Genomic DNA, 110,507 nt, shown 5'->3' on the forward strand with positions numbered 1-110,507 from the left:
GATGATGTCGTACAGGGCTTCCAGGGTGTAGGCCGGCACCTGCTGGTTGTAATAGAACTGGGCGTGACCCTCGGCGACGCGCCACAGCTGGCCACGGCCGTCGTAATGGTCGACCAGGGCGACCTGCCAGCTGTCTTCGTCGATGTACATGTGGCGCTTGGCGTAGATGTGGCGCTCGCCGCTCTTCACGGTGGCGACCACTTCCCAGACGCGATGCAGCTCGTAGCGGGTCAGGTCCTGGTTGATATGGCCGGCCTTGATCACGTCGTCGTACTTGAGCGAGGGCGAGTCCAGCTTGTAGCTGTTGTAGGGGATGTACATCTCCTTCTTGCCCACCAGCTTCCAGTCGTAGCGATCCGGGGCGCCGGAGAACATGTCGAAGTTGTCGGAGGTGCGCAGGCCGTCGGAGGCGGTGCCCGGGCCGTCGTAGGCGACCTGGGGCGCACGGCGCACGCGGCGCTGGCCGGCGTTGTAGATCCACGCCAGGCGCGGTTCCTTCACCTGGTCCAGGGTCTCGTGCACCAGCAGGACGTTACCGGCCAGGCGCGACGGCGCGGTCACCTGCTGCTTGAAGAACAGCAGCACGTTCTCGCCCTTGCCTGCCGGCAGGTCCGGCATCTCCTGGGGCACGGCCACTTCTTCCTCGAAGCGGATCGGCGTGTAGGAGCCGTTCACCTGGGGCGTGGCCTGGGTGATGATCCGGCGCAGGTTGCCGCCACGGTAGCGGGTGATGTGGTTCCAGATCACTTCCACGCCGTTCTTCGGGATCGGGAAGGCGTAGTAGCGGCTGTCGGCGAAGTTGGCCAGGCCGTTGCCGTCGTTGATCGGCTGCACGGTGACGGCGCTTTTCTTCGCCGCCTCGTTGACCGCGGCGGGTACGGCGACGGTGCGGTGGGTCGGGTAGACCGGGATCTTGTAGGTCTCGGGGTAGCGCTTGAACATCGCCACCTGGCCGTCGGACAGCTTGTCCTTGTACTGGTCGAGGTTGGCGGCGGTGATGGTGAACAGCGGTTTCTCGCTGGCGAAGGGGTCGGCGAGGAAGCCCTTGGCGTCCACCGCGCCGGCGTCCTTGCCGATGCCACCGGTCCACTCGGGAATGCTGCCGTCGGCGTTGCCGGCCTTCTCCGCACCCAGCGGGGTGAGGCTGGTGCCGAGCTTGGCCGCTTCATCGGCGGACACGGCGGCCATCACATTGGCGGCGAGCAGGCTGAGGACCAGGGCGGTGCTGTGCAGGATCGTCTTACGCATAGTCATGTTCTCTGTTCACTCAGAAGTTCATGCCGAAGCTGAGGGCGAGGAAGTCGCGGTCGACCAGGGTGTTGTACTTGCCACCGAAGAAGTCCGTGTAGCTGAGGCTGGCGGTGTAGGTGTTCTGGTAGTCGGCATCGACACCGATGCTGAGCGCCTTGGCACCCTCGTTGAACAGGCCGTTGGGGCCGTAGCCGTCGACGTCATGGGACCAGGCCACGTTCGGCTTCAGGTTGATGCCGGCGATGACGTTGCTGTAGTCGAGGATGGCGCGGGTGCGGTAGCCCCAGGAGGTGCTGGTGACGAAGCCGTGGGTGTCGCCGCCGAAGCCGTAGGCGCCATACACCGAGTCGCGGCCGTAGCGCAGCTCGCGGGCGTTCTCCAGGCCGCCGACGTGCACCACGCCGACCTCGCCCACCAGGGTCAGGCGCTCGGCACCCAGGACCTGGTCGATGAAGTGGGTCAGGGTGGTCTGGGCCTGGGTGATTTCCTTGCGCTTGTAGCCGGTGTTGTCGGCGCCCGGCGCAGTGGCGATGGGCGAGGCGGTGCCGCCGGCGATCGGGTTGACCAGGGCCAGGGTCACGTCGTTGGTGTTGAGCTGGATCGGCGCGTTCGGGCGGTAGCTGATCTCGCCGCTCCAGGCCGTGCCGGTGGGCAGGGTGGTGGAGAAGCTCAGGCCGTAGAGCTGGATGTCCTCGGGGTATTCCAGGTAGTAGCGGCCATTGCCCAGCATGGTGCTCTGCGCCAGGCCCGCACCGGAGCCGGGGACGATGCCGTTGGCGGTGCCGATGATGCCGGGCAACGCGGCGAGGGTCGCGGCGCCAGCCGTCTTGGTGCCCACGAACGGCGTGCGGCTGTGGTAGTTCATGAAGTACAGGCCGTACTCGGTCTCGTCGCCCAGCCAGCGCAGGGCCGCGCCGAACTGGCCGCTGTCACGGGCGTCGCGGTCGCCGGCCCGGGGCAGGATCACGCCCTCGGAGGTGACGTCGAAGCCCTGGCCGAAGGCGGCGGCGATGGGTTGCAGCGGGGCGATGGCCGGGGAGCCCACGGTGTAGCCGGTTTCGCAGCCGTCGGCAGCCACGTCGCCACCGAAGAAGGTGCCGCAGTTGTCCAGGACGGTCTGGTCCCATTCCAGTTGGTAGAAGGCCTCGACGCTGAGCTGGTCGGTCAGGGTCTGGGACAGGTAGAACATGTTGACCGGGATCAGGCCCTCCTTGATCTCCGCGCCGGGGCGGCGGAAGGCGGAGACGTCGACCGGGTTGATCGAGTTGATGCTGTTGCCGATGAAGGTGCTCTCGCCCCAGCTCACCACCTGCTTGCCCACGCGCACGTTACCCGGCAGGTCGGCGATGCTGTAGTTGTGGTAGACGAAGGCGTCGAGCAGTTGGGCGCCGGCGGACTTGGAGCCTTCCTTGCGGTTGTGGTCGCCGATGTCCTTGAACTGGCGGTTCTCGTCCTTCAGCTCGAAGTCGTACCAGTACTTGCCACGGACGAAGACGCCGGTGTCGCCGTACTTCAGCTCCAGGTCGTGGATGCCCTTGAAGATCTTCGAGAAGGTCTCGCCCTTCTTGAAGTTGAGGCGGCCATCGTCACCGGTGGACGACTGGCCCTTGCCGCCGTTCACGGTGCTGACCAGATCCGGGTCGGCGCCGCGCATGGACCAGCTGGCACCCACCGACAGCGAGGAGTCGAACTGCCCTTCGATCTCGCCGATGTTGAAGTTGACGGCGTGGGCCTGGGTGGCAAATCCCATGGCTACGGCGGCGGCCAGCGCGTGCGGCCGGAAAACTGCGCGCATTGTTGTTTTTGTCATGCGGCTTTCCTGGTTGGTGAAGGAGGAGCACACCCTAACCAGTCACCCGCACAGGCGATAAGCGCACCAAGGAGGGATTCATCCTGTAGCTCGAAAGAGTGAATCCATGCTCTGGAACACTCCTTGCCGGCCCATTATCCGGCGGCGCTATGGCGCACCATCGAGAGCATGGATGGAACTTCGGTCTCCCCCTACCCTCGCGGCCAGCGCTTTGGCATCCTGAGCCACTTGCCGATTCCCGAACGACCATGACCGAGCACGATCACGAAACCGCCGCCACCCGCGAAGTGGTGATGCGTTACCACCTCAGCTGGAAGGACCGCGACATCGATGCGGTGCTGGCGCTCTACCACCCCGACGTGGAATACAACGACTACTTCCAGAACCGCCGCCTGCACCTGGCGGAGCTCGGCGACTATGTGCGCGCCACCATGCCCAGCGGGCCGGACGAGTTCCTGGTGCACAGCGACCGCATCCGTGTCGACGGCGACACCGCGTTCATCCAGTACAGCCTGCGCCTGGGCCATAGCGGTACCTTTCGTACCAGCGAGGCCATTACCGTGCGTGACGGCCTGATCTGGCGGATCAACGAATACGCCCTGCTGATCCAGGCCAAGGCCGAGCCCGGCGACCGCGTGCAACGCCCCGCTGCCAGCCGCCTGGGGCTCTCGGCCCGCCAACTGAGCCTGCTGGCGCGGGACCTGGAGGACTACTTCCAGCACAGCCAGCCCTACCTCGACCCGGCGCTGGACCTGCACCAGGTGGCCGCCGCCACCGGCTATACGCGCAACCAGATCTCCTACCTGCTCAACCAGATGCTCGGCCAGAGCTTCTACCAGTACGTCAACCAGGCACGCCTGCAGCATCTGCTGGCGCAGCTGGAGCAGGGGCAGGCCTCGCCGCGCATCGACGAGATGGCCTTCGCCGCCGGGTTCAACTCGCTGTCGGCCTTCTACCGCTGCTTCCGCCAGCACACGGGGCTGTCGCCGAAGGCCTACCTCAAGCAGCTGCGCGAGAACGGCTAGGCGCCGCTCGCCGCACCGTGCGCCATTCGCCTGCGCATCGAGTCCCGGCGTGCACGCACGCACGACAACGCCCGCGCCAGCTTCTAGTCTTGCCGCCATCCGAACCTTTCCAACTGGGAGCCCCGCTATGCCGGCCTGGCAATCGATCAGCCTGTGGATGGACCAGCTCGACGAGCCGCTCACCCCACGCCCCGCCCTGGGCGGCAGCCTGGAGGTGGATGTCGCCATCATCGGCGCCGGCTACACCGGCCTGTGGACCGCCTACTACCTCAAGCGCCAGGCCCCCGAGCTGCGCATCGCCATCCTCGAGGCCGAGATCGCCGGCTTCGGCGCCAGCGGGCGCAACGGCGGCTGGCTGATGGGCAACCTGCTGGGCGAGGACCGCGCCCTGGCGAAGCTCTCCCGCGAGGAGCGCCGCGCGTCCTTCGACCTGCTCCACGGCATCCCCGACGAAGTGGCCGAGGTGCTGCAGCGCGAAGGCATCGACTGCGACTACCGCAAGGGCGGCGTGCTCTATTGCGCGGCCCGCTACCCCGAGCAGGAAGTGCGCCTGCGCCAGCAACTGCGCGACCTGCACGCCGAAGGCCTGGGCGAGGACGACTACCGCTGGCTGACGCCGCCCGAACTGGGCCGGCAGATCCGCGTGGCCGGCGCCCTGGGCGGCATCTTCACGCCCCATTGCGCCACCATCCAGCCGGCACGCCTGGCGCGCGGCCTGGCCCGCACCGTCGAGCGCATGGGCGTGCAACTGTTCGAGCAGAGCCGCGTCACCGACTGGCAGCCCGGGCGCATCACCACCCTGCAGGGCGAGGTGAAGGCCCACTGGGTGGTGCCCGCCATCGAAGGCTATGCCGCCGCCCTGCCCCCCCTCGGTCGCTACCAGTTGCCGGTGCAGAGCCTGCTGGTGGGCACCGAGCCGTTGCCGGAATCCACCTGGGCCGAGATCGGCCTGGAACAGGGCCAGGCCTTCAGCGAGAACAGCCGGCAGGTGACCTACGGCCAGCGCACCGCCGACAACCGCCTGGTCTTCGGCGCCCGTGGCGGCTACCGCTTCGGCGGCAAGCTTCGGGAGAACTTCCAGCTCGACGACGACGAGATCGCCCTGCGCCGCTACCTGTTCGGCGAACTGTTCCCGATGCTGCGCAACGTGCGCCTGACCCACAGCTGGGGCGGCAACCTGGGCATGGCGCGGCGCTTCCAGCCGCACATGCTGGTGGACCGCGCCAGCGGCATCGCCCTCTCCGGCGGCTACGGCGGCGAAGGCGTGGGGGCGACCAACCTCGGCGGTCGCACCCTGGCCGACCTGATCCTCGGCCGCGAGACCCAACTCACCCGCCAGCCCTGGGTGCTGGGCGACGGGCCGCTGACGCGCCTGTCCGCCTGGGAACCGGAGCCCTGCCGCTGGCTCGGCTACAACGCCATCATCCGCAGCTTCGTCCACGAGGACCGGGTGCTGGCCAACCCCCAGAGCGCCCCCTGGCGCCGCGCCCTGGCCAGCCGCCTGGCCGGGTTCATGGAAAGCCTGATGCGCTGAGCCCGGCAATGCCGGCCCCCGCGCACCGAAACGACCACCAGACTGGAAGCCCTTGCATGAAAGCCACCCTGCTGAAGAACACCCACGACCTGCAACTCTCCGCACCGGCGCCGGTACCCGTGCCGGTCGGCGAGCCCGTGCCGCACACCCGCGTGCACTCGGTGGAGCGCACCGACGGCGTGGAAACCGGCGTCTGGGAATGCAGCCCCGGCCAGTTCCGCCGGCAGATCCTCGAGCAGGAGTTCTGCCACTTCACCCACGGCAGCTGCACCTTCACCCCGGACGGCGGCGAGCCCATCGAGATCAAGGCCGGCGACGCCCTGCTGCTGCCCGCCAACAGCCTGGGCATCTGGGACGTGAAGGAAACCCTGCGCAAGACCTACGTGATCATCAGCCGCTGAGCCTGGCAGCGTGGCCCGGGAGTGCTGCGCGCTCCCGGGCGAATGAATTCGCCCCGACAGGGGAAGCGCCGTGGCAGATGCCAGGCGTACGGTGGAGGTCGCTCTTTACCTCCACCAAACGAATGCCATCGGTCACACCGAGCCTGCCAATTCGCGGTTGAAACCGCTCCCACGGACGGTGTTCAGCGAACGGATCCGTGCCCACGACCCGCCGTCAGGAAAACTGCCCGTGGCGCCCCTTGCCGCCGCTGAACGCCTGGGCGCCAGCGCGGGTTTCGCCGCTGTGGATAACCGCGAGGCCGCCTTGGAATTCGTTGGCGATGGCCGCCTCGAACGGCAGTTGCCACTGGGCATAGGCGCTGGCGCGGTCGGCGAGCATGCAGCGCTGCGGGAAGGCGGCGATCTCCAGGGCCAGCCGCTGCGCCGCCGCCCGTGCCGAGCCGGGCGGCACCACGCGGTTGGCCAGGCCCATGGCGAGCGCTTCGTCGGCCTGCACCGGGCGACCGGTGAGGATCAGATCCAGCGCCCGCCCCTGGCCGACGATGCGCGGCAGGCGCACGGTGCCGCCGTCGATCAGCGGCACGCCGAAGCGCCGGCAGAACACGCCGAGCACCGCGTCCTCGGCCACCACCCGCATGTCCGCCAGCAGCGCCAGCTCCAGGCCGCCGGCCACGGCATGGCCCTCGATGGCCGCGATCAGCGGCTTGGCCAGCTGCATGCGGCTCGGCCCCATGGGCCCGTCGCCGTCCGCTTCAAGGCGGTTGCGCCGCTCGCCGTCCTCGGCCACCGCGCCCAGGTCCGCGCCGGCGCAGAAGGTGCCCCCTGCGCCGGTGAGCACCGCCACACGCGCCTCGTCGTCCGCCTCGAAGGCACGCAGGGCATCGGCCAGCGCCTCGGCGGTGGGGCGGTCGACGGCGTTGCGCACCTGGGGGCGGTCGATGGTCAGGTTGGTGACGGGGCCGTTCTTCTCGACTCGGATGCTCATCGGGACTCCTCGGGTTGGAACGCGGGCATGAAAAAGGCCGGCAAGGTTGCCGGCCTTCAACATAGTGCGTCCCCCGGGAGATGTTCAGCCCGCTGGCGGAACTCCCAAGGAGTCTGGCGGGATCAACCCACGTATTTCTGCAGGTTGGCCATCATTTCCTTCAGCGCCTCGACGTTGTCAGCCGGGTGGGCGGCGCCTTCGAAGTCGCAGATCTGCTTCCAGCTGGCAGCCACGTCTTCGACGCTGAAGCCCTGGCGCGGGTCGAAGCCGGCGCCCAGGCTGCGTTCCCAGCGCACCTTGCCGATCCAGCCGCCGCCCACTTCGAACAGGCCGGAGGTTTCCTGGCACTGCTCGCTGCCGAGGTAGACCACCAGCGGGCTGACCAGCTCGGGCTTGAGCTGCTCGAACACCTGCGGCGGGATCAGGCCCTCGGTCATGCGGGTGCCGCCGGTAGGGGCGATGGCGTTGACCAGGATGTTGTTCTTGCGGCCCTCGATCGCCAGGGTGCGGGTCAGGCCGTAGAGGCCGAGCTTGGCCATGCCGTAGTTGGACTGGCCGAAGTTGCCGTAGATGCCGGAGGTGGACGAGGTGAAGATCACCCGGCCGAAGCCCTGCTCGCGCAGGTGCGGCCAGGCGGCGCGGGTCACCTTGTAGGCGCCTTCGACGTGGACCTTGTAGACCAGGTCCCAGTCGGCGTCGTCCATCTTGTGGAAGGTCTTGTCGCGCAGGATGCCGGCGTTGTTCACCACCACGTCGATGCGGCCGAAGCTGTCGAGGGCGGTCTGCACGATTTTGTCGCCGTCGGTGACCGAGTCATGGTTGGCCACGGCGGTGCCGCCCGCTTCGCGGATCTCGGCCACCACGCGGTCGGCGGCGGAGGCATTGGCGCCTTCGCCGTGGGTGCTGCCGCCCAGGTCGTTCACCACCACCTTGGCGCCGTGCCTGGCGAACAGCAGGGCATGGGCGCGGCCAAGACCGCCACCGGCGCCGGTGACTATGACCACTTTGTCTTCGAAACGGATCGACTCGCTCATGCAATGGACTCCAGGGCAGTTTTTGGTATCGGCCGAGTTTCCTGCAGCCCGGCCCCGCCCCACAAGGAAGGCAGCGGGCATGAATGGTGGCTGATAACGCCAGGGGATGACTCCGGGGCCGTCACTCGAAGGGCATGAAGATCCGCCCCCGCGGCCGCAGCTTGAACAGCCACCAGCCATGAAAGGTGCAAAGCAGCGTCAGCGCCAGGCAGGACACGAACGCGCCCGCCGCCGCCCACCAGATGCGCGGGCTGCTCTCGTGGTAGCAGCCGTAGAACACCAGGCCGATGCTGCCGAGCAGCAGAAGCAGCGCGAGGGGCCGCCCAGGGCCCTGGACGAAGGGGTGCAGCAACACCAGCAGCCTGTACAGCATGGCGATCTCCAGACGCCGGGCACGGGCCCGGCGAAACGTCGTTGAATGGAGTCGCGATGCTAGGAAACCCGGCCAGCCGCGGCTGCCGGGGGATTCCGACAGGGGCTGACGGATGCCTCGGATAATCGACCGCCCTACGCCGGTCGGATCAGGCTCAGGTGGTCGTAGAGGTGCATCACATGGGCCCGGGCGTAGTCCGCAGGGTCCAGCGCGCCATAGGCGAAGTGGTCCTTGAGCTCGCCCCGGTAGCTGGCGAAATCGGCGAAGGCCCGTTGCAGCCGGGCCAGCGCCTGGGCCTGGGATGCGGGCTGGTCGAGGGGCCGGGCCCCCGGAATCGCCTCGTCCAGCGCGTGGCGCATGGCGCCGCGTGTCGCGAACACGCCGAAGGCCAGGGGCCCGACGCTGCCCCGGAACCAGGCCGGCTTGAGTTCGGGGTAGCCGCTCATGGAGTACTCGATGCTCTGCGCGCAGTGGTTGAACACCTCGGCCGGGCTCCAGCCGCGAACGCTCACCAGCGCCCTGTCGGCCAGGCCCGCCAATACCCGCTGGGCGTCGGCCAGGTCGGTGGCGCCGGGCTGCGGTCCGCGGGGCAGCGCCCAGAAGCCGGCTCCGACACCGGCCACGCCGGCGGCGGCGGTCAGTTTCAGCAGTTGCCGGCGCTTCACGAACGCACCTCCAGCCCCTGGCGGAAGGCCAGGTAGTGCTCCAGCACCGCTTCGGGTGCCTCGGTCTGCGGGTAGTGGCCGATGCCGTCGAGCAGCACGGTGTCCGGTTGCGGGATCAGCTCGCGGTAACGCGCCACCATGTGCGCCCCGGAGATCGGGTCCACCGCGCCGTCGATCACCCGCAGCGGCAGACCGCCCTTCTGCATGGCGGCCACCCAGCGGTCGCGCTGCTCGCGCCGTTCGGGGATGTAGCGGATCAGCCGGTGCATGACGCGCGGCCCCTGCTGCTGGGCGATCAGGCTCCAGAAGTCGTCGAGCTCCGCCTCCGAAGGCTGGGTCGCGGGGCCGAACACCTTGCCGAAGTTGGCCCCCAGCTTGGCGCGGGAGAACCCCCGGCCGATCAGCGGCCCCAGGGGGCTGAGCAAGAGCTTCTGCACCAGCACCGGGCGGTGCGTCTCGGGGAACAGGCCGCCGTTGAGGAACACGCAACTGCCGAGCACGCAGCGCCCCTCGTGGTGCCGCGCCACCAGCTCCTGGGCGACGCTGTCGCCATAGTCGTGGGCCAGCAGGTGCACCGGCCCGGTGATGCCCAGGTGGCGCAGCAGCGCCAGTTGCAGGTCGGCCTGCTCCAGCAGCCGGTAGTCGTGGCCACGGGGCTTGTCGGAGTCGCCGAAGCCGAGCATGTCGCAGGCGATCACCCGGTAGCGCTCGGCCAGCGGCCCCCAGATGTAGTGCCAGTCCCAGGAGGCCGTGGGGAAGCCATGGATCAGCAGCAGCGGTTCGCCCTGCCCGGCCTCCCAGTAGCGGATGCGGTGGCGGTGGAACAGCAGGTCGCGTCCCTGGGCGCGCCAGTCGCCCAGGGGGATGCCCGGCAGGGCCATCAGTCGCGGTACCCGGGGTTCTGCAGGTCCAGCTTGCGCAGCAACGCCGGCCAGGGCAGCGCGCCGCCCATGCCGGAGGAGGTCTTCATCACGCCGGCGATCATCGCCCGGGCGCCGTCGAGGATCTGCTGCGGGATGTGGATGAGCTCGGCGCCGCCACTCTGGGCCATCACCTGGATCTCGCAGGCGCGCTGCAGGGTGAACATGCCGAGGAAGGCGTCGGCGATGCTGCCGAAGGCGGTGAGCAGGCCGTGGTTGGGCAGGATCAGGAAGTTGGCGTTGCCCAGGTCGGCCTGCAGGCGGGCCTTCTCCTCGTGGTTCAGCGCCACGCCTTCGTACTGGTGGTAGGCCAGGCTGGCGAGCACGAACAGCGACTGCTGGGACAGGGGCAGCAGGCCCTGCTTCTGTGCCGATACGGCGATGCCGGCGGGGGTGTGGATGTGCAGCACGCAGGCGGCGTCGTGGCGCACCTCGTGCACGGCGCTGTGGATGGTGTAGCCGGCCGGGTTGATGTCGTAGGGGCTGTCCATCAGCTTGTTGCCGGCCAGGTCCACCTTCACCAGGCTGGAGGCGGTGATCTCGTGGAACATCAGCCCGTAGGGGTTGATCAGGAAGTCCTCGGTGCCCGGCACCTTGGCGGAGATGTGGGTGAAGATCAGGTCGTCCCAGCCGTACAGGGCGATGAGCCGGTAGCAGGCGGCGAGGTCGACGCGGGTCTGCCACTCGGCGGCGGAGACCTGGTCCTTGACGGAGTTCGGGTGCAGGGGTTGGGCAGCGGTCACGGCGATCACCTCGGTTCTTGTTGTGTGCGATGACCCAGGAGTCTAGCGAGGGTGCGGCGATCCGATAGTCGCCTTGGCAGCCAACCGAATGACCGCAGGAGTCAGAGCAGCCACGCCACCACAGGCGCGGCGAAGAGGTTGAGCAGGCCCATCAGCACCATCACCAGTCCGGCCACGGTGCCCTCCTCGCGGCCCACCTCCTGGGCCCGGCTGACGCCCGCGCCGTGGGCGCCGACGCCCAGCAGCGCACCCCGCGCCAGCGCGCTGCGCAGGGGCAGCCAGCGGATCAGCAGGCTGCCGGCCAGGGCGCCGAAGACGCCGGTGATCATCACGAACACCGCGGTGAGCTCCGGCACGCCACCCAGCCCCTGGGCCAGCGGCATGGCGAAGGGCGTGGTGATCGAGCGCGGCACCAGCGACAGGCTCACCGAGCTCTCCAGGGCCAGCGCGTGGGCCAGCCACCAGGAACTGGCGATGGCGACGCTGCTGCCCATGAGCATGCCCAGGGACAACGCCGGCCAGTGCCTCGCCAGCAGGGCGCGCTGCTGCCAGATGGGCACGGCGAAGGCCACGGTGGCCGGGCCGAGCAGCAGCATCAGCCAGTGGGTGGCGCCGGAATACTCGGCGTAGCCGGTGTGCAGCGGCACCGCCAGGGCGAGCAGCAACGCCGGCACCAGGATCAGCGGCGACAGCAGATAGCGCCCGCTGCGCCGGTACAGCCAACGGCTGAGCAGGTAGCCGCCCAGGGTCAGCGCCAGCCAGAACCAGGACATGGGCTCAATGTTCACGGCTGTCGCTCCAGCGGCAGACGAATTCGACGGTCAGTGCAGTGGCGAGCATCACCAGCAGGGTGCTGGCGCCTATCACCAGGAGGATGCGCCAGCCCTCGCTGCGCAGCAGGGCGCCATAGTCCAGCAGGCTCATCAGGGCGGGGATGAAGAACAGCAGCATCTCCGCCATCAGCAGGCCGGCACCCAGTTGCAGCGCGGCAGGCCGTACCCGACCGCTGGCGAAGGCGGCGAGCAAGAGGCCAAGGCCGATCACCCCGCCCGGAATCGGCCAGGCGAGCCAGGCGGCGATCTGGCAACCGAGGACGTAGAGGCCGATGAGCACGGCGAGCTGCAGGCAAAGGCGGGAAAGGTGCACGAGACGAGGCATGGCGGGCGACTCCGGGACTGGTCACCAGCTTAGGGCGGCGCCTATCATCCCAAAAGCGAATTGTTCGACTTGCAGCCATTCAAAACTGGAATACTTAAATGGAATTCAACCAGCTCCGCAGCTTCGTCGAGGTCGTCCGCCAGGGCGGCTTCACCCAGGCCGGGCGTGCCCTGCACGCCACCCAGTCGACCATCAGCAAGCAGGTCGCGCAGCTGGAACAGCGCCTCGACGTGCAACTGCTCGAACGCAACGGCCCGCACCTGCGCCTCACCGAGGCCGGCGCACTGGTGCTGCGCCGTGCCGAGGAGATGCTGCGCCTGCGCCAGGACCTGCAGAGCGAGCTGCACGACCTCAGCCAGCTGAAACGCGGCGAGTTGCGCCTGGGCCTGCCGCTGCTGGGGGGCGAGGTGCTGTTCGCCGAGCTGTTCAGCGAATACCGGCGGCGCTACCCGAACATCAACGTGCACCTCGCCGAGGGCGGCAGCAAGCTGCTGGAGCAGGCCATCCTGCAGGGCGAGCTGGAGCTCAGCGGCAGCCTCACGCCCACCGATCCGGCGTTCGATCACCAGCCGTTCTGCAACGAGCCGCTGGACGTGCTGCTGCCAGCCGACCACCCGCTGCACGACCAGCAAAGCCTGGCCCTGGCGCAGCTCGCCGACTCGGCCTTCCTGCTCTACCAGCAGAGCTTCACCCTCAACGACCGCCTGCTGCAGGCCTGCAAGCAGGCCGGCTTCACCCCGCGCGAGGCAGGGCGCAGCGGCCAGGCGGACTTCCTCGCCGCGCTGGTGGCGGCCGGCCAGGGGGTGGTGCTGCTGCCGCGCATCGTCGCCCGCCAGCTGGAACGGCCGGGGATCATCCGGCTGCCCCTGCGCGAACCGGACCTGCGCTGGGACATCGCCTTCGTCTGGCGACGCGGCGGCTACCTGTCGAAGGCGGCGCAGGCCTGGCTGGCGTTGTTGCGGGAGAAGGGACCGCTGGCCCGGCCCTGAGCGGGCCGCGGCCGGGGCAGGATCAGGCGCCGCGCAGGGCCTGGATGAGCCCGGCGATCCAGGGCTCGGCGTCGACTTCGGGGGTCACGGTCTCGCTGGAGTCCACGCGCAGCATCTCCACGACTTCACGGATGCCCAGCTCGGCGTAGAGCTCGCGCACCTGCTCGCCACCGCCGCAGAACAGGTCGTAGCTGGAGTCGCCCAGGGCCAGCACGGCGCCGGGGCGGCCGCGCCAGTCGGGGAGCTGGTCGCGGATGCTGTGGTAGAGCGGCAGCAGGTTGTCCGGCAGTTCGCCCATGCCGGTGGTCGAGGTCACGGTGAGGAAGGCGTCCGGGGCGAAGGCCTTGAGCTCGTCGAGCCCCATGTGGGCCTTGTGCCAGGCCTCGAAACCGGCGGCCTTGAGCAGGCGCTCGGCATGGCGGGCGACTTCTTCGGCGGTGCCATAGACCGACCCGGAGAGAATGGCGACTTTCATGACAACTCCTGAAACGTTGGCAAACGGCGCGCATTATGCCGCAAGTGGAAAGCCTGGGCCGATGTCTTAGAATCTCGGAGCCACCGAACCGAGAGCCACTACATGATCAACGCCAAGCTGCTGCAACTGGTGATCGACGCGTCCAACGACGGCATCGTCGTCGCCGAGCAGGAGGGCGAGGACAACATCCTCATCTACGCCAACCGCGCCTTCGAACAACTCACCGGCTACGCCCGCGACGACATCCTCTATCAGGACTGCCGTTTCCTGCAGGGCGAGGACCGCGACCAGGTCGCCCTCGCCGCCATCCGCCAGGCGATTCGCAAGGGCGAACCGTGCCGGCAGATCGTGCGCAACTACCGCAAGGACGGCAGCCCCTTCTGGAACGAGCTGTCGATCACCCCCGTGTTCAACGAGGGTGACCAGTTGACCTATTTCATCGGCATCCAGAAGAACGTCACGCCCGAGATCGAGGCACGGCAGCGTGTCCGCGAGCTGGAGGCGGAAGTGGCGGCCCTGAAGGCGGAGCTGGCGGCCAAGGGCTGAGCTGCCGAGCCGGAACGAGACGCCCCGCGCGAGGCGGGGCGTCTTGTGGGAATAAAAGACCGGCGGCCGAAGAGGAACAAGGAGGGGGACGCGTTGGCGGCCGGTTGCGCAGTTGGAAGGCTCACCACCAATTCTTGTACATAAAATAGATTTGTACAGGAATCGCATCGAAAATTTTTAGACCCGCGTCGAATCAGGTGTCCAGGTGCCCCGCGAGGAACTGCGCCAGGCGCCGCTGCATCGAGCGACCGTCGCTGCCCAGGCAGGCGACGGGCGAGCCATCGAGGCTGTCCCCCAGGAGGTCCGCCGCCTCGCCGGCCAGGGCCAGGGGGCAGTCGAGGGTCAGGGCCAGACGTGACAGGCGGCTGGCAGCATCGTCCTGCGGCGGGTGGTTGGAGAACAGCACCAGCGCCTGGGGCCGCATCTTCTCGCAGACCAGCGCCAGCTCCTGGAGGGGTTGCTCGAGCCCCAGGACGCTGACCGCCACCTCATCGCTGCCCATCAACAGGCCGGCCACCAGCAGCTCGAGTTCGCGGCATTCGCCGGGAATGGGCGCCAGCAGCACACGGTCATCGGCGAGATTGCGCGCCAGCTGCAGGCGCTGCAGCACCCGCGCGCGCAGGAAGGCGTCGAGGAAGGCCCATTCGCTGGCCGCGCCGTATTCGTCCTGGCGCAGCAACAGGTCGCGCCACACCGGCATGAGGACATCCTGGAACGCCACCGGGACCGGGTAGGTGGAGAACACCTGGCCGTAGAGACGCTCCACGCCCGCTTCGTCGAAGCCCGCCAGGACCCGGCGCAGCTGCGCCTGGAGCTCGACCCACTCGGCGCTCGCCACGCCCTGGTAGGCCGGCACCGCCGGGGCCTTGGCCTGGGCGCTGCGGGCCAGGATGGTGCCCACCTTGCTCACCGCCACGCCGCGGTCCATCCAGGCGAGGATGTTGCGCACCGCCTCGATGTCGGCGAAGGAATAGAGGCGATGGCCGCTGTCGGTGCGGGTCGGCTTGATCAGGCCATAGCGTCGCTCCCACGCACGCAGGGTGACCGGGTTGACGCCAGTGAGGCGGGAAACCTCGCGGATGGGGAACAGTTCTTCCTGCTGCATGGCGATATCGGCCTGAGGGGCGGCGGCGGGTTCGATCATGATCGGCTGCGGTGGATGGACGATGCGGCTGAGTTTAACCCAGCACGGGCCTCGCGCTCGAATGCATGTCTGACGGGCGGGCGCACCAGCCTGGTGCGATGTGCGCCAGCCGACGCGGCGCCAGCGACCGGCTGTCCGCCTGCAACCCGCGAGGAGACGTACCCCTGGAGATTTTTGGCGAATCCGGAATAATCCTTGCCTCTTCGAATACGCAGCCCATCACCCCGGGCTGCGTTTCGCGCCCCGCCTACCCGGCCGGGTGCCCGTTCAGTGGAGATACACGATGTCTGCCGACCCCGTCACCCTCATGGTGGCGCGCCGCGTTTCCCGCGAGCGCTATTCCGATTTCATGGCCTGGCTGCGCGAAGGCGAGCAACTGGCTGCCGACTTCCCCGGCTACCTCGGCTCCGGCGTGCTCGCGCCGCCTCCTGAAGACGACGAATTCCAGATGATCTTCCGCTTTGCGGACGAGTCGACCCTGTCGGCCTGGGAGCACTCCGCTTCGCGCCGCGCCTGGCTGGAGCGCGGCGCCGGCCTCTTCGAGCAGCCCCATGAACACCGCGCCCTGGGCCTGGACGCCTGGTTCGGCAGTGCCGATCGCCGTCCGCCACGCTGGAAGCAGAGCGTGGCCATCTGGCTGGCGTTCTTCCCGGTGTCGCTGGGTTTCAACCTGTGCTTCGGCCCCTGGCTGGCCGACCTGCCGCTGGTCCTGCGCATCCTCCTGAGCACCCTGGCGCTGACGCCGTTGATGACCTACTGGTTCATCCCGCTGTCCACCCGCCTGCTGGCCCTCTGGCTCAACGCACCCGCCCCCCGCACCCGCCGCCCGGGCGCCACCGCGCCCTCGCGATAACGTCACAAAGGTTGTACAGGCACGACACCTGTACAACCACAAAACGCGCCCACCCCCTCTATAACCCCACACAAATCAAGGCCTTGGCTGAAATAGCAGTCGGAATCCGTATTTTTGCGGCGCCAACAATTGTACAAATGCGGGCATCTGGTATAAGTTTTCAGCATTCCGCCCTCCCCCGGGCATCGTCCTGCCTCGAGGCCCCCCATGAGCCCTTCGGCCGCTCCCATCCTGATCACCGGCGCCAGCCAGCGCGTGGGCCTGCATTGCGCCGAGCGCCTGCTGGACGACGGCCAGCCGGTGATCATCAGCTACCGCACCGAGCGCGATGGCGTGCACCGCCTGCGTGAGCGCGGGGCCTGCGTGATCGCGGCGGACTTCTCGGACGAAGCCGGGATCCTCGCCTTCATCGAACGCCTCAAGGCCGCCACCCCGCACCTGCGGGCCATCGTGCACAACGCCTCCGACTGGCTCACCGAAGCCCCCGGCCACGAGGCCGAGGCCTTCCAGCGGATGTTCAGCGTGCACATGCTGGCGCCCTACCTGATCAACCTGCACGCCGAGCCGCTGCTGCGCCACGGCGGCCCGGCCGACATCGTCCACATCAGCGACGACGTGGCGCGCAAGGGCAGCGAGAAGCGCATCGCCTACTGCGCCAGCAAGGCCGGGCTGGACAACCTCACCCTCTCCTTCGCCGCGCGCTACGCCCCGGCCATCAAGGTCAACGGCATCGCGCCGGCGCTGGTGATGTTCAACGACAACGACGACGCGGCGTACCGCGAGAAGACCCTGGCCAAATCCGCGCTGGGCATCGAGCCGGGCGCCGAGGTGGTCTACCAGGGCCTGCGCTACCTGCTGGACAACCCCTACGTCACCGGCACCACCCTGACACTGAACGGTGGCCGTCACCTCATATGAGGCGGCCGCGAGGAAACCATCGATGAGCGAACAACTGCCCCACCATTACCGGGAAATCCTTCTCGGCCTGGGCGAAGACCCGCAGCGCGAAGGCCTGCTGGACACCCCCAAGCGCGCCGCAAAGGCCATGCGCTACCTGTGCCACGGCTATGAACAATCGCTGGACGAGATCGTCAACGGCGCGCTGTTCGCGTCCGACAACGACGAGATGGTCATCGTGCGGGACATCGAGCTCTATTCACTCTGCGAGCACCACCTGCTGCCCTTCATCGGCAAGGCCCATGTGGCGTACATTCCCACCGGCAAGGTGCTGGGGCTGTCCAAGGTGGCGCGCATCGTCGACATGTTCGCGCGCCGGCTGCAGATCCAGGAGAACCTGACCCGGCAGATCGCCGAGGCGATCCGCGACGTGACCGGCGCTTCCGGGGTGGGCGTGGTCATCGAGGCCCAGCACATGTGCATGATGATGCGTGGCGTGGAGAAGCAGAATTCGCAGATGCTCACCTCGGTGATGCTCGGCGCCTTCCGCGAGAGCTCGACGACCCGTCACGAATTCCTGCAACTGATTGGACGGAGCAAGTAACAATGCCGCGACTGGAGCCCGGAATGGCGCGAATCCGCGTCAAGGACCTGCGCCTGCGCACCTTCATCGGGATCAAGGAAGAGGAGATCCTCAACAAGCAGGACGTGCTGATCAACCTGACCATCCTCTACCCCGCCGTGGAGGCCGTGGAGGGCAACGACATCGAGCACGCGCTCAACTACCGCACCATCACCAAGGCGATCATCCGCCACGTCGAGGAGAACCGCTTCGCCCTGCTGGAACGCCTGACCCAGGAGATCCTCGACCTGGTCATGGCCAACCCCAGCGTGCGCTACGCCGAAGTGGAAGTGGACAAGCCCCACGCCCTGCGTTTCGCCGAGTCGGTGTCCATCACCCTCGCCGGCCACCGCTGAGGCACCCCCTTGATGCCCGGCCGCTCGCCGGGCATTGCCGCAGCCGCGAGCCACTCTTATCATCCCGGCGCACCCGCCACCCGAGCCCAGGAGTACTGCGATGAACGAGCAAGAACGCCTCGAACTCGAAGCCGCCGCCTTCCGCCAACTGGTCCAGCACCTGCGCAGCCGCCCGGACGTGCAGAACATCGACCTGATGAACCTCGCCGGCTTCTGCCGCAACTGCCTGTCCAAGTGGTACAAGGCCGCCGCCGACGACCTCGGCGTCGAGGTCACCCCCGACCAGGCCCGCGAAGAGGTCTACGGCATGCCCTATGCCGACTGGAAGGCCAAGTACCAGAAAGAAGCCAGCGCCGAGCAGCAAGCGGCCTTCAACAAAGCGAACAAAGAATGACCCTGATCGATTTCCGCGCCCGCCTGCGCAGCGGCCAGCACGCCTTCGCCGACACCCTGGCGTTCATCGCCGCAGGCTACGACTACCAACCCACCGCCTTCGCCAACGGCAAGGTGGAGAACGCCGCCGGGCAGAACGAGGGCTCCTGCAAGACCCTCGGCCTGGCCCTGCTCGAAGGCCTCGGCCTGGAAGAGGCGCTGCTGGCCTTCGGCGAGCACTACCGCGCCGTCCTTGCCACGCCGCAAGGCAGCGACCACGGCAACATCCGCGCCCTCATGGAAACCGGCCTGGCCGGTGTCCGCTTCGACGGCGAGCCGCTCAAGCGCAAGGCCTGAGGCGGTGCCGGGCAGCGCTCCGGGCTGCTGCTCATCTGTCAGAGAAAGCTGACATACGTCACAAAGGGAACAACGTATCCTGCGCGACGTAACGGGAACACCAGGGACGGTGTCCTACGCATATACGCCCGTTGTGCGTTCCCCTTCCCGTGCAGTTTCGGAGTCGCATGGATGCAACAGACCCTCGTTTGGAAACCCTGGACCAACCCCGGCATCGAGAACCTGCGCCTGCATGTCGACAGCGCCGGCATCCACGCCAGCAGCCACCTCATGCTCAGTGCCGGCGGACAGAGCTTCGCCGCCACCTACGTGCTCGACTACGACCCCTGCTGGCGCTTCCGCAGCCTGTGGATAAAGGTCGACAACCATGGCCAGGCCAGCCTGCGCCTGCAGCGCGACATCCGAGGCCAGTGGCGCCTGGACGGCCAGCCGCGCGGTGACCTCGACGCCTGCCAGCAGGTGATGCTCTCCGCCAGCCCCTTCACCCATACGCCGATCCTGCAGCGCAGCGCCCTCGAATGCGGCCAGAGCGAGGAGGTGCAGATCGCCTTCATCGACCTGCCCAGCCTCGCCGTGCAGGCTCGCAGCCAGCGCTATCAATGCCTGCGCAGGCAAGCGGAACAGACCCTCTACCGTTGCGAACCCCAGGGCCGGCACAGCACTGAACTTGCCCTCGACCCCAACGGCCTGGTGCTCAGGGCCAGCGACCAGTTCCTGCGCATCAGCGCCCGCACCCTGAGCCTGGACGAATTGCCCATCAGTACCCTGGTGTGAATCCCGCGCCATGAAAAAGCCCCGCCGAAGCGGGGCTTTTTGTTCACGAGGATGACCTGCACCCTAGGTTGGCGCCGAGCGCAGCGAGGCCCGACACCTGGACAGTCACATTCCTCGGACCTCGTCGAGATACCGCTCCACATCCAGCGCCGCCATGCACCCGGCACCCGCCGAGGTGATGGCCTGGCGGTACACGTGATCGGCCACGTCGCCCGCCGCGAACACGCCGGGGACGTTGGTGGCGGTGGCATTGCCGTCGCGGCCGCCGTTGACCACCAGGTAGCCGTCGCGCAGGGCCAGTTGCCCGTCGAACAGCGAGGTGTTGGGCGTATGGCCGATGGCGACGAACAGGCCGTCCACCTTGAGTTCGTCGGCACTGCCGTCGTTGTTGCGCAGGCGCACGCCGGTGACACCCATGTCGTCGCCCAGCACCTCCTCCACCTGGGCGTTGAGCTTGAGCACGATGCGGCCTTCGGCGATGCGTGCCTTGAGCTTGTCCTGGAGGATCTTCTCGGCACGGAAGGTCTCGCGGCGATGCACCAGGGTCACCTTGCTGGCGATGTTGGCCAGGTACAGCGCCTCCTCCACGGCGGTATTGCCACCGCCCACCACCGCCACTTCGCGGTTGCGGTAGAAGAAGCCGTCGCAGGTGGCACAGGCGGACACGCCCTTGCCCATGAAGCGTTCCTCCGACGACAGCCCCAGGTAACGGGCGCTGGCGCCAGTGGCGATGATCAGCGCGTCACAGGTGTAGGTGCCGCTGTCACCGCGCAGGGTGAAGGGCTTGCCGGCGAGGTCCACGGCATTGATGTGGTCGAAGACGATCTCGGTCTCGAAGCGCTCGGCGTGCGCCTGCATGCGCTGCATCAGCGCCGGGCCGGTGAGGCCGTGGGGGTCGCCGGGCCAGTTGTCGACTTCGGTGGTGGTGGTCAGCTGGCCGCCGGCCTGCATGCCGGTGATCAGCAGCGGCTTGAGGTTGGCACGCGCGGCATAGACGGCCGCGCTGTAACCGGCGGGGCCGGAGCCGAGGATGATGACCCGTGAATGGCGCGTGGCGGACATGACTGACACCTCGTGAAATAAAAGGAGGTCACTGCGGGCACTTGGGGAAGGCTTTGGAAGTGCAGCGACCTCGCGAACCGTCGGGGCCGGCGGGATGAGCGCCCGGGCCCCGAAATTGCTGGCAAGGCTATCGGGCGCCACCCGGGCACGGAAATACGCATTCCTTATCCCGACCATAGGGCGGTCCTATCGCTGGATGGGAAGCGCGACGCAGCCGCTTTTACCGGTCGCGCAAAGCCGGTAAGGTCGCGCCATGTCCACCCTCTGGAGTCCTCGATGCCCGCCCCCGCCCTGTCCGGCCCGCAATACCTCGGCGAAGGCCTGAAACTCATCCTCAGCCCCGGCCTGCGCCTGTTCGTGCTGCTGCCGCTGACGCTCAACCTGGTCCTGTTCATCGCCCTGATCGGCTTCGCCATGCAGCAGTTCAGTGGCTGGGTGGATGCCTTCATGCCCAGCCTGCCGAGCTGGGCGAGCTTCCTCGAATACCTGATCTGGCCGCTGTTCGTGATCCTGGTACTGCTGATGGTGTTCTTCAGCTTCACCATGATCGCCAACATCATCGCCGCGCCGTTCAACGGCTTCCTTGCCGAGAAGGTGGAAGTGGTGGTGCGCGGCCAGGACGATTTCCCCCCCTTCAGCTGGGCCGAACTCACTGCCATGGTGCCGCGCACCGTGGGCCGCGAGCTGCGCAAGCTGGGCTACTTCCTGCCACGGGCCATCGGCCTGCTGATCCTCAGCTTCATCCCCGGGGTGAACCTGGTGGCGACGCCGCTGTGGTTCCTCTTCGGCGTATGGATGATGGCCGTGCAGTACATCGACTACCCGGCGGACAACCACAAGCTGGGCTGGAACGAGATGCTCGCCTGGCTGCGCGAGAAGCGCTGGCAGAGCCTGGGCTTCGGCGGCTCGGTGTACCTGGCGCTGCTGATCCCCTTCGTCAACATCGTGATGATGCCCGCCGCCGTGGCCGGGGCCACCCTGTTCTGGGTCCGCGAAGGCGGCGAGAAGGCCCTGCCGCAGGCCTGAACCACCCCGCCCCGGCCACTCGCGCCGGGGCTGTCACCCAGCCGTCATACAAATTTCACACTGGCTACATGGCGCTGATCGACACTGCATCCATGAGCCTGCTGCCCCTGAACATCTCGCTGATCAGCGAAACCTTCCTGCCGGAGATCAACGGCGTCGCCAATACCCTGGCGCGCCTGTGCGACGGCTTGCGCGCCCGTGGCCACCGCCTGCAACTGGTGCGCCCGCGCCAGGCCTGCGACCAGGGGGTCAAGAGCAGCGACGAGCTGCTGCTGGTGCGCGGCTGGCCACTGCCCGGCTACCCCGGCCTGCAATGGGGCCAGTCGAGCCTGCACAAGCTGCTCGCGCGCTGGAAGCGCAAGCGCCCGGACGTGCTCTACATCGCCACCGAAGGCCCGCTCGGCCTCTCCGCCCTGCGCGCCGCGCGGCGCCTGGGCATCCCGGCGATCAGCGGCTTCCACACCAACTTCCAGCAGTACACCGGGCACTACGGCGTCGGCCTGCTGACCCGCCTGATGACCAACTACCTGCGCTGGTTCCACAACGCCTCGCAACTGACCCTGGTGCCCAGCGCCAGCCAGAGCGAGGAGTTGCGCCGTCGCGGCTTCGAGCGCCTGGCGCTGCTCTCGCGCGGCGTCGACGGCCAGCTGTTCAACCCGGCCCGGCGCTGCGCCGCATTACGTGAATCCTGGGGCCTGGGGGCGGACGACATCGCCGTGCTGCACGTCGGTCGCCTGGCGCCGGAGAAGAACCTCAAGCTGCTCGGCCCGACCTTCCGTGCCCTGCAGCAGGCTTATCCACAGAAGACCATGAAGCTGATCCTGGTGGGCGACGGGCCGCAGCGTGCGCAACTCCAGGCGGAACTGCCGGACGCCCTGTTCCGTGGCCTGCAGCGGGGCGAGGAGCTGGCGAGGCACTACGCCTCCAGCGACCTGTTCCTGTTCCCCAGCCTCTCCGAGACCTTCGGCAACGTGGTGCTCGAAGCCCTCGCCTCCGGGCTCGGCGTGGTGGCCTTCGACCAGGCCGCGGCGGCGCAGCATATCCGCCACGGGCACAACGGCGCACTGGCGATGCCGGACGTGCCGGTGACCTTCAGCGATGCCGCCTGCTGGCTGCTGGAAGACAGCGAGACCCTGCGCCGGGTGCGCCTGAACGCGCGCCAGCATGCGGGCCGCCAGGGCTGGGAAGCGATCATCCAGCAGTTCGAGCAGCACCTGCACAGCGTCCAAAAGGCGCCGCCCGAGCCGCAGACGGCACCGGGGCTGGACCGCCTGCAGCGCTGATCAGCCGAAGGGACGGGGCGGCGCGGCGAAGGCCAGGCTCAGCGCCCCCTTGCCCAGGTTGATGGCCCCGGTGGGGCTGAGCATCGCCACCTGCAGGTTCACCTCGCGCTGGGCGCAGGTCGCCTCCAGCTGGGCGAACCCCGGCAGGTCGCGTACCACCGACAGGTCACCCGCATAGCTCAGGCACAGCTGCGGGGCCAGCAGCTCGCCCGCCAGCACTTGGGCGGTGGCGTGGGCCAGCAGCTTCTGTGCCGCGCGCTCGAAGCTGGGCGCCAGCGAAACGGGCTTGTCCTCGCCCTGCTGCACGCTGATCACAGGTTTCACCTCCAGCAGCGAGCCCAGCCCCAGCGCCGCGCCGCGCATGCGGTCGAGCAGGCCGCCGCGCTCGCCCTTCTGGAAGCCGCGCCGGCGCAGGTGGCCGAGGTCGTCGGCGATGAGGAAGGTGCAGACGCTTTCCGACAACTGCTCCAGGCGCGCACGCACGGCGCTCGGGTGGGCGCCACCGGCGATCAGCCGGGCCGCCTCGGCAGCGAGCACGGCACTGCCGGCGAACATGCTGCGGCCATCCACCACGCGCATGGCGAAGGGGCTGTTGAGGCCGGCCTCGGCACGGCGCTCGCGGTAATGCTGGAGCAGGCCGAAGGAGGCCTGGGTGGCGTGCTCGAAGATCGGGCTGCGCAGGCTGGAGATGGTCAGGCAGATGACGTGGTCGTAGGCGGTCACCAACTCTTCGAGGAACCACTGCTGCATCTCCGCCACCGACAGCGCGTCGCTGTGGTCCTCGGGGGCGACGCTGGGCAGCTGCTCGGCATAGAACTGCCGCGTGGCTTCCGGCACGCGACGGTCCACCAGGGCGTCCCGCCCCAGGTGGATACGGATCGGCAGCACACGGATGCCGTGGGCGGCGAGGAATTCCTGAGGCAGGTCACAAGTGGCATCCACTACCAGTCCAGTGCGCATGACGACTACTCCTTCGGCCGGTGAACCGGCGCTTGTTGTGATGTTCGCGACCATGCGCCTTCCACCCGGCCAAGTCAGCCCAACCGATTGAGGGTTCGACGGGATATCGCGAGGCATAAAAAAGCCCCGCACGAGACGGGGCTGGAAATGGGTGCGCCGGCCAGGCCGGCGCACCGGGGGTCATGCTCAGACCAGGCTGGTCAGGGCGTCGCGGCTGAACGGCAGGATGTCCTGCATGCGGCCTTCGCGGACCTTGGTCGCCCAGTCCGGGTCCACCAGAAGGGCGCGGCCCACGGCAACCAGGTCGAACTCCTCCTTGTTCAGGCGCTCCAGCAGGCCTTCGATGTTGGCCGGCTGGGCGACCTTGTCGGTCTTGACCATGAACTGCAGGAACTCGCCATCCAGGCCGACGCTGCCGACGGTGATGGTGGGCTTGCCGGTGAGCTTGCGGGTCCAGCCGGCCAGGTTGAGGTCGGAGCCGTCGAACTCCGGCTCCCAGAAGCGGCGGGTGGAGCAATGGAAGATGTCCACGCCGGCATCGGACAGCGGCTTGAGGAAGGCGCCCAGCTCCTCGGCGGTCTGCACCAGGCGGGCGGTGTAGTCCTGCTGCTTCCACTGGGAGAAGCGGAAGATGATCGGGTAGTCGGGGCCTACGGCCTCGCGCACGGCCTTGATCACCTCGATGGCGAAGCGCGAGCGGTTGGCCAGGCTGCCGCCGTAGCCGTCGGTGCGCTGGTTGGTGCCTTCCCAGAAGAACTGGTCGATCAGGTAGCCGTGGGCGCCGTGCAGTTCCACGCCATCCATGCCGATGGCCTTGGCGTCACGGGCGGCCTGGGCGTAGGCGGCGACGACCTCGTCGATGTCCTGCTGGGTCATGCCGTGGACCACCACCTGGCCGTCCTTGAGCTTCTCGCTGGGGCCGTAGCCGGGGACGCTGGCGTCCGGCTCGGTGCCCAGGCGACGGACGTTACCGACGTGCCACAGCTGCGGGACGATCTTGCCGCCTTCGGCGTGCACGGCATCGACCACCTGCTTCCAGCCGGCCAGGGCGTCTTCGCCGTAGAAGCGCGGAACGTGGGGGTAACCGTTGGCGGCCTGGTGGCCGATGGTGGTGCCTTCGGTGACGATCAGGCCGACGCCGGCCGCAGCACGGCGGCGATAGTACTCGACCACCTGCTCGGTGGGCACGCCGCCCGGGGAGAAGGAGCGGGTCATGGGCGCCATCACCACGCGGGTCGGCAGCTCCAGGGCGCCGAGGCGGAAGGGGGCGAACAGGGCGTCTACGGATGCGGTCATCGGGGTCTCCTGATTCCGGCCAAGTGACCGGTCGTCTCGTTTATGGGCTTTTTAGGGGGTCACACCCGCAGCAGGCGCTGCAGGCGGGTCATGAAATCCAGCAGCGGCCGGGCGCCGGCACCGACTTTGAGGCGGGTGAGCACGCCCTGCCAGGCGTTGGCGATGAAGCCGGCGAGGTTGGCGCAGTCCTCGTCCTCCGGCAGCTCGCCGGCACGCTGGGCCTCTTCCAGGCAGGCCTGGAGGATGTCCGCCGAGCGCTGCAGGATGGCGTCCACCTGGGCACCGATGGCCGGCGACAGTTCGGCCATCTCGAAGCTCAGGCTGCCGATGAAGCAGTGGTATTCCAGCTTCTCGTGGCGGGTGAAGTGGCTGACCAGTTCACCGTAGTAGTCGAGCACCCGCTGGCACGGGCTCTTCGCCGGGTCGGACAGGGCCTGGGCATAGCGCTCGAGGCGCGGCGAGTAGAGGTAGTCCAGCGCCTGCAGGGCGAAATCCTCCTTGCTGGCGAAGTAGTGGTAGAAGGACCCCTTGGGAATCCCCGCCGCCTGGACGATCTCCTGCACACCGGTGCCGTGGTAGCCCGAGCGGGTCATCACGCCGGTGCCCTTGGCCAGGATCAGGTCACGCTTGTCGAGTCGGATGCTGTTCATGGCGGCGAGCATACGACCGGTCGTCTCGCCCGGCACAGCACTATTGATCAGGGTGATTTTGGGGCAGAAAGCAGGAACGCCTTACCCGGCGGTAATGGCCTGTGGTGAAGGTAAGGGCGGTGTGGGCGTCGTAGGTTGGCGCCGAGGGCAGCGAGACCCAACGCAGCGATGTTCTGCCCCGCTGCGAGCTCCCCTGTGGGAGCGGCTTCAGCCGCGAAAGCCCCGTCGCCGGCACCTGGCTGCGAGCGACTGGGGGCTCCATCGCGAATGAATTCGCTCCCACGGAATGTGCCTTCCAATCACGATTCATGTAGGGGCGACTTCAGTCGCCAGGCGGGCCGCAGGGCAGCCACTACAGGAATTCCCGATGGCATCGCCTGGTGGATGAAAAAGCGCCATCCACCCTACACAGGTACCGCCGTCGAGCAGGGGGAGCGACTCAGCCCAGCGCCTTCTCGATGGCCAGCACCAGCGCGGGATCGTCCGGGGCGGTACGCGGGGAGAAGCGTGCCAGCACGCGGCCGTCCTGCCCGACGAGGAACTTCTCGAAGTTCCAGGTGATGTCGCCGGGGAACTCGGCGCCCTCTCCCGCCAGCAGGCGATACAGCGGATGACGCCCCGGCCCGTTGACCTCCAGCTTGCTGCCCAGCGGGAAGCTGACGCCGTAGTTGAGGCTGCAGAACTCGCGGATCTCGTCCTCGCTACCCGGCTCCTGACCGGCGAACTGGTTGCAGGGCAGGCCGAGCACGGTGAAGCCCTTGTCGCGGTACTGCTGGTAGAGCTTTTCCAGCCCGGCGTATTGCGGTGTCAGCCCGCACTTGGAGGCGACGTTGACCACCAGGACCACCTGCCCCTTGTAGGGCGCCAGAGGCAGCTCCTGACCGTCGAGGGCACGCAGGTTGAGGTCGTGGAATGCACTCATGACAAACTCCTGGATCGTCGCAAGGGGAACAACGCAGCGGGACAAAAAAGGCGCCCGTAGGCGCCTTTTCGGTTGATCAGAGCTTAGCAGCCCGATGGCGACAGAGCGTTGCCGCAAGTCGCCTGGCCGCTCGCCGATCAGTGGTGGTGACCACCTTCGCCATGGATATGGCCGTGGGCGATCTCTTCGGCGTTGGCTTCACGCACGTTGACCACTTTCACGTCGAAGTTCAGGCGCTGGCCGGCCAGCGGGTGGTTGCCGTCGACGGTCACGTCGTCGCCGTCGATGTCGCGGATGGTGACGATCTGCATGCCGCCGTCCGGGCCGGACGCATGGAACTGCATGCCGACTTCCAGTTGATCGACGCCTTCGAACATGGCGCGGCTGAGGGTGGCGACCAGCTCGGCGCTGTATTCGCCGTAGGCTTCTTCGGGCTCGATGGCGACCTTGATCGCATCACCGGCCTGCTTGCCTTCCAGGGCCTTTTCCAGGCCGACGATGATGGCGCCGGAACCGTGCAGATACACCAGCGGCGCGCCGCCAGCGGAGCTGTCGATGACCTCACCGGCATCATTGGTGAGCGTATAGTCGATGGAGACAGCCTTGTTGGCGGCAATCAGCATGGTGCGAGACCTTTTGGAGAAGATTGAAGAACGTGCAAGTCTAACTGCCAAGACGGCCGATTGCGACCCGAAGGCTGACGGACGGATCGTACGCTTGCTTGACTTCCGCCAGGATGACGAAGGCCATTGGGTGGCAGTCTTGACCTGCGGCCACACCCAGCACCTGCGCCACCAGCCGCCCTGGCAATCGCGCGCCTGGGTGCTGGACCCGGCACAACGCGAAGCACGGCGCGGTCAGCCTTTTTCCTGTGGCTGGTGCGCCCGTGGCGCGGCCCCCGAAACTACCAAGGAGCAATGATGCCCTCACGCAACATTCTGGTGATCAACTGTGGCAGCTCGTCGATCAAGTTCGCCCTGGTCAGCGAGGCCCATTCGCAATTCCCCCTGTTCGGCATCGCCGAGCGCCTGGGCAGCCGTGACGCCGAGCTGCGCTGGCAACGCGGCGGCGACAAGGACAGCCTGATGATCCCCAATGGCGACTACCGCGTCGCCCTCTCGCAGTTGCTCCCCCTGGTGCAGGCGGCCACCGGCGGCAAGCTGCACGGCATCGGCCACCGCGTGGTGCACGGTGGTGAACGCTTCACCTCGGCACATCGCCTGAACAGCGAGGTGATCGCCGCGATCCGCGCCATCGCCCCCCTCGCCCCGTTGCACAACCCGGCGGCATTGCAAGGCATCGAAGCGGCCATGAGCGTCTACCCGCAACTCCCCAGGTGGCGGTGTTCGACACCTCCTTCCACCAGAGCCTGCCCGAGCACGCCTACCGCTACGCCGTGCCGGAACAGCTCTATCGCGATCATGGCGTGCGCCGCTACGGTTTCCACGGCACCAGCCACCGCTACGTCAGTCACCGTGCGGCCGAAATTGCCGGGCTGTCCATCGGCGACAGCAGCTGGCTCTCGGCGCACCTGGGCAACGGCTGCTCCACCTGCGCCATCGTCGACGGCCAGAGCCGCGACACCAGCATGGGCCTGACGCCCCTCGAAGGCCTGGCGATGGGCACGCGCAGCGGCGACATCGATCCCAATCTGCACAGCCACCTGGCCAGCACCCTGGGCTGGAGCCTCGAAGAGATCACCCGCGTGCTCAACAGCGAGAGCGGTCTCAAGGGACTGTCCGGGCTCTCCAACGACATGCGTGCCCTTGAACAGGCGCGCGAGCAGGGCCACCCCGGCGCCACCCTGGCCATCGAGGTGTTCTGCTACCGCCTGGCGAAGAGCCTGGCGGCCATGAGCTGTGCCCTGCCGCAGCTGGACGGCCTGATCTTCACCGGCGGCATCGGCGAGAACTCGCCGCTGATCCGCAGCAAGACGGTGGCGCACCTGAAGCTCTTCGACCTGGCCATCGACAAGGAGGCCAACGCCCGCTGCATCCGTGGCATCGCCGGGCCAATCCACAAGTACGGTCACACGCGCATCCTCGTGGTCCCGACCAACGAGGAGCGGCAGATCGCCCTCGATACCCTCGCCCTGCTCAACTAAGGCGGCTCCATGCATACATTCTTCATCGCCCCCACCGGTTTCGGCGTCGGCCTCACCTCCATCAGCCTGGGCCTGGTGCGTGCCCTGGAACTGGCCGGCCTCAAGGTCGGTTTCTACAAGCCCATCGCCCAGCCCCACCCGGGTGATCGCGGGCCCGAGCGCTCCAGCGAACTGATCGCCCGCACCCACGGCCTCACGCCCCCAAGGCGCTGGAGCTGTCACAGGTCGAGCGCATGCTCGGCGACGGCCACCTCGACGAACTGCTTGAGGAAATCGTCAGTCGCTACCAGCAGGCCGCCGAAGGCAAGGACGTGGTGATAGTCGAGGGCATGGTGCCCACCCGCCACGCCAGCTATGCCGCACGGGTCAACTTCCACCTGGCCAAGAGCCTCGACGCCGAGGTGATCCTGGTTTCCGCGCCGGAGAACGAGACCATCACCGAGCTCTCCGATCGCATCGAGATCCAGGCCCAGCTGTTCGGCGGGCCGCGTGATCCGAAGGTGCTCGGGGTGATCCTCAACAAGGTGCGCGAGGCCGGCTTCGCCGAGCAGATCCGCGAGAACTCCTCGCTCCTGCGCAGCGACGACTTCCGCCTGCTCGGCTGCATCCCCTGGGAAGACGAACTGAACGCCGCGCGCACCCGCGACGTGGCCGACCTGCTCGGCGCGCGGGTGATCAACGCCGGCGACTACGACCAGCGCCGCGTACAGACCATCGTCCTCTGCGCCCGCGCCGTGCCCAACACCGTGCCGCTGCTCAAGCCCGGCGTGCTGGTGGTGACCCCGGGCGATCGCGACGACATCATCCTCGCCGCCAGCCTCGCCGCCATGAACGGCGTGCCCCTGGCCGGCCTGCTGCTGTGCAGCGACTTCCCGCCGGACCCGCGCATCATGGAGCTGTGCCGTGGCGCCCTGCAGGGCGGCCTGCCGGTGCTCGCCGTGGCCACCGGCTCCTACGACACGGCCACCAACCTCAACCGCATGAACAAGGAAATCCCGGTGGACGACCGCGAGCGCGCCGAGAAGGTCACCGCCTTCGTCGCCCGCTTCCTCGACCAGGACTGGCTGCGCGACCGCTGCGGCACCCCGCGCGAGCTGCGCCTCTCGCCCCCGGCCTTCCGCCACCAGTTGGTCAAGCGCGCACAGCTGGCCGGCAAGCGCATCGTCCTGCCCGAGGGCGCCGAACCCCGCACCGTGCAGGCCGCCGCCATCTGCCAGGCCCGCGGCATCGCCCGCTGCGTGCTGCTGGCCAAGCCCGAGGACGTGCAGGCGGTCGCCGCCGCCCAGGGCATCGTCCTGCCAGAGGGGCTGGAGATCCTCGACCCCGACCTGATCCGTCCACGCTACGTCGAACCCATGGTCGAACTGCGCCAGGGCAAGGGCCTCAACGCGCCCATGGCCGCCGCGCAACTGGAGGACAGCGTGGTTCTGGGCACCATGATGCTGGCCCTGGACGAGGTCGACGGCCTGGTCTCCGGCGCCGTGCACACCACCGCCAACACCATTCGCCCGGCCCTGCAGCTGATCAAGACCGCGCCCGGCTACAAGCTGGTGTCCTCGGTGTTCTTCATGCTGCTGCCGGAGCAGGTGGTGGTCTACGGCGACTGCGCGGTGAACCCCGACCCGAGTGCCGCCGAACTGGCCGAGATCGCCCTGCAGAGCGCCGACTCCGCCGCCGCCTTCGGCATCGAACCCAAGGTGGCGATGATCAGCTACTCCACCGGCGACTCCGGCAGCGGCGAGGAAGTGGAAAAGGTCCGCGAGGCCACCCGCATCGCCCGTGCCGCGCGCCCCGACCTGCTGATAGACGGCCCGCTGCAATACGACGCCGCCGCCATCGACAGCGTCGGCCGGCAGAAGGCGCCCAACAGCCCGGTGGCCGGCCACGCCACGGTGTTCGTGTTCCCCGACCTGAACACCGGCAACACCACCTACAAGGCGGTGCAGCGCAGCGCCCAGGTGATTAGCGTCGGGCCGATGCTGCAGGGCCTGCGCAAACCGGTGAACGACCTCTCCCGCGGCGCCCTGGTGGACGACATCGTCTACACCATCGCCCTCACTGCCATCCAGGCGGCGACCCGAAGCTGAGTACCGCGCCTGGCGGGTGGCCGTGCCGCCCGACCAGGCGGTCACCCTTGCCGCTTGCAGTTCAGTGAACAGGCGTTAACCTGTGCCACCACTGGCCCCGCCGCGTGCGCGGCATCCCCTCAACAGGGCGGCACAGACCGCCCGGAAACGAGGTCACGACCTTCATGCTGAGCTTTCTTCCCGCCTTCGTTCGCGGCGTACTCGCCTCCCTGCTGCTGGCGCTCAACACCCTGTTCTGGTGCTGGCCGCTGTTCGCCGTCACCCTGCTCAAGCTGATCCTGCCGTTCCGCCCGGCGCGCCTGGCGCTGAACTGGGTGGTGAACTTCATCCACGAAGCCTGGGTGACCTGCAACAAGGGCTGGATGAACCTGGTGCGCGATACCCGCTGGAAGGTGGAGGGCCTCGACGGCCTCGACTACCAGCACTCCTACCTGGTCACCAGCAACCACCAGAGCTGGGTGGACATCCTGGTGTTGCAGTACGTGCTCAACCGCCGCATCCGCCCGCTGAAGTTCTTCCTCAAGCAGGAGCTGATCTGGGTCCCGGTGATCGGCCTGTGCTGGTGGGCGCTGGAATTCCCCTTCATGAAGCGCTACTCCAAGGCCTACCTGGCCAAGCACCCGGAGAAGAAGGGCAAGGACCTGGAAACCACCCGCCGCACCTGCGACAAGTTCCGTGACAACCCGGTGGGCATCTTCAACTTCCTCGAAGGCACGCGCTTCACCGAGGGCAAGCACCGCGAACAGGCCTCGCCCTTCAAGTACCTGCTCAAGCCCAAGGCGGGCGGCATCGCCTTCGTCCTCGACGCCATGGGCGAGCAGATGCAGGCGCTGCTCAACGTCACCATCCACTACCCGGAAGGCAACCCGAGCTTCTGGACGCTGATGGCCGGCGACATCCCCGAGGTGATCGTGCGCATCCAGGCGATGCCGATTCCCCAGGAGTTCATCGGCCGCAGCTACGACCAGGACGAGAACTACCGCAAGACCTTCCAGCTCTGGGTCAACCAGCTGTGGGAAACCAAGGACGCCGAGCTGGAGCAGCTGCACCGGCAGTTCCCGCCGAGCCGCTGAGGCATCGCCCCGGAACGAGAAAGCCCGCCTATCGGCGGGCTTTCTCGTCGTGGATACGTCTGTTCGATGGTCTCCGCGTTTGCGGGAGTGGCTGGCCATGCGGAGCATCTCGCAACGCCGTCATCCCCGCGCACGCGGGGACCCACTAAAAGCCCCGCGCGGCGGAACGAGCCCGGCACCGTTGGGCCTCGCTGCGCTCGGCACCAACCTACGGTGTTCCCTTTCAGCCCGACAGCACCTCGTCCACCTGCAGCAGCGGGGCGATGTTGGTGTAGCGCGGGATGTCCTCGTTGATCGCCTGGCCGTTCTTGCGCAGCGTCGCCTGCAGGCTGTCGATGGACTTGATCCAGATGTTGGCCAGGCACAGGAAGGGCGCGGCCGAGCCATCGCCGGAAGCGAGCCCCTTGCGCACTTCGACCTTGACCAGGTTGTCCCCCAGCATCTCGCTCACCATTGGGATGTGCGTCTTGAGGTAGTAATCGAAATCGAAGGTGCCGCCCTCGTTGTTCGGATAGGCCACAAACAGGCAATACATGGGAAAACTCCTTGGGTTGGCCGGCTGCACGGGCGCGCCGTGGGGCAAGTGTAGGACGCCCCATGAGGGGCGCTTGCCATCATTTGGTCGTAGTCGCGGATGAGCATGTGGGCGACGCCCGCGCCGGGCGCCGCGCCTCGGCTTCAGCTCTGCGGCTTGAAGCTCGCCCAGTCCACCTGCAGCGGGAAGTTCTCCGCCTTGGCCACCGGCAGCCCGGGGGAGACCAAAAAGCCCTGCATGATCGAGCAGCCATGGTCGATCAGCCAGTCGCGCTGGGCCAGGGTTTCCACTCCCTCGGCGATGACCTCCAGGCCCAGGTGGCTGCCCAGGTCGATGATGGTGCTGACCACGGCGGCGTCGCGCGGCGACTCCAGCATGTTGGAGATGAACAGCCGGTCGATCTTCAGCGTGTCCAGCTCGAAGTGGCGCAGGTAGGCGAGCGACGAGTAGCCCGTGCCGAAGTCGTCGATGGCGATGCGCACGCCCAGCTCGCGCAGCTGGCGCAACTGCTCGCGGGTGTTGTCCAGGTCCTGCATCAGCGCGCTCTCGGTGACCTCCACTTCGATCTGCGACGGCTTCAGCCCGTGGGTCGCCAGCACCTCGCGCAGGGCGTCCACCAGCGTCGGCATGCCGAACTGCACCGGGCTGAAGTTGATGCTGATCACCAGGTCCTCGCCGAAACGCTCGCGCCACTGGGTGCACTGGCTGACCCCCTGTTCGAGGATCCAGTCGCCCAGACGGTTGATCAGCCGGGTCTCCTCCAGCAGCGGGATGAACACGTTCGGGGCGACCGTACCGGCGACCCGGTGCTCCCAGCGCAGCAGCGCCTCGAAACCACGCAGTCGGCCGCTGTCGAGGTAGATCTGCGGCTGGTAGACGAGCACGAAATCATCCTGCTCGATGGCGTTGCGCAGGCTTTCCTCCAGCATCAGCCGCGACCGGGCGCGGCCATTCATCTCCGGGGAGAAGAAGCGGTACTGCTGGCGCCCGGCGCGCTTGGCCTCGTACATGGCGATGTCCGCGGCGCGCAGCAGGCCGTCCACCGTCTGCCCGCACTCGGGGAAGCAGGCGATACCGACGCTGGCACCCAGGGTGATGTCGATGCCGTCGATGCGGTAGCGCACCGAGACCAGTTCGATCAGCTTCTCGGCCACCCGCGCCGCGTCCTCCGGATGCTCCAGCGAATCGATCAGCGCGGTGAATTCGTCGCCCCCCATGCGCGCGAGGATGTCGTAGGGGCGCAGGCAGGTCTTGAGCTGTTCGGAGACTCGCCGCAGCACCTGGTCGCCGGCGTCATGGCCGAGCGAGTCGTTGATGCGCTTGAAACCGTCGAGATCAAGGTAGAGCACCGCCATGCGCTTGCCGCTGCGCTCGATACGAGCCAGAGCGGCATCCAGGGACTGGTGGAAACCACGCCGGTTGAGCAGACCGGTGAGCGCGTCTGTGATGGCCTGGGACTCCAGCTGCGCATGCAACTGCCGCACGGTCGACATGTCCAGGCTGATCACCACCATCGAGCGCTGCGCCCGTGGCAGCGGCGCGCAGGACAGCGTCACCGGCAGGGTGCTGCCGTTGAGGGTGTTGAGCACCGCGTCGTGCAGGCGATAGGGCTCGCCGCGCTTCCAGTGGCGATAGAACTCGGAGAGGCGCCAGTCGCCGGCGATCTCGGGGCTGGCGATCAGCGAGAGGAAGCTGCCGCCCTCCAGGTCGGTGACCGAGCCCTGCAGCATCAGCGCCATCGCCGGGTTGGCGAAGTTGACGATGCCGTCCTCGCCGACCACGAGGATGCCCTCGGCGGCGTTCTCCAGCACCGAGGCGTTGAAGGCGCGCGCGCTGTCCAGCTGCTGGGTCAGCTGCAGCAGGTCACGGCGGTTGCGCTCGTGCTCCAGCAGGGACTGCACCTTGTGCCGCAGCACCTGCGGGTCGAAGGGCTTGAGGATGAAGTCCACCGCGCCGCTGGCGTAGCCGCGCAGCACGGCTTCCTGGGTATGGGCGATGGCGGAGATGAAGATGATCGGGGTGTAGCGCGTGTGCGGGCTGCCGCGCATCAACCGGGCGACCTCGAAACCGTCCATCTTCGGCATCTGCACGTCGAGCAGCACCAGCCCCACCTGCTCCTCCAGCAGCACCTGCAGGGCCGCCTCGCCGGAATCGACGGTGCGCACGTCCCAGGTGGAGTCTTCCAGCACCGCCTCCATGGCGGCCAGGTTCTCGTGGCGGTCATCGACCACCAGGAGGATGTTCTCGGGCCCCTTGAGCTTAGGCAGTGGCTGCGTCATTGCCGCCTCCGGACACTTCCAGCCAGCGATGGAGCAGGTCGATCAGTTCCTGGCGGCTCACGGGCTTGGCCAGATAGTCGTCAGCACCTGCGGTAATGCATTTCTCCCGGTCCCCCTTCATCGCATGGGCCGTGAGCGCGATGATCGGGATGTTGCAGCCGTGCTCGTCCTTGAGCAGGCGGGTTGCGGTATATCCGTCCATGTTGGGCATCGCCATATCCATCAGAATCAGGTCGAAAGGTTCACGCTGGTAACACTCGATGGCCTCCAGGCCATCCCGCGCGGCACTGACTTCGAGGCCAACCTCGTCCAGCAGCGCACTGAGCGCGTAGATATTGCGCACGTCGTCATCCACCAGCAGCACCCGCAGCCCCTGCAACGAGGTGCGCCCTGTACCGCCCGGCACCTCGCCGGCCTGGGCACGGACGCTGCCGAGGAATCCCTGGACGGCCGAACTGAGCTCCTGCAGGTCGTCGCCCGACTTGCGCACCACCACCGCCGAATAGCGGCGCAGGCGCTGCAGGGTCTGCAAGGTGACGTCCACCCCAGTGTTGATCACCACACGCGAGTCAGCCAGCGGGCGCTGTCGATCGAGGCTGTCGAGCAGGTCGAAACCGTCCTGGTCGGGCAGGTCCAGGTCCACCACCAGCGCGGCGAAACGCCCGTCCGCATAGGCCTGGCGCGCGCCCTCGGCGCTGCTGGTGGCCGTCACGGAGAAGCCCAGCTCCTCCAGGTGGTCGCGGTAATGATCACGTTCGATGGCGACGTCCTCCACCAGCAGCAGGCGATGTGGCTCCGGCGGCACGCTGGCCTCCAGGTCATCGAAGACCCGCTCCAGGTCCTCGCGTCCGATGGGTTTGACCAGGTAACGGGTGGAATCGTCCAACCAATCCGTCGGCTGGGGTACGCAGGAGATGATGTGCACAGGCGTGGTGCGATGCAGCGGCTGGCTGCGCAGGCGGCGGAATATCTGCCAGCCGCTGACATCGGGCAGGAGGATGTCGAGGATCACCGCCGCGAAGCGCTCCTGCTGCAGCAGGGTGACGGCCTGGCGACCACTGCTGCAGAGCACCGTGGCGTAACCGTGGCCCTGGGCGGCCTCGGCGATGACGCTGGCGAAGTCGCCGTCGTCCTCGACGATGAGCACCGCCGGCCCCTTGCCGGCGCGCACCGGCCCGTGCTCGCCGGGAACCTCCTTCTCCACCTCGATGGCGACCGCCACCGGCAGCTCGACGATGAAACTCGAACCCTGCCCCGGCTGGCTGACGATGCGGATCTCGCCATCGAGCGCGAGCACCAGCTGACGGGTGATGGCCAGGCCCAGCCCGGTGCCGCCGAAGCGCCGGCTGGTGGAGCCGTCGATCTGCTGGAAGGCCTGGAAGATGCGCTCGTGCTGTTCGGGCGGGATGCCGATGCCGGTGTCGCGCACGGTGAAGCGGAGGATCTCGCGACCATCACCGTCGGTCCTGTCGACCAGCCCGATGCTGAGCTCGACCTCGCCCTGTTCGGTGAACTTGAGGGCGTTGGACAGCAGGTTGCGCAGGATCTGGTGCAGCCGCACACGGTCGCTGTGGATGACCCGCGGTACGCCCGCCTCCACTTGGGTGATCAGGCGCAGGGCCTTGATCTCGGCCATCGGCCGCAGGCTGGCATCCAGCTCTACCAGCATGTCCTGGACGTTGAGCGGTTCAAGCTTGAGCTGCATGCGCCCGGCCTCGACCTTGGCCAGGTCGAGCACGTCGTTGATCAGTTGCAACAGGTCGCTGCCGGCGCGGTGGACGATATCGGCGTGGCGGGACTGTTTCTCGGTGAGGTTGCCGGCGCTGTTCTGACGCAACTGGTCGCTGAGGATGAGGATGCTGTTGAGCGGCGTGCGCAGCTCGTGGGACATGTTGGCGAGGAACTCGGACTTGTAGCGGTTGGCCAGGATCAGTTGCTCGGCCTGGTCACGCAGGCGCTGCTCGGCGGCCTTGCGCTCGCTGATGTCGATGACCACCGCCTGCACCCAGGTCTCGCGGCCACTGCGGATCGGCGACAGGCCGACCTCGAGGGGGATCATGCGGCCATCGCGGTGCTGGCCGAACAGCTCGCGGTTGTTGCCCATGCGGCGCGGCTCGGGGTTGCGCTGGAAGCCCTCGCGCAGCCCTACGTGGGCCTCGCGCAGGGCCTCGGGCAGCAGGCGTTCGACGGTGGCGCCGAGCAGCTCCTGGCGGCTGTAGCCGAACATGTGCTCGGCCTGGCGGTTGACCATGACGATGCTGCCGCGCAGGTCCACCAGGATGATGGCGTTGGGTGCCGCCTCAACCACCAGGCGGAAGCGCTCCTCGGCGGTGCGGCGCGCCTGCAGGTCCACCAGGTTGATCAGGTAGCGCGTGCCGTCGCGCTGCTGTAGCGAGGTCAGGCTCAGGGCCACCAGCCCCTGGCTGCCATCGTCCCGCTGGGTGACGAACTCGGCGGCACCATCACCATCTCCCTCTCCCCGCAGGCGCTCATCATCGAGCGTCTCGAGACGCGGCAGGAAACGGCGCACACGCTGCCCGCAAAGCAGCTCCGACTCGCAACCGAGCAGCTCGCCGGCGCTGCGGTTGGCCATTTCGATGCGCCCCTGCATATCGCACAGCAAGGTCGCCACCGGCAGGCGTTCCACCAGAACGCGCAGGCGCTCCTCACGCTCGCGCAAGAGACCCGAGGCCTGGTCGCTGGCGCTCAGCTCACGCTCGCGCAGGTAGAGATACCCGCCCACCAGCAGGGACAGCAGCACCACGGCAGCCAACCCCGTCCACAGGCTGTAGCTGAGCCGGCCGTCAACCAGCAGCGCCTCGTACTCGGGGTACTGCTCACGGTCAGCATCCAGGTGCGGCCGAACAACTGGAGCTGGCGCTGCTCCTCGAAACGCGCCGGCCGGCCGTTGTCGTCGGGCAGTGCGAGCAAGGGGATCTGTACTTCGTTGTCGATCAGGCCGACGCGGTACAGGCGCCCCCGGTTGCCGAGGATGCCCTCCATCAGATCGTGCAGGCGGAAGGCCCCGGCCACGGCACCGATGAAGGCTTCGCGCCGCTCCTCGACCGTGGTGGCCGGCGCGTCGGGACGATACACGGGCATGTAGAGCAGCACGCCGCTCTGCTGGTCCTGTTCGGTTTCCTGCTTCAGCCGCAGGGGACCGGTGAGGCGCGCCTCGCCACTCTCCCGGGCCGACTGGATGGCCTGTGCACGCACCGGCTCGCTGAGCATGTCGAAACCCAGGGTACGGCGGTTGCGCCAATCCAGCGGGCTGGTGTAATCGACGACCAGGTACTCGTCGCGCTGGCCGGGTGGGAATACGCGGAAATCGCGGCGACCGGCGGCCTGGGTGGAACCGACGAAGTCGTTCAGCTCATCGCGCCTGAGGAAGCTGCTCCAGGCCAGGGCCTGGATACCGGGGTAGCGGTCCTGGAGATGCAACTGGTCGGCCGCCTTCGCCCACTCGTCCGGTTGGACGTCGGAGCTGCCCACCAGCAGGCCGGACATCCCCCGCAGCACCATTTCGTAGGCGCCCATGCGGGTTGCGAGACGCTCGGCGATCTCTTCGCTTTCCAGGCTGAAACGCCGTTGGTAATCGGCCTGGTTGCTGCTCTCAAGGGATATCCATTGCCACAAGACCAGGCCCCCGAGCCCCACCAGCAGCGCCAGCGCAACAGCCAGGGGCAGCCAGGGTTTTCTCGCGGAGGTGCCGGTTCGCTCGTCCATGCGTGCTCCTGTCCGTTCCTTCTCCGGAGGCTGGCTATTCTCAAGCCTCCGACCGGCTATACGGGGCGCGTGAGGCACCCTGTTTCGGCAGTCTAGTCAGGAATCTGCAGCATGGCCTTGCGCCAGCAGAGAGACGACGGACGGCATGAAACGACAAGGCCCCCGAACGGGGGCCCTTTACGCGAGCGATGGGGTCAGTAGCCCTGTTGCTGGGGCACCTGGGCGTTGGGCAGCGGGGTCAGCTTGATCTCCACGCGGCGGTTCTGCGAACGGCCGGCCTCGGTGGCGTTGCTCGCCACCGGCTGGTCCGGCCCCATGCCGCGCGAGCTCAGGCGCGCACCGTTGACGCCCTGGGCCATCAGGTAGTTGGCCACGCTCTGCGCCCGCAACTGCGAGAGGTTGACGTTGTACTGGTGGCTGCCGGTGCTGTCGGTGTGGCCAACGATCTCGATGTTGTTCTGGTCGTACTGCTTGAAGGAGTTGGCCAGGTTGTTCAGCGGGGTATAGAAGTTGCTGGCGATGTCCGCCGAGTTGGTGGCGAAGGTGATGTTGCCGGGCATCACCAGGTTGATGGTGTCGCCCTGGCGCTGCACCTGCACGCCGGTGCCCTCCATGCTGCGACGCAGCTCCGCTTCCTGCTTGTCGGCGTAGTAGCCGTAGCCCGCACCGGCGGCGCCGGCCACGGCCGCACCGATCAGTGCGCCCTTGCCACGGTTGTCGTGGTTGATGGCGGCGCCGGCGATGGCACCGGCGACCGCGCCCAGGCCGCCATAGGTGGCGGTCTTGCTCACGCCCTGGCGCGGGCCCTGGTTTTCATAGGGGTTCTGCGAAGCACAGCCTGACAGCAAGGCGACGGCGGTAGCGGCGATGATCAGGCGACGCGTGGTGAACATGGACTTTCTACTCCTGAATGCTCGTCAGTCCCGGTGGACTGACGACGATTAGAGCATGGCCCATTCTGGAAATTCCGTGGCCTCAGGCACGGATAAACGGGTTTTCGCGCATCTCGTCGCCCAGGCGGGTATCGGGTCCATGGCCGGTGACCACCGTGGCCTCCTCGTCCAGGCTGTACAGGCGCTGGCGGATGGAACGTTCGATGGTGGCGTAGTCGCCGCCCCACAGGTCGGTGCGGCCGATGCCACGGCGGAACAGGGTGTCGCCGGCGATCAGCAGGCGCGCCTCGGGGAACCAGAAGCTCATCGAGCCGGGCGTGTGCCCAGGGGTGTGCAGGGCCACGCCGCAGCCGCAGGCCAGTTCCTCGTCGTCGGCCAGCCACTGGTCGGGCGCCGGCACCGGCTTGTAGGGCACGCCGAACATGCGGCACTGCATCTCCAGGCTGTCCCAGAGGAACTGGTCGTCCTTGTGCAGGTGCAGGGTGGCGCCGGTGGCCTTCTTCAGCTCGCCGGAGGCGAGGAAGTGATCCAGGTGCGCGTGGGTGTGGATGATGCTGACCAGCTTCAGGCCGTGGGCCTCCAGCCGCGCGATGATCTGCTCGTGGTTGCCGCCCGGGTCGACCACGATGGCCTTCTTGCTGATGGGGTCGCCGATCAGCGTGCAGTTGCACTGCAACGGGCCGACGGGGAAGGTCTCGCGGATCAGGGTGGGTTGCGCTGCGGTCATTGCCGGTCCTCCAGGCCAGGTCGCCGGCCTCTGTGCGGGTCGGTCGGATCAGGGGTCAGCACGATAATCGCTGGGCAGCTTGCCCGTCCATTTCTTGAAGGCGCGGCGGAAGTTGGAGGGGTCGCTGAAACCCAGCAGGCTGGCGATCTCGAACAGCGGCAGGTGGGTGGTGGTGAGGTACTGCAGGGCCAGGCCCTTGCGCACCTCGTCCTGCACCTGCTGGTAGCTGGTGCCCATGGACGCCAGGTGGCGGCGCAGGCTGCGCCCGCTGGTGTGCAGCGAACGCGCGGCGCTGTCGAGGTCGGGGAAGTCGCCGGGCCGGGCCAGCAGCAGGCGGCGTACCCGGGTCAGCAGGGCGTCCTGCACGTCGAGGGTGGCCAGCAGCGCCTCGCATTGCTGCTCGCACATCTGCACCGTCGCCGGGTTGGCCAGGGCCATGGGGCGGTCGAGGTAGTGCTTGGGCAGGGTCATCCAGTGGTAGGGCTGCTCGAACTCCACAGGGGCGCCGAACACCTCGACATAGCGCGCGGCGTAGGCCGGCGCCGGGTGCGCGAAGCCCACGCGCAGGCCATGCAGTTCCTCGCCCAGGAGAAAGCGGGCGATGGTGCAGAAGCTGGTCATCAGCCCCTCCCCGGCGAAACGCCCGAGGGGGCCCATGGGGAAGGATTCGACGGCACGCATCTGCAGGTCCTCGCCCTGCTCCACCAGCTCCAGCTCATAGGCCAGCCCCAGCACCCGGTAGTACTTCATGGCGAACTGCAGCGCACGCCCCAGATTGGCACTGGAGAGCACCGCGTAGCCGAGGATGCCGTGGGTGGAGACGTTCAGCCGCTGGCCGAGCACCAGCCCCAGTGCCGGCTCGTTGCACAGCACCAGGGCGGCGCTGGCCAGGAGGTTGAAGTCGATGAAGGACAGGCGGCCATTGGGGCTCTGGAGGATTTCCGGTCGCACCCGGGCCTGGGCGAGCAGGGTCTCGCGGGCGACGCCCAGCTCTTCGGCGAGGGCCAGCAGCGCCTCGGCATAGGCGACGGGCACCAGTTCGGCAGAGAAGGTCAGCGGTTGCTTCATGAGTATTCTTGTTGTCGGCCGTGGCCAGATATGACCCGATGATTGGCAGAAGATAACCTTGTCCGACAAAACCCGGCAAGCCAAAGTTGGAGCGTGGTTTCTGCATAGACTCAGGGAGTCCCCATGACCAGCACGACCCCAGAAGGATTGGTAATCCGACCGCGACACATGGATTTCGACCTACCCAATCCGCTACCGCGCCACTGGCACAGTGGCAATGCCTTCAAGACCCACCTGTTCGACGCCATGTCGGTGCTTTTCCCCGATGGCGAACGCTTCTTCATCGACTCGGTGCGCAACTTCCGCGAGGAGATCACCGACCCGGTGCTCAAGGAGCAGATCCGCGGCTTCATCGGCCAGGAAGGCCACCACAGCCGCGAGCACCTGGAATACAGCAACCGCCTGCGCGACCTCGGCTACGACATCGGCCGCATCGAGCGCCGCGCCCAGGCGCGCATCCGCTACACCCAGAAGAAGTTCTCCAAGCGCCGCCAGCTGGCCGCCACCGCCGCCCTGGAGCACATCACCGCGATCATGGCCGACGGCCTGCTGAAGAACCCCGAGCACATCGCCGGCGCCCACCCGACCCTGGCCCGCCTGTGGCGCTGGCACGCGCTGGAGGAGACCGAGCACAAGGCGGTGGCCTTCGACGTCTACAACCAGGTCTGCGGCAGCCGCACGCTGCTGCGCCGGGCGATGATCATGGGCACCTTCTTCTTCATGCTCGACACCCACCGCGGCCTCATCCACATGCTCAAGCGCGACGGCCTGCTGTGGAACTGGCGCGTCTGGCGCGACGGCCTGAGCTGGATGTGGGGCAAGAACGGCATGTTCCGCCAGTTGATCCCGGCGTACATGGACTTCTTCAAGAAAGGCTTCCACCCCTGGCAGCACGACAACCTCGAACTGCTACACAAGACCCGCGAGGAGTTCGACGGCGTGCCTGCGGCGGCGTGATTCCTCGGTGTTAACGCTACGGCCCTTCGGGGCCGTTTTCGCTTTGGAGGTGGAAGGGCTTCGCGAGCAGAGCTCGCTCCTACGGGTAGGCCGTGCCTACAAAAAGCTCGAAGCCCCGTCGTAGGGTGTGCTGCGCGCACCGGGAAGGTGGAGCGCACATTCATCCAGAACCTGGCAAAGACGTTGGAGCAGAGAGAGCGGTGGGCTGAAGCCCACCCTACGCCCACCCCGCCCACCCCACACCATCCTGCGATTCTGCGCCCACGCAAAAACGCTGCTCACCGGGAAGTTATCCACAGCCGGGAGCAGCGCTCGGTAGAGCCTTCGCTAGCGGGCGTCAACCCTGCAGGAACCTCAGCGCATCCGCGGCCGTCTGCTCGGGGATCTCCTCCATGGGGATATGCCCCACGCCAGGATAGGTACGCACCTGGATGCCCGGCAGGTCGCGCTGCCACAGCGGTACATGCTTGGGCGAGATCCAGCGGTCGCGCTCGCCCCACATCAGCAGGGTCGGCGCCTTGATCGCGGCGACGCGCTGGCCGGTGCCTTCCAGTTCGTCCTTGTTCACCTTCAGCAGCACGCGGAAAATTTCCATCATCGCGCGGCGGTTGCCCGGGCGGCGGCTCAGGTCGTAGTAGCGATCGACGACGCCGGGCTTGATCCGCCCGGGCTCGCCATAGACTTCCTTGATGCCCTGGGCGATCAGCGCGCGCGGCATCCACATCGGCATGGCCACGGTGGAACCGGGCAGCGCGGCGGAGGCGATCATCCAGGGCACCTTGCGCATCTGGTAGCCGGCCGGGTCGATCAGCACCAGTTTTTCCACCCGCGAAGGCTGTGCCAGGGCGAAGTTCCAGGCGATGTAGCCGCCCAGGGAGTTGCCGGCGATGGAGGCCTTGTCGATGCGCAGGTGGTCCAGCAGCAGGCCGAAGATGCGGATCATCCGCTCGCCGGAATAATCGCCATTGCGCTTGGGACCGGTGAGGCCGAAGCCGGGCACGTCGAAGCGGATGATGCGGTAGTGCGGGGCGAAGGCCTGCACCCAGCCGTCCCAGGTGTGGAGGGACGCGACCACGCCATGGATCATCACCAGCACCGGCTTGTCGCGGCTGCCTTCGTCGCGGTAGTGGACGTTGAAGCCGTCCAGTTCGATGAAGCGCGAGCCGCTGTCGGGGCTGGCGTAGCGCGCCTTCAGGCGATCCAGGGGCAGGGAGCCGAAGCCCAGGCGGGAGAACCCGACCGCGAGCGGTGGCGACATCGGCAGGCTGGTAGCGGACATGCGGGCACCTCGTGATTGTTATTGTCGAGGGCCTTATCAGATCACGGGGTCGCGCGCCCCGCGCCCCAACCTAGGTAGAGCGTGGATGCAGGGCGGCGATCAGGAGGTCGCCCAGCACCGTGCGGGCGTGTTCGATGCGCTGGCGGCTGGCGGCACCGCCGAGCAGGTCCATGGAAGCGGCCTCCAGGGCCCAGATCAGTGCGCGGAAGGTCAGCGGGTCCACCACCTGGCCGGTGGCCTGGAGGCGTTCGGCGAGCAGCGCGGCCATTTCCAGGTGAGCGCGCTGGCGGTGGGCGGCCAGGGGCGAGTCGGTGCGCATGGCCTCTTCCTGCATGAGGCGGATGATCGGCCCCACGGCCAGGTGGTAGTCGAAGAAGCAGCGCACCATGTCGCGCAGCCAGGCCTCGTCGCTGCCAGCGGCGGCGCGCATGCCGCGGAAGCGGTTGAGCAGCAGCACCACGGCGGTCTGGTAGATGCTTTCCAGCACATCCATCTTGTTGGAGAAATGCTTGTAGAAGGTGCGCCGCGATACCTGCGCGGCTTCCAGCAGGTCGTTCACCGTGGTATCGCCGATGCCCTTGCGGGCGAACACCGGGATGGCCGCCAACTGGATATTGGTGCGCAGCAGGTGCCCCACCAGCGGGCCTTCCGCCTCGGCCTGCTGGCGCGCCACGGCGCCATAGCCGCCGAGGTCCTCGAACACCGCGAAGATCGCCCCGCGCTCGCTCTCGTCCATCACCCGTCCCCCAACCAAGGCGCGGGTGACGGCACGCCACGGCCCCGTTACTCTTGGCGCGCCCCTTCCCGCTGGAATCTTCCGTGCCGATGAAGCTATCACGCCGCCTGCCGTGGCCGCTGGCCATCCTTTTGCTGGTCCTGGCGCTGCCCGCGTCGGCCGCCGAGCTGTTTTACCTGGGGCAGAAGATTCCCGACATCCAGCGCCCCTGGAGCAGCCACGACTACCAGCAACTGATCGAAGCCCTGGACAAGGTCGACCGCACCCAGGTCAACGCCCTGCCCCGGCGCAGCGGCGAATTCACGGGGCCCATCTACACGCGCATGGTCAGCGAGGAGAACTTCAAGCCGCAGTTGAACATCTACGCGCCCCTGGAGCTGCGCCAGAACGAGGCGCGCGAGGTGCTGTTCCGGCTCAAGGAGCTGATGCGCCTGTACTTCGACTTCAAGGCCGCGCAGCAACCCTACGGTGCCGAGGCGCTGGGGCTGATGAGCTATTCGATGCGCCAGCAGGCGATCCTCTTCACCCTCACGGTGGAATTCTGGATGACCCTGTCGGAGAGCGAGCAGAGCAAGCCGGTGCGCCTGCAGGGCCTGCAGGAAACCAAGGAGGCGGCGGCGATGCTGACGTCCAGCGCGCTGGATTACCTGGGGCTGACCAGGCAGTTCAACCGCGAGGACCTGGTGCTCTATGCCGCCGAGCTGGGCAAGCAGATGCCGGAGCTGTTCATCCACCTGCGCAGCGATGTGCGCGCGCAACTGATGGCGCGTGTAGGTGAGCTGGCGGAAAAGCACCCCTATGCGGAGGTGCGCAGCAGCATGGCCGACCTGCTGCCGGTTCTGGCTGCCATCCAGCAGGACGTCGAGCAGCAGTTGGCCAAACCCGTGCCGGCCGGCAAGCCGAAGCCGGCCCTGGATCTCTCCGCGCCGGCCCCGCTGCAGTAGCGGTTCAGCGCAACAGGCCGAGGGCCTTGGCCCGTGCCACCGCCTGGGTGCGCCGTTCCACCCCGAGCTTGCCGTTGATGTGGCGTGCGTGGGTCTTGACCGTGTGCAGGGAGATGAACAGCCGCTCGCTGATCTCCTGGTTGGAACAGCCCTGGGCGATCAGTTGCAGCACCGCCAGCTCACGGGTGCTCAACGCATCACTGCCGGCCAGTGGCGCCTCGCTGGCAGCCGGCGCCTGCGCTTCCGGCAACAACGCCAGCAATGCCGCGGCCTCAGGGGCCGAGCGCACCAGCAGTTGCTCGCGCAGCCAGGGCCCCTGGTGCGACAACAGCTCATGGAAGGGCAGCAAGGCGCCACCGGGCAGCGACTCCAGGGCACTGCCCAGCAATGCGAGGGCGTCCTTGTCGCGCCCTCCGACACGCAGCAATTGCGCCAGGTGCAATTGCGCCACCTGTGCCATGAGCGCGCCGCCACTTTCCTTGGCCCGCTGCACCAACGCACGCAGACGCCGTTCGGCCTCGCCGCTGCGCCCTTCGATCCGGGCCAGGGCGGCCTGCTGCAATTCGATGTGCAGCGGCAGCTGCGGATGGAATTCGGGGGCAGCGGCGGCCTGCTCGCCGCTGTAGGTTTCCGCCAGGCGCGAAAGCCAGGCCGAGGCCAGTTCGACCTGCCCCTGCACCAGCCAGAGTTCGCACTTCACCAGGGTGACCATCGCCAGGTAGTACACCGGTGGCACGTCCCAGATGTGCATAAGCCGCTCCGCCTCGGCGAGCAGGGCGAAGGCTGCCGACAGGCGCCCTTCACGGCCCTCCAGGCTGGCCAGCACGCTGTAGCCGATCAGCAGGCTGATGTCGCGGCAGGCACGCGCCTCGGCGATCCCGGCCAGCAGGCGGCTGCGCGCGGCCTGGGGTTGCAGGCGTACGCAGAGCAGGTAGCCCTCGTAGATCATCAGCCGCGCACGGGCGGCGTAGAAGCGCTGGGACGGTAGGCCACGCAGGCGCTCCTGGCCCTGGTGCACTTCCTCCAGCGCGCGAAGAATCTCGCCACGGGCCTGCAGCACCCGAGCACGGTCGTAGTGGGCCAGGGCCTCGAACAGCGGGTTGCCGATGCGCTGCGCCAGCTCCAGCGCCTCGCGATTGAGGCCACGGGCGCGCCACAGGTCACCCCGGGCGACGGCGATGTTGGCGAGGGTGGACAGGCACAGCAGGCGCTGGCCGTAGCGCTCCTGGGACAGGGCGGTGAGCGCCTCGGCGCAATGCCGCTCGGCGAGGACGATGTCGCCACGGCCCCGGGCGATGACGCCGCTCAGGGCCAGCCACTGGGCGATCAGGCCCTGCTGCGTCTGGGCGTTGGGCGCCGGCAGGAAGCGCGCGAGCTGGGCACCCAGCTCCTCGGCGGCGTCCAGCTGGCAGGCCAGGGCCAGGGCCATGCTGTAGAGCATGATCAGGCGCGGCGTGCTGACCAGCAGGCTGTCGGGCAGGTCCATCTTCCAGCGCAGCAGCATGGCGATGTTCTGCTCGGCCAGCAGCTGCTCCTCGGAGAGGTTCTGCACCAGGCTGGCGGCAACGTCCGGCTGGCCGGCGCGCAGGGCCTGCTCGATGGCTTCGTCCAGCAGGCCCTGGGCGCTGAACCAGCGGCAGGCACGCAGGTGCAGGCTGGCCAGGGGAATGGTCGCGGCGTGGGCCGGGCGGGCCCGCAGCAGGTCTGAAAACAGGTGGTGGTAGCGGAACCAGTGGCCGTGCTCATCCAGCGGCACCAGGAACACCTGGTGGGCCTGCAGGTGCTGGAGGATGCCGGCGCTGCCGTGCCCGTCGCGCACCGCGTCGCACAGCTCGGCGCAGAAGCGGTCGAGGCAGGCGGTCTCATAGAGGAAGGCCTGCACCTCGGCACTCTGCCGGTCGATCACCTCTTCCAGCAGGTATTCGCGGATCAGCCCCTCGTCACCGTGGGGGCCGCGCGCCAGGGCATGGGTGTCGCCCTCGTCCTGGCTCGCCAGCAGCCACAGGCGCAGGCCGGCGGCCCAGCCCTCGCTGCGCTGCAACAGGTTCTCCAGGTGCGCACCATCCAGGCGGGCGCCCTGGGCCTGGAGCAACGCGGTGCTCTCGGCGTCAGTCAGGCGCAGGTCGTGTTCGTTGAGTTCCACCAGTTGCCGCGACAGGCGCAGGCGCGCCAGGTGCCAGTCGGGACGCTGGCGGCTGGTGACCAGCAGCACCAGGCCCTCGGGCAGGTGGTTGAGGAAGAATTGCAGGCAACGGTCGAGCACCGCGCCCTGGGCCAGGTGGTAGTCGTCGAGCACCAGCAGCAGCGGTTGCCGGCGATCCAGGCGCTGGCCGAGCTCGTCGAGCAGGCCGTCGAGCCATTCCTCGAAGGCGAAGGGCTGGTGGCGCTGGCGCATCTTCAGCAGGCCCATGGCCTCCTCGCCCATGCCCGGGAAGAACTGGCGCAAGCCGTCGAGCAGCCGCTCGAGGAAGCGCCCGGGGTCGATGTCGCGTCGCCCCAACCCCAGCCAGAGCGCCTGCCAGCCATCCGGCAGGCCCTCGCAGAACTCGATGGCGAGCGAGCTCTTGCCGAACCCGGCGGGCGCGCTCACCAGCAGCAGGCGCCCCCCCAGGCCGGCGGCCAGGCGATCGCACAGGCGCGGGCGCGAAAGGTGCCCGGCCGGCAGCGGGGGACGGAAAAAGCGTTCGCCGGCTACCGGGACGGCAGCGGGCGCGAAGGAACGCGAACTGGATAGATCGGTCATCAACCCGGCTTCTAGGAATGGTTATGCCGCGGGGGCGTGAGCGCTGAGGCAGCCTAGCCTTTCGGTCCGCCCATTTGTAGTCCCTTGGGAAAGTACAGACAAGAAAAAGCCGGCCCGAAGGCCGGCTTGTTTACGCGGTATTACAGGATCAACGGACGCCAGCCTGACGCAGGGCCGCCGGGGTGTAATCGCTTTCCGAAGCGCTGTAGTTGAAGTCGTAGGACTGTTTCTCCTCGTTCTTCATGCCCAGGGCCAGGTAGCGACCGGACAGCAGGTCGTACAGGGTTTCCACGGCGTACCAGGGCACCTGCTTGTCGTAGTAGAACTCCGAGTGGGCCTCGGCTACGCGCCACAGGGTGCCACGGCCGTCATAGTGGTCGATGGCGGCAGCTTGCCAGGTGTCTTCGTCGATGTAGAAGTCACGCTTGGCATAGATGTGGCGCTCGCCGGCCTTCAGGGTCGCGACAACGTGCCACACGCGGTGCAGCTCGTAGCGGGTCAGGTCCTGGTTGATGTGACCGGCCTTGATGATGTCGGCGTACTTCAGCTTCGGCGAGTCCAGGCGGTAGCTGTTGTAGGGGATGTAGATCTCCTTCTTGCCTTCCAGCTTCCAGTCGTAGCGGTCCGGCGCACCGTTGTACATGTCGAAGTTGTCGGAGGTGCGCAGGCCGTCGGCGGCGGTACCCGGGCCGTCGTAGGACACCTGCGGGGCGCGGCGGACGCGACGCTGGCCGGCGTTGTACAGCCACGCCAGGCGCGGCTCCTTCACCTGGTTGAGGGTCTCGTGCACCAGCAGCACGTTACCGGCCAGGCGCGACGGAGCGGTCACGCGCTGCTTGAAGTAGAACAGCACGTTGCTCGGCTTGCTCGGGTCGTAGTCCTTCAGCTTGTCGCGGAAGGTGAACTCGTCCTGGAAGTACACCAGGCTGTAGGAGCCGTTCGGCTGCGGGGTCGCCTGGGTCACCAGGCGACGCACGCTGCCGCCGCGGTAGCGGGTGATGTGGTTCCAGATCGCTTCCAGGCCGTTCTGCGGGATCGGGAAGGGGTTGGCGGTCTTGAAGTTCTCGAGGCCGTTACCACCCTCCACCAGCTTGGTGTTGGCCGCGTTCTCCTTGGCCGCCGCGATCACGTCCGCCGGTACGGTGGCCGTACGGTGGGTGGTGAACACCGGCATCTTGTAAGTTTCCGGGTAGCGCTTGAACATCGCGTACTGGCCGGGGGTCAGCTTGTCCTTGTACTGCTCGACGTTCTGCGCGGTGATGGTGAACAGCGGCTTCTCGCTGGCGAAGGGATCGGAAACGAAGCCCTTGTCGTCCACCGGGCCGGCGTTCTGCGGCAGGCCGCCGGTCCACTCGGGGATGGTGCCATCGGCATTGCCGGCCTTCTCCGCACCCAGCGGGGTCAGGGTGGTGCCGATCTTGGCCACCTGGTCGGCCGGGGCCGCCGCCATGACGGCGGTGGCCAGCAGGGACAGCGCCAGCGCACCGGTTTGCAGCAGGTTCTTTGTTGTTTTCATAGGTGATTCCTTAGTTCCGGGCCGCTTAGAAGTTCATGCCGAAGCTGAGCGCGAGGAAGTCGCGGTCGGTCAGGGTGTTGTACTTGCCGCCGAAGAAATCGGTGTAGGACAGGCTGGCGGTGTAGGTGTTCTGGTACTCGGCATCCAGGCCCAGGCTGATGGCCTTGGCGCCCTCGGTGAAGGTGCCGTTCGGTCCGTAGCCATCTACGTCATGCGACCAGGCAACGTTCGGTTTCAGGTTGATACCGGCGAAAGCGTCGTTGTAGTCCCAGATGGCACGTGCGCGGTAACCCCAGGACGTGCTGGTGGTGAAACCATCGTCTTCGCAGTACGTGCTGATGTTATCCCTGGAGGCACCGGCCCCCGCACCGTTCGCCGTGTTGGTGTTCAACGCCTGGCAAGTGGTGCCAGCCAGCGGGCCGGGCCCGAATACAGGGTCGCGGCCATAACGGACTTTTTTGCTGCTCTCAAGCCCTCCTACATGGGTCACACCAACCTCGCCAACCAGAGTCAGACGCTCCGCGCCCATCACCTGATCGAAGAAGTGAGTGAAAGTCGTCTGGAACTGAGTGATTTCTTTGCGACGGTAACCATGCTGGTCCTGCCCCGGGACACCTTGCAGCAACGAAACACCGCTGCGGCCAGGCATGGGCGTCAGGCCGGAGAAGAGGATGTCTGTGGAGTTGAGTTGCACCGGAGCGTTAGGCCGGTAGCTTACTTCACCACTCCATGCAGTACCGGTAGGTAAGGTGGTGGAGAAGCTCAGACCATAAAGGCGAATGTCTTCCGGATACTCCATGAAGTACCTAGAGTTACCGGCAATGATCAGCGGCCCCAACGGGTTGAGACCATAGGCATCGTAAAGAGCCTGAGGTGCGCCTGTAGCGCTGAAGATCGGGGCCCGACTGTGGTAGTTCATGAAGTAAGCGCCGAACTCAGTATCGAGTTCTTCGGAGAAGTAGCGCAGCGCAGTACCCCATTGGCCGTTGTCCCGCGCATCCCGGTCAGCGCCGCGCCTTACGAGCACACCCTCTTCGTTCACATCAACGCCAAGTGCGGCCAAACCAGGTAAAGCCGCGCCTGGGAGGGCAGAACGCTTGTTCAGCACTCGCAGATTGTCAGAGCAACCATCAGCAACGATATCCGGCTGGGCGAAGAAGGTGCCGCAGTTGTCGGTAACGGTTTGATCCCACTCGAGCTGATAGAAGGCTTCAGCCGACAGGTTATCGGTCAGGCTCTGAGACACGTAGAACATGTTGACCGGAATCAGACCTTCCTTGACTTCCGCGCCTGGCCGGCGGAAAGCGGAGACGTCGACCGGATTGATCGCGTTGATGCCGTTCTGGATGAAGGTGCTTTCACCCCAACTCACCACCTGCTTGCCCAGGCGCACGGAGCCCGGCTTATCTGCGATGGCGTAGTTGTGATAGATGAAGGCGTCGAGTATCTGGCCGCCGGAAGACTGTGCAGCCTCCTTGCGATTGCTGTCACTGATGTCCTTGAACGGACGGCTCTCGTCCTTCAACTCGAAGTCGTACCAGTATTTGCCACGGACGAAGACGCCGGTGTCACCGTACTTCAGCTCCAGGTCGTGGATGCCCTTGAAGATCTTCGAGAAGGTCTCGCCCTTCTTGAAATTCAGGTGGGAATCATCGGAGGTCTGCGACATGCCGCTACCACCGTTGTTCACACCGATCAGATCCTTGTCCGGGTTTGCCATGGACCAGCTTGCACCGACGGACAACGAGGAATCGAACTGCCCCTCGATCTCGCCGATATTGAACGTTACGCCGAATGCCGGGGCGGCGAGAGTGGATGCGAGGCTGACGGCCATTGGCAGTCGGGCCAGGCGCCAGAACGGTTTTCTTGTTGTCATCGACGCTACTCCATGTGTGTTTTTTTGTTATGGATTGGTGCGGACTATAGCCAGGAGGTAGTAGTGCTTGATCCCTCTAAAGTGTGATTTGCAGTCCGGCGAGCACTCTGGCCCGCAGGTTTGCAGACTAGCCCGATCTGGCGATTGGTAAAGCCGGGGGTGAGCTGGCGCGGAGCCAGCAATAAACAAGCCAAGCGTTTGCTTGGTAGACAGGCCGGGCCTTGCAGGACCCGGCCTACAGCGGCTCAAAGAGCGGAGAGGAAGGTGCTGCCCGTGGCCTGCCACTGGGCGATATCGACGCGGATGCGTTTCTTGTCCAGTTTGCCGACGCTGGTCTTGGGAATTTCAGTAACAACGGCGATCTGGCTGGGAATGGCCCACTTATTGATGTGACCTTGCTCTACGAAAGGCTTGAGGTGCTCCTTGAGCGCCTTGGCGTCCAGGGCCTGGCCTTCACGCAGCACCAACAGGGCGAAGGGGCGTTCGCCCCACTGCGGATCGGGCACGCCGACCACCGCCACCTCGCGCACCGCCGGGTGCCGGCTGACCAGGTCTTCCAGCTCCAGGGAGGAGATCCACTCGCCGCCGGTCTTGATCACGTCCTTGATGCGATCGCGGATGTCGATGAACCCCATGCCGTCGATGGTGGCGACGTCGCCGGTGTGCAGCCAGCCGCCTTCCCACAGCTCCAGGCTCTTCTCCGGCTCGCGGAAATAGCCCTGGGTCAGCCAGGGCGCACGCAGCACCAGCTCGCCCTGGGATTCGCCGTCGGCGGGCAGGAAGGCGCCCTCGGCGTCGATGATCGCGGCATCCACCAGCGGCACCGGCACGCCGGCCTTGATGCGGTAGGTGGTGCGCTCGTCCTCGCTGCCGGCCAGCAGTTCGTCGTTCATGTGCGCGCAGGAGATCATCGGACAGGTCTCGGACATGCCGTAGGCGGCCGTCAGGTGGATGCCGCGTGCCTTGGCCGCGTCGTACAGCGAGCGGTTCAGCGAACTGCCGCCGATGATCAGTTTCCAGCCACCGAAGTCCACGCCCTGCGCGGCCTTGGCGTTCATCACCATCTGCAGGATGGTCGGCACGCAGTGGGAGAAGGTGACCTTCTCGCGACGCCACAGCTCCACCAGCAGCTCGGGGTCGTAGCGGCCGGGGTAGACCTGCTTCACCCCCAGCATGGTCGCCACGTAGGGCACGCCCCAGGCGTGCACGTGGAACATCGGGGTGATGGGCATGTAGACGTCATCGTTGGCCATCAGCCGCGGGCTGTGCACCGAGCCCATCATGCTGGCCATGGCCATGGTGTGCAGCACCAGTTGGCGGTGGGTGAAATACACGCCCTTCGGGTTGCCGGTGGTGCCGGTGGTGTAGAAGGTGGTGGCCAGGGAGTTCTCGTCGAAATCGGGGAAGTCGTAACGGGTGGAGGCCCCGGCCATCAGCGTCTCGTACTCACCCACCAGGTTCGGCAGGTCGGCGCTCTTGTCGGCCGCGTCGGTCAGCAGGAGGGTCTTCTCGACCGTGGTCAGTTGGCCCTCGATGGCCTTGTAGATCGGCACGAACTCGCTGTTGACCAGCACGAAGCGGTCCTCGGCGTGGTTCATGGTGTAGAGGATCTGGTCCGGCGAGAGGCGGATGTTGATGGTGTGCAGCACCGCGCCGATCATCGGGATGGCGAACATGCACTCCAGGTAGCGGTGGCTGTCCCAGTCCATCACCGCCACCGTGTCACCCGCCTTCACACCGGCCTCGGTGAGCAGGTTGGCGAGCCGCGCGACGCGCTCGTTGAAGGTCGCGTAGCTGTAGCGGACCAGGTCGCGGTAGACGATTTCCCGGGTCTTCTCGTAGCGGCTGCCGGAAAGCAGCAGGCCTTTGATCAGCAAGGGGTACTGGTAGGCGTTGTCGGCCGGTTTGATGACTCGGGTCTGCACCATGGAAATGCACCTGCGCGCGAGGATGTAGTTATTGATTTCCCAGCACTCTAGGGCGCTGCGTCCAGGCATAAATCAGTCAAAAGAATGATTTGTACGTGACCCTTTGGCCACTTTCGGTCACGAGATAGAATCGACCCCATCGGCCAGTCTCGGCCCATCACCCGAAGAGGTAGGAACAAAATGTCTGAGATCGTAATCGTCAGCGGCGCCCGCACTCCGATGGGCGGCTTCCAGGGCAGCCTCGCCGGCGTATCCGCCGTCGACCTGGGCGCCCTGGCGATCCGTGAAGCCGTGGCCCGCGCCGGTATCGACGCCGCCGACGTGCAGGAAGTGATCATGGGTTGCGTGCTGCCCGCCGGCCTCAAGCAGGGCCCGGCCCGCCAGGCGTCGCTGAACGCCGGCCTGCCCGCCGCCACCGGCTGCACCACCATCAACAAGCTCTGCGGCTCCGGCATGAAGGCCGTGATGCTGGCCCACGACCTGCTCAAGGCCGGCACCAACAGCGTCATGGTCGCCGGCGGCATGGAGAGCATGTCCAACGCCCCCTACGTGCTGGAGAAGGCCCGCACCGGCCTGCGCATGGGCCACGGCGAGCTCAAGGACCACATGTTCCTCGACGGCCTGGAAGACGCTCGCACCGGCCGCCTGATGGGCTCCTTCGCCCAGGAGACCGCCGACAAGCACGGCATCACCCGCGAGGAGATGGACGCCTACGCCATCGAGTCCCTCAAGCGCGCCCAGGCCGCCATCGCCGAGGGTGCCCTCGCCGCCGAGATCGTCCCGGTCACCGTCACCACCCGCAAGGGCGAGACCCTGGTGAAGGACGACGAGCAGCCGCTGACCGCCAACCTCGACAAGATCCCGACCCTGCGCCCGGCCTTCCGCAAGGACGGCACCATCACCGCCGCCAACGCCAGCTCCATCTCCGACGGCGCCAGCGCCCTGGTGCTGATGACCGCCGAACAAGCCCAGCGCCGCGGCCTCAAGCCGCTGGCGAAGATCGTCGGCCACGCCACCCAGAGCCAGGACCCGAGTGAATTCACCCTCGCCCCCATCGGCGCCATGACCAACCTGTTCAGGAAGACCGGCTGGAGCAAGGACGACGTGGACCTGTTCGAGATCAACGAAGCCTTCGCCATGGTCACCATGCTCGCCATGCGCGAACACGGCCTCGACCACGCCAAGGTCAACGTCTACGGCGGCGCCTGCGCCCAGGGCCACCCGGTGGGCTCCACCGGCTCGCGCATCATCCTCACCCTGATCAACGCCCTGCGTAACAAGGGCGGCAAGCGCGGCGTCGCCTCGCTGTGCATCGGCGGCGGCGAAGCCACTGCCGTGGCGGTGGAACTGCTGTAACCCGCCCGCGCGGCCAACGAAAAGGGGCTCCCGGACCAACGTCCGGGAGCCCCTTTTCATTCCGCCCGGGCGCGCCTCAGGCGGGCACCGCCTTGGGCGCGTGGGCCGGCGTCCTCGGGAAGACCAGCGCCGCCGCGAAGGTCAGCGCACCGAACACCGCCAGCACCAGGTACAGCCCCACCAGCCCATGGCGCGGCTCGATGAAGGCGATCATCGGGATGGCCGCCGCACTGGCGCCGAAGGACAGGAAGTAGCGCAGCGCGAAGACCCGCGCCTGCCACTGCGGCGCAACGAAGTTGGCCACCATCGCATCGTTCACCGTTACCTGGCCGAACACCGCGAACATGAAGGCGGCGCCCAGGGCGATCACCGCCCAGCCATCGGCATAGGCCATGGCCACCAGCAACGGCCCCTGGCAGACGGTCATCACCACGAACGGCAGCTTCAGGCTGTAGCGATCCAGCACGCGGCCCATCAGCAACTGCGCCACGGCACCGAAGGCGTAGGCGATGCTGACCACGATGCCGAGGCTTTCCGGCGAGGCGAACAGGTCCACCAGGCGCTCCTGGAACAGCTTCGGGTAGGTCATGGTCGAGGCATTGAAGATCACCCCGCCGGTGGCCGTCACCAGCGCCAGCACACCGAACACCAGGCGCATCGACACCTGCCCCGCCCCGCCAGCCCGATGGGTGCCGGCCGCTGCGACGGGAGACGCCTCGTCATGCACACAGAGGGTGAACCACACGCCAATGGCCACCGACAAAGCGCCCGGCAAGATGAACGCCGCGCGCCAGCCGAAATGAGCGGTGAGAAAGCCCGTGACCAGCGCCGAGAACGCCACGCCCAGGTTGCCCCACATGCCGTTGATGCCGATCTCGCGACCACGGTTCTGCGCATGGGCCACCAGCATCGCCGTGCCCACCGGGTGGTAGATGGCGGCGAACACGCCCATCAGCGTCAGCCCCAGCACCAGCATCGGCGTGCTGCGGCTCAGCCCGGTGAAGATCGCCGCGCCGCCGATGCCGAGGAAGAACGCCAGCATCATGTGCCGGCGGCTCCATTTATCCCCCAGCCAGCCGGCCGGTAGCGAGCAGGCCCCGAAGGCGATGAAGCCACCGAGGGACAGCCCGATCAGTTCGGCGTACGACAGCTCGAAAGTAGCGGTCATGCCCAGCACGGCGGCAGGGAAGATGAGCATGAACATGTGGTCGATGATGTGGGCGGCGTTGATGAAGCGGATAACGGTACGCGGTCGGTTCATGGCAGTTTCGCTGCTGTTTGGTTGTTGTGGACCGCCATGCTAGGTTGGCCGCCTAGAAACGTTCTGCCAAAAAGATCATCGGAACAGCCATGCTCATCGACCCCCTGCCCCAGGGCCGGATCGGCGCCGTCGCCCTCGACTACCCCGACGGCGCCCATGTCGACCTGCACCTGCACAGCCAGGCGCAATTCCTCTACGCGGCGCAGGGGCTGATGCGCCTGGTCACCGAGGCCGGCGCCTGGGTCATCCCGCCGACCCGCGCGGTGTGGATTCCACCGGGTATCGAGCACCAGATCTTCATGTCTGGGCAGGTGCAGATGCGCACCCTGTTCATCGCCGCCGACGCCGCACCACCGAACCTCGATGCCTGCTGCGTGCTGGCGGTACCGCCGCTGCTGCGGGAGCTGATCCTGCGCCTGGTGGCGCTGGAGGCCGGCGATACCGATGACGAACACCGCAGGCTGGTACAGCGCCTGATCCTCCACGAGATCGCCGCCCTGGAGCGCATGCCCCTGCACCTGCCGATGCCCCAGGACCGACGCCTGCAAGCCATCTGCCTGACCCTGCTGGAAACCCCGGAGAGCACCCGCACCCTCGACGACTGGAGCCTGGAGGTGGGCGCCAGCACCCGCACCCTCAGCCGGCTGTTCGCCCAGGAACTGGGCATGAGCTTCAACGACTGGCGCCAGCAACTGCGCCTCACCGAAGCCCTGCCACGGCTGCTCGCCGGACAGAACGTACAGAAGGTCGCCAACGATCTGGGCTACGGCAGCGGCCGCGCGTTCAGCGCGATGTTCCGCCGCCTGCTGGGTGAAAACCCGAGGGAATACGTGGCCAACCTGGGGCTGCTGGCGACGCTGGAGAAGGCATGAGAAGACCCGGACCAGAAGTCCGGGCTAAGGGCATCATTGAACGTAGGACGGGGTGAAAGGCTTCGCGAGCAAAGCTCGCTCCTGATGGAAGCGCTGTGCGTTGCGGTGATGGGTTTTGCGGAACGCAACCTTCTCACTTCATCGAGGTGAACGCCAGCTTGACCCCGAGCCCCACCAGCACCGCCCCCATCAGCCGGTCGAACCAGTGGCCCATGCGGGCGAAGCCGCTGCGCACGCGCTGCTGGCTGAACAGCAGCGCCACCAGGCAGAACCAGATGGCCGTGGCGCAAGCCAGGTAGAGGCCGTAGCCGGCCTGGACCGCCAGCGGGGTGTGGGGGTTGATGACCACGGTGAACAACGAGAGGAAAAACAGCGTCGCCTTGGGGTTCAGCCCGTTGGTGATGAAGCCGGTGACGAAGGCCCCGCGCGGGCTGCGCTCGGGGGCGGTCAGCTCGGCCTCGGTGGCGATGGGGTCAGCCGGCTTGGCACGCAACGCCTTGATGCCGATGTACAGCAGGTAGGCCGCCGCCAACCACTTCAGGGCGTTGAACGCCACGATGGACTGGGAAACGATCAGCCCGATCCCCAGCAGCGAATAGGCCACGTGGACGAAAATACCGGTGCCCACGCCGATCGCCGTCCAGGTGCCGGCGCGGCGACCATGGGCGACGCTCTCGCGCACCACGATGGCGAAATCCGGGCCGGGGCTGGCCACGGCCAGCAGGTGGATCAAGGCAACGGTGAGGAATTCCGCCCAGTACATGCGACCTCCTGAGAATGGGTTGAGCTGATAGGCTGGCAACCTTACGCCTACATCTGTCTCGGAAAAAGGTACAGCTGATGACCAACAGCCTCCGCGCGGTCTTCCTCGACCACGCCTCCCTCGATCTCGGCGATCTCGACCTCACGCCGTTGCGCCAGCAGTTCGCCGAACTGGAACTGCACGACCAGACCGGCCACCGCGACGTCGTCGAGCGCCTGCGCGGCGCCCAGGTCGCCATCAGCAACAAGGTGACCATCGATGCCGCCGCCATCGCCGAGCTGCCGGAGCTGAAGCTGATCCTGGTCAGTGCCACCGGCACCAACAACATCGACCTCGCCGCCGCCCGCGCCCGTGGCATCACCGTGTGCAACTGCCAGGGCTACGGCACCCCGTCCGTGGCCCAGCACACCCTGATGCTGCTGCTCAACCTGGCCACCCGCTTCGTCGACTACCGCGAAGCCGTGCGCCATGACCACTGGCAGAAGGCGACCCAGTTCTGCCTGCTGGACTTCCCCATCGTCGAACTGGAGGGCAAGACCCTCGGCCTGCTCGGCCACGGCGAACTGGGCAGCGCCGTGGCGCGCCTGGCCGAAGCCTTCGGCATGCGTGTGCTGCTCGGCGCCCTGCCCGGCCGTCCGCCTCGCGCCGACCGCCTGCCCCTGGCGGACCTGCTGCCCCTGGTGGACGCCCTGACCCTGCACTGCCCGCTCAACGAGCACACCCGCAACCTGATCGACGCCGAGCAACTGGCGTTGATGAAGCCCGGTGCGTTCCTGGTCAACACCGCACGTGGCGGCCTGGTCAACGAACACGCCCTGGCCGACGCCCTGCGCAGCGGCCACCTGGGCGGTGCCGCCACCGACGTGCTGACCCAGGAGCCACCGAAGGACGGCAACCCACTGCTGGCCGTGGACATCCCGCGCCTGATCGTCACCCCGCACAACGCCTGGGGCAGCCGTGAGGCGCGCCAGCGCATCGTCGTACAGATGGCGGAGAACCTCGAGGCCTGGCTGAAGGGAACGCCTCGCCGCACGGTCAGCTAAGACCCACAAGATTCTGATAAAATTCGTGGCTTTTATCAGGATCTACCCCATGGACCCGCGCAGCGAAGTACTGCTTCGACAGGCCGACCTGTTCCTTGGCCCGCTGCTCCTGGCGGGCCTTCCTGCCGACGACCTGCTGGGCGAACTGCCCCAGGCCAACGGCTGGACCTGGCACGCCGGTGAGCAGACAGCCCTTGAGGCCCGCTTTCCCGGGCGTTGCGAATTCACCGTCAACGCCCCCAGCGCCCCCTTCGAAGCAGCCGTGCTGTTCCTGCCCAAATCCCGCGAGCTGACCGACTACCTACTCAGAACCCTGGCCGCGCGCCTGCCCGGCAAGCCGCTGTACCTGGTGGGCGAGAAGCGCGCCGGCATCGAGCGCGCCGCCCGCCAGCTGGAATCCTTCGGCAAGCCGCGCAAGCTCGACAGCGCCCGCCACTGCCAGCTGTGGCAGGTGCAGGTGGAGCAGGCACCGGCGACCCCGGACCTGGAGGCCCTGGCCCAGCGCTACAGCCTCGAGCTGGCCGACGGCCCGTTGCAGGTGGTGAGCCTGCCCGGCGTGTTCAGCCACGGCCGCCTGGATCGCGGCAGCGCACTGCTGCTGGACAACCTGGCCAAGCTGCCTACCGGCAAGGTGCTGGATTTCGGCTGTGGTGCCGGGGTGCTCGGCGCCGCGCTCAAGCGACGTTATCCACAGAGCCAGCTGGTGCTGCTGGATGTCGACGCGTTCGCCGTTGCCGCCAGCCGCCTGACCCTGGCCGCCAATGGCCTGGAAGCCGAAGTGATCGCCGGCGACGGCATCCACGCGGCGCCCAAGCTGCTCTCGGCCATCGTCAGCAACCCGCCCTTCCACCAGGGCGTGCACACCGACTACCAGGCGAGTGAGACGCTGCTGCGCGAAGCCGGCCGCCACCTGCTGGTCGGCGGCGAACTGCGCCTGGTGGCCAACAGCTTCCTCAAGTACCAACCCCTGATCGAACAGGCGTTCGGCGGCTGCCGCATCCTGGCCGAAGGGGGTGGTTTCCGCATCTACAGCGCCCGCCGCTGAAAGGCGGATACCCGCGCACCTTCCATACTCGCGCTGCACCCGATAGCCGCAACACGCCTGGCGAAGAACCGGGCATCTGGAGTTTTTCTTGACTGACCTCGACACTGCCGCCCCCACCGCCAGCAGCGGCCTGCACCGTTCGCTGAAGCCCCGCCACCTGAACATGATCGCCATCGGCGGCTCCATCGGCACCGGCCTGTTCGTCGCCTCGGGCGCCACCGTGGCCAACGCCGGCCCGGGCGGCGCCCTGCTCGCCTACGCGTTGATCGGGGTGATGGTGTACTTCCTCATGACCAGCCTCGGCGAGATGGCCGCGCACATGCCGGTTTCCGGCTCGTTCAGTACCTATGGCAGCCGATTCGTCGACGATGGCTTCGGTTTCGCCCTGGGCTGGAACTACTGGTACAACTGGGCGGTGACCATCGCCGCCGAGCTGGTGGCCGCGCAGCTGATCATGAGCTTCTGGTTCCCAGACACCCCGGGCATCTATTGGAGCGGGCTGTTCCTGGCGCTGATGTTCCTGCTCAACGTCATCTCGGTGAAGGGGTTCGGCGAGAGCGAATTCTGGTTCGCGCTGATCAAGGTGGTCACGGTGGTGATCTTCATCGTCATCGGCCTGGCCACCATCTTCGGCGTGATGAGTGGTATGGAATCCCCCGGCTTCAGCAACTTCACCCAGGGCGAGGCGCCCTTCGTCGGCGGCCTGCAGGCCATGGTCGGGGTGGCGATGATCGCCGGCTTCTCGTTCCAGGGCACCGAGCTGATCGGCATCGCCGCCGGCGAGTCGGAGAACCCGCGCAAGAACATCCCCATCGCCATCCGCCAGGTGTTCTGGCGCATCCTGATGTTCTACATCCTGGCGATCTTCGTGATCGGCATGCTGATCCCCTACACCGACCCGAGCCTGCTGCAGAACGACGCCAGCGACATCAGCGTCTCGCCCTTCACCCTGCTGTTCGAGCGCGCCGGCTTCGTCGCGGCCGCCGGGGTGATGAACGCGGTGATCCTCACGGCCATCCTCTCGGCCGGCAACTCCGGGATGTACGCCTCGACGCGGATGCTCTATACCCTCGCCATGCAGGGCAAGGCGCCGCGCCTGTTCGCCCGCGTCTCCGCCAGCGGCGTGCCGCGCAATGCGCTCTACGCCACCACCCTGGTCGGCGCGCTGTGCTTCTTCACCGCCGCTTTCGGCGAGTCGACCCTCTACACCTGGCTGCTCAACACCTCGGGCATGTGCGGCTTCATCGCCTGGCTGGGCATCGCCATCTCCCACTACCGCTTCCGCAAGGGCTACCTCTTGCAGGGCGGCCGCCTGGAAGACCTGCCCTACCGCGCCAAGCTGTTCCCCTTCGGCCCGCTGTTCGCCTTCGCCCTGTGCCTGGTGATCACCCTCGGGCAGAACTACGAGGCCCTGGTGGGCGAGCGCATCGACTGGGCCGGGCTGACCGCCACCTACATCAGCCTGCCGCTGTTCCTCGCCATCTGGTTCGGCTATCGCCTGAAGAACGGCAGCCGTACCGTGCGCTACGCCGAGATGGACGTGCGCGCCACGGACAGCTGACCAATAGCGCAACGGCGGGCTTGCCGGGTACGCCCGCCTTGTGCAAAATTCGCCCCGTCCTAGGGGAGTAGTCTCCCGCGAGCGCCCTGCTCGCCAGGCACGCGTCAACATACTTGGTCCACAGACCATGGCGCGTGCGACCCAAGCCTGCCTAGACAGGCCAGCGGTTTGACAAGACCTATGACACACACAACCTGACCCGGGGCGGGCAGATTGCGTGTGTCATGGTGATTAGTCGACCCGCCCCCGTAGGAACCCTGATGCTGGAATCCCTGTTCGTCCCCACACTGATCGTCGCCCTGGCGGAAATCGGCGACAAGACGCAGCTGCTCGCCCTGCTGCTGGCCGCGCGCTTCCGCAAGCCCTGGCCGATCATCTGGGGCATCGTCGCCGCCACCCTCGCCAACCATTTCGCCGCCGGCGCCGTGGGCAACTGGGTCGCGAGCTTCTTCTCCACCGCCACCCTGAGCTGGATCCTCGCCGCCTCCTTCGTTGCCGTGGCCCTGTGGACGCTGGTTCCAGACAAGCTGGACGACGACGAAGAATCCGGCCTGAAGAAATACGGCCCCTTCCTCACCACCCTGATCGCCTTCTTCCTCGCCGAGATGGGCGACAAGACGCAGGTCGCCACGGTGATGCTGGCCGCCCAGTACCCGCACTTCATCCTCGTGGTAGCGGGCACCACCCTGGGCATGCTGCTGGCCAACGTGCCGGTGGTGCTGGCCGGCAATTTCGCCGCCGACAAGTTGCCGCTGACCCTGATCCGGCGCCTGGCGGCCGCCGCCTTCGGCGCCCTGGCCATCTACGCCGTGTACAAGGCGCTGACCCTCGGCGCGGCCTGACTCGCGTCACCGGCCTGACGCCAGTTCGCTGGCGTTTCGGCCAATGGCAGCGCCGCGCCAACTGGTAGATTTCTCCCCCTACTGCCGGCCCGGCCAGGGAGAAGGAAAAGCAGATGACGTCGACCGACGATCGCAAGCGCGTGGCGCGCCAACATATCGACCTATCGTGGAACAAGGGTCGCGTGGCACTGGCCGAGCAACTGCAGAGCAAGGATTTCCTCTACAAGAGCTCGTTCATGCCCGGCCCCCTGGACGGCGAAGGCTACCGCGAGATGGTGCTGAAGATCCGCGACGCCATGCCGGACCTGGAGGTGGTGGTAGAAGAGTGCATCGCCGAGGACAGCCACGTCTTCACCTGGTGCACCCTCATCGGCAGCATCCACAAGCCGGCCCTCGGCTACCCGCCCAGCGACCGCATCCTCAGCATTTCCGCCATGGCGTTCTGGACCTTCAACAGCCGGGGCGAGGTGCAGGAGATCTGCACCATGTTCGACATGGAAAGCTTCCGCGCCCAGCTCGGCCTGAGCAATCGCGCCTACGCGGAGAAGGCACTGCCCTGATCCGACTTCCCCCGTAGCCCGGGGCGCTCCGCCCGACACGCTCAGAGATACCCGTTCTCACCGAACCAGCGAATGGTCCGGCGCAGGGTATCGTCCAGCGCCACCTCGGCCCTGAAGCCCAGCTCCGCCTCGGCCTTGGAGCCATCGAGGAACTGCCCGCCGGCCATGACGGCGATGCTGGCCGGGTCGATTTTCGCAACCTCGCCACTCATGCGCTGACGCAGGCGCAGCAGGGCCGCCATGCCCCGTGCGACCGCCAACGGCATGGGCGTGGGTGCCGGCACTTCCAGCAGGCGTGCGATGTGCGCAGTCAGCTCGGCCATCTCGATGTCGTGGCCGGTGATCAGGTAGCGCTCGCCGGCCCTTCCCTTCTCCAGGGCCAGCAACAGTCCGCGCCCCGCCTCGGCGGCATCGACGACATTGCGCCGCCCCACCACGTAGCGGCTCATGGCGCCGCTGGCGATGGCGGTGACGATGCGCCCCGGGCCGGGGCCGGCGTCGAACTCGCCCAGCGCCATGCCGGGGATGCCGATCACCACCGGCAACCCGGCGCGGGCCTGCTCGCGGGCCTGTCGGTCCAGGGCCCACTGGCTCAGCAGGTAGGGGTTCTTCCAGCGCGGCATCTCGTCGTAGAACAACCCTTCGTGGCCCGGCGCACCATCGGGATTGCGCGGCAGCACGACCGAGGCACCGACGAGCAGGATGCGCGGCACATGGGCCGCGAGGCAGGCGGCATAGAAGTGGTTGGTTTCCTCGAGCGCGCCGGCCACGACGTCCTGCCAGCGTCGAGGCCGGGCGGGGGCATCCTGGCGGCAGAAGAGCACGCCATCCACATCGGCCAGGGCCCGGGTGAGCTGTGGATGGTCGAGGGGCTCGGCCGAACGAAGCTGGGGGTGGAGATAACCCAGGCGCTCGATGCGCGACGCGGGGCGATGGATCAGCACCAACTCGTGGCCCGCCGCGCGGACGGCGCGGGCCGTATGGTGGCCCAGCAGGCCGGTGGCGCCTAGGACTGCGATCTTCACGGGAAACCCTCGATCCAAAGCACGCCGCCTGCATCATGCAGGCGGCGGCGAGCAGTCTAGGACGGCCTTTGCGGGCCCGCCAGCGTCACTTGCCCCGGGCTTGCTGGTAGAACGGCATGACCTTGGGAATGGCCGCCTGGAGGGAAGCGATACGCGAGCTGGAGGACGGGTGGGTGCTCATGAACTCCGGCGGTGCGCCTTCGCTGGCCTTGCTCATCTTCTGCCACAGGCTGATGGCGGCGTTGGGGTTGTAGCCGGCGCGGGCGGACAGTTCCAGGCCGATCAGGTCCGCCTCGTTCTCGTTGGCGCGGCTGTTGGGCAGGGTCATCAGGTACTCGACGCCCTGGTTGGCCACCTGCAGGCTCTGGTCGCCGGCGCCGAGCAGGGAGCCGAGCTGGGTGGCCATCTGCACGCCGTAGGCCTTAGACATCGCCTCGCGGCCGTGCTCGCGCAGGGCGTGGGCGATCTCGTGACCCATCACCGCCGCCAGTTCGTCGTCGGTGAGCTTGAGCTGATCGATCAGGCCGCTGTAGACGATGATCTTGCCGCCCGGGCCGCAGTTGGCGTTGAGCTCTTCGCTGTCGATCACGTTGGCTTCCCAGGCCCAGCTGCCGGCATCGGGACGGAACACCGTGGTCTGGGCGATCAGCCGCTTGGCGATGGCCGAGACGCGCTTGGCGTCCGCGCTGTTCTTGTCCAGCACGCCCTGCTGCGAGGCCTCGGAAAGGGTCTGCTGGTAGGACTGCGCGTACATCTGGTTGACCTGCTGCTCGGACAGCATGCTGAACATGTACTGCTTGCGCTCGACGCCGACCGCACCGCCGCTGGTGGTGTTGACCGCCTGGCATCCCGCCAGCAGCAGGGGCAGTGCAAGGCTGCCGATGATGTGAGACTTCGCCACTGTGACTCTCCTTTGAAAACTGCGCCGTACTCTATGCCTGCGCCACGACCCGGAGCAACCGCATCCCTTGCCATCCAGCGACTTGCGTTCTTTTCTTGTGAAGCAGGCTCATGCTTCGGCGACTGTCGGCCGATATGCCATGGACACAGGCTGTACCTGATACTCCGGGAGTTCCCATGAAATTCAGATCGATCCAGTTTTCGGTCGCGACGCTGGCCGGTGCCAGCGTGCTCGCCGTAGTAGTGGCCCTCGTGCTCTATGCGCTGTTCGCCGGTGCACGGACCCAGGAGCTGGTACAGACACGCACCCAGGCACTGCTGGAGCAGATCATCAGCGAGCGCCTGCTGAGCCTGGCCGCCTCCCAGGTCGCGGACATCCAGCGCGAGCTGGCCTACCCGATGACCGTGGCCAGCAGCCTGGCGCAGACCAACGCCCTGGCCGGCGAGACCGACGAGAGCGGTGCCGTGGCGATGGACAACAGCCGCCCGGAAATGATCAACCTGCTGCACCACATCCTCGCCAACAACCCCAAGCTGCTGGACGCCTATATCGGCTGGGAGCCCAACGCCTTCGGCGAAGACGCCAACTTCCTCGGCCAGACCGGACACAACGCTGCCGGGCGCTTCATCCCGTGGTGGTACCGCGACGCCAGCGGCAAGCTGGTGATGGACGTGCTGGGCGAGACCCTGGAAAGCGTCAAGCCGCTGCCCACCGGCGTGCGTGAAGGCGAGTACTACCTATGCCCGCGGGATACCAAGCGCCCCTGCGTGATCGACCCGGCACCCTACGACATGGGCGGCAAGATGGTGATGCTGGCCTCCTTCAACGCGCCGATCATGGTCAAGGGCCAGTTCCGCGGCATCGCCGGCGCCGACCTCTCCCTCGACTTCATCCAGCAACTGCTCACCAGCGCCAACCAGAAGCTCTACGGTGGCGTCGGCGAGATGGCCCTGCTCTCCAGCAACAAGCGCCTGGTGGCCTATACGGCCGATGCCAGCAAGAACGGCGAGCCGGCCGACCGCGTGCTGGGCAGTGCGGTGGCGGAAAATCTCAGATCCCTGCAGGGCGACCAGCCGGTATACCGGATCGACCGTGACAGCGGCCGCATCCTCCTGTTGTCGCCGTTCAAGGTGGCGGGCACCGATGCCACCTGGTTCCTCAGCCTGAACATGCCGCTGGAAACCGTGATGGCCGACCTGCACAAGCTGGAGCAGGACCTGTCCGCCCAGCGTGACGAGGACATCTTCGGCATGACCCTGGTCGGCCTGCTGATCGCCGCCCTCGGCCTGGTGGTGATCTGGTTCGTCGGCTTCGGCATCGCCAGCCCGCTGCGGCAGATGGTGGCCATGCTCGACGACATCGCCCAGGGCGAAGGCGACCTCACCCGCCGCCTGCACTCCGATCGCGCAGACGAACTGGGCTCGATCGCCAGCGGCTTCAACACCTTCCTGGCCAAGCTGCAGTCGATGATCAGCCAGGTAGTGAGCTCGGTGCAGAAGGTCAGCGACTCCTCGGAACACACCGCCGACATCGCCATCCGCACCAACCAGGGCGTGCAGAAGCAACTGGCGGAGATCGAACTGGTGGCCACGGCCGTCCACGAGATGACCGCCACTGCACATGACGTGGCGCGCAACGCCACCCTCGCCGCCGAGGCCGCCAGCCATGCCGACCAGGCCGCCAACCATGGCAAGCGCATCGTGCAGAGCACTACCGAGGCCATCACCGCCCTGGCCGGCGAGATCAGCCGCGCCGTGGGCGTGGTGCAGAACCTGGCCAAGGACAGCGAGAACATCAACGCCATCCTGGTCGCCATCCGGGGTATCGCCGAGCAGACCAACCTGCTGGCGCTCAATGCCGCGATCGAGGCCGCCCGCGCCGGCGAGCAGGGCCGCGGCTTCGCCGTGGTGGCAGACGAGGTGCGCAACCTGGCGCAGAAGACCCAGCAGGCCACCGAAGAGATCCAGACCATGATCCAGCAGCTGCAGCAGGGCACGCGGGACGTGGTCAAGGTGATGCAGGACAGCCAGGACAAGACCGACACCAGCGTGCAGTCCGCCAGCGAGGCGGCCCATGCGCTGGAGTCCATCACCCAGGCGGTGTCGGTGATCAACGACATGAACACCCAGATCGCCAGCGCCGCCGAGGAACAGAGCGCGGTGGCCGAGGACATCAACCGCAACGTCACCAACATCGGCCAGGTGGCCAACGAAGTGGCCGGCGGCGCCGACGAGGCCTCCCAGGCCAGCGCCGAGCTGACCAAGCTGGCCGAGCAGCAGCGCCGGTTGATCAATCAGTTCAGGGTGTAGCGCTTCAAGCCGTGCATGGGGCGGGTTCATTCGCGAATGAATTCGCTCCCACCGGCTCTTCCCCGCCACCACGCCTGTAGGGGCGACTTCAGTCGCCAAGGGCAACGCAGTTGCCCCCTTCCATTCACCTGTCCCGCATGACTCCGATGAGCAGCCCTGCGGGCTGCCGGGCGAATGAATTCGCCCCTACCAGGCACGCCCTGTAGCCCGGGCTTCAGCCCGGGAAGATCCGATCACGCGGGCGTCAGGCACTCCGGCCCATCCAGCTTGGGGTCGTTGACCAGGGTGGCCAGCGCCCGTTCACGCAGGGGTGGCGAGGCAGCGGTGAGCATCGCGCGCAAGTCGTCGGGGGCCGTGTCGGCGGCCAGCCAGGCCTGCTGGCCGGCCTCGTCCAGCACCAGCGGCCGGCGCAGGTCGGCGGCGGGGCGGGTGATCATCGCCAGGCTGAGGTACTCGGCATCGCCCACCGGAAAGGGCTCCCAGAGCGCGGCGAAATGCACCAGCGAGGTCTCGCCGCTGACCCAGTAAGGCCGCTTGCGCACGCCACGCCATTCATAGAAGCCGTTGGCAGGGATCAGGCAGCGGCGCTGGCGGAAGGCATCGCGGAACATCGGCTGCTCGACCAGGGTTTCGGCGCGGGCGTGGGCGGGGGTCTTCGAAAGATCGGTGAGCCAGGCCGGGGTCAGGCCCCAGCGAGCCAGGTCCAGGCGGCGCTCGCCCGCCTGCTCGCGCAGCATCAGCACCCGTGCGCCGGGCGCCAGGTTCCAGTGCGGCTGCTGCTCGACGGGAAAGCCGGGCAGCGCGGCGAAAGCGGGCGACCAGCGAAACAGGGCGAAGCGTCCGGACATGGGGCGAGGGGCTCGGGCAGGTTCAGCACAGCAGGGTGCCGGGGTAGCTGTCGGGCTCGTCGCCCGGCACGGGTTGCGCGGCATTGTACGCGGCGATCAGCAGCCGTGCCCGGTCGGCGTCCTCGTCCTCCACCAGCAGGCCCAGCAGCCCCATCAGCGGCAGCTCGCCGATACCGCCCAGCAGGTGCCCGCCCGCCAGGTGGGCCTCGACGCCCTCGCTGGCGAGCATGCCCAGGAGCAGTTGCGCCTCGATCAGATCACCCGGCTCGTAGATGCGCTGCATCAGTCGTCCTCCCGGCGCACGTCCAGGCTCCAGTCCTCGCCATCGGTGGCCAGCGCGAAGACGATGGGCCGGCAGCACACCGGGCAATCCTCGATGTACTGCTGGTCGCCCGCGGAAAGGTCGAGGACCGCTTCCACCGGTTCGCCGCAACAGGGGCATTCATAGGCCTGGGTTTCCAGCATGCGAAACTCCCGTGTGACTTGGCTGTATAATCGCCGGTCTATTTCAGGCCCCGTGATTCGGGGCTCCACCCTTATCTCCAGCCGCAGCACAACAAGAGAACACGATGGGCGAATTCGAAGCCATCCGACCCTATGACGATGCCGAGGTGGCCGAGGTGCTCGCGCGCCTGTCCGCCGACCCGGCCTTTCTCGGCGCCCTCACCCGTTTTCGTTTCCCCCGCCTGGCAGGCCCGCTCGGCTGGCTGCTCAAGCCTGTTATAGCTCATCGCCTGCGCCGCGAGTTCCGTGGCATCGCCTCGGTCACCGCCCTGCAGGACAAGATCGAACCCTATGTCGACCGCACCATCGAGCGCGCCACCGACGGCGTGACCTACTCGGGCGTGGACAAGCTCACGCCCGGCAGCCCCTACCTGTTCGTCGCCAACCACCGCGACATCGTCATGGACCCGGCTTTCGTCAACTACGCCGTGTACCACGCCGGGGTGCCCACGCCGCGCATCGCCATCGGTGACAACCTGCTGCAGAAGCCCTTCGTCAGCGACCTCATGCGCCTGAACAAGAGCTTCATCGTGCACCGCAACCTGGCGGGCCGGCGTGAGAAGCTGGCGGCCTTCCAGCTGCTGTCCGCCTACATCAACCATTCGATCCGCGTGGACGGCCAGTCGATCTGGATCGCCCAGGCCGAGGGCCGCGCGAAGGACGGCGACGACCGCACCGATTCGGCGATCCTCAAGATGTTCCACATGAGCCGCAAGGATGAGCCCTTCGCTTCGGTGATCCACGACCTGCACGTGGTGCCGGTATCGATCAGCTACGAATACGACCCCTGCGACCTGGCCAAGGCTCGCGAGCTCTACATCCGCGCCACCACCGGCAGCTACGAGAAGGCGCCGGGCGAGGACGACACCAGCATCGCCCTGGGCATCACCGGCTACAAGGGCCGGGTACACATCGCCTTCAACGACGAGATCCGCGAGGAAATCGGCGACGCCAAGCTGCTGGCCGCGGAAATGGATCGCCGCATCCTCGGTGGCTACCGCCTGTTCCCCGTGCACTACCTCGCCTACGCCCTGTGGAGCGAGCGCGACCCGGCGCTGGCGGTGCCGAAACTGGAAAGCCTGTTCGGTGCCGAGGAGATCGTCGGCGCCCGCGCCCAATGGCAGAAGCGCCTCGATGCCTGCCCCGAGGAACAGCGCCCCTGGCTGGTGCTGCAGTACGCGACGCCCGTGCGCAACCAGTACCGCATCAAGGCCGGCCTGCCGCTCTGATCGTTCCGCGCAATGCAAAACGGCGACCCCAGGGTCGCCGTTTTCATGTGCATCGGGGCGCTGCCCGCGATGGCCTCAAAGCTGGGTGCTGGCCCAGGAAACGCCCAGCGCCACCGCCAGGCTGAAATAGCCGAAGGCATAGAAGAAGCGGTTGAGCCGCAGGGTGGACTCGTCCGGCATCAGCGCCGGCTGCGCCACGCCCTCCAGTTCGCTGTCGGCGGCCAGGCGGCCGGCGACACGCTGTTCGCGCAGGCGGGTGGCGACCAGCAGCCAGGCGCCGACCAGGGCGAAGAACAGCGCCAGGGCGTTGACCACCTGGTGGGGATGGGCGAGGTAGGCAGACCAGAGGTCCTGCAGGGACATCTTCAACTCCGAGCAGGCACGGCCTGCGAGGTGGAAATGCGGCCGCGCGGGGAGCGGGCCATCCGGATTCGGCGGCGAGTCTACCCGAGCCCCCCGCCTCCCTGCTGCGTTTCCGACGAATCGCGCGGGCAAGAAAAAGCCCGGCGCGAGGGCCGGGCTCCTTCACAGCGGGTAGCGCCTCACTGCGCCAGCATCTGCCCGATGGTCGGGTCCTTGAAGGCGCGGGTCAGGGCATCGCTGAGCACACCGGAAACCAGCTTGGTGTTGGTTTCCTGGTTCGGCGCGGTGCCGAACTGCTGGGCCAGCGACGCGCTGTAGCGGCCGCTGTAGCGACGGCTGGCATTCTGCACGTCGACGCGGAAGGTGGCACTGATGTCGGCCTTGGTCACGTAGACGCCTTCCTTGGGCGACTGATACTTCAGGTCGGCCAGGGTCAGGGTCAGCTGCGGGGCATTGAAGGCGTTGGGCGAAGGCGTGAAGCCCAGCAGGCGCACGGCGGCCTCGGCCTCGGTCTGCAGGCGCGGCAGGATGTCCTGGCCCTGGACGGTGATGTTGCTGGTGTCCGCATAGAGGCCGCCGCGGGTGCCGAGGATGGGCGAGGAACGGCCATCGGCGACACGGACCACCACCGGCTGGCCTTGGCCGACGGGGGTCAGCGGGCCGGTGAGTTTGGGTTGCGGGCTGAGTTGTTGCGGGCTGAGGGCACAGCCGACCAGGGTCAGGCTGAGGCCGGCCAGCAGGCCGAGCAACGCGCGATTCAGCATGCTTGTTTCTCCAGGTTGGACGCGGAAGGCCGGGAGTATAACCAGCCGGCACGCCTACTGACAGAGCGCTGGCAGTGGCCTGGAATCAGACCGCCGGGAAGCTTGCCGGGTTCCTGTAACGCCCTTGTCACGCGGGAGTGGGATAAAGCGGCGTACCCAAGGAGAAAGCCATGATGATGTTGCTCTGGTCCCTGTTCGCACCCCGCGCCAAGATCCGCTGCTTCGCCCTGCTCGACGACAAGGGTGCCTGCCGTGGCTTCCACCAGAGCGCCGAAGCCCCCGCCCGTGGCAACTGGGTCGAGGTCCGCGAGCCGCGCCTGTCCTGGATCGGCCAGCCCCTTCCGACCGCCGCCCCGCTCAAGCGGGTCGTCCGGCAGGCACGCGGAGCGCGAGCGTTGGCGGCCTGACCGATGGATGAATAAAAGTCACGTACAAACGCTCATTTCCCCCGATTTCTTCGCTACAATCGCCCCCCGATTATAAGGTCGTCTCCTGATCGGGCCTCGCAACACCGGCCGATGCACTCGCTCGGCACCCGCACAGCCCCACAGAGAGTCGTCCACTTTCGCGCTGCCATTGCTGGCCTGCCGCACCTTCCGCCCGAAGTGCAATTCTTTTGCATGGACGCAGCGCAACTCAGCGCTGATGGAAGCGGCCTGCCCCCGGTAGGCGATTCTTTTGAGGTTCACGTCTCCAAAAGAGCGTGAGATGACGGTTTTTCACTACTTCACGAGAGAGTGGCGAGCAAATGGCGCAAGACGATTACCAAGCAGTGGACGTGTTGCTGGTCGGGGCCGGCATCATGAGCGCCACACTGGCGGTCCTGCTGAAGGAACTCGATCCGGGCATCAAGCTGGAAATCGCGGAGCTCCGCGAATCCGGTGCCATCGAGAGCTCCAACCCCTGGAACAACGCGGGTACCGGCCACGCCGGCCTGTGCGAGCTGAACTACACCCCCCAGGCCGCCGATGGCTCCATCGACATCAAGAAAGCGGTCCTGATCAACACCCAGTTCGAAGTCTCCAAGCAGTTCTGGTCCTACCTGAGCGGCAAGCCAGGCTTCGGTTCGCCGCGTGACTTCATCAACTCCGTGCCGCACCTGTCCTTCGTGCGCGGCAAGGACATCCCCTTCCTCAAGACGCGCTTCGAGGCCATCACCAAGCACCACGCCTTTGCCCACATGGAGTACTCGGAAGACCGAGCCACCCTGGCCGAATGGATGCCGCTGATGATGCCCGGCCGCCCTGCGGACGAAGCGGTCGCCGCCACCCGCGCGGCCAATGGCACCGACGTCAACTTCGGCGCCCTGACCAACCAGCTGCTGCAGTACCTCGCCACCCAGGCCGATACCCGCGTCAGCTACTTCCAGAAGGTCACCGACCTCAAGCGCACCGACGAGGGCTGGAAGGTCAGCATCAAGAACACCCAGAGCGGCGCCAGCCGTGAAGTCTCCGCGCGCTTCGTGTTCCTCGGCGCCGGCGGCGGCGCGCTGCCGCTGCTGCAGTTGTCAGGCATCCCGGAAGGCAAGGGCTTCGGCGGCTTCCCGGTGAGCGGCCAGTGGCTGCGCTGCGACAACCCCGAAGTGGTCAAGCACCACCAGGCCAAGGTCTACAGCCAGGCCGAAGTGGGTGCCCCGCCGATGTCCGTGCCGCACCTGGACACCCGCGTGGTCGACGGCAAGAAGTCCCTGCTGTTCGGGCCCTACGCCGGCTTCACCACCAAGTTCCTCAAGCACGGCTCCTTCCTCGACCTGCCGCTGTCGGTCCGCCCGAGCAACCTCGGCCCGATGCTGGCCGTGGCGCGCGACAACATGGACCTGACCCGCTACCTGATCAAGGAAGTGATGCAGTCCCAGGAACAGCGCCTCGATGCCCTGCGCAAGTTCTACCCGGAGCTCGATCCGGCCGACTGGCGCCTGGAAGTGGCCGGCCAGCGCGTGCAGATCATCAAGAAGGACGCCAAGAAGGGCGGCATCCTGCAGTTCGGCACCGAGCTGGTGGCCGCCGAGGACGGCAGCATCGCCGCCCTGCTCGGCGCATCGCCGGGTGCCTCGGTGACCGTCTCGATCATGCTCAACCTGATCGAACGCTGCTTCGCCGAGCAGGCCCGCTCGGCCGAGTGGAGCGCCAAGCTGAAGGAGATCTTCCCCGCCCGCGAGAAGGAACTGGAAGCCGACGCCGAGCTCTACCACCGCGTCAGCCAGGAGTCGGACGCCCGCCTGGGCATCGCGACCGCCAAGCCGGCCGAAGCCAGCGCCGCCACCGCGGGCTAAGCTTCAGCGCCATGAAAGAACCGCCCCTCGGGGCGGTTTTTTCGTTCCGGGCCGGACCTCCAGGCCATGTGGGAGCGGTTTCAACCGCGAAGATCCGGGCATGGGCCTGATCGCGAATGAATTCGCTCCCACAACGCCGATCACCAGGCCAGCGGTGTTTCCTCGCCCTTCCAGAACAGCCAGCGCCGGCGCTCGTGGTGCTCACCGGTGCCGATCTGCCATTCGGGGCGGCCGGCGTCCAGGTCGATGATGGCGATGATCCCGGCGTAGCTGGAGGCCACCAGGGTGCGGCCATCGGCGGAGAGGTCGATGGCGCAGAGGGTCGAGCCGAGGAAGTGCTGCCAGACGGGGTTACCCGCCGCGTCGACGCAGCGCAGGTAGCCGTAGGCATCGCCGAGGATGAAGCGATCGCCCCACGAGGCGCCGGCGTAGACCCGTGCGCCCGCCTCCACCAGCGTCACCCCGTCCACCTCCTCGTAGTGGTCCGAATCCACTCCGGGCGCGCGGGCCAGGTCCACGGCGATGGTGCCGCCGTTGTAGAAATGACAGGCGTTGAAGGCGACGCTGCGGCCATCGCCGCTGAACAGCGCGAAGTGCGGGTACTCGCCATGGGGGCCGATGGCCGCGACCGGCTGCAGGTCGGCATCGAACAGGTGGTGACGCCCGTCCTGGGCGCCCACCGCGATCCACCGGCCATCCGCCGACACCGCGCCGTGCTCCATGCTCAGCCCCGTGGAATAGGGCGGGTCGTAGTCGGTGGCCTCGGCGTATTCCCGGAGCGATGCGTTGTCCGGGTACAGGCGGCGCGCGCCTTCCGGTTCCAGCACGAAGATGCCGGAGCCGCTCACCAGCAGCACCCGGCGGCCGTCCGGGAAGGGCTGCAGTCGCGTGGGGCGCGGCGTCTCGGCAAAGGCTTCCAGCTCCACGCCCTCGGGCGCGTCCTCATCGCCTCGCGGCCAGGGGCATCGCAGCACCACCGGGCCGTCCCAGCCGTCACGCACTTCCACACCCGCCTCCCGCGCCAGCGCGTAGAAACGGCGGTTGGGGCAGGCACCGAAGAAGGCCAGGCCCGGTACATCCTCGACCCGATCACCGACGATGCGCACCACCCGCCCCGGCTCCCAAATGGCGCCGATGCGCGCGACGATGGAGCCATCATCGAGCAGCGCCAGCAGGGGGATCGCCTGGCCCTTCTCGTCGAGCACCTCGTGCAGCGGCGCATGGGCCGGCGGCCAGGTCGCCTGCAGCCCGTCCAGGCGGCCGCTGCGGTTGGCCTCGCGCAGCGCCTCCAGCAGCGCCGGGACCAGCTTCTCGCGCCCGGCGGAGCTGGGCTCATCACCCGCGTTGTCCCAGCCTTCGCGCAGGCCCTTCTCGACATAGGCATTGATCGCGCGAGCATAGGCGATGGTCTGCCGCTGCCAGCGTTGCGATGCGTCTTCCTTGCTCATGTGCACCTCCTCGTGCGTGCGCTGGGTCACTGTTTTCGCCAGGCCCAGAAAAGCAGAAACCCGCTCGAAGGCGGGTTCCTGTGGATGGGTTCTTGCCGGATCAGCCCCGGGCGGCCTGGACCGCCTCGATGTAGGGCTCGGCCAGGCGCTGGTCCTTGATCAGGGCGATGAAGTCGTTGCCCTGGGCGTCCTTGGCCGCGAGGTCGTAGCCGGCCTCGAGGAAGAACTGCAGGAAACGTTCGAAGTCGTCGATGCGCAGGCCGCGGTAGGCCTTGACCAGCTTGTGCAGGGACGGCGGCGTGTCGTCGGCCGGCTCCACCTCGAGGAACAGCTTGATCGAGTCCTCGGTGATTTCTTCGCCGATCACCTGCTTCTTGTCTTTGCGCATCGCTCACTACTCTCTGGCCGGAACACACGGGGCCCGAAGTTTACCCCCGCAGGCCGACGCGGCTCAACGCAGGCGTACGGGCCCCTGGTGGAGATCGGCCCAGACATGGCCATTGGGGTAGGCGGCGAACTGGCAGAACACCGCACCGTTGCGCAGCAGGTCGAGCACCGCGCGGTACTGGGACTGTGGATAGTGCAGCGTCAGCTTGCGGAAGGCCTCGTCGTAGGTCGCCTTCTTCAGGCTCTTGCCGTCGACCTCGAAATAGATTTGCACGTCGACCGCCTCCGAGCCCTTGCCGACCGTCTTGCCTACGGGCGTGGCGCGCAGCTGGATCAGCATCGGCGTGGTGATCGGGATCGGCTGCTGGTTGGACTGGCGCTGGTTGCCCAGGGTGACGCGGTAGCTGGCCACCTTCAGCAGCAGCACCTGTTCGGGCTGCTCCTGGCGCAGGCCCTGCTCGTCCGGTGGCAGGAACTCGGCGTGCAATTGCGTGGCGGCGCCCTTGGGGGCCTCGCCCAGGGCGGCGGCCAGGGGCAGGTTGGCGGCGAGCAGGAGGACGGCGGCGAAACGGCTACGGCGAGGCATCGGCAACTCCCGGTACGAACGAGCGCAGCACTCTAGCACGGGCTCCCGGCCCGTAGTCATTGGACTCAGGTCAAGGTGCCTGGCGCCGTGCAGCCCTTATACTCGGTGCCTTCCGCCGAGGAGCCCGCCATGTCATTGCCCCTGCCGCCCTTGTTCGCCGCCCTGCGCCAGAGTCTGCGCAGCGGTTATTCCTGGAGATCCCTGCGCAACGACCTCGGCGCCGGGCTGACGGTGGGCATAGTCGCCATCCCGCTGGCCATGGCCCTGGCCATCGCCGTTGGGGTCGCCCCGCAGCACGGCCTCTACACGGTGCTGGTGGCCGCCCCGCTGATCGCCCTCACCGGCGGCTCGCGCTTCAACGTCTCCGGCCCCACCGCCGCCTTCGTGGTCATCCTCCTGCCGATCACCCAGCAGTTCGGCCTCGGTGGCCTGCTGCTGTGCACCATGATGGCCGGGACGATCCTCATCGCCATGGGCCTGGCGCGCTTCGGCCGGTTGATCCAGTTCATCCCCTACCCGGTGACCCTGGGCTTCACCGCCGGCATCGGCATCGTCATCGCCACCCTGCAGGTCAAGGACCTGCTGGGCCTGCAGCTGGCGCACCCGCCGCAGAACTACGTCGAGCAGATCGGCCTGCTGGCCCGGGCGCTGCCCGGTGCGCACCTGGGCGATGCGCTGGTGGCCCTGGCCTGCCTCGGCGTCCTGCTGCTGTGGCCGCGCCTGGTACCCAAGGTGCCGGGGCACCTGGTAGCCCTGGCGGTCGGCGCCCTGCTGGGCCTCGCCCTCGAACGCATGGGCCTGCCGGTGGCCACCCTGGGCGAACGCTTCACCTACGAACTGGACGGCGTGGTGCACCCGGGCATCCCGCCGTTGCTGCCGAGCTTCGCCTGGCCCTGGCAACTGCCGGGGGCCAGCGGCGCGCCGCTGGTGCTGTCCTTCGAACTGGTGCGCCAGCTGCTCGCGCCGGCCTTCGCCATCGCCATGCTCGGCGCCATCGAATCGCTGCTCTGCGCCGTGGTTTCCGACGGCATGGCCGGCACCCGCCACGACCCCAACGCCGAGCTGCTGGGCCAGGGCCTGGGCAACCTGGTCGCCCCGCTGTTCGGAGGCATCACCGCCACCGCCGCCATCGCCCGCAGCGCCGCCAACGTGCGCGCTGGTGCCGTCTCGCCCATCGCGTCGGTGATCCACGCCGGCGTGGTGCTGCTGGCGATGCTCCTGCTCGCGCCGCTGTTCAGCTACCTGCCGATGGCCGCCCTGGCGGCGTTGCTGCTGATGGTGGCGTGGAACATGAGCGAGGCACGCCACGTCGCCCACACGCTGCGCATCGCACCGCGCAACGACGTACTGGTGCTGCTCACCTGCCTGGTGCTGACGGTGCTGTTCGACATGGTGCTGGCGGTGGGCGTCGGCCTGCTGCTGGCCGCTGGGCTGTTCATCAAGCGCATGAGCGACCTGACCGATGCCCTGCCGCTGCCGCCGCGCTTCCACCAGGCGCTGGACGGCCTGCCGGAACAGGTGATGCCCTACGTGATCCGCGGCCCGCTGTTCTTCGGCGTGGCAGAGAAGGCATTGAGCGTGCTGCGCCGGCTCAATCCGCAGGTGAAGGTGGTGATCGTCGAGATCAGCGCGGTGCCGCTGCTGGACATGACCGCCCTGGCGGCCATCGAGAACCTGTTGGCCGACTACCACAGGCAGGGGATCGGCCTGGTCCTGGTGGGCACCACCTCGCGGGTGCGGCTGAAGCTGCGCCGCGCCGGTATCCTCCGCGAGGAAGGGCGCCTGGCCTATGTGCGCGACCTGGAGCAGGCGCGCGCCAAGGCCCTGCGCTGGCTGGAGCCTCAGTCGAACTGAGCGCGCATCCAGGCCAGGTAGTCGGGGGCGGCGGGCTCGCCTTCGCGTGGCGCCCAGGGCGCGAACTCAGCCTCGACGAGCGCGCGATAGGGGCCGGCCTTGCATTCGAAGAGCAGGCTGTCGGCCTCCAGCACCACCAGGGCGTGGAACTGCCCGGGCGGGAGATCGACACCGACGCATTCGCCGCCGGCGACCAGTTCACGGGTCGCCTCCAGGGCGCCGTCGTCGGCGAACAGCAGCAGGCCCAGGCGGCCCTTGAGTACCAGCAGGGTCTCGGCCTTGTCGGCAGAAAGATGGCGATGGGGCGCGATATAGGTGCCGGGCTGCAGCCCCACAGCCATTCGGTGGCAGGGCTCCTCCATCGCGTGGAAGTTGTGGTGCAGCCGCTGGCGCGGGCTGGCCGCGGCCCCTGCGGCCAGTTCGGTGAACAGAGACTGGTCGAGGAAGCGCGCGGCCACGGGCTCAGAGTCCCTTGACGGCGAAGATGCCGGCGGCGTTGCGCCAGTAGCCCTTGTAGTCCATGCCGTAGCCGAAGATGTAGCGGTCCACGCAGGGCAGGCCCACGTAGTCGGCCTTAAGGTCCGGGCGGGCCTTGCGGTCGTGGGTCTTGTCGATCAGCACGGCGGTGTGCACGTGGGCGGCGCCGGCGTGCTTGCAGAAGTCGATGATGGCGGCGAGGGTGTGCCCTTCGTCGAGGATGTCGTCGATGATCAGCACGTCGCGGTCGATGAAGGAGATCTCCGGCTTGGCCTTCCAGAACAGCTCGCCGCCGCTGGTTTCGTTGCGGTAGCGAGTGGCGTGCAGGTAGGACAGCTCCAGCGGGAAGTTCAGCTTCGGCAGCAGCTTGCCGGCGAAGATCAGGCCGCCGTTCATCACGCAGAAGACCACGGGGTTGCGCTCGGCCAGCTCGCCATTGATGGCGCCGGCGATCTGGTCGATGGCGGTTTCGACCTGGGCATCGGTGTACAGGCAGTCGGCTTCGGCCATTACCTGGCGGATGTGGGCGAGATCTGCGGGCATGGCTTTTCCTCTGTTTTTGAGCGGCGTTGGCCCTGGCTTCCCGCGGGAAGTTGATCGGGGCGTCAAGATAAAAGTCGGCAAAGGTACTCATCCGCCTGTCCGGGAGCAAGTCCCGCCGGACGAGTGTCGAGGATAGTTTGTCGCAGCCCCGCAGGCCTCGTCACGCAACGCCCTGAAGGTCGCGCGACCGGCCAGTCAGTCACGACATGGCACGGGCAATGCTTTAATCTAACGCAATTTTTTTGCCAGCCCGCCGGAGTAACACCCCATGCCTATCCGAGAGATCCGCCACCCGCTGATCCGCCACAAAATCGGCCTGATGCGCCGCGCCGACATCAGCACGAAGAACTTCCGCGAACTGGCCCAGGAAGTGGGCGCCCTGCTCACCTATGAAGCGACCAACGACCTGCCCCTGGAAAACTACGAGATCCAGGGCTGGGCGGGCCCGGTGCAGGTCGAGAAGATCGCCGGCAAGAAAATCACCGTGGTGCCCATCCTGCGTGCCGGCATCGGCATGCTCGACGGCGTGCTCAGCCTGATCCCCGGCGCCAAGGTCAGCGCGGTGGGCGTGGCCCGCAACGAGGAGACGCTCGAGGCGCACACCTACCTTGAGAAGCTGGCCCCCGAGATCGACGAGCGCCTGGCGCTGATCATCGACCCGATGCTGGCCACCGGCGGTTCCCTGGTCGCCACCATCGATCTGCTCAAGCGCGCCGGCTGCAAGGAAATCCGCGCCATGGTGCTGGTGGCGGCACCCGAAGGCATCAAGGTGGTCAACGACGCCCACCCCGACGTGATGATCTTCACCGCCTCGATCGACGAGAAGCTCAACGAACACGGCTACATCATCCCGGGCCTGGGCGATGCCGGTGACAAGATCTTCGGCACCAAGCAGAAGGACACCTGATCCATGAGCGACGACTACAACGATCCGCTCTGGCGCCAGGTGCTGTCCGGCGCGCAGATGCTCTTCGTGGCCTTCGGCGCCCTGGTGCTGATGCCGCTGATCACCGGCCTGGACCCGAACGTGGCGCTGTTCACCGCCGGTGTCGGCACCCTGCTGTTCCAGCTGGTGACCGGGCGCCAGGTGCCGGTTTTCCTGGCGTCGAGCTTCGCCTTCATCACCCCCATCATCCTCGCCAAGGGCCAGTTCGGCCTGGCGGCGACCATGGGCGGCGTGGTGGCGGCGGGCTTCGTCTACACCTTCCTGGGCCTCGCGGTGAAGATCAAAGGCACCGGCTTCATCGACCGCCTGCTGCCCCCGGTGGTGATCGGCCCGGTGATCATCTCCATCGGCCTGGCCATGGCCCCCATCGCCGCCAACATGGCCATGGGCAAGGCCGGTGACGGCACCGAGCTGATCCCCTACGCCACCGCCATGTGGATCTCCATGCCCGCGCTGCTGACCACCCTAGTGGTGGCGGTGTTCGGCAAGGGCATCTTCCGCCTGGTGCCGATCATCTCCGGCGTGCTGGTGGGCTTCGCCCTGTCGTTATGGTTCGGCGTGGTCGACACCGCCCGGATCGTCGCCGCCCCCTGGCTGGAACTGCCGGCCTTCACCGCCCCCGAGTTCAACTGGCAGGCCATCCTGTTCATCGTCCCCGTGGCCCTGGCTCCGGCCATCGAGCACATCGGCGGCGTGATCGCAGTGGGCAGCGTCACCGGCAAGAACTACCTGAAGACCCCGGGCCTGCACCGCACCCTCTTGGGCGACGGCCTGGCCACCTCGGCCGCCGGCCTGTTCGGCGGCCCGCCCAACACCACCTACGCCGAAGTCACGGGCGCGGTGATGCTGACCAAGAACTACAACCCGAAGATCATGACCTGGGCGGCGGTGTTCGCCATCGGCCTGGCCTTCATCGGCAAGTTCGGCGCCATCCTGCAGAGCATCCCGGTACCGGTGATGGGCGGCATCCTCTGCCTGCTGTTCGGCTCCATCGCCGCCGTGGGCATGAACACCATGATCCGCCACAAGGTCGACCTGGCCGAGGCGCGCAACCTGGTGATCGTCTCGGTGACCCTGGTGTTCGGCATCGGCGGCGTACTGATCGGCACCGGTACCGGCCCGGACGACTTCGGCCTCAAGGGCATCGCCCTGTGCGCCATCGTCGCCATCGCCCTCAACCTGATCCTGCCGGGCCACGACGCCTGGAAGCACAAGGCCGCGGACGACGCGCCGGACATCTAGAGTCCTGCCCCAATGAAAAGCCCCGCGATCGCGGGGCTTTTTGTTGGAGCCGATCAGGCATCCACCAGCTTGGCGCCCGTCACCGGGCTCGGCGCCGCCCAGAGCTTCAGGCGCTCGACGCTCTCGCGGTACGGCTTGAGGCCCATCCACAGCAGCACCACCGAACTGAACACCGCCAGCGAGGTGACGATCAGCAGCGAATAGCGCAGGGCCTTGTCGTCGGCGAACACGTAGTCGGTGACCAGCGCCACGGCGGTGGGGCCGAGGCCCAGGCCGATCAGGGTGATGACGAACAGGTAGATGGCCGAGGCCTGGCCGCGCATGGAGTTGGGCATGATTTCCTGGATCGCCGCCGGCGCCACGCCGAAGGGCATGCTGAGGAAGAACACGGTCGGCGCCATCAGCACGGTCACCCAGTTGGCGTTGTCCAGCAACGGGAACACCAGCACCAGCGGCAGCGCGCCGAGAGCGGCGATGAGCCCGACCCGCATATTGGCGTCGCAGCGCCCGCGCTTGGCCATGCGGTCCGCCAGGCGACCGCCGAAGACGATGCCGAGGCAACCGAACACCGCGACGATGCTGCCGTAGACCACGCCCACATGGCCGGCATCCCAGCCGTAGGTGCGGATGAAGAAGGTGGGGATCCACGCCGCGCTGCCGTAGCCGGCGAAGGCCAGCCCGGCGAAGCCGAAGTTGTGGCAGAGCACGGTGCGGCGGTTGGCGCGGATGTAGCGCCCCACTTCCGCGAAGGGCACCGCGACACCGGCCCCGACGCCGCGCCGGGCCGGCTCGCGCACCGCCAGCATGAGCAGGGTGAAGAGCACGCCGGCACCGCCGAGGATGAGGAAGATCAGCTGCCAGGGGCGCACGTCGCCCAGCAGCGGCAGGTGCACGTCGCCCTGGGCCGAGGCGAACTTGATCACCAGCCCGCCCAGCAGGAAGGCCAGTCCGGAGCCGAGGTAGACGCCCATGGAATAGACGCTGATGGCGGTGGCGCGGCGCTCCTGGGGGAAGCTGTCGGCGATCAGCGAATAGGCCGCCGGCGACAGCGCCGCCTCGCCCACCCCCACGCCGATGCGGCAGACGAGGAACTGCCAGTACAGCTTGGCCATGCCGCAGGCGGCGGTGGCGGCACTCCAGAACAGCACGCCGATGGCGATCAGCCCGCGGCGGCTGCGGGTATCGGCCAGGCGCCCGAGGGGGATGCCGCAGACGGTGTAGAACAGCGCGAAGGACAGGCCCATCAACAGGCTCATCTGCGTGTCGCTGATGACCAGGTCGCGGCGGATGGGCTCCACCAGCAGGTTGAGGATCTGCCGATCGATGAATGACAGCACGTAGGCCACCATCAGGATGGCGACGGTGGTCCAGGCTCGCAGGCCCGAGGGATAGCCATTGTTGTTGTTCTGCATGGGCTCTCCTCGGCGCCGCCGGTGCGGCGCACGACGGTGGAAGGAGCGCCCAGCTTAGGTGCAGACGAGCTGGGGCAGCGGCCTTATAGGCCAGGCGAATGCCCGGGCTATCCCCGGGCTGATGCTCAGAGCAGGCGCTGGGCCTTGCCGGAAAGGCTGGCCAGGGCCTGGGCCCATTGCGGGTGGTCGTTCATGCAGGGCACCAGCACCAGGTCCTCGCCGCCAGCGGCGATGAACTGCTCGCGCCCGCGATCGCCGATCTCCTCCAGGGTCTCGATGCAGTCGGCGACGAAGGCCGGGCACATCACCAGCAGTTTCTTCACCCCTTGGGCCGCCAGTTCGTCGAGGCGGGTTTCGGTGTAGGGCTCGATCCACTTGGCGCGCCCCAGGCGCGACTGGAAGGACACCGACCACTGCCCCGGCTGCAACCCCAGGCGCGCGGCGAAGCCTTCGCTGGTGCGGTAGCACTGGGCGCGGTAGCAGCGGGCGAGCACCTGGCCCTCGGCACGCTGGCAGCAATCCGCGCCCTTCAGGCAGTGGCTGCCACTGGTGTCGGCCTTGTGCAGGTGACGCTCGGGCAGCCCGTGGTAGCTCATCAAGAGGTGATCGAAGCCCTGCTCCAGGTGCGGGCGAGCGCTGGCCGCCAGGGCATCGAGGTACTCGGGCTGGTCGTAGAAGGGGTCGAGCACCTGCACCTGGAGCTTGAGGCCATGGGCGGCGATGACCCGGCGCGTCTCCTGTTCGACGGTGGTGGTGGTGCTGTCGGCGAACTGCGGGTAGAGCGGTGCCAGCGTCACGCGCCTGACGCCCTGGCGCACCAGCTCCAGCAGGGTGTTTTCGAGGGAGGGCTCGCCGTAGCGCATCGCCAGGGCCACCGGCCCATGGGGCCAGAACGGCCGGGTTGCCTCTTGCAGGCGGCGGCTGAGGGCAACCAGCGGCGAGCCTTCGGGCCACCAGATGGAGGCGTAGGCATGGGCCGACTGCGCCGGGCGCTTGATCAGGATCAGCGAGACCAGCAGGCGGCGCAGCGGCCAGGGCAGGTCGATGACGTAGGGATCCATGAGGAACTGGTTGAGGTAGCGACGCACGTCCTCCACCGAGGTGGACGATGGCGAACCCAGGTTGGCGAGCAGCAGCGCGTGATCAGTCATGCAACGTCCTTAGGCCTCAGCACATCGGCGAGCGCCGTATCCAGATCGGTAAAACGAAAGGTGAATCCCGCCTCCAGCAAACGCGTCGGCAAGGCGCGCTGGCCACCCAGCAGGAGGATCGACATCTCCCCCAGCAACAGGCGCAGGGCGAAAGCCGGGGCCGGCAGAAAGGCCGGCCGACCGAGCGCGCGGCCCAGGCTGCGGGTGAAGTCACGATTACGCGCGGGGTGCGGAGCGCACGCATTATAGGGACCGCTGGCCCCCTCCTGATGCAAAAGAAAATCCATCGCGGCGATTTGATCCTGCAGGTGGATCCACGGCATCCACTGGCGACCGCTGCCCAGGCGCCCGCCCAGGCCGAGGCGGAAGGCCCGGAGCATGTCCCGCAGGAAGCCATCGTGCTCGGCGAGCACCAGGCCGGTGCGCAGCAGCACCACACGGATGCCCAATGCCTCGGCACGTTGCGCGGTTTCCTCCCAGGCGATGCACAGGGCGCTGGCGAAATCGCCGTTGCCGGGAGCCGAATCCTCGCGCACCTCGCGCTCGCCGGCATCGCCATACCAGCCCACCGCCGAGCCGGACAACAGCAGCGCCGGGCGTTGCTCGCGGGTCTCGAGCCAGGCCAGCAGGCGCTCGGTGAAGGCGACCCGGCTGTCGAGGATCTTCGCCTTGCGGGCGCGGGTCCAGAGCCCTCCGGCCACCGGCTCGCCGGCCATGTTGACCAGGGCGTCCAACGGGCCGTCGCCATAGTCATGGACACTGCCGATGGCCCGCACCGCGGGCCCGCAGAGCCCGGCCACCCGCTGCGGCGTGCGGCTGAGCACGGTGACCTGGTGGCCCTGCCCGCTCCACAGCCGGCAGAGCTCGCGACCGATCAGGCCAGTACCGCCGGTCAGCAATATGTGCATGGCATCCTCCTCGCATGGTGCTAAGTGGAGATATCGCCCTAGTCTGAATCAAGACAGGGCACGGGTTGAGTCCGCCATGGTCACACCTTTATGAGCGGCACTCGAATTGGAACCGATAGCCCTGTACAACGCAACAAAAGTGTATAGGTTTATCGAACACCTGATCAGCAGTCGCCACAGCACAAGGTAAAGAGGTAACCATGAGCACTCCCATCGCCATCATCGGAACCGGCCTCGCGGGCCTTTCCGCCGCCCAGGCGCTGCATGCCGCCGGGCACGCCGTGCAGCTCTTCGACAAGAGCCGCGGCAGTGGCGGTCGTATGGCCAGCAAGCGCAGCGACGCCGGTTCGCTCGACCTCGGCGCGCAGTATTTCACCGCCCGCGACCGCCGCTTCACCGAAGTCGTCCAGCAATGGCGCGACCGCGGCTGGGTCGCCGAATGGACGCCCACCCTGTACAACTTCCGCAACGGCGGCCTGACGCCCTCGCCGGACGAGCAGGTGCGCTGGGTCGGCACGCCGCGCATGAGCGCCATCACCCGCGCCCTGCTCGGCGCCTTGCCGGTCAACTTCGCCTGCCGCATCACCGAGGTCTTCCGTGGCGAGCAGCACTGGGGCCTGCAGGATGCCGAGGGGCAGAGCCACGGGCCCTTCAGCCACGTCATCATCGCCACTCCCGCGCCCCAGGCCACGGCCCTGCTGGCAGCGGCCCCCAAGCTCGCCGGCGCCGCCGCCAGCGTCGCCATGGAGCCCACCTGGGCCGTCGCGCTGGCCTTCGAGCGGCCGCTGGATACCCCGGTTGAAGGCTGCTTCGTCCAGGACAGCCCGCTGGACTGGCTGGCCCGCAACCGCACCAAGCCCGGCCGCGAGACCACTCTCGACACCTGGGTGCTGCACGCCAGCAGCACGTGGAGCAAGCAGCACCTGGACCTGCCCAAGGAGGCGGTGATCGAGGAGCTGCATGGCGCGTTCGCCGAACTCATCGGCTGCGCAGTGCCGGCCCCCGTGTTCAGCCTGGCCCACCGCTGGCTCTATGCACGGCCGGCCCAGGGCCACGAATGGGGCGCACTGGCCGATGCCGACCTGGGCCTCTATGCCTGTGGCGACTGGTGCAGTTCCGGCCGTGTCGAAGGTGCCTGGCTGAGCGGGCAGGAAGCGGCCCGGCGCCTGATCGAACATCTCGGTAGGTAGCAGCACGCGCCAGGCCGACCGCCTGCGGAGCCTGGCGCACATCCCCCTTCCCAGCCCCTCCCCCGGCCATAGCTGGCTCCGATCCCTCACAAAAAACCTGTACAAGACATTTGACTTGTACAACCACATGCCTAAGATGGAATTACCTGTACAGAAATATCGTTTTGTACAAGAAAAAATCCGAGGCCATTCTCATGTCACAGGACGCCCCTGCACACCCCAAGCCCAGGCTCGGTATCAGCGCCTGCCTGCTCGGCGAGCCGGTGCGCTTCAATGGCGGCCATAAGGAGTCCCGCCTGTGCAGCCGCATCCTGGCCCGCTATTTCGACTTCGTGCCGGTCTGCCCGGAGGTCGCCATCGGCCTGGGCACCCCGCGCGAGGCCATTCGTCTGGTGGGCGATCCGACGATGCCGCGCGCCGTCAACCGCGACGGCTCCCGTGACCTGAGCGAGCCGCTGACCGCCTACGGTGAACGCATGGCCGGGGAACTGGACGACCTGTGCGGCTACATCTTCATGCAGAAGTCCCCCTCCTGCGGGCTGCACCGCGTGAAGGTGTACCAGGCCAATGGCATCCCCGCCGAGGAAGGCGGGCGCGGCCTGTTCACCGATGCGTTCTGCAAGCGCCACCCGGAGCTGCCGGTGGAAGAGGAAGGCCGCCTCTGCGACCCGGTGCTGCGGGAGAACTTCCTCACTCGCGTATTCGCCTGCGCGCGCTGGCGGGCACTCTGCGCCAGCGGCCTGACCCGTCGCGGCATCCTCGAATTCCATGCCCGCTACAAGTACCAGCTGATGGCCCACGACCCGCAGCAGTACCGCGCCCTCGGCCGCCTGCTGGGCGATATCGGCAAGCACGCGCCGGAGGAATTCGGCCCGCCCTACTTCCGCCAGCTCATGGCTGCCCTGGCCCGCTGCGCCACCCGGGGCACCCACAGCAACGTGCTGCAGCACATCAGCGGCTACCTGAAGGGCAGCCTGGGCCGGGACGAGAAGGCCGAGATGCAGCGCCTGATTGAGCAGTACCGCAACGGCATCGTGCCGCTGGTGGTGCCGCTGACCCTGCTCAAGCATCACTTCGCCCGCCATCCGGATCCCTACATCGCGCAGCAGGCCTACCTGCAGCCGCACCCCGAAGACCTCAGCCTGCGCAACGCCATCTAGCCATGGACGAACACGAAGACACCCCACTCGACGGCGATTTCCAGGAAGCCCTGGCCCGCGGCCTGCTGCCCATCCGCGACGTATCGCGACTCACCGGCGTCAACCCGGTGACCCTGCGCGCCTGGGAGCGCCGCTACGGCCTGGTGCTGCCCCAGCGCACCGCCAAGGGCCACCGCCTCTATGCGCCCGAGCACGTGGCGCGCATCCGCGCGGTGCTCACCTGGCTCGACCGCGGCGTCCCCGTGGGCCAGGTGAAAGGCCTGCTGCGTGGTGGCCAGCATGCCGCCCTGGCCCCCTCGTCACTGTGGGACGAGCAGCGCCACCAGCTGCTGGAAGCCATCGCCGCCCTGGCCGAACGGCGCCTCGACGAACGCTTCAACGCAGCGCTGTCGATCTACCCGCCGCTCACCCTCTGCCTGCAGTTGCTGCTGCCCTTGCTCGAGACGCTGGAAGAGCGCTGGCGCGATGCCTACGGCGCGCGCCTGGAGCGGGTGTTCTTCAACGCCTGGCTGCGCAGCAAGCTGGGGGCCCGCATCTACCACAACAACCGCCAGCATGGCGGTGCCCCGCTGCTGCTGCTGAACCCCTGCGAACACCCCATGGCGCCCGGCCTGTGGCTGAGCGCCTGGCTGGCGAGCAACGCCGGTTGCGCCGTGGAGGTACTGGAATGGCCGATACCACCGGCCGAGCTGCCCCTGGCCATCGCCCGCATCGAACCCCGCGCCCTGCTGCTCTATGCCGAGCAGGCCCTGAACGGCACGAGCCTGGCACGCCTGCTGGCCGACCCCGGTTGCCCGCTGGTGCTGGCCGGGCCCGCCGTGCACATCCATCAGCGCGAGCTGGAGGAGCTGGCCAGCCAGGGCATCCGCCCCCATCTCGCCGACGACCCGGTCGCGGCCCTGCAAACCCTGACCAGCCTCGGACTGCTGGGCAGGCATGAGGATCTTCCATGCGCCAATTGATGTGGTTCCGTTGCGACCTTCGCGTCCAGGACAACACCGCCTTGTCCGCCGCGATGGCAGCCGGGCCGACCCTCGCTCTCTACCTGATCACGCCCGGGCAGTGGCTGGAACACGACGACGCCCCCGCCAAGGTGGACTTCTGGTTGCGCAACCTCGTCGCGCTCCAGGCCGAGCTGGCACGCCTCAACGTGCCGTTGCTGGTGCGCCACGCCGAGCACTGGGACCAGGCCGCGGAAGCCGTCGCCCGCCTCTGTCATGAACACCAGGTCGGCGCCGTCCACGTCAACGAGGAGTACGGCATCCACGAGAGCGCCCGCGACGCCGCGGTGAAGGCCCGGCTGCAGGCGGACGACGTGCGCCTGCGCAGCCACCTCGACCAGCTGCTGTTCAAGCCCGGCAGCGTGCTGACCAAGAGCGACGGCTACTTCCAGGTCTTCAGCCAGTTCCGCAAGGTCTGCTATGCACGGCTGCACGCCGCCCTGCCCGCCTGTGCGCCGGCGCCCGCCGTGCAGGCCCCGCTGGAGATCAAGAGCGACGCTATCCCCGCATCGGTCCAGGGCTTCGCCACCCCGGCCACCCCACTGCAGGCACTCTGGCCGGCCGGCGAGGCACATGCCCTCCAGCGCCTCGAAGCCTTCGCCGACCAGCAGATCGAGCACTACCAGGACGAACGTGACTTCCCCGCCCGCCCCGGCACCAGCCAGCTGTCGCCCTACCTCGCCGCAGGCGTGGTGTCGCCGCGCCAATGCCTGCATGCCGCGCTGCGCAGCAGCCAGGGCGAGTTCGACTCGGGCAACGCCGGCGCCGTCACCTGGATCAACGAGCTGCTCTGGCGCGAGTTCTACAAGCACATCCTGGTGGGCTACCCGCGCGTCAGCCGGCATCGTGCCTTCCGCCCCGAAACCGAGGCGCTGCGCTGGCGCGACGCGCCGGAGGAGCTGCACGCCTGGCAGCAGGGGCGTACCGGCATCCCCATCGTCGACGCGGCGATGCGCCAGTTGCTCGCCACCGGCTGGATGCACAACCGCCTGCGCATGGTGGTGGCCATGTTCCTCACCAAGAACCTGCTGATCGACTGGCGCGAGGGCGAGCGCTGGTTCATGCGCCACCTGATCGACGGCGACCTGGCCGCCAACAATGGCGGCTGGCAGTGGAGCGCCTCCACCGGCACCGACGCGGCGCCCTACTTCCGCATCTTCAACCCGGTCAGCCAGTCCCAGCGCTTCGACCCGCAAGGCGTGTTCATCCGCCAATGGGTGCCGGAGCTGGCCGGCCTGGACGCCAGGGACATCCACGACCCGGCCGCCCGTGGCGGGCTGTTCCTGCCGGCAGGTTATCCACAGCCCATGGTCGACCTCTCCTCCAGCCGCGACCGTGCCATCGCCGCCTTCCGCAACCTGCCCAAGGTGGCCGCATGAGCACCTTCCTGCACCGCTTCGCCGAGGACTTCGCCCGCCTGGATCGCGACAACCTCGCGCTGCTCGACACGCTGTACAGCGAGGACGCGCAGTTCACCGACCCGCTGCACCATGTCGAAGGCCTGCCCGCCATCCGCCAGTACTTCGCCGGGCTCTACGAGAACGTCAGCGACCTGAGTTTCCGCTTCCATGGCCACGACCCGGTCGGCGAGGGCGAGGGCTACCTGCGCTGGACCATGACCTACCGCCACCCGCGCCTGGACGGAGGTCGCCCAATCACGGTCGAGGGCTGCTCGCACCTGCGCTGGGGCGAACGGGTGCATTATCACCGCGACTACTTCGATGCCGGCGCGCTGCTCTACGAGCATGTGCCGCTGCTGCGCGGAGCCATCGCACTGCTCAAGAGGCGACTGGGATGAACGGGACCCGACGCATCTGGCTGACCGGCGCCAGCAGCGGCATCGGCGCCGAGCTGGCCGAACTGCTGCTGCGCGATGGCCATCGGCTCGCCCTCAGCGCGCGTCGCAGCGGCCCGCTCGAAGCGCTACGGCAACGCTTTCCCGAGCAGGTGCTGCTGGTGCCGGGCGACCTGACCGACGCCGCCCAGGTCACCGCCATGGGCGAGCGCATCGCCCAGCACTGGGGCGCGCTGGACAGCGCCATCCTCAACGCCGGCACCTGCGAATACCTGGAAGCCGGGCAGTTCGACGCCGACCTGGTCGAGCGCGTGGTAGCGGCCAACCTGCTCGCTCCGGCACGTTGCATCGAGGCCGCCCTGCCGCTGCTGCGCAAGGGCCAGCGGCCGCATCTGGTCGGCGTGGTCAGCGCAGTCACCCACTTCGCCCTGCCTCGTGCCGAAGCCTATGGCGCCTCCAAGGCCGGCCTGCGCTATCTGCTGGAATCGCTGCGCGTGGACCTGGCCCATGAAGGCCTCGACGTCACCCTGGTCAGCCCCGGCTTCGTCGACACGCCACTGACCCAGCGCAACGACTTCCCCATGCCCATGCGCTGGTCGACGCAACGCGCCGCGCACCACATCGTCCGGCGGCTCGAGCAGCGGCCGCTGGAAATCGCCTTCCCGGGCCCCTTCATCCTCGCCCTGCGCCTGCTCGCCCGGCTGCCGGCGCGGATGCGCCTGGCCCTGGGCCGACGCCTGGCCCGTAACGGAGCTCCCCAATGAAAGTCGCCATCATCGGCAGCGGCATTTCCGGCCTCACCTGCGCCTGGTTGCTGGCCCGCCAGCACGACATCCAGCTGTTCGAAGCCAGCGACTGGATCGGCGGCCACACCCACACGGTGGACGTGCACCTGCACGGGCGTGACTACGCCGTGGACACCGGCTTCATCGTCTTCAACGACTGGACCTACCCCAACTTCATCCGCCTGATGGAGCGCCTGGGCGTGGCCAGCCAACCCACCGAGATGAGCTTCTCGGTGCACGACCCGGCCAGCGGCCTGGAGTACAACGGCAACAACCTCAACAGCCTCTTCGCCCAGCGGCGCAACCTGCTCTCGCCGGGCTTCTGGGGCATGCTGCGGGAGATCCTGCGCTTCAACCACGACGCCCAGGCGGACCTCGACGCGGGCCGCATCAACCCCGCCATCACCCTCGGCGACTACCTGCGCCTGGGCGGTTATGGCGAGCGCTTCCGCGATCACTACCTGGTGCCGATGGGTGCGGCGATCTGGTCCATGCCGCTGGAAGACATGCTGGCCTTCCCGCTGCAGTTCTTCGTGCGCTTCTTCAAGAACCACGGCCTGCTCTCGGTCAACGACCGCCCGCAATGGCGGGTCATCAGCGGGGGCTCGCGCAGCTACGTGGCGCCACTGACGGCCAGCTTCGCCGACCGCATCCGCCTGTCCTGCCCGGTGACCTGGGTCGAGCGCGACGCCGAGGGCGTGACCCTGCACAGCGCCGCCGGCAGCGAGCGCTTCGACAAGGTGGTATTCGCCTGCCACAGCGACCAGGCAGTGGCCCTGCTGGCCCAGCCGAGCGCAACCGAGGCCGAGGTGCTGGGCGCCCTGCCCTACGCCGACAACGAGGTGGTGCTGCACACCGACACGCGCCTGCTGCCGCGCCGGCCACTGGCCTGGGCCAGCTGGAACTACCGCCTGGGCGGCCCCCGCCAGCGCCCGGCGGCCGTGACCTACAACATGAACATCCTCCAGGGCATCCAGGCGCCGGAGACCTTCTGCGTCAGCCTCAACCAGGGCGAGGCCATCGACCCCGCGCGCGTCCTCGCCCGCTTCAGCTACGCCCATCCGCAGTTCAGCCTCGAGGGCGTCCGCGCCCAGGCGCGCTGGGAGGAGATCAACGCCAAGCAGCACAGCTACTTCTGCGGTGCCTACTGGGGCAACGGCTTCCACGAGGATGGCGTGGTCAGCGCCCTGCGCGTGGCCCGCGAGTTCGGGGAGTCCCTGTGAACAGCGCCCTCTACAGCGGCTGGGTCAGGCACCGGCGGCACACGCCCCGGGCCCACGCCTTCCGCTACCGCATCGGCCTGCTGTACCTGGACCTGGACGAGCAGGAACAGGTGCTCGGCCTCTCTCCGCTCGCCGGACCGGGGCGCTTCGCGCCCTTCGCCTTTCGCGAGCGCGACTTCCTGCCGCAGTTCACCCGCACCGGCATGCGCCTCGCCGAGGCCGTGCGCCAGCGGGTCGGCGAGGCCCTGGGGCGGCGCCCCGAAGGCGCCATCCGCCTGCTGGCCCAGGCGCGCAGTTGGGGGCTGGCCTTCAACCCGGCGGCCTTCTTCTACTGCCATGACGCCGAGGGGCGGCTGATGGCGATCCTCTGCGAGGTCACCAATACGCCCTGGCGCGAGCGTTACCACTACGTGGTGCCGGCGGAGGGCGAGGGGCACCAGCGGGTGCGGGTCGACAAGGCCTTCCATGTCTCGCCCTTCCTGCCCCGCGAGCTGGAGTACCGCATGGCCTTCAGCCCGGTGGGCCAGCGCCTGGCGGTGCACATGGAGGACTGGCAGGGCGACACCAGGCTGTTCGATGCGACCCTCGACCTGGAACGCTGCGAGCTCGACCGCGCCAGCCTGCACCGCTACCTCGCGACTTTTCCCTGGATGACGGCCAAGACCGTCCTGGGCATCTACTGGCAGGCCCTGCGCCTGCTGATCAAACGCCTGCCACTGTTCTCCCACCAGGCGGCGGACGGCGCCTACCGCGTCGCCACCATGCATTCGAAGGAGCGTATCCATGAAGAGCCCTAGCCTCGGCGCCAAGCCGGGCCTGTTCAGCAATACCGGCCTGGCCGGCGGTCTGTTGCGCCGACTGGTAATGGCCCAGCTGGAGCGTCTGCGCCATGGCCAGCTGACGATCCTGGAAGACGGCGAGGAGCGGGTCTACGGCGACACCCAGGCCGAACTCCGGGCGCGTATCGAGGTGCAGGACCCGGCTGTCTGGCCGCTGGTGGCGAGCAATGGCTCCATCGGCTCGGGCGAGGCGTACATCCATGGCTACTGGACGACGCCGGATCTCACCGCAGTGATCCGCGTGTTCGTCGCCAACCTCGACGTACTCGACAGCATGGAGCGCGGCCTCGCGTCGCTGGGGCGACCGCTGGTGCAGGGCCTGCACTGGCTCAACCGCAACACCCGGGCCGGCTCACGGCGCAATATCGCCGCCCACTACGACCTGGGCAACGACCTGTTCGAGCAGATGCTCGACCCGACCATGATGTATTCCGCCGCGCAGTTCGCCAGCCCCGATCAGGGCCTGGAGCAGGCCCAGCTGAACAAGCTCGCGCGCATCTGCCGCAAGCTCGAACTCAAGCCCGACGACCACCTGCTGGAGATCGGCACCGGCTGGGGCAGCATGGCGCTCTACGCCGCCACCCACCATGGCTGCCGGGTGACCACCACCACGCTGTCCCGCGAGCAGTACGAATACACTCGCCGGCGCATCGAGGAACAGGGCCTGCAGTCGCGGGTCACCGTACTGCTGCAGGACTACCGCGACCTCGACGGGCGCTTCGACAAGCTGGTCTCGATCGAGATGGTCGAAGCCGTGGGCCATCGCTTCCTGCCCACCTACTTCAGCCAGTGCGCGCGCCTGCTGGAAGACGACGGGCTGATGCTGCTGCAGGCCATCACCATGCGCGACCAGCGCTACGAGCAGGCCCGGCGCAGCGTCGACTTCATCCAGCGCTACATCTTCCCCGGCGGCGCCCTGCCCTCGGTGCAGAAGATGCTGGAGGTGATCACCCGCGACAGCGACATGAACCTGCTGCACATGGAGGACTTCGGCCTGCACTACGCGCGCACCCTGCGCCACTGGCACGACAACCTGCGCGTGGCGCGGGGCCGCCTGGAACAGCTGGGCTACGACGAGACCTTCTACCGGCTCTGGGAGTTCTACCTGTGCTACTGCGAGGGCGGCTTCCTGGAGCGCGCCATCGGCACCGCCCAGTTGCTGCTCGCCAAGCCCGGCGCCCGTCCCTCGCCGCTGCTCGGCCAATTGGATGCCTAGGCGCCTGGCCAATGCGGTGCTGTTCCAGGTGGGCTGGTTCGCCTGCCTGTTCGCTGCCGACCAGCCGCTCCTGCTGCTGGTGGCGCCGGCGCTCCTGGTGCTGCATTTCCTCTGTATAGGCAGCTGGGCTGCGGACGGCCGCTTGGTAATCGCGGTGGCGTTGCTCGGCAGCCTGCTGGACTGCCTGCTGCTCAACCTGGGGCTCTTCGACTTCGGCCATGGCGGGCGCCTGATCCCGCCCTGGCTGGCGCTGCTCTGGGCGCTGCTGGGCACCACGCTGAACCACTGCCTGGCCTGGACCGCGCGCCCCTGGTGGCTCGCCGCCCTGCTGGGCGCCATCGCCGGGCCCTTGTCGTACCTGGCCGGCGCTCGCCTGGCGGGGGTCGGCCTGCCGTTCGGCACCCTGCCCAGCCTGCTGGCGCTGGCCCTGATCTGGGCGGCGCTGCTGCCGTTGTTGCACCGCCTGGCGTGGCGACTGGGGCGACCCGCGCCGGGCAACTGATCGGTCCGGCCCCCATGGCGGACGCCTTTGCCGTAGACTGCGCGCCCATGAATTCCTCGCACATCCCCCTCAGGCAATTGCCTGCCACCCCCGCGGTCACCTGCTCCACCTGCGCCGCCTGCTGCTGCCAGCTGGAAGTGATGCTGATCACCGACACCGGCGTGCCCGAGCGCTTCATCGAGACGGATGAGTGGGGCGGCGACGTCATGGCGCGCCTGGACGACGGCTGGTGCGCCGCGCTGGACCGCGACACCATGCTTTGCAGCATCTACGAGAACCGCCCGCTGATCTGTCGCGAATTCGAGATGGGCGAGGCCGATTGCCTGGAAGAACGCCGGGGCATCGACAGCGCCTACGGGCGCGCGGTCTGACCGGTACCTGGCACCCGGAAGGGTCCCGGGCTGAAGCCCGGGCTACGCAAATGACGCGAAAGCGACAGGGCGTCGAGACCGCATCGCGAATGAATTCGCTCCCACAAACATCGCTCCTGGCACCGCTGGGCGAATGAATTCGCCCCTACGGAAATGCCACCCGGCGATTTATCCACAGGCATAAAAAACCGGGCGCCAGGCCCGGTTCTTCGTGTCGCTCGCGCTTAGAAGGAAACGCGGTAGTGCAGGCTGTAGGCCTCTACCCCATCGTTCGGCTGCTTGATGCCGGCGTTGGAATAGTGAATGGCACGGATGCCGACTTCCTGGTTGCTGAAACGCAGACCGGCGCCGATGCGGTCTTCGAACTGGAAGGAAGAGCCCAGCTCGTTGTTTTCCAGCTCGGTGTTGGCGAACAGAGCAACACCGATACCAGCCTCGACGTAGGGCTTCACGGTTTCGCCGGCGAACTCGTAGACGAAGACCGGAGCGAACGAAATGCTGTGGTTGCTGGAGGTCTCGTCACCATCCCAGTAGGTGTAGCCGGCATCCCAGTAACCGGTCAGGCGACCCACGTCGGTCTGGAACCAGCTGCTGGAGAAATCGAACTGGGTAGCGAGGCGATAGACCATGGTCGATTCGCCGGTCTGACCAACATCGAGAGAAACATCCGCCGCCTGCGCCGCAACACCTTGCCCCACGCAAATGGCCGCGATCGCGGCCATAGAGAACAGTTTCTTCATGGAAACTTCCTTATTCAGACTTAATCGACAGGTTCAAAACGTACGATTTGTAGCGATTATAGATACGTTTGGACTAAGAGAAAGATGGCTGCCGGCAAGTTCAAGGTTTTTTTACAAGCCGAGATTTGCCACGCAAACAGCCTCTTCACCCCACAGTTTCGGCAGCACATTCTGCAGCGCCGAAGGCTCGCCACTGCTCCAGAAACGGCAAGGTTGCACCGGTCCGCAAGCCAGCAGGTCACGGGCTTCGAGCAGCCGTTGCAGCTGCCTCGCCACGGCCGCGCCGGTGTCCACCAGGCGCACCGACTCGGGGACCATCCCGACCAGCAATGGGCGCAGGAAGGGGTAATGGGTACAGCCGAGGATCAGCGTATCGCACCCTTCCGCCAGCAGCGGCTGCACGTAGCTCCAGAGCAGCGCGCGGGTCGCCTCTCCATCCAGTTCACCCGCCTCGATGCGCTCCACCAGGCCCGGGCAGGGCTGGGTGACCACGCGCACGTCATTGGCGAAGCGATCGAGCAGGGCGGCGAACTTGGCGCTCTTGAGGGTGCCGGTGGTGGCCAGCACGCCGACCACGCCGGAACGGGTGGCGGCGGCGGCGGGCTTTACCGCCGGCTCCATGCCGACGATGGGCAGCTGTGGATAACGCTCCCGCAGGTCCGCGACCGCCGCCACGGTGGCGGTGTTGCACGCCAGCACCAGGGCCTTGGCGCCCTGCTCCAGCAGGAAGCGGGTGATCGCCAGGCTGCGCTCGCGGATGAACTCCTGGCTCTTCTCGCCGTAGGGGATATGGCCACTGTCGGCCACGTACATCAGAGATTCGCTCGGCAGCAACGCGCGGATTTCGCGCAGCACCGACAGGCCGCCGACGCCGGAGTCGAAGACGCCGACGGGAGCCTGGTCAGGCATGCGCGTTCCCGCAGACGCTGCAGCCCGGGTCGCGCTTGACCCGCAGTTCGCGGAAGCGGCCACCGAGGGCGTCCACCAGCAGCAGGCGGCCGACCAGGGGCTCACCGAAACCGGCCAGCAGCTTGAGCGCTTCGAGGGCCTGCAGGCTGCCGACCAGCCCCACCAGCGGGCCGACCACACCGGCTTCGCTGCAGGTCAGCTCGGCTTCGCTGCCATGGCCGTAGAGGCAGTGGTAGCAGGGGCTGTCGTCGCGGCGCGGGTCGAACACCGAGAGCTGGCCTTCGAGGCGGATCGCAGCGCCGGACACCAGCGGCTTGCGCGCGGCCACGCAGGCGGCGTTGACCGCCTCGCGAGTGCCGAAGTTGTCGGTGCAGTCGAGCACCAGGTCCACGGCCGCGACGGCCTTGGCCAGGGAGTCGACGTCCAGCGCGGCGCGGTGCGGCACCAGGCGCACCTCGGGGTTGAGCGCGGCGAGGCGGGCCATGGCCGAGTCGACCTTGGGCAGCCCGACGCCGTGGCTGTCGTGGATGATCTGGCGCTGCAGGTTGGTCAGGTCGACGCTGTCGAAATCCGCCAGGTGCAGTTCGCCGACGCCAGCGGCAGCCAGGTAGAGGGCGACGGGCGAGCCGAGGCCGCCGACGCCGACTATCAGTACGCGAGCCGCCTTCAGGCGCAGCTGGCCGTCGACGTCGATCTGCGGCAGGAGGATCTGCCGGCTGTAACGCAGGAGTTCTTCGTCGCTCAGCATGGCAGCCGCCCCAGGCTGATGCGCTCGTGGCCGCCGAGGTCGCGGCGGCTTTCCACCGCCTCGAAGCCCTGGCGGGCCAGCAGTTCGCGCACGGCGGCGGCCTGGTCGTAGCCGTGCTCCAGCAGCAGCCAGCCACCGGCATTCAGGTGAGCGGGGGCCTCGCTGACGATCAGGCGGATGTCGTCCAGCCCGTCGGCGCCGGAGACCAGGGCGCTGGAGGGTTCGAAGCGCACATCGCCCTCGTCCAGGTGCGGGTCGCGGGCGGCGATGTAGGGCGGGTTGCTGACGATGAGGTCGAAGCGCTCGGCGCCCAGGGTGGAGAACCAGTGGCTCTCGCGGAATTCGACGTTGTCCAGCTGGAGCCGCACGCGGTTGCGTTCGGCCAGGGCCACGGCGTCGTCGATACGGTCGACGCCGATCAGGCGCCAGAGCGGGCGCTCGCAGGCCAGCGCCAGGACGATGGCACCGCTGCCGGTGCCGAGGTCGAGCACGCGGGCGGGGGCCGCCGGCACCAGGGCCAGGGAGGTTTCCACCAGCAACTCGGTGTCGGGACGAGGGATCAGGGTGTGCGGGGCGACTTCCAGGTCCAGGCTCCAGAAGCCCTGGCGACCGAGGATATAGGCGACCGGCTCGCCGTTGCGGCGGCGCGCAAGGTAGCTCGCGTAGAGCTCGGCAGCCTCACCGCTGACCACGCGCTCGGGCCAGGTGTGGAGGAAGCTGCGCGGCTTGCCCAGGGCGGCGGCGAGCAGCAGCTCGGCGTCCAGGCGGGCGCTTGGCGAGTCCGGCAGGCGGGCCTCGCTGAGCAGGCTGGCGATGATGGTCACGTCAGTCCCCCAGGGCGGCCAACTGGTCGGCCTGGTATTCGGCGAGCAGCGGTTCGATGACCGACTCGACACTGCCGGCGAGTACGTCGTCCAGCGCGTAGAGGGTCAGGTTGATGCGGTGATCGGTGACCCGGCCCTGTGGATAGTTGTAGGTGCGGATGCGCTCGGAACGATCCCCGGAGCCCACCAGCAGCTTGCGGGTCTCGGAGATTTCCTTGTGGGCGGCGGCTTCCTGCTGGTCGTTCAGCTTGGCCGCGAGCCAGGCCATGGCCTTGGCGCGGTTCTTGTGCTGGGAGCGCTCTTCCTGGCACTCGACCACGATCCCGCTGGGGATGTGGGTGATGCGCACGGCGGAGTCGGTCTTGTTCACGTGCTGGCCGCCGGCGCCGGAGGAGCGGTAGGTGTCGATGCGCAGGTCCGCCGGGTTGATCTCGATGGCGGCCTGTTCGTCCGGCTCGGGGAGCACGGCGACGGTGCAGGCGGAGGTGTGGATGCGGCCCTGGGATTCGGTTTCCGGCACCCGCTGCACGCGGTGCGCACCGGACTCGAACTTGAGCTTGGCGTAGACGTTGTCACCCTCGACGCGGGCGATCACCTCTTTATAGCCGCCGTGCTCGCCCTCGTTCTCGGAGAGGATCTCCACCCGCCAGCCCTGGCGCTCGGCGTAGCGCGAGTACATGCGGAACAGGTCGCCGGAGAAGATCGCCGCCTCGTCGCCACCGGTGCCGGCGCGGATCTCGAGGAACACGTTGCGGCCGTCGTTGGGGTCCTTGGGCAGCAGCATGCGCTGCAGGCGGGCCTCCAGTTCGACCAGTTGCTCGCGGGCCTGGGCGACTTCTTCTTCGGCCATCTCGCGCAGGTCCGGGTCGCTGTCCTTGAGCAGCGCCTGGGCGCCTTCGAGATCGGACTGCACCTTGCGGAACTCGCGGAAGGCGAGGATGACCGGCTCGACCTCGGCGTATTCCTTGGAATAGGCGCGGAACTTGGCCTGGTCGCTGATGACTTCGCCATCGCCGAGCAGGGCCGTGAGTTCCTCGAAACGGTCCTGGAGGATGTCGAGCTTCTTGAGCAGTGACGCTTTCATTGGGCTTGCTTGTCCGTGCCCTCGTCGAGGGCGAAGAGTTCCTGGGCCACGGCGAGCGCATCGAAGCGGCCGTCGGCAGAGAGTTTTTTCAGCTGCACGCTGGGCGCGTGCAGCAGCTTGTTGGTGAGGCCACGGGCGAGCTGGGCCATGACGTCCTCGGCGGAGCTGCCGTTGGCCAGCATGCGCTGCGCCTTGGCCAGCTCCTCGTCCCGGGTGCGCTCGGCCTGCTGGCGGTAGGCGCGCAGCACGTCCACCGCAGCCAGCTCGCGCAGGCGCTGCATGAACTCCTGCACGCCGCTGCCGACCAGCTCCTCGGCGGCCTGGGCGGCGCCCTGGCGGCTCTTGAGGTTCTCGGCGACCACTTCGTGGAGGTCGTCAACGGTGTAGAGGTAGACGTCGTCCAGTTCGCCGACCTCGGGCTCGATGTCGCGGGGGACGGCGATGTCGACCATGAAGATCGGCTTGTGCTTGCGCTGCTTCAGCGCGCGCTCGACCGCCCCCTTGCCCAGGATCGGCAGCTGGCTGGCGGTGGAGCTGATGACGATGTCGCTGTTGACCAGCTCGTCGGGGATATCGGCCAGCAACACCGCGTGGGCACCGAACTGCTCGGCGAGCATGCTGGCGCGCTCCAGGGTGCGGTTGGCGACGACGATGCGCTTCACGCCCTGCTCGTGCAGGTGGCGGGCGACCAGGGTGATGGTCTCGCCGGCGCCGATCAGCAGCGCCTGGCTGCGGTGCATGTCGGTGAAGATCTGCTTGGCCAGGCTGACCGCGGCGAACGCCACGGAGACCGGGTTCTCGCCGATCGCGGTATCGGTGCGCACGGTCTTGGCGGTGCTGAAGGTGGCCTGGAACAGGCGCCCCAGCAGCGGGCCGACGGTGCCGGCCTCACGCGCCACGGCGTAGGCGGATTTCATCTGGCCGAGGATCTGCGGCTCGCCGAGGACCATGGAATCGAGCCCCGAGGCGACGCGCATCATGTGGCGGACGGCGGAGTCGTCCTGGTGCACGTAGGCGCAGGCGCGCAGTTCTTCGAGGCTGAGGTTGTGGTAGCCGGCGAGCCAGGCGAGGACCTCGTCGGCGGAAACCTGGTCCTGCTCCAGGTAAAGCTCGCTGCGGTTGCAGGTGGAGAGGATCGCCGCCTCGCGACTGGGGGTGAGGCGACACAGCTGCTGCAGGGCCTCGACCAGTTGCTCGGGGGTAAAAGCCACGCGCTCACGCACATCCACGGACGCGGTTTTGTGGTTGATACCGAGGGCAAGAAAGGCCATGCAGGGTCGCTAACGAAATCAGGAGGCGCGCAATTGTCCTCCTTCGACAGATTGAGAACAACCACCGCTCGCTATTGTCACAATCACCATGAACCCGCCCGACAATGTATCGGCCCTTGCCCCATGGGCTTGCCCAGCCGCTTGTGTCATGATGCTCCGACCGCAGGTTAGTCGCCTTTTCCCCTATGAATAAATCCTTCGCGTTGCTGACCGCCCTCCTGCTCGTCGGCGGTTGCCAGACCCTGGCCCCTTCCTCCCCGGACGGTACGCCGCCGGTGGAAGACACCAGCCAGGCGCCCGAATCCAAGCCGGAAGTCTATGGCTCCTTCAGCCGCGACACCCTGTTCGCCCTGCTCTCGGCCGAAGTGGCCGGGCAGCGCAATCGCTTCGATATCGCCCTCGGCAACTATGTCCAGCAGGCCAATGCGACCCAGGACGCCGGCGTAGCCGAACGCGCCTTCCGCATCGCCGAGTACCTGGGTGCCGACCAGGCCGCGCTGGACACCGCGCTGATCTGGGCGAAGAACGCCCCGGACAACCTCGACGCCCAGCGCGCCGCCGCCGTACAGCTGGCCCGAGGCGGCCGCTACGACGAATCCATGACCTACATGGAGAAGGTGCTACAGGGCCAGGGCGACACCCATTTCGACTTCCTCGCCCTCTCCGCCGCCGAGACCGACCCGGACACCCGCGCCGGCCTGCTGCAGAGCTTCGACCGCCTGCTCGCCAAGTACCCGGACAACAGCCAGCTGGTGTTCGGCAAGGCCGTGCTGCTGCAACAGGACGGCCGCACCGAAGAAGCCCTCGCGCTGCTGGAGGACATCCCTTCCGACGACCAGCAGATCCCGCCGATCCTGCTGCGCGCGCGCCTGCTGCAGAGCCTCGACCGCACCGACGAAGCCCTGCCTCTGCTGCAGAAGGGCATCAAGCAGCACCCGGACGACAAGCGCCTGCGCCTGACCTACGCCCGCCTGCTGGTGGAAGAGAACCGCCTGGACGAGGCCAAGTCCGAGTTCGCCGGCCTGGTGCAGCAGTTCCCCGATGATGACGACCTGCGCTTCTCCCTGGCGCTGGTGTGCATGGAGGGCGAGGCCTGGGACGAAGCCCAGGTCTACCTCGAGGAACTGGTCGACCGGGGCAGCCATGTGGACTCCGCCCACTTCAACCTCGGCCAGGTCTACGAGAAGCGTGGCGACAAGGAAAGTGCGCTGATCGAGTACGGCCTGGTCGGTGCCGGCAACGACTACCTGCCGGCCCAGCTGCGCCAGACCGAGATCCTGCTCGACGCCAACCGTCCCGACGAGGCCGCCGCGCACCTGGACAAGGCTCGCGAGGCCCAGCCCGACTACGCCATCCAGCTGTACCTGATCGAGGCCGAAAGCTTCGCCGAACGCCAGCAGCCTGACCGCTCCTGGAAAGTCATCCACCAGGGCCTGCAGCAATTCCCGGACGACCTCAACCTTCTCTATACGCGCGCGATGCTCGCGGAGAAGCGCGGCGACCTGGCGCAACTGGAGCGCGACCTGCGCTTCATCCTCGAACGCGAGCCGGAAAATGCCATGGCGCTCAATGCCCTCGGCTACACCCTCGCCGATCGCACCACGCGCTACGAAGAAGCACGCCAGTTGGTGGAGCAGGCTCACCAGCTCAAGCCGGATGACCCCGCCATCCTCGACAGCCTCGGCTGGATCAACTTCCGCCTGGGCAACATGGACGAGGCCGAGCGCCTGCTGCGCCAGGCCCTGAAGGAATTCCCCGATCACGAAGTGGCGGCCCACCTGGGCGAAGTGCTCTGGACCCGCGGCAAGCAGAGCGAAGCGCGCGAAGTCTGGTCCGAAGCCCTCAAGACCCAACCCGACAGCCCGATCCTGCGCGGCACCCTGCAGCGCCTGACCGGCTCCGAGACCCTCTGATCCATGCGTCTACGTTCACTGCTAGCCGCCGGCGCGCTGCTCCTGCTCACGGGCTGCGCCGGCCTCACCTCCCACGAGACCGTTGAAGGCCAGGGCGACCCGGCCCAGTGGAAAGCCCACAAGGAACAGGTCGCCGCCCTCGACGGCTGGCAGATCGCCGGCAAGGTCGGCATCCGCGCCCCGCGTGATTCCGGCAGCGGCACACTGTTCTGGCTGCAACGCCGCGACTACTACGACATCCGCCTCTCCGGCCCGCTGGGTCGTGGCGCCGCCCGTCTCACCGGGCACCCGGGCGCCATCACCCTAGAAGTCGCCAACCAGGGGCGCTACGAAGCCGAATCCCCCGAAGCCCTGCTGGAAGAACAGCTGGGCTGGCGCCTGCCGGTTTCCCACCTGCAATGGTGGGTGCGCGGCCTGCCCGCCCCGGACAGCAAGAGCCGGCTGACCCTGGACGGCAAGAGCCACCTGGCGCGCCTGGAGCAGGACGGCTGGCAGGTCCAGTACCTCAGCTACGTGGAGCAGAACGGCTTCACCCTGCCCGAGCGCATCAAGCTCAAGGGCGCCGATCTCGACGTCACCCTGGTGATCAAGGACTGGCAACCGCGCCAGCTCGGCCAGTAGGCACGCCATGCAGGACGCACAGCTGATCCTCCCGGCTCCGGCCAAGCTCAACCTCATGCTGCATATCCTCGGCCGCCGCGCCGATGGCTATCACGAGCTGCAGACCCTGTTCCAGTTCCTCGAACACGGCGACGAACTCGGCTTCGCCCTGCGCCAGGATGGCGAGATCCACCTGCGCACCGACGTGCCCGGCGTGCCCCATGACAGCAACCTGATCGTCCGCGCCGCCAGGCGCCTGCAGCAGGAATCCGGCACCTCCCTCGGCGCCGACATCTGGCTCGACAAGCGCCTGCCCATGGGCGGCGGCATCGGTGGCGGCAGCTCGGACGCCGCGACTACCCTCCTCGGCCTCGACCACCTGTGGCAGACCCACTTGGGCGAGGATCGCCTCGCCGAACTGGGCCTGGCCCTGGGCGCCGATGTACCGGTATTCGTACGCGGGCGCGCCGCCTTCGCCGAGGGCGTCGGCGAGCGCCTGCAGCCGGTCACCCTGCCCGAACCCTGGTTCCTCGTCGCCGTACCGCAAGTCTTTGTCAGCACAGCAGAAGTTTTCACCGATCCCGAGTTGACACGGAATACGCCGCCCATTAATCTTCGCAGCCTTCTTGAGGGGGGCGGTCGTAATGACTGTCAGCCGGTGGTCGAGAAGCGTTACCCGGATGTTCGTAACGCGCTGATCCTGTTGAATAATTTCACAGCAGCTAGACTGACCGGCACTGGAGCTTGTGTGTTTGGGAGCTTCCCAAACAAGGACGATGCTGATAAAGTCGCCCGCCAACTTCCAGCCACTCTGCCGAATTTCGTCGCGCGAGGAAGCAACGTCTCGATGTTGCACCGCAAGCTCGGAATCCTGGCTTGAAAGAAGTGTTGCAAGTCCTCCGGTTATACCGATACAGGGGCGTCGCCAAGCGGTAAGGCAGCAGGTTTTGATCCTGCCATGCGTTGGTTCGAATCCAGCCGCCCCTGCCATAACCCTCCAAGGGTTCGGTACGACAAGGTCTTGCAAAGAAAGTTGAAACAGATAGGGGCGTCGCCAAGCGGTAAGGCAGCAGGTTTTGATCCTGCCATGCGTTGGTTCGAATCCAGCCGCCCCTGCCATACACGAGAAAGCTGTTCAAAAAGCACCCGTGCATTTTGAACAGCTTTTTATTCATCAGGTCCACCCTCAGCCGGCAGGTACTGCGCGTGTCCAAGATGATGGTCTTCACGGGGAACGCCAACCCCGATCTGGCGCGTCGCGTCGTACGTCAATTGCACATCCCCCTCGGTGATGCCTCCGTAGGCAAGTTCTCCGACGGCGAGATCAGCGCTGAAATCAATGAAAACGTTCGCGGTAAGGACGTCTTCCTGATTCAGCCCACGTGCGCGCCCACCAACGACAACCTGATGGAACTGGTGGTGATGGCTGACGCCTTCCGCCGTTCCTCGGCGTCCCGTATCACTGCAGTGATCCCCTACTTCGGCTATGCCCGCCAGGACCGCCGCCCGCGTTCCGCTCGCGTGGCGATCAGCGCGAAGGTAGTGGCCGACATGCTCACCGTGGTCGGCGTCGACCGCGTGCTGACCGTCGACCTGCACGCCGATCAGATCCAGGGCTTCTTCGATATCCCGGTAGATAACATCTACGGCTCCCCCGTTCTGGTGGATGACATCGAAGACCAACGCTTCGACAACCTCATGATCGTCTCCCCGGACATCGGTGGCGTCGTGCGCGCTCGCGCCGTAGCCAAGTCCCTGGGCGTCGATCTGGCGATCATCGACAAGCGTCGTCCCAAGGCCAACCAGTCCGAAGTCATGCACATCATCGGTGATGTGGATGGCCGTACCTGCGTCCTGGTCGACGACATGGTCGATACCGCCGGCACCCTCGGCCACGCCGCCAAGGCCCTGAAGGACCACGGCGCCGCCAAGGTCTACGCCTACTGCACCCACCCGGTGCTGTCGGGCCGTGCCATCGAGAACATTGAAAACTCCGTGCTGGACGAGCTGGTGGTGACCAACACCATCCCCCTGTCCGCCGCGGCACAGGCCTGCTCGCGTATCCGCCAACTGGATATCGCGCCGGTCGTGGCTGAAGCGGTCCGCCGCATCAGCAATGAGGAATCGATCAGCGCGATGTTCCGCTAAGGACATCCCTGACGAAAACGCCCCGCTCCGGCGGGGCTTTTTTGCCTAACCGCCCAAGATGCTGGTCGCAAGCACTCGGGGCGGTTTGGCTATTTTGGAGAAACGTAATGACTGATTTTGCCCTGAATGCCGAAGCGCGTTCCGACCTGGGGAAAGGTGCGAGCCGCCGCCTGCGTCGTAATGCCAACCTGGTTCCCGCCGTGATCTACGGTGGCGAGAAAGCCCCGCAATCCGTAAGCCTGCTGGCCAAAGACCTGGCCAAGCTGCTGGAAAACGAAGCTGCCTTCAGCCACGTGCTGTCCCTGAACGTTTCCGGCAAGACCGAAACCGTTCTGATCAAGGCCCTGCAGCGTCACCCCGCCAAAGGCTTCGTACTGCACGCTGACTTCCAGCGCGTCGTCGCCGGCCAGAAACTGACCGCCCACGTGCCCCTGCACTTCCTGAACGAATCGACCGCCGTTGGCGTGAAGACCGGTGGTGGCGAGATCTCCCACACCATCTCCGAAGTCGAAGTCTCCTGCCTGCCGAAAGACCTGCCGGAGTTCATCGAAGTCGACCTGGCCAAAGTCGAACTGGGCCAGATCGTTCACCTGTCCGACCTCAAACTGCCGAAAGGCGTTGAGCTGGTCGCACTGGCGCACGGCAACGACCTGGCAGTGGCCAACATCCACGCCTCCCGCGTTGTGAAAGACGAAGAAGAAGGCAAAGCCGAGTAATCACTACTCGCCAGCCTGAGGAAGGGCCCCTGTCGTGACTGCCGTACAACTGATCGTCGGCCTGGGTAATCCAGGCCCTGAATACGACCAGACCCGGCATAACGCAGGGGCCCTTTTCGTTGAGCGCGTGGCGGACAGCCAGCGCGTCAACCTCTCCCTCGACAAGAAATACTTCGGCCTCGTTGGCAAGTTCAGCCACCAGGGTCGCGACGTTCGCCTGCTCATCCCCACCACCTACATGAACCGCAGCGGCCAGTCCGTGGCGGCGCTCGCCGGCTTCTTCCGCATCCCGGTCGACGCGATCCTGGTGGCCCACGACGAACTCGACATGCCTCCCGGCGTCGCCAAGCTCAAGCAAGGTGGCGGGCACGGCGGGCACAACGGGCTGCGCGACATCATCGCCCAGCTTGGCAACCAGAACGGTTTCCACCGCCTCCGGCTCGGCATCGGCCACCCGGGGCACAGCAGCCTGGTCTCCGGCTTCGTCCTCGGCCGCGCACCGCGCAGCGAACAGGAAAAGCTCGACTCCAGCATCGACTTCGCCCTCGGCGTGCTGCCGGAAATGCTCGCAGGTGACTGGACCCGCGCGATGCAGAAGCTGCACAGCCAGAAGGCCTGATCACACCTCTTTCATCGCCAATCGGCCCGAGGGACATAGCATGGGATTCAACTGCGGCATCGTCGGCCTGCCCAACGTCGGCAAGTCCACCCTGTTCAACGCCCTGACCAAATCCGGCATCGCGGCGGAAAACTTCCCCTTCTGCACCATCGAGCCGAACAGCGGCATCGTGCCGATGCCCGACCTGCGCCTCAACGCGCTGGCCGAGATCGTCAAGCCCGAGCGCGTGATCCCCACCACCATGGAATTCGTCGACATCGCAGGCCTGGTTGCGGGTGCCTCCAAGGGTGAAGGCCTGGGCAACAAATTCCTCGCCAACATCCGCGAGACCGACGCCATCGCCCACGTCGTGCGCTGCTTCGAAGACGAGAACGTCATCCACGTCTCCAACAGCGTCGACCCCAAGCGCGACATCGAGATCATCGACCTCGAACTGATCTTCGCCGACCTCGACAGCTGCGAAAAGCAACTGCAGAAGGTCGCGCGCAACGCCAAGGGTGGCGACAAGGACGCCCTGGCGCAGAAAGCCCTGCTGGAGAAACTCATTCCCCACTTCAGCGAAGGCAAGCCAGCGCGCTCGCTGCTGAAGAACCTGGGTGACGACGAGAAGCGCCTCGTTCGCGGCTTCCACCTGCTCACCAGCAAGCCGGTGATGTACATCGCCAACGTCGCCGAGGACGGCTTCGAGAACAACCCGCACCTCGACGTGGTCCGCGCCATCGCCGAAGAAGAGGGCGCCATCGTGGTACCGGTCTGCAACAAGATCGAAGCCGAGATCGCCGAGCTCGACGACGGCGAAGAGAAGGACATGTTCCTCGAAGCCCTGGGCCTCGAAGAACCAGGCCTGAACCGCGTGATCCGCGCCGGCTACGACCTGCTCAACCTGCAGACCTACTTCACCGCCGGCGTGAAGGAAGTACGCGCCTGGACCGTGCGCATCGGCGCCACCGCCCCGCAGGCCGCCGCCGTCATCCACACCGACTTCGAAAAAGGCTTCATCCGCGCCGAAGTGGTCGCCTATGACGACTTCATCCAGTTCAAGGGCGAAGCCGGTGCCAAGGAAGCCGGCAAATGGCGCCTGGAAGGCAAGGAATACATCGTCAAGGACGGCGACGTGATGCACTTCCGCTTCAACGTCTAAGCCCTCCCCGCTTTACCCGAAGCCCCCTGCGGACCTGCTCCGCCGGGGGCTTCGTGCTTCAGGCCGCCTCCCCCCGCTGCTCGAACACCTCCCGCGCCACCGCCAGGCCGTTCAGCGCGGCCGGGAAGCCGGCGTAGACGGCCATCTGCATGATCGTCTCGATGATCTCCGTGCGGCTGGCGCCGACGTTCAGCGCGCCGTGCACGTGGACCTTCAGTTGCGGGGCGGCGTTGCCCAGGGCGGTCAGGGCCGCCACCACGGCGATCTCCCGGCTCTTCAGGTCAAGCCCCGGGCGGGAATAGATGTCGCCGAAGGGGAACTCCACCAGGTAGCGCGCAAAGTCCGGGGCGATGCCCGCCAGGCTCTCCACCACCCGCTCACCGGCCTCGCCGTCGATCTCCTTCAGTTTCGCCAGCCCACGCTGGTAGCGGCTCTCGTCATTCATCTGCGTTGCCCTTCTCGGTTGATGGCTCCAGCGCCAGGGCCTGCTCGCACGCGCGGTAATGCTCGATCTTCGCGTGCAGCGCATCGGCGGCCTGGCGCATCGCCTCGATCTCGGCCAGGACCTCCGCAAGGTGGCCCTCCAGCATCTGGCGACGCGCCGGCACCGTCGGGTCCCCGGCGCTCCTCAGCGCTGCGAACGCCTGCATCTTGCCGATGGGCATGCGGGTCGTGCGCAAGCGCAGCAGGAACTCGATCCAGGCCATGTCCGAAGCCGCATAGCGCCGCTGCCCGCCCGGCGCCCGGCCCACCGGGGCGATGAGCCCGATGCGCTCGTAATAACGCAGGGTGTGAGCCGTGAGCCCGGTGCGCCGGGCGACTTCGTCGATGCTGAGATGAGGTTCCATGGGGCGATCCTAGAAGTTCGAGCGCGCTCTAAGTCAACCCTTTGCCGGTGCCACGTCGCCCAGGGCATCTCTAAAAACGTAGGCGAGGCAGTCAGCGCAAGGCGCAACGACCAAAGGGAGTAACAGCCGAAGGCTGGCCCGAAGGGCGCGCATCAGCGCGTCAAACAGGCGAGAAAGCGCAGTTTACGTGCGGTAAATGAGCATTTTGATCGGACTCGCGCACGAGCCTGTTTTTAACGCCGCGATGACAACGCAGGTAGTTTTTAGAGGTGCCCTTCAACGCCGGCGAAAACGCAGGGGCAGGCCCTGGCAATCCTCCCCGAAACGCCCCTGGTGCCAGCCCAGCTGGCCCGACACCAGCGTGGTGCGCACCGCGTGGCGGAAGGACCGGCCCTGGAACGGCGTCCAGCCGCATTGCGCGTGGATCGGGTCCGCCTCCACCGGCCGGGGCTCGGCCAGGCGCTCCACCAGCACCAGGTCCGCCCAGTACCCCTCGCGCAGGTAACCCCGCTGCTCGATGGAGAAGCGCTCCGCCACCGCGTGGCTGGTCTTGTGCACCAGCAGCGTCAGCGGCAGCAGCCCGTCGGCCACCAGCTCCAGCAGCGCCGGCAGGCTGTGCTGCACCAGCGGCAACCCGGCGGGCGCCTGGGCGTAGGGCCGGGCCTTCTCCTCCAGGGTGTGGGGCGCGTGGTCACTGCCGATCACGTCCAGCCGCCCGTCCAGCAACGCCCGGCGCAGGGCATCGCGGTCGGAGGGCGCCTTGATCGCCGGGTTGCACTTGATCAGGTGGCCCAGACGCGGGTAGTCCCGGTCATCGAACAGCAGGTGATGCACGCACACCTCGGCAGTGATGCGCTTGCCCGGCAGCGGCCCGGGGATGAACAGCTCCAGCTCCCGCGCCGTGGTGATGTGCAGCACGTGCAGATCGGTGTCGAAGCGACGGGCCAGCGCCACCGCCCGGCTGGAGGAGCGGTAGCAGGCCTCCGCATCGCGGATCAGCGGGTGCGCCTCGGGCGGGATGGCGTCGCCGTAGTCGGCCGCCCATTGCGCCTCGCGCTCGCGGATGCGCGGCGTGTCTTCACAGTGGGCCAGCAGCAACGTCGGGCAATCGCGGAACAACCGCTCCAGGGACGCCTCGTCGTCCACCAGCAGGTTGCCGGTGGAGGCGCCCATGAACACCTTCACCCCCGCCACCCGCTCCGGGTCGAGCCGGGCCACGGTGTCGAGGTTGTCCCGGCTCACACCGAAGTGAAAACCGTAGTTCACCGAGGAACAGGCCGCCGCGCGGCGCTCCTTCGCCGCCAGCGCCTCCAGGTCCAGGGTCGCCGGCTGGGTGTTGGGCATGTCCATCACGCTGGTCACGCCCCCGGCCAGCGCCGCGCGGGATTCGCTGAGGAAGGTGCCCTTGTGGGGCGCGCCCGGGTCACGGAAGTGCACCTGGTCATCGATCATCCCCGGCAGCAGGTACTGGCCGTTGGCGTCGATCACCCGCACGTCCGGCCAGGCGCCGATGCTGCGGTCGATGCGTTCGATACGGCCGTTGTGCACCAGCAGGTCGGCCTCCCACTCGCAGCCTTCGTTGACCAGGCGGGCATTGCGGATCAGCAGGTGGTGCATGGCTGGAACTCGTTCTGCAGGGCCTGGTAGCCGGGCCCCAGGTCGATGGGGACAAGGGCCACCGGCTCGGATGGGTGGGCCGGCACGCCAGGCTCGGGCGCTGCGCACGTCACCCGCAGCCCCGCGCTGGACAGCTGGTTGTAGAAGCACGAACGACGCCCGGTGTGACAGGCCGGGCCGGCCTGGTCCACCTGCAGCAGCAGCGCATCGCCGTCGCAATCCAGGTGGGCGCTGACCAGGTGCTGCACATGCCCGGAGGTGTCGCCCTTGCGCCACAGGCAGCGGCGCGAGCGCGACCAGTAGCACGCCCACCCCTCCTCCAGCGTGGCCCGCAGGGACTCGGGGTTCATCCACGCCAGCATCAGCACCTCGCCGCTGTCGTATTGCTGCGCCACGGCGGCGATCAGCCCATCGGCACGCCAGGGAATGGCCGCCATCACCGCCTCCAGATCCCGCCCGGTGCCGGCCGGGCTCCGCTCCAGTTGCAGCCAGACGCTCATGGCGCCAGCGCCTGCAGCAGCCGCTCGACGTTCTGCCGGTACATGCCGAGGTACGTGCTGGCCGGGCCCTCGGCCGCCAGCGCATCGGAATACAGCGTGCCGCCCACCCGCGCGCCGGCCTCCTCGGCGATCTGCTTCACCAGCCGCGCATCGCGGATGTTCTCCACGAAGATGGCCCGCACGCCCTCCGCCCGCAGCTGGCGGATCAACCCCGCCACCTCGGCAGCGGAGGGCTCGGCCGCATCGCTCACGCCCTGGGCCGCGAGGAACTGCAGGCGCCACTCCTGGGCGAAGTAACCGAAGGCATCGTGGCTGGTCAGCACCCGGCGCCGCTCCGGCGGCAGCGCCATCAGGCGCGGGGCGATGCTCTGGCGCAGCGCCCCCAGCCGGCCCAGCCAGGAGTCCCGCCGTGCCTCGAAGGCCGCCGCGCGGGCCGGCACCAGCTGCACCAGCGCCTGGGTGATGTTGCGCGCGTAGATCTCCGCATTACCCAGGCTCTGCCAGGCGTGGGGGTCCACCAGGCGCTGGTCGTCCTCCAGCACCGTCAGCGGTACCACGCCCTTGCTTGCGTCGACGCGCGCGCCGCGCGCCTCGCCGTTGGCCAGCAGGCGCTCCAGCCAGGGCTCGAAGCCCAGCCCGTTGGCGATCACCAGGTCAGCCTCCAGCACCGCCCGCACCTGGGCCGGAGCGGGCTCGAAGACATGGGCATCGGCATCCGCCCCCACCAGGTTGGTGAGCTGGATGTCGTCCCCGCCGATCTCGCGGGTGATGTCCGCCAGGATGCTGAAGGTGGTCACCACCCTCACCTTCTCCGCGGCGGACAGTGAAACGGGCAGGCACAGCAACAGCACAACGCACAGGCGCATGAACATGCGGGGGCTCCTCAACAGGGCACGGGAAGGGGCGCGCGTCGCAGCAAGCCGTGGACCGGCCCGACGAACACCGAAATCAGGTAAGCGAGCCCCGCCAGCAACACGATGCAGGGCCCGCTGGGCAGGTTGGCGTGGAACGACAGCAACAGCCCCAACCACACGCAGCTCGCGCCGATGCCCGCCGCCGTCAGCAGCAGCACCGGCAGGCGCCGGTTCCAGAAGCGCGCGGCAGCGGCCGGCAACATCATCAGCCCCACCACCATCAGCGCACCGATGGCGTGGAAGCCGGTCACCAGGTTGAGCACCACCAGCGCCAGGAACAGCGCATAGGCCGGCGCCCCGAAGCGGCTCACCCCACGCAGGAACACCGGGTCGAAGCTGTCCCAAAGCAGCGGGCGGTAGATCAGCGCCAACAGCGCCAGGCTCGTGCCGGCCACCGTCAACATGCT

The 110,507-nt window shown here is 67.4% G+C and carries 107 protein-coding genes, 2 tRNA genes, 4 pseudogenes and 1 riboswitch (2 of these 114 cut by a window edge); of the genes and pseudogenes, 54 read left to right on the forward strand and 59 right to left on the reverse strand.

Translation table 11 applies throughout. The features are described from left to right. Both PHLH3_RS25015 and PHLH3_RS25020 read right to left on the reverse strand, forming a co-directional pair. Positions 1-1,248: the 5' portion of a DUF1329 domain-containing protein gene (locus PHLH3_RS25015; RefSeq protein ID WP_173172700.1), read on the reverse strand. It extends 120 nt beyond the left edge of the window; 1,248 of the gene's 1,368 nt are visible here — the first part of the coding sequence; the start codon lies at positions 1,246-1,248; its stop codon lies beyond the left edge, outside the window. A 19-nt stretch (positions 1,249-1,267) separates the two neighbouring features. Further along, positions 1,268-3,061: a DUF1302 domain-containing protein gene (locus tag PHLH3_RS25020; RefSeq protein ID WP_213626194.1), complete on the reverse strand. Its 1,794-nt coding sequence runs from the start codon at positions 3,059-3,061 to the stop codon at positions 1,268-1,270. Positions 3,062-3,354: 293 nt separating this feature from the next. Between PHLH3_RS25020 and PHLH3_RS25025 the strand changes: the two genes are divergently transcribed. The 3 genes from PHLH3_RS25025 to PHLH3_RS25035 all read left to right on the forward strand — a co-directional run bounded on the left by PHLH3_RS25025 (position 3,355) and on the right by PHLH3_RS25035 (position 6,021). Continuing rightward, positions 3,355-4,086: a nuclear transport factor 2 family protein gene (locus PHLH3_RS25025; protein ID WP_213630676.1), complete on the forward strand. Its 732-nt coding sequence runs from the start codon at positions 3,355-3,357 to the stop codon at positions 4,084-4,086. Positions 4,087-4,213: 127 nt separating this feature from the next. Further along, positions 4,214-5,620 carry an FAD-dependent oxidoreductase gene (locus PHLH3_RS25030; protein WP_213626195.1) on the forward strand — a complete coding sequence of 469 codons (1,407 nt, stop codon included), beginning with the start codon at positions 4,214-4,216 and terminating at the stop codon, positions 5,618-5,620. 56 nt (positions 5,621-5,676) lie between these two features. Further along, positions 5,677-6,021, forward strand: a complete 345-nt coding sequence (locus PHLH3_RS25035; RefSeq protein WP_213626196.1) for a cupin domain-containing protein — start codon at positions 5,677-5,679, stop codon at positions 6,019-6,021. A 214-nt stretch (positions 6,022-6,235) separates the two neighbouring features. Here PHLH3_RS25035 and PHLH3_RS25040 read toward each other — a convergent pair whose 3' ends face one another. The 8 genes from PHLH3_RS25040 to PHLH3_RS25075 all read right to left on the reverse strand — a co-directional run bounded on the left by PHLH3_RS25040 (position 6,236) and on the right by PHLH3_RS25075 (position 11,899). Next, positions 6,236-7,006, reverse strand: coding sequence for a crotonase/enoyl-CoA hydratase family protein (locus PHLH3_RS25040; RefSeq protein WP_213626197.1), 771 nt, complete (start codon positions 7,004-7,006; stop codon positions 6,236-6,238). A 122-nt stretch (positions 7,007-7,128) separates the two neighbouring features. Continuing rightward, a complete protein-coding gene (locus PHLH3_RS25045; protein ID WP_213626198.1) occupies positions 7,129-8,040 on the reverse strand; it encodes an SDR family oxidoreductase in 912 nt (303 codons plus the stop codon). A 121-nt stretch (positions 8,041-8,161) separates the two neighbouring features. Next, a complete protein-coding gene (locus PHLH3_RS25050; RefSeq protein WP_213626199.1) occupies positions 8,162-8,413 on the reverse strand; it encodes a hypothetical protein in 252 nt (83 codons plus the stop codon). A gap of 134 nt (positions 8,414-8,547) precedes the next feature. After that, on the reverse strand, positions 8,548-9,078 hold the full coding sequence (locus PHLH3_RS25055; protein ID WP_213626200.1) for a DUF1569 domain-containing protein: 531 nt from the start codon (positions 9,076-9,078) through the stop codon (positions 8,548-8,550). Continuing rightward, positions 9,075-9,959: an alpha/beta hydrolase gene (locus PHLH3_RS25060; protein ID WP_213626201.1), complete on the reverse strand. Its 885-nt coding sequence runs from the start codon at positions 9,957-9,959 to the stop codon at positions 9,075-9,077. Before PHLH3_RS25060 ends, PHLH3_RS25055 begins: the two co-directional genes overlap by 4 nt. Then, positions 9,959-10,723 carry a class II aldolase/adducin family protein gene (locus PHLH3_RS25065; RefSeq protein WP_213630678.1) on the reverse strand — a complete coding sequence of 255 codons (765 nt, stop codon included), beginning with the start codon at positions 10,721-10,723 and terminating at the stop codon, positions 9,959-9,961. The genes PHLH3_RS25060 and PHLH3_RS25065 overlap by 1 nt, the downstream gene beginning before the upstream one ends. Before the next feature lie 119 nt (positions 10,724-10,842). After that, positions 10,843-11,529, reverse strand: coding sequence for an LrgB family protein (locus tag PHLH3_RS25070; RefSeq protein WP_213626202.1), 687 nt, complete (start codon positions 11,527-11,529; stop codon positions 10,843-10,845). After that, complete coding sequence (locus PHLH3_RS25075; RefSeq protein ID WP_213626203.1) at positions 11,519-11,899, reverse strand: CidA/LrgA family protein; 381 nt, start codon at positions 11,897-11,899, stop codon at positions 11,519-11,521. The genes PHLH3_RS25070 and PHLH3_RS25075 overlap by 11 nt, the downstream gene beginning before the upstream one ends. Before the next feature lie 98 nt (positions 11,900-11,997). Between PHLH3_RS25075 and PHLH3_RS25080 the strand changes: the two genes are divergently transcribed. Continuing rightward, complete coding sequence (locus PHLH3_RS25080; RefSeq protein ID WP_213626204.1) at positions 11,998-12,888, forward strand: LysR family transcriptional regulator; 891 nt, start codon at positions 11,998-12,000, stop codon at positions 12,886-12,888. A 22-nt stretch (positions 12,889-12,910) separates the two neighbouring features. Here PHLH3_RS25080 and PHLH3_RS25085 read toward each other — a convergent pair whose 3' ends face one another. Then, on the reverse strand, positions 12,911-13,363 hold the full coding sequence (locus PHLH3_RS25085) for a flavodoxin (protein ID WP_173172678.1): 453 nt from the start codon (positions 13,361-13,363) through the stop codon (positions 12,911-12,913). A gap of 102 nt (positions 13,364-13,465) precedes the next feature. Between PHLH3_RS25085 and PHLH3_RS25090 the strand changes: the two genes are divergently transcribed. Beyond that, on the forward strand, positions 13,466-13,909 hold the full coding sequence (locus tag PHLH3_RS25090; protein ID WP_021217027.1) for a PAS sensor domain-containing protein: 444 nt from the start codon (positions 13,466-13,468) through the stop codon (positions 13,907-13,909). 193 nt (positions 13,910-14,102) lie between these two features. On the opposite strand, the gene PHLH3_RS25095 is transcribed toward PHLH3_RS25090, so the two are convergent. Continuing rightward, the gene (locus PHLH3_RS25095) at positions 14,103-15,053 is read right to left on the reverse strand and encodes a MerR family transcriptional regulator (protein ID WP_213626205.1); all 951 of its coding nucleotides are present in this window, start codon (positions 15,051-15,053) and stop codon (positions 14,103-14,105) included. A 283-nt stretch (positions 15,054-15,336) separates the two neighbouring features. Here PHLH3_RS25095 and PHLH3_RS25100 point away from each other — a divergent pair, with 283 nt between their 5' ends. The 7 genes from PHLH3_RS25100 to PHLH3_RS25130 all read left to right on the forward strand — a co-directional run bounded on the left by PHLH3_RS25100 (position 15,337) and on the right by PHLH3_RS25130 (position 19,284). Beyond that, positions 15,337-15,906, forward strand: coding sequence for an antibiotic biosynthesis monooxygenase (locus PHLH3_RS25100; RefSeq protein ID WP_213626206.1), 570 nt, complete (start codon positions 15,337-15,339; stop codon positions 15,904-15,906). Between the two features lie 207 nt (positions 15,907-16,113). Then, positions 16,114-16,824 (forward strand): dihydromonapterin reductase, encoded by a 711-nt coding sequence (folM, locus tag PHLH3_RS25105; protein ID WP_213626207.1) that lies wholly within the window; start codon positions 16,114-16,116, stop codon positions 16,822-16,824. 22 nt (positions 16,825-16,846) lie between these two features. Continuing rightward, entirely contained in the window at positions 16,847-17,407 is a 561-nt protein-coding gene (gene folE / locus PHLH3_RS25110) for a GTP cyclohydrolase I FolE (protein WP_213626208.1), read from the forward strand. 2 nt (positions 17,408-17,409) lie between these two features. Next, positions 17,410-17,781, forward strand: a complete 372-nt coding sequence (folX, locus tag PHLH3_RS25115) for a dihydroneopterin triphosphate 2'-epimerase (protein WP_031286921.1) — start codon at positions 17,410-17,412, stop codon at positions 17,779-17,781. 100 nt (positions 17,782-17,881) lie between these two features. Beyond that, complete coding sequence (locus PHLH3_RS25120; protein ID WP_111260030.1) at positions 17,882-18,175, forward strand: DUF1244 domain-containing protein; 294 nt, start codon at positions 17,882-17,884, stop codon at positions 18,173-18,175. Continuing rightward, a complete protein-coding gene (locus PHLH3_RS25125) occupies positions 18,172-18,510 on the forward strand; it encodes a HopJ type III effector protein (RefSeq protein WP_173172672.1) in 339 nt (112 codons plus the stop codon). Before PHLH3_RS25120 ends, PHLH3_RS25125 begins: the two co-directional genes overlap by 4 nt. Before the next feature lie 171 nt (positions 18,511-18,681). Beyond that, positions 18,682-19,284 carry a putative glycolipid-binding domain-containing protein gene (locus PHLH3_RS25130; RefSeq protein WP_213626209.1) on the forward strand — a complete coding sequence of 201 codons (603 nt, stop codon included), beginning with the start codon at positions 18,682-18,684 and terminating at the stop codon, positions 19,282-19,284. Between the two features lie 105 nt (positions 19,285-19,389). On the opposite strand, the gene trxB is transcribed toward PHLH3_RS25130, so the two are convergent. Then, on the reverse strand, positions 19,390-20,346 hold the full coding sequence (gene trxB, locus PHLH3_RS25135) for a thioredoxin-disulfide reductase (protein ID WP_213626210.1): 957 nt from the start codon (positions 20,344-20,346) through the stop codon (positions 19,390-19,392). Positions 20,347-20,622: 276 nt separating this feature from the next. Here trxB and cysZ point away from each other — a divergent pair, with 276 nt between their 5' ends. Further along, positions 20,623-21,372 carry a sulfate transporter CysZ gene (cysZ, locus tag PHLH3_RS25140; RefSeq protein ID WP_111260026.1) on the forward strand — a complete coding sequence of 250 codons (750 nt, stop codon included), beginning with the start codon at positions 20,623-20,625 and terminating at the stop codon, positions 21,370-21,372. A 68-nt stretch (positions 21,373-21,440) separates the two neighbouring features. Then, positions 21,441-22,655, forward strand: coding sequence for a glycosyltransferase family 1 protein (locus tag PHLH3_RS25145; protein WP_213626211.1), 1,215 nt, complete (start codon positions 21,441-21,443; stop codon positions 22,653-22,655). On the opposite strand, the gene PHLH3_RS25150 is transcribed toward PHLH3_RS25145, so the two are convergent. The 5 genes from PHLH3_RS25150 to PHLH3_RS25170 form a co-directional block, all read right to left on the reverse strand. Further along, on the reverse strand, positions 22,656-23,615 hold the full coding sequence (locus tag PHLH3_RS25150; protein ID WP_213626212.1) for a DegV family protein: 960 nt from the start codon (positions 23,613-23,615) through the stop codon (positions 22,656-22,658). Positions 23,616-23,801: 186 nt separating this feature from the next. Beyond that, a complete protein-coding gene (locus tag PHLH3_RS25155; RefSeq protein ID WP_173172659.1) occupies positions 23,802-24,911 on the reverse strand; it encodes an NADH:flavin oxidoreductase in 1,110 nt (369 codons plus the stop codon). A gap of 59 nt (positions 24,912-24,970) precedes the next feature. After that, positions 24,971-25,561 carry a TetR/AcrR family transcriptional regulator gene (locus PHLH3_RS25160; RefSeq protein WP_213626213.1) on the reverse strand — a complete coding sequence of 197 codons (591 nt, stop codon included), beginning with the start codon at positions 25,559-25,561 and terminating at the stop codon, positions 24,971-24,973. A gap of 439 nt (positions 25,562-26,000) precedes the next feature. Next, positions 26,001-26,483: a glutathione peroxidase gene (locus PHLH3_RS25165; protein WP_173172655.1), complete on the reverse strand. Its 483-nt coding sequence runs from the start codon at positions 26,481-26,483 to the stop codon at positions 26,001-26,003. Between the two features lie 137 nt (positions 26,484-26,620). Then, the gene (locus tag PHLH3_RS25170) at positions 26,621-27,106 is read right to left on the reverse strand and encodes a peptidylprolyl isomerase (protein WP_213626214.1); all 486 of its coding nucleotides are present in this window, start codon (positions 27,104-27,106) and stop codon (positions 26,621-26,623) included. Here PHLH3_RS25170 and PHLH3_RS25175 point away from each other — a divergent pair. The 4 genes and pseudogenes from PHLH3_RS25175 (at position 27,075) to PHLH3_RS25190 (ending at position 31,747) form a co-directional block, all read left to right on the forward strand. Beyond that, positions 27,075-27,404: a DUF3565 domain-containing protein gene (locus PHLH3_RS25175; RefSeq protein ID WP_213626215.1), complete on the forward strand. Its 330-nt coding sequence runs from the start codon at positions 27,075-27,077 to the stop codon at positions 27,402-27,404. The genes PHLH3_RS25170 and PHLH3_RS25175 overlap by 32 nt on opposite strands. Further along, positions 27,404-28,587, forward strand: a pseudogene (locus PHLH3_RS25180) (acetate kinase). The gene PHLH3_RS25175 and the pseudogene PHLH3_RS25180 overlap by 1 nt, the downstream one beginning before the upstream one ends. 9 nt (positions 28,588-28,596) lie before the next feature. After that, positions 28,597-30,674, forward strand: a pseudogene (pta, locus tag PHLH3_RS25185) (phosphate acetyltransferase). A gap of 164 nt (positions 30,675-30,838) precedes the next feature. Continuing rightward, on the forward strand, positions 30,839-31,747 hold the full coding sequence (locus PHLH3_RS25190) for an acyltransferase (RefSeq protein WP_213626216.1): 909 nt from the start codon (positions 30,839-30,841) through the stop codon (positions 31,745-31,747). Positions 31,748-31,970: 223 nt separating this feature from the next. Here PHLH3_RS25190 and PHLH3_RS25195 read toward each other — a convergent pair whose 3' ends face one another. From PHLH3_RS25195 to PHLH3_RS25220, 6 genes and pseudogenes are all read right to left on the reverse strand, one after another. Continuing rightward, entirely contained in the window at positions 31,971-32,282 is a 312-nt protein-coding gene (locus PHLH3_RS25195; RefSeq protein WP_213626217.1) for an EthD family reductase, read from the reverse strand. A 143-nt stretch (positions 32,283-32,425) separates the two neighbouring features. Beyond that, positions 32,426-34,561 (reverse strand): EAL domain-containing protein, encoded by a 2,136-nt coding sequence (locus tag PHLH3_RS25200; RefSeq protein WP_213626218.1) that lies wholly within the window; start codon positions 34,559-34,561, stop codon positions 32,426-32,428. Continuing rightward, positions 34,542-38,287: pseudogene (locus PHLH3_RS25205) on the reverse strand (response regulator). Before PHLH3_RS25205 ends, PHLH3_RS25200 begins: the two are co-directional and overlap by 20 nt. A gap of 194 nt (positions 38,288-38,481) precedes the next feature. Next, the gene (locus PHLH3_RS25210) at positions 38,482-39,180 is read right to left on the reverse strand and encodes an OmpA family protein (RefSeq protein ID WP_213626219.1); all 699 of its coding nucleotides are present in this window, start codon (positions 39,178-39,180) and stop codon (positions 38,482-38,484) included. 82 nt (positions 39,181-39,262) lie between these two features. Further along, positions 39,263-39,907 (reverse strand): MBL fold metallo-hydrolase, encoded by a 645-nt coding sequence (locus PHLH3_RS25215; RefSeq protein ID WP_213626220.1) that lies wholly within the window; start codon positions 39,905-39,907, stop codon positions 39,263-39,265. Positions 39,908-39,955: 48 nt separating this feature from the next. Continuing rightward, positions 39,956-40,975: an AraC family transcriptional regulator gene (locus PHLH3_RS25220; RefSeq protein ID WP_213626221.1), complete on the reverse strand. Its 1,020-nt coding sequence runs from the start codon at positions 40,973-40,975 to the stop codon at positions 39,956-39,958. 123 nt (positions 40,976-41,098) lie between these two features. Between PHLH3_RS25220 and PHLH3_RS25225 the strand changes: the two genes are divergently transcribed. Beyond that, positions 41,099-41,932 (forward strand): metal-dependent hydrolase, encoded by an 834-nt coding sequence (locus tag PHLH3_RS25225; protein WP_043239880.1) that lies wholly within the window; start codon positions 41,099-41,101, stop codon positions 41,930-41,932. A gap of 337 nt (positions 41,933-42,269) precedes the next feature. Here PHLH3_RS25225 and PHLH3_RS25230 read toward each other — a convergent pair whose 3' ends face one another. Both PHLH3_RS25230 and PHLH3_RS25235 read right to left on the reverse strand, forming a co-directional pair. Further along, positions 42,270-43,211, reverse strand: a complete 942-nt coding sequence (locus tag PHLH3_RS25230) for an alpha/beta hydrolase (RefSeq protein ID WP_213626222.1) — start codon at positions 43,209-43,211, stop codon at positions 42,270-42,272. Positions 43,212-43,281: 70 nt separating this feature from the next. After that, positions 43,282-43,947, reverse strand: a complete 666-nt coding sequence (locus PHLH3_RS25235; protein WP_213626223.1) for a TetR/AcrR family transcriptional regulator — start codon at positions 43,945-43,947, stop codon at positions 43,282-43,284. Between the two features lie 83 nt (positions 43,948-44,030). On the opposite strand from PHLH3_RS25235, the gene PHLH3_RS25240 reads away from it, so the two are divergent. Continuing rightward, positions 44,031-44,891, forward strand: a complete 861-nt coding sequence (locus tag PHLH3_RS25240; protein WP_213626224.1) for a hypothetical protein — start codon at positions 44,031-44,033, stop codon at positions 44,889-44,891. A 4-nt stretch (positions 44,892-44,895) separates the two neighbouring features. Here the strand turns inward: PHLH3_RS25240 and PHLH3_RS25245 are convergent, their stop codons facing one another. From PHLH3_RS25245 to PHLH3_RS25260, 4 genes are all read right to left on the reverse strand, one after another. Further along, a complete protein-coding gene (locus tag PHLH3_RS25245; RefSeq protein WP_213626225.1) occupies positions 44,896-47,634 on the reverse strand; it encodes a LuxR C-terminal-related transcriptional regulator in 2,739 nt (912 codons plus the stop codon). Between the two features lie 148 nt (positions 47,635-47,782). Then, positions 47,783-49,150 carry a DUF1329 domain-containing protein gene (locus PHLH3_RS25250; protein ID WP_213626226.1) on the reverse strand — a complete coding sequence of 456 codons (1,368 nt, stop codon included), beginning with the start codon at positions 49,148-49,150 and terminating at the stop codon, positions 47,783-47,785. Between the two features lie 25 nt (positions 49,151-49,175). Then, the gene (locus PHLH3_RS25255; RefSeq protein ID WP_213626227.1) at positions 49,176-51,026 is read right to left on the reverse strand and encodes a DUF1302 domain-containing protein; all 1,851 of its coding nucleotides are present in this window, start codon (positions 51,024-51,026) and stop codon (positions 49,176-49,178) included. A gap of 245 nt (positions 51,027-51,271) precedes the next feature. Next, positions 51,272-52,954: a fatty acid--CoA ligase gene (locus PHLH3_RS25260; protein ID WP_213626228.1), complete on the reverse strand. Its 1,683-nt coding sequence runs from the start codon at positions 52,952-52,954 to the stop codon at positions 51,272-51,274. 180 nt (positions 52,955-53,134) lie between these two features. Here PHLH3_RS25260 and PHLH3_RS25265 point away from each other — a divergent pair, with 180 nt between their 5' ends. Then, entirely contained in the window at positions 53,135-54,310 is a 1,176-nt protein-coding gene (locus tag PHLH3_RS25265; protein ID WP_213626229.1) for an acetyl-CoA C-acyltransferase, read from the forward strand. Between the two features lie 76 nt (positions 54,311-54,386). Here the strand turns inward: PHLH3_RS25265 and PHLH3_RS25270 are convergent, their stop codons facing one another. Further along, on the reverse strand, positions 54,387-55,571 hold the full coding sequence (locus PHLH3_RS25270; RefSeq protein ID WP_213626230.1) for an MFS transporter: 1,185 nt from the start codon (positions 55,569-55,571) through the stop codon (positions 54,387-54,389). An 89-nt stretch (positions 55,572-55,660) separates the two neighbouring features. Here PHLH3_RS25270 and PHLH3_RS25275 point away from each other — a divergent pair, with 89 nt between their 5' ends. Beyond that, positions 55,661-56,443, forward strand: a complete 783-nt coding sequence (locus PHLH3_RS25275) for a helix-turn-helix transcriptional regulator (protein ID WP_213626231.1) — start codon at positions 55,661-55,663, stop codon at positions 56,441-56,443. Positions 56,444-56,576: 133 nt separating this feature from the next. On the opposite strand, the gene PHLH3_RS25280 is transcribed toward PHLH3_RS25275, so the two are convergent. Continuing rightward, complete coding sequence (locus PHLH3_RS25280; RefSeq protein ID WP_213626232.1) at positions 56,577-57,206, reverse strand: LysE family transporter; 630 nt, start codon at positions 57,204-57,206, stop codon at positions 56,577-56,579. Between the two features lie 77 nt (positions 57,207-57,283). On the opposite strand from PHLH3_RS25280, the gene PHLH3_RS25285 reads away from it, so the two are divergent. The 5 genes from PHLH3_RS25285 (at position 57,284) to PHLH3_RS25305 (ending at position 62,257) form a co-directional block, all read left to right on the forward strand. Beyond that, complete coding sequence (locus tag PHLH3_RS25285) at positions 57,284-58,249, forward strand: 2-hydroxyacid dehydrogenase (RefSeq protein ID WP_213626233.1); 966 nt, start codon at positions 57,284-57,286, stop codon at positions 58,247-58,249. Positions 58,250-58,298: 49 nt separating this feature from the next. Further along, positions 58,299-59,294: a class I SAM-dependent methyltransferase gene (locus PHLH3_RS25290; RefSeq protein WP_213626234.1), complete on the forward strand. Its 996-nt coding sequence runs from the start codon at positions 58,299-58,301 to the stop codon at positions 59,292-59,294. An 88-nt stretch (positions 59,295-59,382) separates the two neighbouring features. Further along, positions 59,383-60,855 (forward strand): amino acid permease, encoded by a 1,473-nt coding sequence (locus PHLH3_RS25295; RefSeq protein ID WP_213626235.1) that lies wholly within the window; start codon positions 59,383-59,385, stop codon positions 60,853-60,855. A 50-nt stretch (positions 60,856-60,905) separates the two neighbouring features. Then, positions 60,906-61,037, forward strand: a riboswitch (yybP-ykoY riboswitch). A gap of 81 nt (positions 61,038-61,118) precedes the next feature. After that, the gene (locus tag PHLH3_RS25300) at positions 61,119-61,697 is read left to right on the forward strand and encodes a TMEM165/GDT1 family protein (protein ID WP_213630680.1); all 579 of its coding nucleotides are present in this window, start codon (positions 61,119-61,121) and stop codon (positions 61,695-61,697) included. A 113-nt stretch (positions 61,698-61,810) separates the two neighbouring features. After that, positions 61,811-62,257 carry a ketosteroid isomerase-related protein gene (locus tag PHLH3_RS25305; RefSeq protein ID WP_111260954.1) on the forward strand — a complete coding sequence of 149 codons (447 nt, stop codon included), beginning with the start codon at positions 61,811-61,813 and terminating at the stop codon, positions 62,255-62,257. A gap of 41 nt (positions 62,258-62,298) precedes the next feature. Here PHLH3_RS25305 and PHLH3_RS25310 read toward each other — a convergent pair whose 3' ends face one another. Both PHLH3_RS25310 and PHLH3_RS25315 read right to left on the reverse strand, forming a co-directional pair. Then, entirely contained in the window at positions 62,299-63,282 is a 984-nt protein-coding gene (locus PHLH3_RS25310) for an NAD-dependent epimerase/dehydratase family protein (RefSeq protein WP_213626236.1), read from the reverse strand. 85 nt (positions 63,283-63,367) lie between these two features. Continuing rightward, positions 63,368-64,183, reverse strand: coding sequence for a M48 family metallopeptidase (locus PHLH3_RS25315; RefSeq protein ID WP_213626237.1), 816 nt, complete (start codon positions 64,181-64,183; stop codon positions 63,368-63,370). 176 nt (positions 64,184-64,359) lie between these two features. Here PHLH3_RS25315 and PHLH3_RS25320 point away from each other — a divergent pair, with 176 nt between their 5' ends. Further along, positions 64,360-66,492 (forward strand): methyl-accepting chemotaxis protein, encoded by a 2,133-nt coding sequence (locus PHLH3_RS25320; protein ID WP_213626238.1) that lies wholly within the window; start codon positions 64,360-64,362, stop codon positions 66,490-66,492. A 233-nt stretch (positions 66,493-66,725) separates the two neighbouring features. Here the strand turns inward: PHLH3_RS25320 and PHLH3_RS25325 are convergent, their stop codons facing one another. The 3 genes from PHLH3_RS25325 to PHLH3_RS25335 are packed head-to-tail and all read right to left on the reverse strand — an operon-like array spanning position 66,726 to position 67,805. After that, positions 66,726-67,340: an SOS response-associated peptidase gene (locus PHLH3_RS25325; protein WP_213626239.1), complete on the reverse strand. Its 615-nt coding sequence runs from the start codon at positions 67,338-67,340 to the stop codon at positions 66,726-66,728. 22 nt (positions 67,341-67,362) lie between these two features. Continuing rightward, a complete protein-coding gene (locus tag PHLH3_RS25330; protein ID WP_213626240.1) occupies positions 67,363-67,623 on the reverse strand; it encodes a DUF2007 domain-containing protein in 261 nt (86 codons plus the stop codon). After that, positions 67,623-67,805, reverse strand: a complete 183-nt coding sequence (locus PHLH3_RS25335) for a CPXCG motif-containing cysteine-rich protein (protein ID WP_213626241.1) — start codon at positions 67,803-67,805, stop codon at positions 67,623-67,625. The genes PHLH3_RS25330 and PHLH3_RS25335 overlap by 1 nt, the downstream gene beginning before the upstream one ends. A 104-nt stretch (positions 67,806-67,909) precedes the next feature. Here PHLH3_RS25335 and PHLH3_RS25340 point away from each other — a divergent pair, with 104 nt between their 5' ends. Then, positions 67,910-69,073 (forward strand): 1-acyl-sn-glycerol-3-phosphate acyltransferase, encoded by a 1,164-nt coding sequence (locus PHLH3_RS25340; protein WP_213626242.1) that lies wholly within the window; start codon positions 67,910-67,912, stop codon positions 69,071-69,073. Positions 69,074-69,148: 75 nt separating this feature from the next. On the opposite strand, the gene PHLH3_RS25345 is transcribed toward PHLH3_RS25340, so the two are convergent. After that, complete coding sequence (locus PHLH3_RS25345) at positions 69,149-69,436, reverse strand: hypothetical protein (protein ID WP_173172593.1); 288 nt, start codon at positions 69,434-69,436, stop codon at positions 69,149-69,151. Between the two features lie 179 nt (positions 69,437-69,615). After that, positions 69,616-70,200, reverse strand: coding sequence for a YajG family lipoprotein (locus tag PHLH3_RS25350; protein WP_111260961.1), 585 nt, complete (start codon positions 70,198-70,200; stop codon positions 69,616-69,618). Between the two features lie 170 nt (positions 70,201-70,370). Between PHLH3_RS25350 and PHLH3_RS25355 the strand changes: the two genes are divergently transcribed. Together PHLH3_RS25355 and mqo are read left to right on the forward strand one after the other, a co-directional pair. Further along, the gene (locus PHLH3_RS25355) at positions 70,371-70,607 is read left to right on the forward strand and encodes a hypothetical protein (protein WP_244862938.1); all 237 of its coding nucleotides are present in this window, start codon (positions 70,371-70,373) and stop codon (positions 70,605-70,607) included. 341 nt (positions 70,608-70,948) lie between these two features. After that, the gene (gene mqo, locus PHLH3_RS25360; RefSeq protein ID WP_213626243.1) at positions 70,949-72,472 is read left to right on the forward strand and encodes a malate dehydrogenase (quinone); all 1,524 of its coding nucleotides are present in this window, start codon (positions 70,949-70,951) and stop codon (positions 72,470-72,472) included. A 140-nt stretch (positions 72,473-72,612) separates the two neighbouring features. Here mqo and PHLH3_RS25365 read toward each other — a convergent pair whose 3' ends face one another. The 3 genes from PHLH3_RS25365 to PHLH3_RS25375 all read right to left on the reverse strand — a co-directional run bounded on the left by PHLH3_RS25365 (position 72,613) and on the right by PHLH3_RS25375 (position 74,893). After that, a complete protein-coding gene (locus PHLH3_RS25365; protein WP_213626244.1) occupies positions 72,613-73,920 on the reverse strand; it encodes a WD40 repeat domain-containing protein in 1,308 nt (435 codons plus the stop codon). 100 nt (positions 73,921-74,020) lie between these two features. Continuing rightward, the gene (locus PHLH3_RS25370; RefSeq protein ID WP_111260964.1) at positions 74,021-74,308 is read right to left on the reverse strand and encodes a PA4642 family protein; all 288 of its coding nucleotides are present in this window, start codon (positions 74,306-74,308) and stop codon (positions 74,021-74,023) included. 63 nt (positions 74,309-74,371) lie between these two features. Next, entirely contained in the window at positions 74,372-74,893 is a 522-nt protein-coding gene (locus PHLH3_RS25375; RefSeq protein WP_213626245.1) for a hypothetical protein, read from the reverse strand. A 129-nt stretch (positions 74,894-75,022) separates the two neighbouring features. On the opposite strand from PHLH3_RS25375, the gene dauA reads away from it, so the two are divergent. Then, positions 75,023-76,747 carry a C4-dicarboxylic acid transporter DauA gene (gene dauA, locus PHLH3_RS25380; protein WP_213626246.1) on the forward strand — a complete coding sequence of 575 codons (1,725 nt, stop codon included), beginning with the start codon at positions 75,023-75,025 and terminating at the stop codon, positions 76,745-76,747. Here dauA and PHLH3_RS25385 read toward each other — a convergent pair. Next, a complete protein-coding gene (locus PHLH3_RS25385) occupies positions 76,735-77,205 on the reverse strand; it encodes a WbuC family cupin fold metalloprotein (protein ID WP_213626247.1) in 471 nt (156 codons plus the stop codon). The two genes, dauA and PHLH3_RS25385, sit on opposite strands and share 13 nt — an antisense overlap. 4 nt (positions 77,206-77,209) lie before the next feature. Further along, entirely contained in the window at positions 77,210-77,767 is a 558-nt protein-coding gene (locus tag PHLH3_RS25390; RefSeq protein WP_213626248.1) for a hypoxanthine-guanine phosphoribosyltransferase, read from the reverse strand. A gap of 268 nt (positions 77,768-78,035) precedes the next feature. Here PHLH3_RS25390 and upp point away from each other — a divergent pair, with 268 nt between their 5' ends. Beyond that, positions 78,036-78,674, forward strand: coding sequence for a uracil phosphoribosyltransferase (gene upp, locus PHLH3_RS25395; protein WP_213626249.1), 639 nt, complete (start codon positions 78,036-78,038; stop codon positions 78,672-78,674). A 3-nt stretch (positions 78,675-78,677) separates the two neighbouring features. After that, positions 78,678-79,955 (forward strand): uracil-xanthine permease family protein, encoded by a 1,278-nt coding sequence (locus tag PHLH3_RS25400; protein ID WP_213626250.1) that lies wholly within the window; start codon positions 78,678-78,680, stop codon positions 79,953-79,955. A 53-nt stretch (positions 79,956-80,008) separates the two neighbouring features. Here the strand turns inward: PHLH3_RS25400 and PHLH3_RS25405 are convergent, their stop codons facing one another. From PHLH3_RS25405 to PHLH3_RS25415, 3 genes are all read right to left on the reverse strand, one after another. Then, a complete protein-coding gene (locus PHLH3_RS25405; protein ID WP_213626251.1) occupies positions 80,009-81,367 on the reverse strand; it encodes an MFS transporter in 1,359 nt (452 codons plus the stop codon). A gap of 125 nt (positions 81,368-81,492) precedes the next feature. Then, the gene (gene hemH / locus PHLH3_RS25410; protein ID WP_213626252.1) at positions 81,493-82,518 is read right to left on the reverse strand and encodes a ferrochelatase; all 1,026 of its coding nucleotides are present in this window, start codon (positions 82,516-82,518) and stop codon (positions 81,493-81,495) included. Then, on the reverse strand, positions 82,515-83,426 hold the full coding sequence (locus PHLH3_RS25415) for a TIGR01777 family oxidoreductase (RefSeq protein ID WP_213626253.1): 912 nt from the start codon (positions 83,424-83,426) through the stop codon (positions 82,515-82,517). The genes hemH and PHLH3_RS25415 overlap by 4 nt, the downstream gene beginning before the upstream one ends. Before the next feature lie 200 nt (positions 83,427-83,626). On the opposite strand from PHLH3_RS25415, the gene PHLH3_RS25420 reads away from it, so the two are divergent. From PHLH3_RS25420 to PHLH3_RS25470, 11 genes are all read left to right on the forward strand, one after another. Continuing rightward, positions 83,627-84,616 carry an NAD(P)/FAD-dependent oxidoreductase gene (locus PHLH3_RS25420; RefSeq protein WP_213626254.1) on the forward strand — a complete coding sequence of 330 codons (990 nt, stop codon included), beginning with the start codon at positions 83,627-83,629 and terminating at the stop codon, positions 84,614-84,616. A 194-nt stretch (positions 84,617-84,810) separates the two neighbouring features. Continuing rightward, positions 84,811-85,776 (forward strand): 2-thiouracil desulfurase family protein, encoded by a 966-nt coding sequence (locus tag PHLH3_RS25425; RefSeq protein WP_213626255.1) that lies wholly within the window; start codon positions 84,811-84,813, stop codon positions 85,774-85,776. 2 nt (positions 85,777-85,778) lie between these two features. Beyond that, positions 85,779-86,738 carry a MerR family transcriptional regulator gene (locus tag PHLH3_RS25430; RefSeq protein ID WP_213626256.1) on the forward strand — a complete coding sequence of 320 codons (960 nt, stop codon included), beginning with the start codon at positions 85,779-85,781 and terminating at the stop codon, positions 86,736-86,738. Beyond that, complete coding sequence (gene phrB / locus PHLH3_RS25435) at positions 86,726-88,156, forward strand: deoxyribodipyrimidine photo-lyase (RefSeq protein WP_213626257.1); 1,431 nt, start codon at positions 86,726-86,728, stop codon at positions 88,154-88,156. The genes PHLH3_RS25430 and phrB overlap by 13 nt, the downstream gene beginning before the upstream one ends. Further along, the gene (locus PHLH3_RS25440; protein ID WP_213626258.1) at positions 88,153-88,575 is read left to right on the forward strand and encodes a nuclear transport factor 2 family protein; all 423 of its coding nucleotides are present in this window, start codon (positions 88,153-88,155) and stop codon (positions 88,573-88,575) included. The genes phrB and PHLH3_RS25440 overlap by 4 nt, the downstream gene beginning before the upstream one ends. Further along, positions 88,572-89,336 carry an SDR family NAD(P)-dependent oxidoreductase gene (locus PHLH3_RS25445; RefSeq protein ID WP_213626259.1) on the forward strand — a complete coding sequence of 255 codons (765 nt, stop codon included), beginning with the start codon at positions 88,572-88,574 and terminating at the stop codon, positions 89,334-89,336. Before PHLH3_RS25440 ends, PHLH3_RS25445 begins: the two co-directional genes overlap by 4 nt. Next, positions 89,333-90,580, forward strand: coding sequence for an FAD-dependent oxidoreductase (locus tag PHLH3_RS25450; RefSeq protein ID WP_213626260.1), 1,248 nt, complete (start codon positions 89,333-89,335; stop codon positions 90,578-90,580). Before PHLH3_RS25445 ends, PHLH3_RS25450 begins: the two co-directional genes overlap by 4 nt. Further along, positions 90,577-91,377, forward strand: a complete 801-nt coding sequence (locus PHLH3_RS25455; protein WP_213626261.1) for a DUF1365 domain-containing protein — start codon at positions 90,577-90,579, stop codon at positions 91,375-91,377. Before PHLH3_RS25450 ends, PHLH3_RS25455 begins: the two co-directional genes overlap by 4 nt. Further along, positions 91,364-92,635, forward strand: a complete 1,272-nt coding sequence (locus PHLH3_RS25460) for a cyclopropane-fatty-acyl-phospholipid synthase family protein (protein WP_213626262.1) — start codon at positions 91,364-91,366, stop codon at positions 92,633-92,635. Before PHLH3_RS25455 ends, PHLH3_RS25460 begins: the two co-directional genes overlap by 14 nt. Further along, positions 92,628-93,137 carry a DUF2878 domain-containing protein gene (locus PHLH3_RS25465; protein WP_213626263.1) on the forward strand — a complete coding sequence of 170 codons (510 nt, stop codon included), beginning with the start codon at positions 92,628-92,630 and terminating at the stop codon, positions 93,135-93,137. Before PHLH3_RS25460 ends, PHLH3_RS25465 begins: the two co-directional genes overlap by 8 nt. Before the next feature lie 47 nt (positions 93,138-93,184). After that, positions 93,185-93,508, forward strand: coding sequence for a YkgJ family cysteine cluster protein (locus tag PHLH3_RS25470; protein WP_111260982.1), 324 nt, complete (start codon positions 93,185-93,187; stop codon positions 93,506-93,508). Positions 93,509-93,732: 224 nt separating this feature from the next. On the opposite strand, the gene PHLH3_RS25475 is transcribed toward PHLH3_RS25470, so the two are convergent. The 6 genes from PHLH3_RS25475 to hemA form a co-directional block, all read right to left on the reverse strand. After that, positions 93,733-94,248, reverse strand: a complete 516-nt coding sequence (locus PHLH3_RS25475) for an acyloxyacyl hydrolase (RefSeq protein WP_213626264.1) — start codon at positions 94,246-94,248, stop codon at positions 93,733-93,735. Between the two features lie 111 nt (positions 94,249-94,359). Further along, positions 94,360-95,157, reverse strand: a complete 798-nt coding sequence (murI, locus tag PHLH3_RS25480; protein WP_213626265.1) for a glutamate racemase — start codon at positions 95,155-95,157, stop codon at positions 94,360-94,362. Continuing rightward, positions 95,150-95,905 carry a molybdopterin-synthase adenylyltransferase MoeB gene (locus PHLH3_RS25485; RefSeq protein WP_213626266.1) on the reverse strand — a complete coding sequence of 252 codons (756 nt, stop codon included), beginning with the start codon at positions 95,903-95,905 and terminating at the stop codon, positions 95,150-95,152. The genes murI and PHLH3_RS25485 overlap by 8 nt, the downstream gene beginning before the upstream one ends. After that, a complete protein-coding gene (prmC, locus tag PHLH3_RS25490; protein ID WP_213626267.1) occupies positions 95,899-96,729 on the reverse strand; it encodes a peptide chain release factor N(5)-glutamine methyltransferase in 831 nt (276 codons plus the stop codon). Before prmC ends, PHLH3_RS25485 begins: the two co-directional genes overlap by 7 nt. A gap of 1 nt (position 96,730) precedes the next feature. Beyond that, on the reverse strand, positions 96,731-97,813 hold the full coding sequence (gene prfA, locus PHLH3_RS25495; protein ID WP_173172545.1) for a peptide chain release factor 1: 1,083 nt from the start codon (positions 97,811-97,813) through the stop codon (positions 96,731-96,733). Beyond that, complete coding sequence (gene hemA, locus PHLH3_RS25500) at positions 97,810-99,084, reverse strand: glutamyl-tRNA reductase (RefSeq protein WP_111260988.1); 1,275 nt, start codon at positions 99,082-99,084, stop codon at positions 97,810-97,812. Before hemA ends, prfA begins: the two co-directional genes overlap by 4 nt. Positions 99,085-99,269: 185 nt before the next feature. Between hemA and PHLH3_RS25505 the strand changes: the two genes are divergently transcribed. The 9 genes from PHLH3_RS25505 to ychF all read left to right on the forward strand — a co-directional run bounded on the left by PHLH3_RS25505 (position 99,270) and on the right by ychF (position 106,221). Continuing rightward, positions 99,270-100,997, forward strand: coding sequence for a tetratricopeptide repeat protein (locus PHLH3_RS25505; protein WP_173172543.1), 1,728 nt, complete (start codon positions 99,270-99,272; stop codon positions 100,995-100,997). Positions 100,998-101,000: 3 nt separating this feature from the next. After that, the gene (lolB, locus tag PHLH3_RS25510; RefSeq protein ID WP_213626268.1) at positions 101,001-101,618 is read left to right on the forward strand and encodes a lipoprotein insertase outer membrane protein LolB; all 618 of its coding nucleotides are present in this window, start codon (positions 101,001-101,003) and stop codon (positions 101,616-101,618) included. A gap of 7 nt (positions 101,619-101,625) precedes the next feature. Continuing rightward, complete coding sequence (ispE, locus tag PHLH3_RS25515; protein WP_173172539.1) at positions 101,626-102,477, forward strand: 4-(cytidine 5'-diphospho)-2-C-methyl-D-erythritol kinase; 852 nt, start codon at positions 101,626-101,628, stop codon at positions 102,475-102,477. Positions 102,478-102,512: 35 nt separating this feature from the next. After that, a tRNA-Gln gene (locus PHLH3_RS25520) sits at positions 102,513-102,587 on the forward strand. Between the two features lie 54 nt (positions 102,588-102,641). Then, positions 102,642-102,716 (forward strand) — tRNA-Gln (locus tag PHLH3_RS25525). A gap of 87 nt (positions 102,717-102,803) precedes the next feature. Continuing rightward, a complete protein-coding gene (locus tag PHLH3_RS25530; protein ID WP_021220434.1) occupies positions 102,804-103,745 on the forward strand; it encodes a ribose-phosphate pyrophosphokinase in 942 nt (313 codons plus the stop codon). Positions 103,746-103,852: 107 nt separating this feature from the next. Beyond that, on the forward strand, positions 103,853-104,461 hold the full coding sequence (locus PHLH3_RS25535; protein WP_213626269.1) for a 50S ribosomal protein L25/general stress protein Ctc: 609 nt from the start codon (positions 103,853-103,855) through the stop codon (positions 104,459-104,461). 34 nt (positions 104,462-104,495) lie between these two features. Continuing rightward, a complete protein-coding gene (gene pth, locus PHLH3_RS25540) occupies positions 104,496-105,080 on the forward strand; it encodes an aminoacyl-tRNA hydrolase (RefSeq protein WP_111260993.1) in 585 nt (194 codons plus the stop codon). 40 nt (positions 105,081-105,120) lie between these two features. Beyond that, positions 105,121-106,221: a redox-regulated ATPase YchF gene (ychF, locus tag PHLH3_RS25545; protein WP_111260994.1), complete on the forward strand. Its 1,101-nt coding sequence runs from the start codon at positions 105,121-105,123 to the stop codon at positions 106,219-106,221. Positions 106,222-106,279: 58 nt separating this feature from the next. Here ychF and PHLH3_RS25550 read toward each other — a convergent pair whose 3' ends face one another. From PHLH3_RS25550 to PHLH3_RS25575, 6 genes and pseudogenes are all read right to left on the reverse strand, one after another. Further along, a complete protein-coding gene (locus tag PHLH3_RS25550; RefSeq protein ID WP_043245635.1) occupies positions 106,280-106,666 on the reverse strand; it encodes a carboxymuconolactone decarboxylase family protein in 387 nt (128 codons plus the stop codon). Beyond that, positions 106,659-107,069 carry a MerR family transcriptional regulator gene (locus PHLH3_RS25555; protein WP_213626270.1) on the reverse strand — a complete coding sequence of 137 codons (411 nt, stop codon included), beginning with the start codon at positions 107,067-107,069 and terminating at the stop codon, positions 106,659-106,661. The genes PHLH3_RS25550 and PHLH3_RS25555 overlap by 8 nt, the downstream gene beginning before the upstream one ends. A 276-nt stretch (positions 107,070-107,345) precedes the next feature. Then, a complete protein-coding gene (locus tag PHLH3_RS25560) occupies positions 107,346-108,686 on the reverse strand; it encodes a dihydroorotase (protein ID WP_213626271.1) in 1,341 nt (446 codons plus the stop codon). A 131-nt stretch (positions 108,687-108,817) separates the two neighbouring features. Beyond that, a pseudogene (gene hisI, locus PHLH3_RS25565) lies at positions 108,818-109,186 on the reverse strand (phosphoribosyl-AMP cyclohydrolase); the annotation flags it as partial. Continuing rightward, entirely contained in the window at positions 109,183-110,052 is an 870-nt protein-coding gene (locus PHLH3_RS25570) for a zinc ABC transporter substrate-binding protein (RefSeq protein ID WP_213630684.1), read from the reverse strand. The gene PHLH3_RS25570 and the pseudogene hisI, both read right to left, overlap by 4 nt. A gap of 17 nt (positions 110,053-110,069) precedes the next feature. After that, a protein-coding gene (locus PHLH3_RS25575; protein ID WP_213626273.1) for a metal ABC transporter permease crosses the window boundary here: on the reverse strand, positions 110,070-110,507 show its 3' portion. 423 nt of this gene lie beyond the right edge of the window; only the last 438 of its 861 coding nucleotides appear in the window; its start codon lies off the right edge, out of view; the stop codon is at positions 110,070-110,072.

Source organism: Pseudomonas sp. Pc102 (genome assembly GCF_018408275.1).
In the GTDB taxonomy this organism is placed as follows: Bacteria; Pseudomonadota; Gammaproteobacteria; order Pseudomonadales; family Pseudomonadaceae; genus Metapseudomonas; species Metapseudomonas tohonis.

What these genes read in the sequence shown, in the direction of transcription:
- PHLH3_RS25020 (WP_213626194.1), bottom strand. Translation starts at nt 3,061, where the DNA reads ATGACAAAAACAACAATGCGCGCAGTTTTCCGGCCGCACGCGCTGGCC.
- PHLH3_RS25025 (WP_213630676.1), top strand. Translation starts at nt 3,355, where the DNA reads ATGCGTTACCACCTCAGCTGGAAGGACCGCGACATCGATGCGGTGCTG.
- PHLH3_RS25030 (WP_213626195.1), top strand. Translation starts at nt 4,214, where the DNA reads ATGCCGGCCTGGCAATCGATCAGCCTGTGGATGGACCAGCTCGACGAG.
- PHLH3_RS25035 (WP_213626196.1), top strand. Translation starts at nt 5,677, where the DNA reads ATGAAAGCCACCCTGCTGAAGAACACCCACGACCTGCAACTCTCCGCA.
- PHLH3_RS25040 (WP_213626197.1), bottom strand. Translation starts at nt 7,006, where the DNA reads ATGAGCATCCGAGTCGAGAAGAACGGCCCCGTCACCAACCTGACCATC.
- PHLH3_RS25045 (WP_213626198.1), bottom strand. Translation starts at nt 8,040, where the DNA reads ATGAGCGAGTCGATCCGTTTCGAAGACAAAGTGGTCATAGTCACCGGC.
- PHLH3_RS25050 (WP_213626199.1), bottom strand. Translation starts at nt 8,413, where the DNA reads ATGCTGTACAGGCTGCTGGTGTTGCTGCACCCCTTCGTCCAGGGCCCT.
- PHLH3_RS25060 (WP_213626201.1), bottom strand. Translation starts at nt 9,959, where the DNA reads ATGGCCCTGCCGGGCATCCCCCTGGGCGACTGGCGCGCCCAGGGACGC.
- PHLH3_RS25075 (WP_213626203.1), bottom strand. Translation starts at nt 11,899, where the DNA reads ATGCCTCGTCTCGTGCACCTTTCCCGCCTTTGCCTGCAGCTCGCCGTG.
- PHLH3_RS25080 (WP_213626204.1), top strand. Translation starts at nt 11,998, where the DNA reads ATGGAATTCAACCAGCTCCGCAGCTTCGTCGAGGTCGTCCGCCAGGGC.
- PHLH3_RS25085 (WP_173172678.1), bottom strand. Translation starts at nt 13,363, where the DNA reads ATGAAAGTCGCCATTCTCTCCGGGTCGGTCTATGGCACCGCCGAAGAA.
- PHLH3_RS25090 (WP_021217027.1), top strand. Translation starts at nt 13,466, where the DNA reads ATGATCAACGCCAAGCTGCTGCAACTGGTGATCGACGCGTCCAACGAC.
- PHLH3_RS25095 (WP_213626205.1), bottom strand. Translation starts at nt 15,053, where the DNA reads ATGATCGAACCCGCCGCCGCCCCTCAGGCCGATATCGCCATGCAGCAG.
- PHLH3_RS25100 (WP_213626206.1), top strand. Translation starts at nt 15,337, where the DNA reads ATGTCTGCCGACCCCGTCACCCTCATGGTGGCGCGCCGCGTTTCCCGC.
- folM (WP_213626207.1), top strand. Translation starts at nt 16,114, where the DNA reads ATGAGCCCTTCGGCCGCTCCCATCCTGATCACCGGCGCCAGCCAGCGC.
- folE (WP_213626208.1), top strand. Translation starts at nt 16,847, where the DNA reads ATGAGCGAACAACTGCCCCACCATTACCGGGAAATCCTTCTCGGCCTG.
- folX (WP_031286921.1), top strand. Translation starts at nt 17,410, where the DNA reads ATGCCGCGACTGGAGCCCGGAATGGCGCGAATCCGCGTCAAGGACCTG.
- PHLH3_RS25120 (WP_111260030.1), top strand. Translation starts at nt 17,882, where the DNA reads ATGAACGAGCAAGAACGCCTCGAACTCGAAGCCGCCGCCTTCCGCCAA.
- PHLH3_RS25125 (WP_173172672.1), top strand. Translation starts at nt 18,172, where the DNA reads ATGACCCTGATCGATTTCCGCGCCCGCCTGCGCAGCGGCCAGCACGCC.
- PHLH3_RS25130 (WP_213626209.1), top strand. Translation starts at nt 18,682, where the DNA reads ATGCAACAGACCCTCGTTTGGAAACCCTGGACCAACCCCGGCATCGAG.
- trxB (WP_213626210.1), bottom strand. Translation starts at nt 20,346, where the DNA reads ATGTCCGCCACGCGCCATTCACGGGTCATCATCCTCGGCTCCGGCCCC.
- cysZ (WP_111260026.1), top strand. Translation starts at nt 20,623, where the DNA reads ATGCCCGCCCCCGCCCTGTCCGGCCCGCAATACCTCGGCGAAGGCCTG.
- PHLH3_RS25145 (WP_213626211.1), top strand. Translation starts at nt 21,441, where the DNA reads ATGGCGCTGATCGACACTGCATCCATGAGCCTGCTGCCCCTGAACATC.
- PHLH3_RS25150 (WP_213626212.1), bottom strand. Translation starts at nt 23,615, where the DNA reads ATGCGCACTGGACTGGTAGTGGATGCCACTTGTGACCTGCCTCAGGAA.
- PHLH3_RS25155 (WP_173172659.1), bottom strand. Translation starts at nt 24,911, where the DNA reads ATGACCGCATCCGTAGACGCCCTGTTCGCCCCCTTCCGCCTCGGCGCC.
- PHLH3_RS25160 (WP_213626213.1), bottom strand. Translation starts at nt 25,561, where the DNA reads ATGAACAGCATCCGACTCGACAAGCGTGACCTGATCCTGGCCAAGGGC.
- PHLH3_RS25165 (WP_173172655.1), bottom strand. Translation starts at nt 26,483, where the DNA reads ATGAGTGCATTCCACGACCTCAACCTGCGTGCCCTCGACGGTCAGGAG.
- PHLH3_RS25175 (WP_213626215.1), top strand. Translation starts at nt 27,075, where the DNA reads ATGGAGACAGCCTTGTTGGCGGCAATCAGCATGGTGCGAGACCTTTTG.
- PHLH3_RS25170 (WP_213626214.1), bottom strand. Translation starts at nt 27,106, where the DNA reads ATGCTGATTGCCGCCAACAAGGCTGTCTCCATCGACTATACGCTCACC.
- PHLH3_RS25190 (WP_213626216.1), top strand. Translation starts at nt 30,839, where the DNA reads ATGCTGAGCTTTCTTCCCGCCTTCGTTCGCGGCGTACTCGCCTCCCTG.
- PHLH3_RS25195 (WP_213626217.1), bottom strand. Translation starts at nt 32,282, where the DNA reads ATGTATTGCCTGTTTGTGGCCTATCCGAACAACGAGGGCGGCACCTTC.
- PHLH3_RS25200 (WP_213626218.1), bottom strand. Translation starts at nt 34,561, where the DNA reads ATGACGCAGCCACTGCCTAAGCTCAAGGGGCCCGAGAACATCCTCCTG.
- PHLH3_RS25210 (WP_213626219.1), bottom strand. Translation starts at nt 39,180, where the DNA reads ATGTTCACCACGCGTCGCCTGATCATCGCCGCTACCGCCGTCGCCTTG.
- PHLH3_RS25215 (WP_213626220.1), bottom strand. Translation starts at nt 39,907, where the DNA reads ATGACCGCAGCGCAACCCACCCTGATCCGCGAGACCTTCCCCGTCGGC.
- PHLH3_RS25220 (WP_213626221.1), bottom strand. Translation starts at nt 40,975, where the DNA reads ATGAAGCAACCGCTGACCTTCTCTGCCGAACTGGTGCCCGTCGCCTAT.
- PHLH3_RS25225 (WP_043239880.1), top strand. Translation starts at nt 41,099, where the DNA reads ATGACCAGCACGACCCCAGAAGGATTGGTAATCCGACCGCGACACATG.
- PHLH3_RS25230 (WP_213626222.1), bottom strand. Translation starts at nt 43,211, where the DNA reads ATGTCCGCTACCAGCCTGCCGATGTCGCCACCGCTCGCGGTCGGGTTC.
- PHLH3_RS25235 (WP_213626223.1), bottom strand. Translation starts at nt 43,947, where the DNA reads ATGGACGAGAGCGAGCGCGGGGCGATCTTCGCGGTGTTCGAGGACCTC.
- PHLH3_RS25245 (WP_213626225.1), bottom strand. Translation starts at nt 47,634, where the DNA reads ATGACCGATCTATCCAGTTCGCGTTCCTTCGCGCCCGCTGCCGTCCCG.
- PHLH3_RS25250 (WP_213626226.1), bottom strand. Translation starts at nt 49,150, where the DNA reads ATGAAAACAACAAAGAACCTGCTGCAAACCGGTGCGCTGGCGCTGTCC.
- PHLH3_RS25255 (WP_213626227.1), bottom strand. Translation starts at nt 51,026, where the DNA reads ATGACAACAAGAAAACCGTTCTGGCGCCTGGCCCGACTGCCAATGGCC.
- PHLH3_RS25260 (WP_213626228.1), bottom strand. Translation starts at nt 52,954, where the DNA reads ATGGTGCAGACCCGAGTCATCAAACCGGCCGACAACGCCTACCAGTAC.
- PHLH3_RS25265 (WP_213626229.1), top strand. Translation starts at nt 53,135, where the DNA reads ATGTCTGAGATCGTAATCGTCAGCGGCGCCCGCACTCCGATGGGCGGC.
- PHLH3_RS25270 (WP_213626230.1), bottom strand. Translation starts at nt 55,571, where the DNA reads ATGAACCGACCGCGTACCGTTATCCGCTTCATCAACGCCGCCCACATC.
- PHLH3_RS25275 (WP_213626231.1), top strand. Translation starts at nt 55,661, where the DNA reads ATGCTCATCGACCCCCTGCCCCAGGGCCGGATCGGCGCCGTCGCCCTC.
- PHLH3_RS25280 (WP_213626232.1), bottom strand. Translation starts at nt 57,206, where the DNA reads ATGTACTGGGCGGAATTCCTCACCGTTGCCTTGATCCACCTGCTGGCC.
- PHLH3_RS25285 (WP_213626233.1), top strand. Translation starts at nt 57,284, where the DNA reads ATGACCAACAGCCTCCGCGCGGTCTTCCTCGACCACGCCTCCCTCGAT.
- PHLH3_RS25290 (WP_213626234.1), top strand. Translation starts at nt 58,299, where the DNA reads ATGGACCCGCGCAGCGAAGTACTGCTTCGACAGGCCGACCTGTTCCTT.
- PHLH3_RS25305 (WP_111260954.1), top strand. Translation starts at nt 61,811, where the DNA reads ATGACGTCGACCGACGATCGCAAGCGCGTGGCGCGCCAACATATCGAC.
- PHLH3_RS25320 (WP_213626238.1), top strand. Translation starts at nt 64,360, where the DNA reads ATGAAATTCAGATCGATCCAGTTTTCGGTCGCGACGCTGGCCGGTGCC.
- PHLH3_RS25325 (WP_213626239.1), bottom strand. Translation starts at nt 67,340, where the DNA reads ATGTCCGGACGCTTCGCCCTGTTTCGCTGGTCGCCCGCTTTCGCCGCG.
- PHLH3_RS25330 (WP_213626240.1), bottom strand. Translation starts at nt 67,623, where the DNA reads ATGCAGCGCATCTACGAGCCGGGTGATCTGATCGAGGCGCAACTGCTC.
- PHLH3_RS25335 (WP_213626241.1), bottom strand. Translation starts at nt 67,805, where the DNA reads ATGCTGGAAACCCAGGCCTATGAATGCCCCTGTTGCGGCGAACCGGTG.
- PHLH3_RS25340 (WP_213626242.1), top strand. Translation starts at nt 67,910, where the DNA reads ATGGGCGAATTCGAAGCCATCCGACCCTATGACGATGCCGAGGTGGCC.
- PHLH3_RS25345 (WP_173172593.1), bottom strand. Translation starts at nt 69,436, where the DNA reads ATGTCCCTGCAGGACCTCTGGTCTGCCTACCTCGCCCATCCCCACCAG.
- PHLH3_RS25350 (WP_111260961.1), bottom strand. Translation starts at nt 70,200, where the DNA reads ATGCTGAATCGCGCGTTGCTCGGCCTGCTGGCCGGCCTCAGCCTGACC.
- PHLH3_RS25355 (WP_244862938.1), top strand. Translation starts at nt 70,371, where the DNA reads ATGATGATGTTGCTCTGGTCCCTGTTCGCACCCCGCGCCAAGATCCGC.
- mqo (WP_213626243.1), top strand. Translation starts at nt 70,949, where the DNA reads ATGGCGCAAGACGATTACCAAGCAGTGGACGTGTTGCTGGTCGGGGCC.
- PHLH3_RS25365 (WP_213626244.1), bottom strand. Translation starts at nt 73,920, where the DNA reads ATGAGCAAGGAAGACGCATCGCAACGCTGGCAGCGGCAGACCATCGCC.
- PHLH3_RS25370 (WP_111260964.1), bottom strand. Translation starts at nt 74,308, where the DNA reads ATGCGCAAAGACAAGAAGCAGGTGATCGGCGAAGAAATCACCGAGGAC.
- PHLH3_RS25375 (WP_213626245.1), bottom strand. Translation starts at nt 74,893, where the DNA reads ATGCCTCGCCGTAGCCGTTTCGCCGCCGTCCTCCTGCTCGCCGCCAAC.
- dauA (WP_213626246.1), top strand. Translation starts at nt 75,023, where the DNA reads ATGTCATTGCCCCTGCCGCCCTTGTTCGCCGCCCTGCGCCAGAGTCTG.
- PHLH3_RS25390 (WP_213626248.1), bottom strand. Translation starts at nt 77,767, where the DNA reads ATGCCCGCAGATCTCGCCCACATCCGCCAGGTAATGGCCGAAGCCGAC.
- upp (WP_213626249.1), top strand. Translation starts at nt 78,036, where the DNA reads ATGCCTATCCGAGAGATCCGCCACCCGCTGATCCGCCACAAAATCGGC.
- PHLH3_RS25400 (WP_213626250.1), top strand. Translation starts at nt 78,678, where the DNA reads ATGAGCGACGACTACAACGATCCGCTCTGGCGCCAGGTGCTGTCCGGC.
- PHLH3_RS25405 (WP_213626251.1), bottom strand. Translation starts at nt 81,367, where the DNA reads ATGCAGAACAACAACAATGGCTATCCCTCGGGCCTGCGAGCCTGGACC.
- hemH (WP_213626252.1), bottom strand. Translation starts at nt 82,518, where the DNA reads ATGACTGATCACGCGCTGCTGCTCGCCAACCTGGGTTCGCCATCGTCC.
- PHLH3_RS25415 (WP_213626253.1), bottom strand. Translation starts at nt 83,426, where the DNA reads ATGCACATATTGCTGACCGGCGGTACTGGCCTGATCGGTCGCGAGCTC.
- PHLH3_RS25420 (WP_213626254.1), top strand. Translation starts at nt 83,627, where the DNA reads ATGAGCACTCCCATCGCCATCATCGGAACCGGCCTCGCGGGCCTTTCC.
- PHLH3_RS25425 (WP_213626255.1), top strand. Translation starts at nt 84,811, where the DNA reads ATGTCACAGGACGCCCCTGCACACCCCAAGCCCAGGCTCGGTATCAGC.
- PHLH3_RS25430 (WP_213626256.1), top strand. Translation starts at nt 85,779, where the DNA reads ATGGACGAACACGAAGACACCCCACTCGACGGCGATTTCCAGGAAGCC.
- phrB (WP_213626257.1), top strand. Translation starts at nt 86,726, where the DNA reads ATGCGCCAATTGATGTGGTTCCGTTGCGACCTTCGCGTCCAGGACAAC.
- PHLH3_RS25440 (WP_213626258.1), top strand. Translation starts at nt 88,153, where the DNA reads ATGAGCACCTTCCTGCACCGCTTCGCCGAGGACTTCGCCCGCCTGGAT.
- PHLH3_RS25445 (WP_213626259.1), top strand. Translation starts at nt 88,572, where the DNA reads ATGAACGGGACCCGACGCATCTGGCTGACCGGCGCCAGCAGCGGCATC.
- PHLH3_RS25450 (WP_213626260.1), top strand. Translation starts at nt 89,333, where the DNA reads ATGAAAGTCGCCATCATCGGCAGCGGCATTTCCGGCCTCACCTGCGCC.
- PHLH3_RS25460 (WP_213626262.1), top strand. Translation starts at nt 91,364, where the DNA reads ATGAAGAGCCCTAGCCTCGGCGCCAAGCCGGGCCTGTTCAGCAATACC.
- PHLH3_RS25465 (WP_213626263.1), top strand. Translation starts at nt 92,628, where the DNA reads ATGCCTAGGCGCCTGGCCAATGCGGTGCTGTTCCAGGTGGGCTGGTTC.
- PHLH3_RS25470 (WP_111260982.1), top strand. Translation starts at nt 93,185, where the DNA reads ATGAATTCCTCGCACATCCCCCTCAGGCAATTGCCTGCCACCCCCGCG.
- PHLH3_RS25475 (WP_213626264.1), bottom strand. Translation starts at nt 94,248, where the DNA reads ATGAAGAAACTGTTCTCTATGGCCGCGATCGCGGCCATTTGCGTGGGG.
- murI (WP_213626265.1), bottom strand. Translation starts at nt 95,157, where the DNA reads ATGCCTGACCAGGCTCCCGTCGGCGTCTTCGACTCCGGCGTCGGCGGC.
- PHLH3_RS25485 (WP_213626266.1), bottom strand. Translation starts at nt 95,905, where the DNA reads ATGCTGAGCGACGAAGAACTCCTGCGTTACAGCCGGCAGATCCTCCTG.
- prfA (WP_173172545.1), bottom strand. Translation starts at nt 97,813, where the DNA reads ATGAAAGCGTCACTGCTCAAGAAGCTCGACATCCTCCAGGACCGTTTC.
- hemA (WP_111260988.1), bottom strand. Translation starts at nt 99,084, where the DNA reads ATGGCCTTTCTTGCCCTCGGTATCAACCACAAAACCGCGTCCGTGGAT.
- PHLH3_RS25505 (WP_173172543.1), top strand. Translation starts at nt 99,270, where the DNA reads ATGAATAAATCCTTCGCGTTGCTGACCGCCCTCCTGCTCGTCGGCGGT.
- lolB (WP_213626268.1), top strand. Translation starts at nt 101,001, where the DNA reads ATGCGTCTACGTTCACTGCTAGCCGCCGGCGCGCTGCTCCTGCTCACG.
- ispE (WP_173172539.1), top strand. Translation starts at nt 101,626, where the DNA reads ATGCAGGACGCACAGCTGATCCTCCCGGCTCCGGCCAAGCTCAACCTC.
- PHLH3_RS25535 (WP_213626269.1), top strand. Translation starts at nt 103,853, where the DNA reads ATGACTGATTTTGCCCTGAATGCCGAAGCGCGTTCCGACCTGGGGAAA.
- ychF (WP_111260994.1), top strand. Translation starts at nt 105,121, where the DNA reads ATGGGATTCAACTGCGGCATCGTCGGCCTGCCCAACGTCGGCAAGTCC.
- PHLH3_RS25550 (WP_043245635.1), bottom strand. Translation starts at nt 106,666, where the DNA reads ATGAATGACGAGAGCCGCTACCAGCGTGGGCTGGCGAAACTGAAGGAG.
- PHLH3_RS25555 (WP_213626270.1), bottom strand. Translation starts at nt 107,069, where the DNA reads ATGGAACCTCATCTCAGCATCGACGAAGTCGCCCGGCGCACCGGGCTC.
- PHLH3_RS25560 (WP_213626271.1), bottom strand. Translation starts at nt 108,686, where the DNA reads ATGCACCACCTGCTGATCCGCAATGCCCGCCTGGTCAACGAAGGCTGC.
- PHLH3_RS25570 (WP_213630684.1), bottom strand. Translation starts at nt 110,052, where the DNA reads ATGCGCCTGTGCGTTGTGCTGTTGCTGTGCCTGCCCGTTTCACTGTCC.